Source organism: Treponema socranskii subsp. buccale (genome assembly GCF_024181585.1).
Taxonomy (GTDB): Bacteria; Spirochaetota; Spirochaetia; order Treponematales; family Treponemataceae; genus Treponema_D; species Treponema_D buccale.
The window spans coordinates 287,813-403,155 of sequence record NZ_CP054258.1 but is presented as its reverse complement, the minus strand read 5'-3'; the positions used below and the strand labels follow the sequence as shown (position 1 = coordinate 403,155).

Genomic DNA, 115,343 nt, shown 5'->3' with positions numbered 1-115,343 from the left:
AGGTAAGATCCTTTTCTAAAATTTACAAATGATAATTGCAGCAATTCGATTCGCCCTCTGTTTTATAAGTATAAATTCCACTGCCCTGTTTGTCAATCTTTAAAATCGGCATAAATCGAGCGTATCTTTACCGTATTCCGCAAAATAGTATTTCGCATTCGAGCGTAAATCCCGTCTTTTGCCGCACGATTTCGACGATGCGATCGGCAAGAGCGCGTACGTCCGCCGCCGTCGCTCCTCCCGTGTTTACGATAAAGTTTCCGTGCCACGGAGCGACTTGAGCGCCGCCCGAGCGCATGCCTTTCAATCCCGCTTCGTCGATGATTTTTCCGGACGGCTTTCCGAATGCGCGGTTGTTTTTGAACACGCTTCCGGCGCTCGGAAATTTATAATGCCCCTTTGCGCTTCGCTCTGCGACGCAGGTTTTGCAGCGCGCCTCGATTTCGTTTTTTTTGTCTTCGGAAAGTCTCCGTGTTTTAAAAACCGCGCACGTGACGATTCGAGGCGTATTTTGAAAGGGCGAGATTTTATAATCCCAATCCGCTGCGTTGAAGCGGTAGGTTTTTTCTTCGAGCGTTTCGCAATCGATATAGCGGACTTCGGAAAGGACATCGCTTACGGATACGTCGAAGCATCTTGCGTTCATATATACCGCGCCGCCCGCGCTTCCGGGAAGCCCCGCAAACGCTTCAAGCCCCGAAAGAGAATGCTCCGTGCAAAACGAAACGACGGACGAAACGGAAGCTCCCGCGCCCGAGGCGACATATTCTCCGTCGGCTTCGATATGACAGAGAGCGCTCATCGAAACGACGGCGCCTTCAAAGCCCTTGTCCGACACGACGATATTGCTTCCCCCTCCGAGTACGAAATAGGGCACGGCATCGGTCTTTAAAACCGAAAGCGCAAAGCGGAGAGAGGGAACATCGAAGGGTGCTATAAAAAGAGGCGCCGGCCCTCCGATGCGGAACGTCGTGTGATTCGCCATCGTTTCGGAAAAGAGGATGCGGCCTTTAAAATCGTCCGTATTGAATTTTTCAGCCGTTTCGCGTATGCTTGTCATTACGCTACAGTATACTGAAAACGTTTATACTTTTCGATAGGGATTGCTTATGGGATTACGGGTATTCAATACGATGGGACGGGAAATGCAGGATTTCGTGCCGATTACGCCGGGCTTCGTCGGCTTTTACGGCTGCGGCCCGACGGTGTATAATTACGCGCACATCGGAAACCTGCGCGCATACGTGTTTCTCGACATACTCGATCGCACGCTTTCCTACCTCGGCTACGATAAAAAGCACGTCATGAACATCACCGATATCGGGCACCTTACGGGCGACGACGATTCGGGCGAAGATAAAATCGTAAAGACTGCGAAAGAGCGCCATCAATCGGTACTCGAAGTCGCGCAGTTTTATACGGATGCGTTTTTTAAAGATTTGGACGCGCTCAATATCCGCCGCCCCGACGTCGTATGCAAAGCGACCGATCACGTTTCCGATATGATCGAATTGATAAAGCGCATCGAAGCGAACGGTCATACCTATATGTCCGGCGGAAACCTCTATTACGACGTGTCCACGTATGCCGATTACGGAAAGCTCGCAAACCTCCGCCTCGACGATCAAAAAGCCGGAGCGAGAGTCGGCGTCGATGAAAACAAACGCAATCCCTACGATTTCGTGTTGTGGTTTACAAAATCGAAATTCGAAAATCAGGCGCTGTCGTGGGAAAGCCCCTGGGGAAAAGGCTATCCCGGCTGGCACATCGAGTGCTCGGCGATGAGCATGAAATACCTCGGCGATCATTTCGACATTCACACCGGCGGCATCGACCATATACCCATTCATCACACGAACGAAATCGCGCAGTCGGAAGGCGCGACCGGCAAAAAATGGGTAAACTATTGGCTGCACAACGAATTCCTCGTCGTCAAAAACGACGCGTCCGGCGACGGAGATAAAATGTCGAAGTCCGCGGGGAATTTTCTGCGCCTTCAAACGCTCGCCGATAAAGGCTACGACGCGCTCGACTACCGCTATTTTTTGCTCGGCGCTCAGTACCGAAGCCAAGTGTTTTTCAGCTGGGACGCGATGGAAAGCGCAAAAAACGCACGGAAAGCGCTCGTAAAACGCGCCGCGCAGATTATCGAAGCATCTCACGGAAAAGTCTCTCCTTCGCTCGGGAAAAAAGCGCAAGGTTATATCGGTTCTTTTAAAGCCGCACTCGAAAACGATCTTGCAACTCCTCAGGCGATGAGTGCGCTGCACCTTGCGGTAAAGGATTCCGAACTGAAAGCGGAAGAAGCGCTTTCGCTCATCAAAACGATGGACGGCGTACTCGCGCTCAAAATCGAATCGGAAGCGGCAAAACTGCGGTCGGCCGCGGTTGTCAAAACACACGAAGGAGACGCGGAAGCGGCCGAAATCGACGCTCTCGTTGCGGAACGGACGGCGGCGAAAAAAGCGAAAGATTTCGCAAAAGCCGATAAAATCAGAGGCGATTTGGCATCCCGCGGCATCGTCATCACCGATACGCCGGACGGGCCGGTGTGGAAGCGAACGGCGCAAGAGCCGTAACTTTTTGGAGTTATCGTGTTTACTACGGTAGAGGAAAATCAATCGGGATCGTCTCATCCGCTCAACGCGGGCAATCCCGCAGATTTTAAAACGATATACGACGCGACGATGCAGCTTTTGTTCCGCATTTCGTACAGGGTCGTCGCCGACGAAGAAGCGGCGGAAGATTTGGCGCACGATTCGCTCATCAAAGCGAACGAAAAAGTGCTTGTCTTTCCGTCGCTCAACGATGCGAAGTATTGGCTCATCCGCGTCGTAAAAAACGCATCGCTCAACTACGTCAAGCGGAAAGGACGCGAACGGAAAGCGTATCAAAAAGCGCTGTACGAAGATCATCGGACGGCGCCCTCGGGCGAAACCGATGTGCTCAAAGCGGAAGCCGCAAAAAAAGCGCGCGAAGCGCTCGCACAGCTTCCGGAAAAACTTCGCGAAGTTTTGATTTTGCGCGAATACGGAGATTTGAATTATAAAGAAATCGGAAAAACGCTCGGCATTACGGAAGGAAACGTAAAAGTCCGCGTGTTTCGCGCACGCGAACAGCTGTCGAAATTATTAGGAGAAGACGATGTCTACCTGCCCCAGTAACGATATCCACTCGGTGTATCTCGATAACGAACTTCCCGAAACATACGTCGGAACATACGAAGCGCACATCAAATCGTGCCCGAAATGCGCGGCGAAACTCGCATCTCTCCGCGCCGTAAGCGCCGTCTTCCGCTCGGATGCCGGCGGCATGACATTGGATAAAGCGTCTCTCGACAAAAGCTGGGAGCGCCTTCAAGTGCGCCTCAGCTACAGCAAAACGACAAATCGCGTGTACCGCTTTCCCGCTCACAATTTTCGATATGCCCTTTCCGCAGCCGCGGCCGCTGCGGTTTTCGCGCTCATCATACCGCTTCGCGTTCTCCGCTCGCCTTCCGCGGTTAAAACCGCCGCGATCAATCCGATTTCGCGCAGTACAAGCGTCGAACTCGCAAAAAACAACGTCGTCATCAACGGCAATATCGAACAACCCCGCGCATTCGTGCCGTCTCTGCCGGATGAAACATACGGCGTAAATGCGGAATACGGCACGGCATTCGATGCATCTTTCGGCGGTACCCGTTTCGACGCGGTTCGTACGGGAGAACGGCAGCTCGAAGACGTCGATCTCTTCCGCCCCGACTTTGCAAACGGCAGTTCTCTCGCGATAAAAATCGGCATACCCGAAATCGGCTTTGTTCCGCCGGCCGCCGACATAGATTTTGCAAACGGTGAACTTGTGAGTTCGCTCAAGTGATTTCTTCCGGCCAATTCAGCTATTCATTCAGAAAGTCGCCGTTGTTTCGGACGCTGTGCGTTGCGGCGCTTATCGCGCTCGTATTCTGCATCGTTTTTATAATCACAATGCGGATGCGTCGGAAACCGGTTATCGAAAGGCTCGATCCGCCCATCGGCTCTCCGGGAGACCTCGTCATTATCAGAGGAAAGCATTTCGGCAATATGCAAGGAAGCGGCTATGTCGAGTTCGCAGGCAGCAAACTCACTGCAAGTTCGTATATCGCATGGACGGATAAAGAAATCAAAGTCATCCTTCCGGCAAACGTCTCCGACGGGCTCGTCTTTGTCGGAACGGAAATAAACCGCTCGGAGCCTTCGTTTTTTACAAACGAACGCGAGATCCCCGTCGCCGCCCGTCCGAAAATGCAAACTTCCCTCCCGTTCATCGCATCGATTTCAAACGCATCTCCGGCGGTCGGAAGTCTCATCGTCATCTCCGGGAAAAATTTCGGCAATACGCACGATGACGCCGACGTCTTTTTTGCAACGGAACGGGAAATTCCTCCGAACCGCAGTACGCTCGCATACGAAAGCGGAGCGCCCGGTACAATATATATTCCCGCAAATAAAACCGATTTCGACTACGAATTTTGGAGTGACACCGAAATCCGCGTACGCGTCCCGGACGGAGCGGCTTCCGGATCGATTTATGTCGAAACACCCGCAGGAAAATCCGACCTTCAAAAACTCACAATCGATTCGCGTATAGGAAGCAAAACATACGGTACGCAGCGCACGTATATCATGCAGCTTGCTGCGGACATAAACGATATCGAAACGAAACAGCCGGCGACGATCAGGTTTTATTTTCCCCGCCCCATCGTTACGGCGGCTCAGCCCTTTGTCGAACTTAACGAGAGGACTCCTGAACCCGCTATCGCCGATTACCAAAATACGATCGTCCATCAGCTGCAGGCAAGTAAAGGTTCTTCTCCGGCAAAACAGCGTTTTTCGCAAAATTTCGTCGTTTCGGTATACGAAGTCAAAAGCACCGTTCAGCTGAAATACGTAAAATCGTATTCCGATATGAATAAAGCGCTTTATGCGGCATCGACTCGGGCGGATAAATTTATCCCGTCGGACGATAGAGCCGTTACGAATCTCGCTTCGTCGATTGTCGGAAAAGAGACGAATCCCTACATCAAAGCAAAGCTCATCTATACGTATATGCTCGACAATTACAAACTGCGCGATACCGCGGCAAAGCCGGAATCTCCGCTCAATCTTATAAAAAACAAAAGAGGCGACGCCTATTGTTTTGCGCTTCTCTATACGGCGCTGCTTCGTGCCGCAGGTATCCCCGCGCTCACCGATTGCGGCATACTCGTCGACCGCAATATCCGCACGCGAAATCACTGGTGGTGCGAATTCTACTTATACGGCATCGGATGGATACCCGTCGATCCGGCCCTGGGTGCGGGTCTTTCGTACGAAGGCTGGGGTGAAACGGGAGATGCGAAAAATTATTATTTCGGAAACCTCGATTCGCAGCATATAACGTTTACCCGCGGTATAAACGATTTAAAACCCGCCGCCGGCAACACGAAAATCGTACAGCATCCTCGAGGCTACGCGCTCCAATCCATTTGGGAAGAATCGTCTGAGGGTACCGTCCGGTACAGTTCGTTTTGGGCAGACCCCGTCATTATCGGCGTGTATTAATCGGAAATACTTTCAAAACTCAATATTCAAACCGAAGCGATACGCTTTCGCCTTTTATCCGTATCATCAAAATATATTTATAAAGCACTTTACAAAATAAAGTAGACAAGCTATACTATCCCTGAAATCGAAAATACGATATAAAAGACTGCAGCTTTGACCGTATCTTCGACAATAAAATTTTTTCAAGCGAAGAGGAAGGTATTTATGAAAAAGATTTTATGCGGCGTATGCCTGTTGTGTACGGTTTCGCTCTGCACCTTTGCAAAAGAAAGCGGAGAAAAAAAGGAAACCGGTATAGGATTCGATTTTGCGCTTGCCGGTCTCAAAAACGATTTCGCATTATCGACATCCGTCACGTCTCCGTGGTTTTTTTACAATTCATTCGCGTTCCGAATAAACGGGGAATATTATTTTCCGAGCAGGCAGCACATCTACGGATATCCGGTCGTCGACCTTTCGCTGATGAGCGGCCATCTGATGAAAACGGCAAATATTCGCTTGTACGGCGGCGGCGGTGCGGCAGCTCTTCTTCTGCCGGGCGAAGAGCATACGGTTACTATAATGGGTCAGGGATTTTTCGGTTTTGAATTTTTCATGACCGAACGGCCGTCCGGTTTCAGCTGCTTTACCGAAATCGGCGGCGGCGGATTCGGTTTTCACGCGAAAGCCGGCATGCGCTACACCGTCCCGATGTTACACTGAAACGGATTCACATACACGCGGTACCGGTCAATTCGAATCGATCGGTACCGCTGTTTTTACAAACATGCTTCGGTGCAAAGCATCGGGGTATGTTGTTTTTATAAGGGTTTGTACCATGAACGACGAAGAGATAAAAGAACAACTGTCTTTAATCGAGGCATTGGCCGAAGACGCCGAAGCGGGTTTCGAATCGATGCTCGTGCCGTTTTCGGTATACGGCATTGCAATTCCCTCGGGAACGGCGGCGACATATTGTTTTCTTTTTTTCGGTTTGGGAAAATACGTGTGGCTCATTTGGCTTTTCGTCATAGGATTTTGCCAGATTTTTTTACCTTTGTATTTCCGCCGAAAACGCGAAGAAAAAATACAAAGAGCAAGCGACCGCATCTTTGCCGCTTTATGGGGCAGCATCGGCTTCGTCATCGTATTGAATTCCGTACTGTCGTTTTTCGGCAAAATCGATTTTTCCGCCGCGTTTTTTATCATCGGCATATTGATCGCAATCGGATGCGTTACGAGCGGCGCCATCGTACAAAAGAGAGCGAGGATTATAATGTACGCCGAAGGCGTTTTCTGGCTTTTGTCCGCCCTGCCCTGTCTCTTTGTCGAGCCGTACACGGCCCCGCTTATCATAAGTGCGGCAACTTTCGTTTTGCTCGCAATTCCCGCCCTTACCGCACTCATCATCATGCGGAAAAAGAAGTCTGCCGATGACCGGTGCTGATCGCCAAGTCGATTTTTTCGATCACCGTCTGCTCGACGAACAGCTGTCTTCCCGTCTGCGTCTTGCGGTTATGTCCGTATTGCTCGGCTGTGAAAAAATCGAATTTACCGTGCTGCGCGATACGGTACATGCGACCGACGGTAACCTCACCGCCCACTGCAAAAAATTGGAAAACGCCGGTTATCTGACGGTGGAAAAACGTTTCGTAAACCGAAAACCCGTAACGATGTACAGTGCGACGCCGCTCGGACGAAAAGCGGTAAAAAAATATGCCAGGCAGCTCGCCTCTCTCTTGGAAAAGTGAATCGGAAAACCGAAGCAATTTCCCGCGTAAACGGCGGATAAAAGGGAAAAACGTAAACGCGGCGCATCTGTCAGGCCGACCGGAAAAATCACACGTAAAAATCGTTTGACTTCACGCAAAAGCTGTGGTATCTTTATAGAAACAATAACATCGGTATATTTCCGATTCGCTGCGTGTACTTTCGAAAACATACGTCTTTCGAAAGTTTTTATTTATGGGAGAAATGATAAAAAGCGCCGTCTGAAATATCGCCGTCGCTGGAGTCTAAAGCCGAAAAACGCCAAAGCGTTTTTCTTTTATGGGAGACACTCGCGATTTCTGTGCATTGCTCGAAATCGCAGCGTTCTTATCTCGAGTTTGCGCGGATGTTTGCGGAAGATATATACACATATCATTTTCATGAAAATCAAATGAATACGATACAGTGTGTTTTCGCAAACTCGATTATTGAACGTATGCGCTCGCGCGCATGACTAAAAACTTTTTCGGAAGTTGCAACTTCCTGCAAAAGTTTTTATAGGAGAAATGCCATGCAATTTTTTGATACTCACGCCCACATCGGGCTGATCTATGACGACCCTATTGAGCAGCTCCGCGTCATTCAACAGGCAAAACAAGCCGGCGTTGCCCGCATCATATCCATCAACAACAGTCTCCTCGATTTTAAGCGCGTGTACAATACGCTGAAAGCGGTAAACGGCATCTACCATGCGGTCGGAGTCGCTCCGTCCGAAGTGACGAATCCGGGCAAAGACTACGTAACTGCAATCGAAGAAAATCTCAAATTACCGAACGTCGTCGCCGTCGGCGAAACGGGACTCGATTACTACAAGCAATTCGGCGACAAGCGCTCGCAAATCGAATTGTTTATCACGCAGCTCGAAATCGCACAAAAGCACAACCTGCCGGTTATCATCCACAACCGCGACGCGGGTAAAGACATATTCGACGTACTTTCCGAACGCATTCCGCAGGCGGGTGCGATTTTCCACTGCTATTCGGAAGACGCCGACTACGCAAAGCGCTGTCTCGACGCGGGCATGAACGTGTGGTTTTCGTTCGCGGGAAATTTAACGTACCGCAATGCGCGCAACCTCCACGAAACGGCGCTCAACGTACCCGTTGACAGGATCCTCATCGAAACGGAAAGTCCCTTTATGATTCCGGCCGAATTCCGCGAAAAAAAGCGTACGATGCCGGCATACATCACGTCGACGGCGCATTTCCTTTCAGACCTGCTCGAAACGGATATCGAACAGCTCGCCGCTCAGCTTTGGAAAAACAGCTGCAAAGCGTTTAACCTTCCCGAATAATGCCGTATCATCCCGTTGCGATCGGTTCTCTGACGCTCGGCGGAAATATATTCCTCGCACCCGTAGCCGGATACAGCGACCGCTCGTTCCGTTCGATCTGCATCGACTGCGGCGCTTCGTTCACATATACCGAAATGGTATCCGCCGAAGCGCTCGTCCGAGACAACGATAAAACCGAACGCCTTTTGCGAAAAGCTGAAAATGAAACGGCGTATGCTGTACAAATCTTCGGCGGCAATCCGGACGTCATCGCAAAGGCGGCCGCCCTCGTCGCAGAAAAAACCGACTGCGCATGCATCGACATAAACTGCGGCTGCCCCGTTCCGAAAATCGTAAAAACCGGAGCCGGAGCCGCGCTCACGAAAAACCCCGAGAAATTATATGCCGTCGTACAAGCGGCCGTCCGCGCACTCGAACATGCAAAACGGCCCGTTCCCGTCACCGTAAAGATCCGCTCCGGCTGGGACGATAAAACGATCACGTGGAAAGAAGCGGCGGACGCGGTTCTTTCGGCAGGCGTCAAAGCGATTACGATGCACCCGCGGACGAGAGCTCAGGGCTACGAAGGCAAAGCCGATTGGAATGCGCTCACCGAGCTCGTTTCATTCGTGTCCGGCCGCGTCGGCGTTTTCGGCTCGGGCGATCTCTTTTCTCCGGAAGACGCACGAGCGATGTTCGAAGCGACAGGCTGCGATGCGGTGATGTTTGCGCGCGGTGCGATGGGAAATCCGTTTATCTTCACAAAGACAAAAGCGCTCCTCACGACCGGAAGCTATGAAGACGTCGGCATCAGAGCGCGCATCGATGCGGGTTTCCGCGAACTTAAACTCCTCATCGAAGATGCAGGTGAAGCGAACGCATGCAAAGAAATGCGAAAACGATTTTGCGCGTATACGAAAGGCATCCCCGGCGGCGCGGAGCTGAGAGCGAAACTCGTTCACGCGTCGAGCGAAGCCGACTACCGTGCGATACTTTCGGGACTGCGAGGATAAAGACCGAAAGTACAGCCGATTTTTTACGGACGGACTAAAGCCGTAAGCGAAACGGAGTAAAACCGTCGGCAAACCCCACGGAAATCAATTTTTACCTAAAAAATCTGAATGTCAAGTTTTTTGAAAAGCAAATAATTACTACAGTTTTTTAATTTCCGCTTCCGAGAGGCCGGTCATAAGGAGAATCTCAGATAGCGGGTACTTGCGTTCAGCCATCAGCTTTGCCGTTTCTCGTGCTTTTTGATACGCTCCCGCAGCGACACCGTCGCGTCGGCCTTGTAAGAGTCCGTCTTTTCTGCCTTTGCGTATTCCCCGCTCAAAGCCGATCTTTTCACCCAGCTGTAAACCCTCTCTGCGTAAATCATCTTCCCGTATATTCAACGACATATACCAGCTCCTGAACTTTTCGTTCCGTTTCGCTTTTTCGACAAGCTCATCGATGTGCTGTGTAAAACCGCTCGTCGCCCGCCTCTCGCAAAGATACTCCAACAAAGCGCTCAATTCAGGCTCATCCTCTTTATCGTAGGCACCCACATTATAAAACACCTTAGCGCTTTTGTCATCAAGAAAAAGCATATCGTCGGCGGTACAGATATTACGAAACTCATAGACAGGCAAACCTCTACCGAAGGGATCCTGCGTACAGATAAAGATGACGCAGCTCTCTTTCAGTTCGGCGTAGCTTTGTCCTCTCAAGAGGTTATCGACATCCATAAGGCTTTGGTAATAACGCGTGCGTTTGGGAAGAGAGGGCGGTATCGACGTTTGTATTTCTATATCGAAGATGCGATCGGGGTCGGAGACATAGACGTCGAGGCGTATGCCCTTACTTTCGTAAAACGGAGTGATCGTTTTTTGCAGGGAGGGATATTCGATTTTACCGACTTTGATGTGCAAAAGGCGCTCCAATACACCTTTGCATATAACTTTATTTTTCATGACCGTGCCGAACATAAAGTCGTCGGTAAAGGTGAGTTCTTCGACGGGTTTATGGGTATATTCCATAGTTGCACCTTCGATTGTTGAGATAGCGCGGCAAGGAAGCCGCTGACCTATATATCGTTTACAAAGCTATAAATTACGCGTTTTTTTATGAAAATAAACGGATGTACCGCGAAAGCCGACTGCGATTCCTTATGAGGACACAAAGCGCGGCGTTTACGGTGCGCTTTGTGATTGGAGACGCTCGGCGATTCCTGCTCAGGAAATTTTTCTTCATTCAATCACGGCAGGGATGCCGTGCCGATATGTTGCACTACAACCGCGCATTTTGCAATGCAAAATGCGGTAGTTCGGGATACACGGATGTATCCCGAACGGACACTGCTCGCAATCTTATAGGAAGTCTAGAGTTGAAAAACGCTTGACGCGTTTTCCTTTTATCGGAGACGCTCGGCGATTGCTGCGCGGGGAACTTCGCGCTCCGCGCTCGTTGCAAGTGGCGCGGGGAACTTCGCGCTCCGCGCTCGTTGCAAGTCCCGCACTGCTCGCAATCTTATAGGAAGTCTGGAGTTGAAAAACGCTTGACGCGTTTTTCTTTTATCGGAGACGCTTGAGAATTCCTGCGACGCACGGCAGGGATGCCGTGTCGTTACCTTGCACTACAACCGCGCATTTTGCAATGCAAAATGCGGTAGTTCGGGATACACGGATGTATCCCGAACGGACACTGCTCGCAATCTTATAGGAAGTCTGGAGTTGAAAAACGCTGACGCGTTTTTCTTTTATAGGAGACGCATGAGGATTCCTGCGCATTGCTCGGAATCTTAAGAGGAAGTCTGGAGGTGAAAAACGCTTGACGCGTTTTTCTTTTATCGGAGACGCTTGAGAATTCCTGCGCACTGCTCGGAATTCTCAAGCTCTTGCAAAAACACTAAAATGAATTACAATAGTATACATGAGTTTATTCCGCGCGATCGTCGTTTTTTTCGAATCGATATTTCATAAAGATTCCCCCGAAGTGCAGCAGCGCCTGCAGAAAAAAAAGCTCGAAAGCGAAATCATTTCCGCACAGCCCGCCCTGTACCGGAACGGACGTATTTTGCCGAACTTTGCCGAAGCCGTGCGCATTCTGTACGTAAACACGTATCCGCTCAACGAATTGTTTGCCGGAACGATCGGCGGTTCCGACATCCCGAAGCAGCGACGCTTTGAAGCCCAACTCGTACTGACCGGTTTTACGCCCGAAGATCAGGAAGCGGTAAAATCGCTTTCGTATGCAAACAGAAAAAAAGCCGCGGCGGCAGCGGGAGCCGATCAGGATCGCGAATTCGAGCGCCAACGGCACACGCTTGAAAAAATAATAAACGCGCTCAACGGCGATTCATTTAAAAACATCGACAAAGAATTGATATCGTTGCATCAGCTCGTCGACTTATGCCGTTTCAATTTCGCCGCAATCATCCATCCTTTCGATGCGAATTTTACGACAATCAATATGTCGTACAAACCGGTATATCAGGAAGTGCCGCTTACACGGATCGGAAACGCGATCGAAGATTTATATTTTCAAATCGAAGGGTTGCAGATTTCGACTGCCGTCGTGCAAGCCGTCATCGCGCTCGCACAGCTGAAAAACAACGGCTCTCTTTCCGCATCCCGAACGGAAACGTATACCGAAAACGTAAAAAAGATCGCATACATCATAACGCGCGTACTCACACCGCCGCGCTTGCAGGCGCTCATCCGCATATACAAAGAAAACGCGGAGTACAACCCCTCGTCGGTCGAATATCATGAATCGGCAAGAAAAAATTTTGCAACGTGGCTCCAACAGCAGTATCAGGCGGATGAACAGCGGATCAAAGCGGAACTCAAAGACGAGCGGCTTTCGAGCGAACTTTCAAAACTCTTTAACGGTTCGCCGCTTGCGACGATTGCGGGCTATGATGCAAGTACGAATGAAAAACTCCGTGCAAATACCGCATTCGCATTTACGTGGATCACGCCGCTGCAAATCCTCAAGACTTTTTTGCAGCAATATCTCACCCAGCCGATACAAGCGCTTTTGAACAATATCATCATTGAAGGTTTTTTTAACAATCAAACGTACAAATCGGAATTTTCAAGCAGCGTGTATGCCTCGGGTGAAAGCCGCAGCAGAATCAAAGCGTTCGAAAATCTTTTTTCGCGCGGGAAAATGTTCGACACCGCCATACTCGAAAGTTATATCATCGACAGTCACAAAGACAGCGATTTTTATTCGAAGCTTGAAACGATGGTCTCGGCGATCAATGCGAATGCGCAAAAAATTATACAGGAAGAAATACAACATCTGCAAACCGTATACATCCAAATAAACGAATTGCTTGCCGACGCGAAAAAAGCGAACAGTGAAATCATTTCAAACCTTAAAATACTTATGATGTCGTCGCGGAACAGAGACGGTATAGATCTGCTCGAACGACAGCTTCCGAACTGGGCAATTTTCTTTGAGATTATGAAAAATTATACGATAATAAATGTAAAGGCAAATTAGGATTGTTTTGCGGCGACGGTATGATTCGGAAATACGCGCCCTCCCGCCGAAAACAATCCGCACCGCGCGGTGCACGGTACAGCGAAGTGATAAGAAGCCCGTGCAATGCGCGTACGGATTTCGGTTTTCCGCTCCGGGAGCGTATTTCCGCGCTTGCTTCTTGTTGCAAAACAATCGATACTTGCCTTATAAAAATGCGAACGAGGCCGGAAGGCGAATTAAGATTGTTTTGCTGCGACGGATCGATTCGGAAATACGCGCCCTTCCGCTGAAAACAATCCGCACCGCGCCGGTGCACGGAAAAGAGAGGCAGCGCAAGAAGCCCGTGCAATGCGCGTACGGATTTCGGTTTTCCGCTCCGGGAGCGTATTTCCGCGCTTGCTTCTTCGGGTCAAAACAATCGATACTTGCCTTATGAAAACGCAAACGAGGACGGAAGGTAAATTAAGATTGTTTTGCTGCAACGGATCGATTCGGAAATACGCGCCCTTCCGCTGAAAACAATCCGCACCGCGCCGGTGCACGGTACAGCGAAGCGATAAGAGGCCCGTGCAATGCGCGTACGGATTTCAGTTTTCCGCTCCGGGAGCGTATTTCCGCGCTTGCTTCTTCGGGTCAAAACAATCGATACTTGCCTTATGAAAACGCAAACGAGGACGGAAAGCAAATTAAGATTGTTTTGCTGCAACGGATCGATTCGGAAATACGCGCCCTTCCGCCGAAAACAATCCGCACCGCGCCGGTGCACGGAAAAGAGAGGCAGCGCAAGAAGCCCGTGCAATGCGCGTACGGATTTCGGAGAGGAAATGAGCTGCTGCCCTGCGAAAAATTATTATTCTCCGCAAAAAAAACGGATTTTGCTGTTGAATACGGCGGAAATTCGGCGAAAAACGCAGGTTCGGCAACCATATTGCAATTTGTATGCCTATGGGGCCAATAACCCGGTACGCTATATAGACCCTACGGGTAGAAGTGCATGGGATGATACAATTTCATGGGATCCTAATTTAGAAGAAAACTTCAGAGAAAAGTTTATTAATAATGCAGAAAAACTAGTAAAAGATGCGCAAGTAAAAAATCAAACAATAGATTGTGCTGATGTTGCACTAACGGCATTTGTAAACACAGCAGCAGAAATGGGACTTAGTGTAACTTTTGAAGTGTATAATTCAGAAAATAAAAAACATGAAAGTTTTTCATCTAATGATGCTACATTTACCAACAAAGAGCAATTCCTAAGCTATGTAAAAACCAACATGGGGGCAATAAATTTATTGGACTGGAAGACAACAAAAAGTATTACAAATCCAAAAGCGGGTGATTTAGCAATGTTTGATTTAAGGTTTCATAATGATCCGAGTTATCAGGGACATACGATTGTAATCTTGTCCGACCCTAAAAATAATATTGTAAGAACTGCACAAGGGCATCTCCTAGGAACTCCTGTGATAGAAAACTATCGATTAGGCGATGAACTAGGGATGGGGGCAACGCCTGATTACAGGAGATTTAATTATGAAAAAATCCTTAAATAGTATTACTCTTATTGTTTTATTAATTATTCAGCCGTGTTTTTCATTATCACCAAAAGTAAAGAAAGGTGGATTTTCAAAAGACTTATTTAAAGTTTCGATTGCTAAAGTGAAAAATGAATTTGGCTTTGGTGAATTAGTCGATGTTTATTATCCTGCCGAAATTATGCCTTGCTTTATTTTTGTTTTTAGAAACGAAAATTACATATATGAAGTTATGGCAAATTCCGAGAATTTAAATTATTTGCAACTTAGTAATATGGATCTAAATGAATATATTTCATTAGGATTTCTAAAGGTAAAAAATGTAAAAACAAATGTTATTGAAGAATTCTTTTTTACCGGCAATAAAAAAGAATTCGATTTTTTGGATAATACGGTATCCTATACTTCAATTGTAGATTTAGAAAATCAAATTAATATGGAATTAATAAAAATTGATAAAGGCGGTTTCTTGTTTCCATTTTATACTTTTATTTATAAAAAAGACAATCATATACTTGAAGTTATTTGTACGCCAAATTCTGATAAGCGAAGATGCTATTTTGTAGGTGGCTGGACTTATCATTAGGTACCCTACATCTAGTGTTTCCCGCGTTGCGAAGGCGCCGGATGTTAGTCCTACAAATAGGGATATGTATGACTGCTTCGGAAAATGCTCGAATTTCGCTCGGTTTCCGGAGTAAAAAGCTGATTTTGGAATAATAGAAATGAGTAAACTGCAAGATTTAAGTTGGGATAAAGACAGAAAATTACAAGAAGAAGCCATTACATATTTTTCCAACGCTGAAAATTTCGATTTTAATATTTTAATAAAAAACGCCCCTAAAAAACTAATGGCTAATTTAGTCGAAATAATAGCGAATAAAAAAGTTGACGAACAATATAAATCAATCGACGGTTTATTATATCTTCTGCAGGATTTATCATGGCCAGGCTCTGAAAAGGCAATATCTTTACTTAAAACTTTTCCTAAGGAAATATTGTTACCGCCTTTAGAAAATACTTTGAAAGAAGCTAGTAAAGAAAACGATGATATTTGGTTAGGTAATTTAAAGATGCTGATAAAATATCATTCGTTTACAAAAGATGATTTTAAAAATATAGATTTGATACAAGTGTTGGAGAAAGCCGCATGGTAGGAGCAGTTCAGAAGTAAAGAAAATGGCAAGAAGAAAGAAGGTTGGCGATATATACAGATTTGATTTTGATGAAAAATTTCATTGCTATTGTCAGATATTAGAAGCAAATGATGTAGCTTTTTTCAATTATTATTCAGATTCTGAAGATGACAATATAAATGAAGTAATAGAAAAGGACGAAGTTTTTAGAATCTGGCTTGACCGTGATTGCTTAAAAAGCGATAAATGGAAATTTATATGCAATATGGAACTTTCGGAAAAAAGAAAAATTGTTTCTAACAAGTACAATAAGCCAATAGGTTCAGATTATTATCAATTATATAAAGATGGCCAGTTTTTTAGGACTACAAGAGAAAATTGCATCGGATTGGAATATACAGCTGCATGGATGGAGTTAGGTGTAATAGATAGATTGAATTATTCTTTTTTTGGAAAACCTCTGCCTGAGCATATCAAAAAGGATATTCCTTTTTATGAATAGTTTTATTCTTTATCCCAATTCACACTCCATCCAGCGCTTTCAGCCCGTCTGGAAACGCGATGTTTTAGTCCCGCAAATAGGGATTATTTTACTATAATAAGAGAGTTCTGAAATATGCCTATGCAACACAATAAGGCGAGAAACAATAAGGCAAACAATAAGGCGGGAATTGACAGATGAAAAGAATACCGATACTGTTGCAGAATATGATTTCACCTGAAAAGCGTACGCCCGTATTCGCCGCGCGTTTCGTATTGACGCTTTTTTTTCTTTTCGCCGCGTGCATATTTCCTCACGCAAAAGCGGGAGCGGCATTTTCGCAAACGCCGGACATCGTCGCACACATTCGTATCCCGCTGTGGGCGGAGCTCGACGCATATCCGGGACTCGCAGAAGCGCAGGATACTTCGGCGGGCGTATTCGATTATTCGACCGCTCGGCTGAAAACGCTCGCACCGTTTATCATCGGAGGAATGGTATACGGCTGGAATTTCAGCTATACGCCGTCCGATAAACTGCGCGGCGTCGAAGAGTACATGGATTTTTCTCCGGTGCGGGAACTGGGGGAAGCGGAACGAAATATCACGTACGCAAAACCGCGGATTGAAGACGACAAAGTATACTGCTGGGCGGAATTTACGCGGACGGAATCGATGATCGGAAATTATTATCTTTGGGCATCGATCACAAACGATACGGTACACGGTATAGGCTACGGAAAAATTTCCGACGGCTTCGACGGCATAACGAACGCAGTACGGGACGCGATCAAAAACGCAGTGCGCGCCTATTTTCGGACAAAGATAAAAAATAAACCGAAAGAAATACGCGGCAAAGTGCTTCTCAGGCGGGAACCGCTTATCGGCATCGATGCCGGACGCTATAAAGTCCAGCTTGATTTTTTTCTTGAAACTGATAAAATACTACCGTATACCCAATTTTAACATGTCGAAAGACGAAGGGCACTACGGAGGTACCGCGTTATGAAAAAAATCTTGCTCGCATGCTGCATGCTCTTTGCAGGAGTCGTGATCTTTGCCCAAAAAACGGGGACGTTTACGCCCGAAACATCCGCCAACAATAAAGGCTACGACGAAAAGACGACGCGCATCATCATACCGGAAAATCAGCACACGACCGACGACACGGCCGAAGTGCGCATCGAATATACGCCGCGCTATGACGAAGTGCGCATTTACTACACGTGTATGTATGTCACCTACGACAAGGGACAAGCGATGAACACCGTACTCGCGTGCCTCGAAGATTTTATGAAAGCGAATCAATATTATCACTACAAGTATCTCGCGCGCGACAAAGAAAAATATTTTAAAAACGAACGCGGCTACAGCTGCGCGCAGTATATGTCGTACGTAAAATTCACTCGGTAAATCAGGCACGCAATGGACGTTTCAAACATTATTAAAAATCTGCATCCGCTCGAAACGAAAGTCCTTTTGCGCTATTCGCAAAAAGACGATTTAACGGCCGAAAAACTGCAAAAAGATTTGGATTATAAAGAAGGCCACGCGAACCAGGCGTTTTCGTGGCTTTCCGGCAAAGAGCTCGTCAAAGAAGCCGGCAGAACGCCGCACACGTATTACGAAATCACCGAACTCGGCCGCTCCATCGTAAAAATCGGCAGCACGATCGAAGAACGCTTTATCAATTTTATAAAAGAACACGGCGCTCAAGTGCTTCCGAGGATCGCCGCGGCGCTGAACATCGAAAACAAAGATATCGGAAGCGCATTCGGTCAGCTTGCAAAAGACGGCGTTTTGAAAATGAACGACGAAAAGCAGGTCGTCATAACCGACAAGCCTCTTCCGAAACGTATTTCGATCGTCAAAGAATTATTAAAAAAAGCCGCAGCTGCCGAAAACGGACAGATCGACAGAGAATCGCTTTCCGCCGAAGAAAAGGACGTCATCGCGAGCCTCGCAAAAAAGCGGGGTGCTGCGGACAGCCCGTTCAAAATCATCGAACGCGAAACGGTTACGTATAAACTTACCGACGCATACGAAAAAGTCGTCGAAGCGCTCAAAAAGGCCGGCATCACCGGAAACGAAATCGGAGAAGTGACGCCGCAGCTGCTCTCTTCGGGTGACTGGAAAAATAGTACGTTTCGCGCGTACAACATTGCGATTCCGCCGGCACGCATCATCCCCGGCAGAACGAATCCCTACGTGCAGTTTCTCGAATCGGTCAAAGACAAACTTTCGTCGCTCGGCTTTCAGGAGTTCGACGGCCCGCTCGTCGAAACCGAATTCTGGAACGGAGACGCGCTCTTTATGCCGCAGTTCCACGCGGCGCGCGACATCCACGACGTGTATCGCATCAAAAATCCGACGCATGCAAAATCGATCGAAGAGCCCTATCTGTCGAACGTCAAACGCATCCACGAAAACGGAGGAGATTCGGGAAGCCGCGGATGGAATTACCGCTTCGACACCGAGTTTACGCGGCGCCTCATTTTGCGAAGTCAGGGCACCGTTCTCTCCGCACACCAGCTCCACAAAGCCGAAGTGCCCGGAAAATATTTCGGCATCGTACGCTGCTTCCGCTACGATAAAGTAGACGCGACGCACTTGAGCGATTTTTATCAAACCGAAGGCATCGTGCTCGGAAACGACGTCAACTTAAAAACGCTGCTCGGATTCTTAAAAATGTTCGCAACGGAAATCGCAGGCGCAACCGACGTCAAATACGTGCCCGGTTATTTTCCGTTTACCGAACCGTCGATCGAAGTGCACATAAAACATCCGGTGCTCGGCTGGTTCGAACTCGGCGGCTCGGGCATATTCCGCCCCGAAGTGACGAAAGCGATGGGCGTCGATGTACCCGTTTTGGCGTGGGGTATCGGCATAGACCGCATGGCGCTTATGGCGCTCGGACTCAACGATTTGCGCGAACTCTTCAGCGACGATATCGAACAGGTGCGCCTCCGAAAAGCGAAGTTTTAACAATTAATAAATCATCGTTCGAGTTCTATAATTATTAATATAAAAAAGGGGGAAGTCTCCCCCTCGTTCCAAAGTCCTCGCGCTCCGGCGCTCCGGTCTTTTCCACTACCCCCTCTGCGCTTACACCCCGCAAGGCCCCGAACCGTATCGCAGGCTGTCACGCTGCGGCTGCAAGCAGCGCTCGACCGCAGTGTAATTGCAGCGCCCTACGATCACAGAGAGGCGACGTCATCGCATGCGACGATATCGGCACCCGTATTGAGGATGTCTTCACAGAGTACGTCTCCCGCACGAACCGGAGCCGGAACGCACAGGCGCTTTATCACTTCCATGCATTCGAGCTGCATATCGCGCGGCACTTCCGTTTTCGACTTTGCAGGCACAAGCCGAGAGGCGCCGCCTGAAACCTGCACCGTACACGTGAGCGTCCGTTCGGGATTCGTGAGTTCTTTGTACGCGTACGCTTCGCCTCTCTTGCACGCGTTGCCCGTAACCGAATATGCAGGCCCCGCTGCCGACAGTTTCGTCACTTCAAGCTGGCAGCCCATCGGACAGATGATGCACGTCATCGTCTTTTTTTCGTTTATCTCCATAAGAAACCTCGTATTCCGAATTTGCAAAATTTTAAAATCGCGTTTACCGAACACCGCGCCTTCCGGTCAGTCTATCGTATCTTCCGGCGTTTCGATCGAAACGGTGAGCGGCGCTTCAGCCTTTGCAAGCGAAAAAGCCGACACGTCCGCAATCTGCATTTCGCCCGGACGCACGATCCGCGCTTTTTTCGAATAGAGCCGCTCGTTGCCGCTGTAGACGGCGACGGTAACGCCGCGGTACACGTCGGTGCTGCGGAACATGATCTGCACTTTCGGCTCGTCTTTTTTATCCGCATACCGCTTCGATGCGGCTTCTTTAAAAGCGTCGTCCCGATCGATATGCTGCGGCACGGTGTAGCGCACGCGGTTCCCCGGCCGTATCGGAAGCGCAGCGGCATTCGCCGCATTTTGTCTCGCACTTTCCGCATGATGCGCGTATTCGGCCGCGCACTTTCCGGCGAGCACGCTTTCGGTCGTCACAAAATCGACCAAGTCGTGAACGTGTACGGTATTGCCGCACGCAAAGATGCCGGGTACGCTCGTTTCCATAAGCTGATTGACCGACGGCCCCTTCGTCACCGGATCCATGTGAACGCCCGCGCCCGTACTCACTTCGTTTTCGGGAATGAGTCCGACCGAAAGGAGAAGCGTATCGCACGCGACGTATTCTTCAGAGCCTTTTACCGGACGACGGTTCGCGTCGACGGCAGCGATCGTAACGCCCGTCACGCGCTCTCTCCCGTGGATTTCGATAACCGTCGTACTCAATTTCAGCGGTATGTTGAAGTTTTCGAGGCACTGAGTCATATTGCGGCTCAAGCCCGCCGAATACGGCATCACTTCGCACACGACTTTTACGTCGCACCCTTCGAGCGTGAGCCGTCTCGCCATGATAAGCCCGATGTCGCCGCTTCCCAAAATGACGATTTTTTTACCGGGCAAGTACCCGTCGATATTGACGAAACGCTGCGCGCTTCCGGCCGTAAAGATGCCCGCCGGCCGCGTCCCCGGAATAACGAGGGCGCCCCGCGTCCGCTCTCTGCAGCCCATCGCGAGAATAACCGTCTTCGTGTGCAAAAACATAAGTCCGTCTTTTGCGTTCATCGCCGTGACGACGTGTTCTCCGCTCGTTTTATCGAACGACGTTTCGGTCAGCCCCGCGCCTTCGAAATCTTCCGCCTTATCGATCGAAATGACCATCGTATCCGTTTTGTATTCGATACCCCGCCCGCGAACCTGAGAGACAAAGCGGCCGGCGTATTCGGGACCCGTCAGCTCCTCTCCGAAATAGTGAAGACCGAATCCGTTGTGAATGCACTGCAAAAGAATTCCGCCGAGCTTCGAATCGCGTTCCAAAATCAATAATTTTTCAGCCCCGTTGTCGTGTGCCGAAACGGCTGCGGCAAGACCGGCCGGCCCGCCGCCGACAATGACCGCATCGTATATCGTATTGCTCATCGTTTTGCCCCCTGCATCGATTCATCGTCGGAAAAGTCGCGCGTTTTGCCTGCAAGCATGAACGACGCCCCGCCCTTTTTCGTCACCGACGTCATCGGAATATGCGCTTCGCGCGAAAGGATTTCCGTAACGCGCGGCGAGCAAAAACCGCTTTGGCACCTGCCCATGCCCGCTCGCGTCCTCCGCTTGATGCCGTCGACATCGAGCGCGCCGAGCGGAGAACGGATCGCCTGCACGATTTCCGCTTCGGTTACCGTTTCGCAGCGGCAGATGATCTGCCCGTACAGCGGATCTTCTTTAATAAGTTTTAAGCGCATCGCAATATCCGCCGTATGAAAAGCGGTGATCCCCTTTCGCTCTTCGATAAAATCGTTTCGCTTTTTTACAGCGAGACCCGCGCTTTTAAGCAGTTCCGCGACGTATTCGGCAATTGCCGGAGCGGCTGAAAGACCGGGCGAGCAGATACCGCTCGCGTTGATAAAACCTTTTACGTTCGCATCTTCTTCGATGATAAAATCTTCGACGCTTTCGCCCGCATTTCCGTTTTCATCCGCTTCGCAGGCGATCGCGCGGATACCGGCAAAGGAATTGATAATATTGCCGCGGGGAATATCGGGGATCGTCAGCGACGCTTTTGCAAGCACGTCCGCCTGCGATGCGGCGGTCGTACCGGTATAGCCGTTCATATCGCCGCTTTGATCGTCGGCGCTCGGTCCGATCAGAATATTGCCGTCGACGGTCTGCGTTACGAGCACGCCTTTTCCGAGCGCGGTCGGCGTTTGAAAGAGCGTATGATTGACGAGGGATTTACAGTTGTTATCGAGAAGACAGTATTCACCGCGCCGCTGCTTGATGACGAATTTTCGAGCGCCCGCCATCGCGCTCACTTTATCCGCAAAGATGCCTGCGGCGTTTACGACGTACTTCGCGCGGATCTCTCCGTGCCCCGTACGCAGCACGAAGATACCGTCCGTTTTTTCGATCGCGTGAACCGCCGTATTTCTGAAGAATTCCGCGCCGTTTATGACCGCGCTTTCGGCAAAGGCCCACGTCGCTTTGTACGGACACATGATCCCCGCAGTCGGAGAGTACAGCGCCGCAAGCGAATTGTCGCCGAGATTCGGTTCCATATCGTGCAGTTCTTCGCTTTCAACGATACGCAAATCCTTTACGCCGTTTTTTTTGCCGCGGTCGAGCAGCGTATTTAAAAGCGTCCTGCCCTGCTCGTCGAAGGCGATAACGAGCGAGCCGTTATTTTCGTAATCGAAATGCAATTTTTTTGCAAGTTCCGGATACAGTTCGCTTCCGCGCACGTTGAGGCGCGCCATGAGCGTACCCGGCACGGGATCGAATCCTCCGTGAACGATCGCGGAGTTCGCTTTCGAACTGCCGCACGCAACATCGTTTTCTTTTTCGATGAGCGCGACCTTTGCGGAAGTTTTTGCAAGCTCCCGCGCAATGCAGGCGCCGGTGATTCCCGCGCCGATTATTGCGACATCATACGTAATCATGCTATTCATGATGCCTCCAGCAAACATAGTTACCTATCGATTATCGGCGCTTCTAAAAACCGAAGTTTTCAAGCAACCGGGAAAAAATTATCAATGAGCAGAAAAAATTATTAAGTTCAATTTCGCTAAGATTTTCAAAACTCGACATTTGACCTATTAATGTATCGCCCAGCCTTTTGCACGTTCGACCGCACGCTTCCACGACGCGTACAGCGCATCGCGCTTTTTATTTTCCATCTCGGGAGTAAAAATTTTATCCATTTTCCAAAAGCCGAGCAATTCGTCTTTATCGTGCCAAACACCTACGGCAAGCCCCGCAAGAAAGGCCGCGCCCGTCACCGTCGTTTCGACGTTTTTCGGCCGGTACACGGGCGTATCGAGGATGTCGGATTGAAACTGCATCATCGGATTGCTCACGCTCGCCCCGCCGTCGACTTTGAGCGTCGGAATCGCACAGCCTGCATCCTCTTTCATGCACTCAAGCTCGTCCTTTACTTGAAACGCGATCGCTTCGAGCGCCGCACGGCAGATGTGCGCTTTATTCACACCGCGCGTCAGTCCCGCAATCGTACCGCGCGCGTAGGGATCCCAATACGGCGCACCGAGCCCCGTAAAAGCCGGCACGATAATCACGTCGTTCGAATCGGAAACGGTTTCTGCAAGCGTATCGCATTCATGTGCAGTTTTAATAAGACCGAGTTCGTCACGCAGCCATTTGATGAGCGCTCCGCCGATAAACACGCTGCCTTCGAGCGCGTATGTCACGGAACCGTTTATGCCGAGCGCAATCGTCGTCAAAAGCTTATGCGAAGAAGCAACCGGCTTCGTTCCCGTGTGCATGAGCATAAAGCAGCCGGTACCGTACGTCGATTTCGTTTCGCCTTCGTTAAAGCAGCCTTGACCGAAAAGCGCCGCCTGCTGATCGCCGATGACGGAAGCGATAGGAACTTCGAAACCGCATACGTTCTTGTCGGTCGTCGTATACACGCACGATGAATCTTTTACGTCGGGAAGGATACAGCGCGGTATACCGAGCAGCTGCAAAAGGTCGTCGTCCCATTTCAGCGTGTGAATATTGAAAAGCATCGTGCGGCACGCATTCGTATAATCCGTCACGTGACATTTGCCGCCGCTCAGCTTCCACACGAGCCACGTATCTATCGTACCGGCAAGGATCTCTCCGTTTTCCGCGCGTTTACGCACGCCTTCGACGTTGTCCAAAATCCATTTGATTTTCGTACCGGAAAAATACGCGTCGGGAAGCAAGCCCGTTTTTTCGCGGATCACGTCCCCCTGTCCCGACAGTACCAATTCATCGGCGAGTTCGGCCGTTCGGCGGCATTGCCATACGATGGCGCGGTACACGGGCTTTCCCGTCGCCTTATCCCACAATACGACCGTTTCCCGCTGATTCGTTATGCCGATAGCCGCAATCTGCCCTTCTTCTATGCGGGCGCTCCGCACGGCTTCTCGGAGTACCGAAAGCTGACTCAAAAACAATTCTTCGGCATCGTGTTCGACCCAGCCGGGCTTCGGATAATATTGATTGAATTCCTGCTGCGCGCTTGCAACCTTATTCGCCCCGTGATTGAACACGACAGCCCGCGACGACGTCGTTCCCTGATCGAGCGCAACGATATATTTTTTTTCGGACACAGCGCACCTCCGCGATATAAGTGCCATTATACCACGAAATTCGCCGCATAGCCCAAAAAAACAATAAAAAATTTTACAATCGATAAGGTGACAGGTCGAAAACAGCCCTTTGTTTTAAAACACTATCGGAACGCGGCATTCGACTTAATAATACGCAATCGTAAAGCCGCCCGTCTTCGTAAAACCGATCGCCGAATATGCTTTTTGTGCGCCCTCATTTCCGTTCCGTGCGTAGAGCACCGGCAGCCGATTCGATGCGACGATTTTTTCGGCGAGCGTTTCGACGAGGAGCGACGCGCACCCCTTTCTTCTGAAATCGGGAGCAGTGTACACTCCGCCTATCTGCGCCCAGCGGATACCGATCGCATTCGTGTTCGCCTTTGCAGCCGTCTCGCCGCGTGAGTTTTGCAGCGCAAGAACGTATTCGGTTTTTAAAATGCGTTCGAGATTTTTTCGGGTAACGGCGGGATTTTGCGTCCTGCACGGCGGCAGCACTTCTTCGGCTTCGTATGCGAGTTGCAGCGGCATGAGCGCATCCGCATCCTTTATACCGCATCGGACTATTTTAAATTGTTCACAATACGCTTTTTCACCGGCGGCTCTCGCCGTATGCCGGGCAATGAGCGTTTGCTGTCCTTCCGATACCGACGCATACCGACCTTCTTTTGTCTTGAGGTTTTTTAACGCCGCTTCGGAAAGCGTCATGAGCGCATATTCGTTTATGTGGAGCGGCGTCCTGCCGAGTTCCGCAAAAATTTTCATGATGAGGTGCGACGCTTCGGCTTCTCCGTTTACGCATGAGATTTTTTTGTCCGACAAAAATACTTTGAGGGATGAGCAAAACGCTTTATCGTTTTGCAGCGAACGTGCATTCGGAACACACAGGAGCATTCTGCTTTTGACGCTTATGACGCCGAGCGTTTCGCGCGCATCGCCTTCGATCGAGAAAATGTCGCTTTCGCCGCGGCGGACATGTTCGATAAGCGATACGCAAGTGCGTTCGTACTTTGTGAGGAAAGCGAGCGTTTCCGCTTTCTTTTTTTCATCGACCGGAATAAAGCGCATAAAGATACCTTCCGATTTTTTCGTACATCAATAAACGGCGACACTTGCAAATTATTAATTTCAATTTCGAATTTCCTAAAACTCGACGTTCGACCTGTTAATTTCTGAAGCTGTGAATGGGAGCGGGAATGCGGCCGCCGCGATCGATAAATTCTTTACAGCCGAACGCGTTCACCGCCATAATCGGCGCACCGCCTAAGAGGCCGCCGAACTCCGCCCAATCGCCCGTCGTTTTTCCGGGAACGGGGATGACGCGCACTGCGGTCGTTTTGTTGTTGACCATACCGATCGCCAGTTCATCCGCGATGATGCCGCTGATAGTCGACGCTTCCGTATCGCCGGGGATCGCTATCATGTCGAGGCCGACCGAACACACCGTCGTCATCGCTTCGAGTTTTTCGAGCGTAATCGAGTGCTCTTTTACCGCGCGTATCATCCCCTCGTCTTCCGACACGGGAATGAAGGCGCCCGAAAGACCGCCGACTTTCGTACTCGCCATAACGCCGCCCTTTTTTACCATGTCGGTGAGCATAGCGAGAGCTGCCGTCGTACCGGGTGCGCCCGCGCTTTCAAGGCCGCATTCTTCGAGGATGCGCGCAACCGAATCTCCGACGGCGGGAGTCGGCGCAAGCGACAGATCGAGGATGCCGAATTCGACGCCGAGCCGGTGCGCCGCTTCCGTTCCGACAAGCTGTCCCATGCGCGAAACTTTGAACGCCGTTTTTTTGATGCCGTCGGCAAGTTCGTCGATCGGCTTTCCTTTGTATTCTTTTGCGGCGGCGAGGATGACGCCCGGTCCCGAAACGCCGACACTCAGTACCGCATCCCCTTCTCCCGGTCCGTGAAAAGCGCCCGCCATAAACGGATTGTCTTCCGGAGCGTTGCAGAACACGACGAGCTTTGCGCAGCCGATGCCGTCTTTTTCTTTCGTGCGCTCCGCCGTTTTTTTGACGATTTGTCCCATGAGTTTTACGGCGTCCATATTGATGCCGCTCTTCGTCGAACCGAGATTGACCGACGAACACACCCGTTCGGTGCATGCAAGAGCCGCGGGAATAGAATCGATAAGGACGGCGTCGCCCGCAGTGATACCCTTTTGCACGAGAGCCGAAAAACCGCCGGCAAAATCGACGCCGAGTTCCTTTGCGGCTTTGTCGAGCGTTTCCGCCCACGCGACGTAATTTCGTTCGCCGCTCGCTTCCGCAATCATCGCAATCGGCGTGACAGCAATACGTTTGTTAATGATAGGCACTCCGAATTCCGCTTCGATTTCGCGGCCGACTTTGACGAGGTTTCCCGCCCGCTTCATAATTTTATCGTAGATGCGGTTTCGGCATTTTTTGCCGTCGTCTGAAATGCAGTCCCGCAGCGAAATGCCCATCGTGATCGCGCGGATGTCGAGCTTTTGCCGCATAAACATATTGACAGTCTGTTCGATTTCGGTCGCTGAAAAAATCATAGCGCTATTTTAGCAGTTGGTGAAAATAAAGTAAATCGGAACGGACAACCTTGCGCAAAACGGAAATCAATTTTTACCCATGACCTCTTTCCGTTCGCGCGTGCAGGTTTATCGCGCTACATCATTCGTCGATTGTCTGTCAAAACGGAGAGACGGGCCTGTTTCAAAAGTCGGGGACAATCCCATGCGAAAAAAAACCGCAGCGAAGGCAATTGCATCTCCGCTGCGGGTAAGATCACGCTGCTGCGCAATGCGCGCGGCTGCTTTTAGAAGTCGATGTCTTTGCCGTAGTATGCAGCGAGGTAAATCTTTTTAATATCGGCAGGCGATGTTTTTCTCGGATTGGTAAGCGTACACGCATCGTTGAATGCCCGCTCGCTCATCAGATCCAATACCTTGAGGAATGCATCTTCGGGGATGACGGTGTTTTTGCCTTCTTGAATCGTGCGCGTAATGCCGACCTTTCTATTTAAAGCCGTCACCGCTTTTGCGATATCATCTATGCCCAAAGCGCCTTCCAATTTGCTGTAGCGGTCGGTTTCCTTTCTGTTGTAGTCGATGATGTACGGAAGCATGATGGCGTTCGCCTCTCCGTGTGTCAAATGAAATTCTCCGCCGATCTTATGCGCCATAGAATGCACGATGCCGAGCGAACAGTTGCTGAACGCGATACCCGCAACGGTAGATGCCGTATGCATCTTTCCGCGCGCTTCCATATCGCTGCCGTTTGCGACTGCCCGTTCGAGATATTCGAATACGAGCCGGATCGCTTCGAGCGCATAGGGATCGGTGTAATCGTCATGGGCGGTCGAAACATACGCTTCGATCGCATGCGTCATGACGTCCATACCGGTTTGCGCCGTAACGAGCGGCGGCATCTTTGCCGGAATTCTATCGTCGACGATGGCGATATCGGGAATGATATCGGGACTGACCAAAGGGTATTTGATATTTTTTTCTCTGTCGGTGATAACGGAAAACGCCGTGATTTCGGACGCCGTGCCGGACGTGGACGGGATGCCGATCAGTTTTGCTTTTGTCCGCAGCTTCGGAAATTTGAATGCGACCAAATCGTCGAAATTATAGCCCGGATATTCGTAATACACCCACATGATTTTGGCGGCGTCCATCGAGGATCCGCCGCCCAATGCGATGATCCAGTCGGGCTTGAATTCGGCCATCTTCGCCCCGCCGTCTTTACAGGTTTTAATGGAAGGATCGGGTTCAACGCCGTCTATGACTTCCACCTGCATTCCCGCTTTTTCCAAATAGCCTTTAGCTTCATCGATGAATCCGAATTTTTTCATCGAGCTTCCGCCGGTGACTATGACCGCTTTTTTCCCTTCCAACGTGGAAAGAAACTCCAATGCACCTGCACCGTGGACGATCCTGTTGGGGATGCTGAACGTTGCGTACTTCATATTACCTCCATAAAAACTTTTGCAGGAAGTTTCAACTTCCGAAAAAGTTTTTAGCCGTGCGCGCGAGCGCGCACGTTATATAGTCGAGTTTGCAAAATAAAATGTATCGTATCCATCCTAATTTTTACAGGAACAATACGTATACAAGTTTTCTGCAAACATCCGAGCAAACTCGAGATAAAAAGTGACGGCGCTATTTCAGACGGCGCTTTTTATCATACCTCCTGCTTCGTATAATGAGCTGAAAGCGACGCCGATGCGGCCGTCGCTTGTTAGCGTTCTTCCGTGTAGCCGTATATATGTATTCGATTGATTTCGTCCCGTTTATCATAGTGATCTGCGATTGTTTAGTAAAGATTAAAATGTTATAATCTTCTTTGAAATCTGCGGCGGCATATCCCTTTTTTATTCGTGCGGAGGGTTTAATACCCCGACGCTTGCGTCGTAACAAAGGGTATTAAAGCCGACTGCAACCACCTTATGAGAACAACATACCCCGACGCTTGAGTCGGGGGTGTTGATTGGGAGACAGCTGTATGGGTAAAATCGCGTGGTCAAAAATTTTCGGAACGTATGAAGCGCCTGAATGGATGAAGGCGATCGGTCGTTTCTTTTTCCGCAATAAAGCCGGATTTAAAAAAGCGCGGAAAATCGCTCTCATTTCGCTCGCATCCCTTGTCGGCCTCATCGTGCTCGCCGTCGCGGGTTTGTTTGCATGGGCATTTATCTCGTCGAAGATGCCGCTTAAAATGGAAATCGGTTATTCGGTCGAAGAGCCGGACTTGCTCGAAAACGCGAAAGATCCGCTCGTCGTTTCATTCAACGGTTCCGCGGCGAAAATAGACGATGCCGATAAAATCGTTGCCGGCGGCATAACGATGAAACCCGATATGGCAGGCGAGTGGCGATGGATCGGTTCCGACGAACTCGTCTTTACGCCTTCCGAGCCGTGGCCGCTCGGTACGCAGTATCAGATTTCGTTTTCAAAAAAAGATTTTGCAGACCACGTTAAAATCCGTTCGTATACGGCAAAATTTTCAACCGACGATTTTTATGCGGAAATCGAAGATGAGGAATTCTGCATCGACGCCGCCGACCCCGCAAAAAAATATATCTCTTTTTCGCTTCGTGCGAATTTTCCGATAAACTCCGACGGCATAGAAAAGCTCGTCTCGCTTTCTCCCGATATGAAAAATCCGAAAAGCGGCACTTTCGAAAAACGCAGCTATACGGTCACGGCGGGTTTGAGCGACGATAAGCGCACGGCGTTTTTCGCGTCCGAACCGCTCGGCGTGCCTGCAAAAGACGTAACGATGAACATCGCGATTGCGGCGGGAATCAAATCGACTTCGGGCGGGTCGCCTTTGAAAAAGATGACGGCATCGGTTACCGTTCCCGGCTCTTCAAGCTATGCCAAAATCGAATCGATAGATTTTACCCTTGTCAAAAACGACGCGCAGGAATACGAGCAGGTGATCGCGATCGAAACGACGGCAAAGATAAGCGCCGACAATTTGCAAAGCGCGCTTTCGGTATACGAACTGCCGCAGGATAAACCCGCAGAACCGGGCAGGCGCGGCGCAAAAGATTACGAGTGGTACAGCGAAGAAGAGGTTACCGACACCGTTATTAAAAACAGTAAAGCGCTTTCGTTTACGGCGTTGCCGTCGGAACTCGAATACGATACGATGCATTCGTTTGTAATCGATGCGAAGCCGGGCGCGTATCTGTACGTCGCGGTAAAAGACGGTGCGAAATTTTACGGCGATTATTATCTGACCGATCCGTATGAAGAAGTCGTAAAGGTGCGCTCCTATCCGAAAGAGACGACGATTTTATCGGACGGTACGATCATTTCGATGCGCGGCAGCAAAAAAATTCCGGTGCTCACGCGCGGCGTCGACAAAGTGTACTACACGGTGTGGCGCATGCAAAGCGACGAAATCAATCACATCGCGTCGATGTCGAACGGCGATATGAAAAATTTTTCGTTCAACTACGACTATATCTTCAATCAAAACAATGTGAGTGCGGTCTATCGTTCCGACGCTTCGGTCGCTGCGACGAGCGCGAAAAAACCGTCGTATACGAACTTCGATTTTTCAGGCTATTTGAATTCGATCCCGTCGCAGCATCTCAAGTACGGTCTCTTTTTGTTCCGCGTGTCGAGCGAAAAAAATGGAAGCGGCGACGAGCGGCTCATCCTCGTAACCGATCAGGGGATCATCGTTAAAAAAAATGCCGACAAAACCTGCGACGTATTCGTGCAGTCGATTGCGACGGGGCGCCCTGTCGCGGGTTCCGAAATACGAGTCGTCGCGCTCAACGGCGACACGCTCGCTTCGGGCGTTACGGCATCCGACGGCCACGTAACGCTTCCTTCTCTTTCGATGAACAACAAGGAACATCGTCCCGTCGCCTATACTGCGATAAACGGAGGCGACTTCGCATTTATGCCGTATGCCGATTACGGACGTTCGCTCGATTATTCGGATTTCAATACGGGCGGCGAATACGGCGCGCTCGACCCCGATGCGATTCACACCTATATTTTTTCAGACCGCGGCATCTACCGGCCGGGAGATACGGCAAAACTCGGTCTCATCGTCAAAGCGGGAAATTGGGCGAAAAGCCTTGCGGGAACTCCTCTCGCCTACGTCGTCACGGATCCGAACGGCACGGAGATAGTCGACAAAGAATTCGCGCTCAACGACGCGGGCTTTGAAGAAATCAAATTCTCCACGCAATCCTACTCTCCGACCGGCGAATACAACGTTTCCGCATATTTCAGAAAACAGCGTTCCGACGGAAAAATCGAACGCGTTTTCCTCGGAAACGAAACGGTCAAAGTCGAAGAATTTTTGCCGGATACGCTTTCGATTTCGACGGCTTTCGACCCGCTTCCGGCTTTAGGTTGGATCCGGCCGGCAAAGCTTACGGGTGTCGTAAAGCTGAGAAACCTCTTCGGCACGGTCGCGGCGGGCAATAAAGTTTCGGCGGAGATTTCGCTCGCTCCGGGATATATGCGCTTTCCGCAGTACCGCGGCTACGTATTTTCCGATCCGTATACCGGAAAAGATTCGTATACGGAAACGCTCGACGAAAAGACGACCGACGATGAAGGACGGGCTGAGTTCGCGCTCGACGTCGAAAAATTTGCCAAAGCGTCGTACCGCATGACCTTTACGGCCGACGGTTACGAAAAAGGCAGCGGCCGCGCGGTCTCTTCACAGTCGTCGGTGTACGTTTCCCCGCTCGAATATCTCATCGGCGTAAAAGCCGACGGCGATCTTTCGTACATCAAAAAGGATTCGGCGCGCGAACTGACGCTCATCGCGGTCGGCCCCGACCTCAAACAGAGAGCGGTGTCGGGAGTCGAACTTGCCGTGACGGAAAACCGCTACGTGTCCGTGCTCGTCAAGCAGCCGAACGGCGCGTATAAATATCAATCGGTAAAAAAAGAATATCCGGTATTTACGAAAACGGTTACGATCCCCGAAGCGGGATTGAAATATCGCCTGCCCGTTTCGGATGAAGGCGATTTTACGCTGACGCTCAAAAACGGTGCGGGGCTCGAATTTAATAAAACTCCGTTTTCCGTTATCGGCGAAAAGAATTTGCAGCGAAGCCTGTCGCGTACCGCAGAGCTCGAAGTAAAGATGGAAAAAAGCGATTTCCGTCCGGGAGAAACGGCACAGATTTTTATCAAAGCGCCGTATGCGGGAAGCGGTCTCATCGCCGTCGAACGCGATAAAGTGTATACGTACAAATGGTTCCGTTCCGACGGTGCGTCCTCGCTGCAGTCGATCGCGATTCCGCAGGGACTTGAAGGGAACGGCTATATCACGATCATGTACGCGCGCTCCTACGACTCCGAAGAAATCTACATGAGCCCCTTCTGCTATGCGGCCGTTCCGTTTTCGGTCAGCCTCGAACGGCGTACAAACGAAATCACGCTCGACGTAGCGCGTGAAGCGAAGCCCGGAACCGATTATACGATTTCGTATTCGAGTAAGAGGCCGGGAAAAATCGTCGTCATGGCGATCGACGAAGGTATTTTGCAAGTTGCACACTATAAGACGCCCGATCCGCTTGCATACTTTTTTAAAAAGCGCGCGCTCGAAGTTTCGACGTCTCAAGTGCTCGATTTGGTTTTGCCCGAATACAATATCCTCCGTACGCTCGCTGCGGCAGGCGGCGGCGGAGACTACGAGCTGCTCGCGCACAATTTGAATCCTTTTAAGCGAAAACAAAACGAGCCGGTCGCCTATTGGTCGGGTATCGTCGATACGGGACCTCAAAAGAGAAATCTTACGTATCGCATTCCCGATTACTTCAACGGAAGCCTCCGCGTTATGGCCGTAGCCGTATCGTCCGAGTCGATAGGCGTCGCACAGGCGTCGTCGGAGATAAAAGACACTTACGTCATCGTGCCGAATGCTCCGACCTTCGCCTCTCCCGGAGATACTTTCGACATATCGGTGACGGTAACGAACAACGATAAGGGTTCGGGCAGCGATGCATCCGTCGTGCTCAGCGCCGTTCCGACCGCTCACTTTTCGATCACATCCGCGCAGTCGGTAACGCTCAAGATTCCCGAAGGACGGGATGCGACGGCGACGTTCGGCATAAAAACGAATGACGTACTCGGAGCTGCGGATATCGCATTTACTGCAAAGGGCGCTTCTCATTCGTCGCGCATCACTTCCTCGATGAGCGTCCGTCCGTCCATGCCGTATCAGGTATGGCTGACGAGCGGGCGCGTCACAAAAGACAAAGCGAGCGTCGACGTCGATAAAAAAATGTACAACGAATACGCGACGCGGGAAATCGCGCTTTCGTATCTGCCGAGCGGACTGGCAAAGGGCTTGCAGTTTTATCTCGAAAAATATCCGTACGGCTGTTCTGAGCAGCAAGTGAGTATGGCCTACCCGTACCTGTTCCCCGACTTGCTCAAAGAGTCGGGCAAAACGAAAGCGGACGCGCAGGAAGCGATCGACAATGTCGTCGCAGCTCTTCAGTCGAGACAAAAGTCGGACGGGTCGATCGGATTTTGGACGCACCGTTCGGAAAGCTGGGCTGCGCTCGACGCATACTGTGCAATGTTTTTAACCGACGCACGCGAAAACGGCTATTACGTCCCCGACGTGTTTTTTAACAATCTGCTCGGCGTTTTGAAAAAGAGGGCGGCCGACACGGACGGCGGCGTATACGGCCGCGCGTTCTGCGTTTACGTACTCACGCGGAATGAAACGGTGACGACGGATTATATCAATTCTCTGCGTAAAGATATGGATCGCGACGATAAAGCTTCCGTTGCGGGCGTTTTCCTCGCCGCCTCTTATAAAATGCTCGGCATGGCGTCGGAAGGCGAAAAGCTCGTTTCGCGCGTAAAACGCGGTGTCAAAACGGCCGATCCCATCGGCTTTTTCGAAGATGACTTGTATTTCAAATCGGCGTACCTCTACCTCATTTCGGAATATTATCCGGAAAAACTTTCCGCCGTTTCCGCACATCTGCTCGAATCGATCGAAGGCGAAATCGTTCATCGCCGTTACGCATCCCTTTCGGCCGCGATGACGCTCATCGCGATAAAAAGTTATCTCGCGGCAATGCCCACATCTGAAACGGGAAAATTTACCGTTACACAGGAAGCGGGCAAAACGACGAAGACTCTTACGCCGCAGGGCGAAAAAGTCTTTACCGCCGAGTTCTCTTCCGATGCGCAAAAGCTTCGCTTGACGAACGACGAAAAGACGAATCTCTTTTATCAAGTGACGCAGGGCGGATTTTTGCACGATATCCCCTCAGGCGAAACGAAAGACGGCATCGAAGTGTACCGCGAATTTGTCGATGCGGACGGCAAAAAAATCGATGCGGTAAAACTCGGCGATGAAGTGACGGTAAGAGTGAATGTCCGTTCGACGAAAAACAAATCGATACGCAACGTCGCCGTCGTCGATATGCTGCCGTGCGGTTTGGAAGCGGATATCGCGTCCGTACGCGAAAGCGATACCGGCTGGGAACCCGATTATGTCGACATACGCGAAGACCGCCTCGTGCTCTTCGGCACGGTGACGCAGGAACTTAAAACGTTCACGTACAAAGTGCGAGCCGTCAACGCAGGGAAGTACACGGTGCCGCCGCTCTTTGCCGAAGCGATGTACGACGGCACGCAGCGCGCGCTCCGTCCGCAAAAAAGCATAACGATCTCCGATAAATGAAAAAGCGTCATGCGGCAGCTCTCGGCGTTGCGGGAGCGCTGCTGCTTTTTTGCGTTGTCGATGTCGTCCGCAGCAAAGCGAACGGCATCCTCGACGGCATCTCTTTTTCAGGCGCCTATGCCGACCGGAACGGAAAACTACTCCGCGTATACCTCACTCCGGACGAACGCTTTCGCATTTATAAACCCGTTACGGAATTTCCGAAAGAATTTCTCGAAGCGCTTTTGCTTCGGGAAGACCGGCGTTTTTACCTGCATCACGGTATCAACCCCGCATCCCTCATACGCGCGGGCTGGGAAACCTACGTAAAGCGATCGCGCGTTATAGGCGCGTCGACGATTACGATGCAGACGGCGAAGTTGAAATACCGCCTGTACACGCGAAGCATTCCCGGAAAACTCGCGCAGATTTTTTTAGCGCTCCGTCTCGAAGTTTTGTATTCGAAACAGGACATACTCGATGCGTACGTCAACCTCGCGCCCTGCGGAAAAAACATCGAGGGCTTCGAAGCGGCTTCTTATTATTTTTTCGGAAAGAGCATTGAAAAGACGGATTTGCCGCAGCGCCTCATGCTCTGCGTGCTTCCTCAAAATCCCGCAAAGCGATGTCCCTCCGCATCTCATGTTCCGGACGAACTCATTGACGCGAGACTCTCTCTCTTCGACGAATGGATAAAGGAGCGTCCGGCGGCAAGCGGCGAGCGTTCTTTTGTCGCATCTCACCCTCAGCTCGTCTGCACCTTTCCCGACGAAGCGCCGCACTATACCCGTATGCTCGAATTGCAAAGACCGCATCGCGCGCATCCGCAAAAAATTATTAAGACGACAATCGATTCGAATTTGCAGGAACTCGTTGAATCGCGCATCCGCTTTTTTATCAATCGAAAGCGGCATTTGGGCATTGCGAACGCCGCAGTCCTTCTCGCCGATTCCGAAACGATGGAAGTGCTTGCGGCAGTCGGTTCGGCGCGTTTTTACGACGACGCCATTCAGGGGCAGGTCGACGGAAACATCGCAAAGCGTTCGCCCGGCTCCGCGTTGAAACCTTTTATATACGCGCTCGCCCTCGATCAGGGGATCATCCATTACGACACGATGCTCAAAGACACGCCGTCGAGCTTCAGCGAATATACGCCCGACAACTACGGCAACACATTTAAAGGCCCGATAAAAGCGTGGCAGGCGCTTACGGAAAGCCGCAATATCCCCGCAATAACGCTTGCACGGAAATTGAAAAATCCCGACCTCTACGATTTTTTAGCGGACTCAGGTATCTCCGCTCTCAAAGCGAAGGACACCTACGGGCTTTCGATCGTGCTCGGAAGCGCGGACGTAACGCCCTTCGAACTTACGACGTTGTACGCTTCTCTCGTAAACGGAGGTACGGAGCGGCCGCTTAAAACGGTTATGAGCGAAAGCCGTGCGGCAATCGGCGACACATTAACGATTAATAATTTTAAAGAGCATCGACTGTTTTCGCCCGAAGCGGCGTTCATCGTATGCAAAATGCTCGAGCAAAATCCTCCGCCACTCGAAGCAAGACCTGCCGAAGCGAAAGCCCTTCCTGTCGCTTATAAAACGGGAACGTCCGTCGGCTTCCGCGATTCGTGGACGGCGGGCTTTTTCGGCAAGTACGTGATGTGCGTGTGGATAGGAAATTTCGACGGCCTCGGAAACAATGCGTTTCTCGGACGCAGTACCGCAGCTCCTCTTTTTTTTACGATTGCCGACAGCATGATCGCGTCAAACAGAGTCGGCGCATCCTTGAAGTTTCCCCCTGAGGGAGTGACGAAGATACGCGTGTGTTCCGTGTCGGGCGCCGTTCCGACCGACGCCTGCCCGCATACCGAAGAAGCGTGGTTTATCCCCGGCGTGTCGCCGATAGCGAAGTGCCGCATTCATCGAAAGATAACGATCGATACGAGAAGCGGCTACCGCACCGATGAAACCGGAAAGCCGTATTGTAAAGAAGTCGTGCGCGAATTTTGGCCGAGCGATTTACAGGCGCTTTTTGCCGAAGCGGGACTCCCGCGGCTTTCTCCTCCCGATTATCCGCCCGAGCAAAACAAAAACGGTTTATACAAAAGCGGCTATCCGCCGGAAATACGCTCACCTCTCAAACATACCGAATACGTGTTCCGCTCGTCCGATCCCGCGCGCAGTACCATCGTTTTGAGCGCGTCCGCCGATGCCGATACGAAAGAATTGTTTTGGTTTTCGGGCGCGTCGTTTATCTGCAAAAGCGCGCCTGGCGAAAAATACGAATGGAGACCGTCTCCCGGCGTTTACGAACTCACCGTCGCCGACGGCAAAGGCAGAAGCGATTCTTGCACGGTGAAGATTCGAAGCGCGGACTAAAAATACGATCGCTTAGCGACATACCGAAAACAGTGGATTTCGTTTAACTTCAAATTTTTGAAAACTCGAAGTTAAACGAGCCGCGCTATTTCGGCGGCTCGTTTAAACCTTTCTTTTCAGCCGATACCGGCGATTATACTGCGCAGTTCTGCTTCCGATGAAATCACGGGCTTTCCGATACGGGAAGGTTTTAAAACCGATGCGATTCGTTCGGGTATGCAAGGCGCTTCGCCCGTCGTCCTGCGGATATAATCGGACGAAAGACAAGGATGATCGCGCGCAATGATAATGACGGCGCCTTCGTCTTCCGACGACATATCGGCTTTCACTTTTGCCGCAGCATAGGCGCGTCCTGTGTGCCGGTCGGCGAAAATACCGTATTTTACGAAAAGCTCTTTTACCGCATCGTCTACCATCTTGTCGGTGAGTTTTACCGGATATACGAAATTGCGCATCATGAGCTTATTGGCGGAAAACACTTCTTCGAGCCGCTCGATATTAGACGGATCGGTCGGATCGGCAGGCATGCGCTCGGCATACGGGACAACCGAATCCAGCACGATGCAGTCGCCCGCCGCATTGACGGTGAGCGCATCGGTTGCGGGAATAAAAAAGCCGTTTAAAGGCAGTGCAAAACGCCAGCTGTACAAACCCGCGACGATATTGCTGTAATTGCCCGGCGCGAGCGCGTAGTACATATCGCCTGGCACTTCGTCTTTCAAACGCGAAAACGCAAACGGATAAAAAAACGCCTGCGGTAAAAGCCGCCCGATATTTGCGGTATTCGCAACTGTCAGGCGATGCGCTTCGGAAAAATCCCTGTCGGCGAAAATACTGCGCACAAAGTTTCGGCAGTCGTCTTCATTTCCTTCGATTTCCACAGGGTAGATATTGCCGCCGTTCCAGCAATAATCGCTTTCCTCCATACCGTATACGTTTCCTTTCGGACAGACGACAACGGCTTTGACGCGCTTTTTACCGCGCAGTTCCTGTGCAAGGACGGCGCCGGTTTCACAGCGCGTTACCGCCAAAATCGTCGCGCTGCTGTCTCTCATCTGCAGAATCGTTTCGAGACAGGCGGTAAGATATGCGATGCCGAAATCGCGGTGACAACCGGAAGGCCCGTGAAAGAGTTCGAGCATAAAATGAGTATCGTCGAGGCGGCGGACGGCGGGTTCGAACGGAAAAGCTTTTGTCGCGATCGCTTCGCAGATGATGGGACTGAATTCGTCTTTGATAAAAGCGGACGTGAGCGCGCCCGCGACGGACGCAAACGACGTCGTTTTGTCGGTATAGAGTATCCAACGCCGCAAGTCTTCCGTATCCGAAGGCACATAAAGCCCGCCGTCTTTCGGCATGCAGTGCAGGACGGCTTCCGCAAAGCCGACGGTACGGGATTTATCTCGTGTACTCGTAAATCGCATAGTATAATTATAGCCCGAATAGCGGATTTTGTCATTGCTTAATAAAACGCGATGGCAAAACGCGATGGCGCTATTGCGTTCGGGCTTTATTGATTTTATAATGAACGTTATGACAACCAAAATCCTTTCGGTCGGAGGTTCCATCATTGCCCCCGACAAACCCGATACCGAATTCTTAAACAATTTTATTGCGATGGCGCGCAGTTGGCTCGGCGCGGAAAATGACCGTCGTCTCATCTTCGTTGCAGGCGGAGGAGCTCCGGCGCGCGTTTATCAAAAAGCATACGGCGATGTGCTTGAAAAATCCGGCGGAAACATACAAAACGATGCGGCCGATCGGATCGGCATTATGGCGACGCGGCTCAATGCGGAGCTTTTAAAAGCCTGCTGCGCCGATCTGTGCCGGAATGAAGTCGTCTGCGATCCTACGGCGGCTATTTCGTTCAGCGGAAAAATCCTCGTCGCTTCGGGATGGAAGCCCGGATTTTCGACGGACAACGACGCGGTTCTCCTTGCCGAAAAATTCGGTGCGGATACGGTCGTCAATCTTTCGAATATAGAAAAAGTGTATACCGACGACCCTCGTCATAATCCCGACGCAAAACCGATCGATGAAATTCGCTGGAAAGATTTCCGTAAAATCGTAGGCGATGCGTGGACACCGGGAAAAAACGTTCCCTTCGATCCCGTCGCAAGCAAAAAAGCCGAAGAGCTTTCACTTGCGGTCATCTGCGCATCGGGAAAAAATATTGAAAATATAAAAAATATTCTCGACGGTAAGAATTTTATCGGAACGAAGATCGCGGGATAAAGCGTGACAATATATCGCTGAGCGCATATCGATATCGCGGAAAGGAGGCTGCCCGAAAACTCGAAATTAAACGAGGCGCGCTGTTTCAGCGGCTCGTTTAAACTTTACCTCTCGGACAGTCCTTCCGTTTCATTTCGATATTATTTTTTCCAAACTTTTAAATTATCTCTGCGGATTTTGAGCTTGCCGGCCGCATCGGTTTTATAATAATCGGCGTTCAATCCTCCCTCCCAATTTCCGTAAAGAGGATTCGGCAAAACGATGTATTTTACGCCGAAATCGGCTTTGTATTTGTCGACGGCCGCACGGCGCGCATCGTTGAGCTTATGGTAGGTTTCTCCCGTAAAAGCGAAATCGTCCAGATTGTCGCCGATAAACACGACGATTTCATAGCCTGCTTTTTCCACTTGCTCGAAGCGTCCCGTTTTTTTCGACTCTTTGTCTTTTAAAAGCATCGACGTTTCATCGACTCCGGTAAAGCCGAGCGCTTTTAAATTATTAACCGTCGGCCCGTATTCCGCACCGGCCGTACGGTTCGAAACGTAAAACATTTTGCCGCCGTGAGAATTGACATAGTTTGCAAATTCCACGGCTCCGGGAATCGCGCGCGCCTGTTCGGCTTCGCACCATGTCGTCCAGGATGCGGGACTGAATCCCTTGTGTTCCAACAGACGGCTTGCGCCTTCGGCGGAATTATCGATCATCGTTTCGTCGAGATCGACGACGACCGCTTTTTTCATACCGTTCGCGGGGCTCGCCGCATCGAATGCCGCTTTTGCCGCATTGAACGCCTGATACGCGAGCGCACGATATTCACCCGATTGCTGCATCCAGTTGTACGCCAGCATCCCCTGTTCCGCAAGCAGTATTTCATCGGCTTCGTTTTTTGCAGCCGCCGACTGCTTGGCTTTTTCCGCCGCCCCCGAAGCGGTTGCACACGATACGAAAAATACCGCGCCGATAAAAATTGCCGAAATCGATTTTGTTATGCGTTTCATCATAGCCTCCTAATGTATGTAATAAAAGTATACGGCTTCGATACCGAAGCCGCAACGTGTTTAAGTTTCTCCGCCGCTCTTACACAGCGACGAGTATTTTACCCCGTTCGTCATTCGGGCAGTTTTCCGCCTATAAGCGTAATGCGTCCGTCGGTCGCAGGCGTGACAGCACCCTGCAGTCTCTGCGCGTATTCCATAACGACCGTGCTGATGAGCATCGACGTGTTGTAGGTGTCGATCGAAGCTTTCAACACCGTGTAGCCATCACCGCCCTTCGCCATATAATCGTTCGTCGCAAAGCGATAGGTTCGGTTTTTGTCGATCGGTTTTCCGCCGATTGTCACACCGCTGATTTTGCCGTTGCCGTCCGCATCATAAGTGATCGTGTAGCGGATCTCTTTTGAAACCTGCGTAAAGGCGCCGGCTCCCTGTTTGATGCTTCCGATAAAATCGAAGAGCTTAACGACGTCTTCGCCTTTCAGCGTGAGCACGTACACATAGTTTTCAAAGGGCAAAACGGTGAGAATATTTTCCCGCGTAACGTTACCCGCAGGAAGCGGAGCGCGGATGCCGCCGCCGTTCGTAATCGCGCCGTCGACCGTGACGCCGGTCGTTTTAAGATAGGCGACCATCGCGTCCGTCACGAGATCGCCGAGCGCCATCTCTTGGTAGCGCGTGAGGCGTTTTCCGAATTCGAAAGCGTCCGTCGTTTTCATAACGACTTCTTTTAACGCCGCGTTCGCTTTATCGACATAGGGTTTTAAAAGCGCTTCGACGTCGGGGTCGGGCGGGAAGGCTTTGAGCGTGATCGGGACGGGTTTCCACGTAAAATCCGTTACTTTGCCGTTGACGATTGTCATGACACCGTCGCCGACGTATTTGCCGTATTCGTTTGCGGTGACGATCGGTACGCCGTTGACGATTTTCGGTTTTTCAAAATACGAGTGCGAGTGACCGTCGACGATCAAATCGATACCCGAAACCTGTTGAGCGATCTTTACCGACGTATTCTGCGTTTCCGTTTCCGGAACGTCGCCGAGGTGTCCGTCGATGATGACGATATCGGCTTTTTCTTTTTCGCGTACGCGTTTTACCATCTGCTTTGCCGCTTCGATTTCATCGATAAAGGTGAGACTCTTGTCGGGGCTTGCGATGACGAGCGTGCGCAGCGTCGTCAATCCGATGACCGCGACACGGAAGCCGTCGTAATCTTTAATGATGTACGGTTTAACGAGGTAGCGGCTTCCGCGCTTGATGTTCGCGGACAGCCATGGGAACTCTGCGATTTTTATCTGATGTTCGAGTTTTGCGAGCGTTCCGTCGAATTCGTGGTTTCCGAGCACTATCGCATCGAATCCCATTTTATTGAAACTCATGATGTCCGGTTCCGCGTTGAACATATTCGAAAGCGCAGAACCCGTATTTACGTCTCCCGCGTGAAGCACGAGCACGTTTTTATTTTGCGCGCGCACTTGCTTGATAAACGTCGCCATGGACACGAGCCCGCCGACGCCGTCCTTCGTGGCCAAAACGGCGCCGTGCGTATCGTTGACGTGAAGGATGACGAGTTCATGCGCTTTGCCGTCGCTCCGACGGGGAGAAGGCGTACTTGCACAGCCGCTTACAAAAAGCGCGATCGCCGCAGCCGCCGCGGCAATCATCATTCCGAATCGTTTTTTCATATTGCCTCCATGAAAAGTCTATAAATAATTATGTGCCGTATTTCAAAAAAAAGCAATAAAAATTATTGTATATACCAGGGCTTACGCATGAGAATCTATATTCCTCAAAAAATAACCATTACCGTAAAAAATCGGCTGCACTCCCGGCAGCAGCCCTGCCGTTCGCCGCGGCAGACCGTGATTGGAATCGGACTGCGCGAACTTTTTTACCAAAAAGTTCGCTTGCCATCGGTCTGAGCGGCTCGGCGGCATTGCCGCTGCCTCGCGTTCCGCCTTTTTTATTTTATATTATGTCTCTTTTCTGTGTATACATTTTTCATGCGTAATCCCTGATCCCCCTCGCACTACGGCTTGCTCCCTGCCGGCGTATGTGCTATAGTTTACGTATGTTTATCACTTGTCTTGATCTTGAAGGCGTGCTCGTTCCCGAAATATGGATCGCGTTCAGCGAAGCGACCGGCATTCCCGAACTGCGGCGTACGACGCGCGACGAACCGAACTACGATACGCTGATGCGCTACCGGATCGATATTCTCGACAAACACAATCTCGGTTTGAACGAAATCCGCGAAACGATTAAAAAAATCGACCCGATGCCCGGTGCAAAAGATTTTCTCGACGAACTGCGTTCGTTTTCGCAAGTGCTCATCTTGAGCGATACCTTCGAACAGTTTGCCGCTCCGCTTATGGAAAAGCTCGGCCGTCCGACGATTTTCTGCAATACGCTGGAACACGACGCAAGCGGAAAGATCACCGGTTACAAAATGCGCTGCCCCGAAAGCAAACTCGCGACGGTAAAAGCGTTGCAGTCGGTCGGCTTCGAAACGATCGCGGCGGGAGATTCGTTTAACGATCTCGCGATGATCAAAGCTTCCAAAGCGGGATTTTTATTTAAATCGACGGAGCAGATTATTAAAGATAATCCCTCGCTTCCGGCGTACACCGAATACTCGGAGCTCCTTGCCGGCATTAAAAACGCGATGAGGCGTTGACGGTTTTAAACGGCGAAGATGCGGTACAATTTTTTATTAAATCGCTCCGTATCGTCTTTCAACATCGTTAAAAAGTCATCTCTGTCGATCGTGCCGAGCACCGCATCCATCTCTTCGCGGCTTCGATAGGTCATCTTTCGATAATAATCGGTATAATCCTTTTCACGCGACGACACCGACAACTCATACATATCGTCGGAAACGGCGGCGACGCTTTCGACGAGATTGCGGAACTGCTCCGCACTGCATCGCTCAAAGGGAACGCCGTAGATGCATTCCAAAAGATAGAGTGCATAGCGCGTCTTGTCGGCGAGATACGAAGCCGCACACGCATCGTAAAACCGGTGCACTTCGTCCCAACTCGAGATCTCCCCGCGTTTTACCTTTTCACGCAGCTCATCGATTTTTTCGAGCGGGATAATCTGTCCGCCCGCGTTGAGCCATTCGGTGTACAGCGGATGCCGCGCAATATCGGCAAAGACGGCAGGCGAAACGGATGCGATGCCGTTTTCATCGCAGTATTCGATTATCGTTTTCGCGGCAAAATATTTAATAATTTTCCGGTATTGGTGATACGCATACGCCGGCCGAAATACCGTCGCGCCGTATCTTTTCTGGCACTGCGCGTCGGAAAGGGTAAAATCGGCGTCGGGATTTTTTTCAAAAAACGCTTTCGTTTCCGCGATCCGCTCTTTGTCCGTATCGTCTTCGCGTGTACCGTTATAGCCGTCGCTGCACCCGTTCGCCCCGGGCGCATCCGTCCGTCCGCAAAGCCGTATCCGTTCTTTCGCCGTCAAACGGACGATACGGTCGAGCGCTCTCATAATTTCCTGCATCGTATCGGGCGCAAAGGGATCGGTTTCGATATGCTGCACCGGCACGACCCGCTTATCGCGTTTTTTGAATTTGTAACGGTTTCTGACGAGCGCAAACATATCGTACATAAACCACCACGCCGGAAAAATACGCACGCTCCGATCTCCGTTTTCACCGAGCGCGACGAGCGAAAACGGATACGGGATATCGAGCTCGTATTGGTATGAGCCTTTTGCGATGAGGACGAACGACGCGAATCGGCTGTTGTGTTTAAAATCGCTCGAAAGAGAAGGCCAAAATCCGCGCGAAGCGATGAGCTCGCCGTCGGGACTGCGCGAATTGTGATTGCTGCCGATCGTCGCGCCCGATGCGATATTCGACTGCCCCATGATCGTCGATGCGATGAGAAAGGACGAATTGTGATGCTGTTCGTGAAACGGAAATATCAAATTGTTAAGAATCTCACAGCACGACACGGTCGAATTGTCTCCGAGTACCGAATTCAAAAGCCGCGCGCCGTATTTAAGCTGGCAGTTTTTTCCGATAACGAAGCGCACCGCAACCGCCTGATAAAAGACGCGGCTGCCCGAACCCATGATGCCGTTTACCATTTCGACGCCTTCGCCGATCTGCGACGGCTCCGCTTCCGAGGACAATACCGTGATGTTTTTCAATTTGAATGCGCCTTTGATGTACGCGCATTCTCCGATTTCCGCATCTTTTAAAAGCGTCGTGTTTTTTATGACGGCATTATTTTTAACAATCCCGTACGTCGCTCCTTCGCTTGCGGCGCCTTTTTCCGTAAGCGCGACAAAGCGTTTCATAAGGGCGCCGTCTTCGCGATAGCGCGACCACAGATACGCATCGGCGGGAATCATGCTTTTAAACGGGAGCACTTCCCTGCCGCCGTTTTCGTTTGCGACGCCGATCCATATACGGTTTTCCTCAGGCTCGCCTTTTTTTAAAATCCCTTCACCGAATTTCGAATGCGTCGTACAGCTCATTTCCTGTATATTGAACAGCATGACATTTTTTCCGAGCCGATAATTTTCAAAATACGCGACGTTCCGGATCACGTTGTCGTCACCGGTCACGACGTTTATCAATTTGGAATTATAGATACCCTCTTCGAGTTCGAGATCGTGATACTTAAGCATTGCGCGCCGGAGCTTTCCCAAAACGATAAAACCGGAAAACGACGAATCGCGTATGAGAGAGGTATCGAAGCATTCGGCATCGACATAAAAATTTTGCCACAAAGGATCGTCGGACGTGTTTTGGTTTTTTTCGAGAGCTTCGATTTCTTCTTTCGTAAGACGCCGCTTTCCCGCCGTAAGTTCGGACGGAATGGAGAACGATCGCTTATCCGTATACGTTACCTGCACCATAATGTTTTATTGTATATATGCGCGCGGCTTTTTGTCAAATCGTCACCGCGCGGCGATATGGTGTCGGTATTTTTAATAATCGAGTTTCGGAAAGTCCGGAGGTGAAAAACGGCCGAGCCGTTTTTCTTTCATAGGAGACGCGCGCAGATTTCTGCGCGGGGAACTTCGCGCTCCGCGCTCGTTGCAAGTGGCGCGGGGAACTTCGCGCTCCGCACTCGTTGCAAGTGGCGCGGGGAACTTCGCGCTCCGCGCTCGTTGCAAGTGGCGCGGGGAACTTCGCTCTTCGTGCTCGTTGCAAGTTCCGCGGGGAACTTCGCTTTATTCAATGCACGGCACGGATGCCGTGTCGCATCTTAGCACAGCAGCCGCGTATTTTTGCGCAGCAAAAATACGGTAGTGAGGGGTACACGGATGTACCGCGAACGACCACTGCTCGGATTTGTTCAAATAAGTCGAGAGTTGAAAAATGTCCGTGACATTTTTCTTTATATACGAGGCGCAAAAAAATCCTGCGCACTGCTCGGATTTGTTCGAATAAGTCCGGAGGCGAAAAACAGCCGAGCCGTTTTTCTTTCATAGGAGACGCGCTCAGATTTCTCCGCACTGCTCGGATTTGTTCAAATAAGTCGAGAGTTGAAAAATGTCCGTGACATTTTTCTTTATATACGAGGCGCAAAAAAAATCCTGCGCACTGCTCGGATTTTTTTGCTCTTATATAATTTTTCTTTTCTCTATATACTGAAACTATGGCAAACAGCGATATGATGAAATTGCAAAACGGCAGCGATATCCGCGGCATAGCCGTAAGCGGCGTCGAAGGTGAAAACGTCAACTTTACGGAAGCTGCGTGCAGCCGCATCGGCAGGGCGTTTGCGTTGTGGCTTTCAAAAAAAATCGATAAACCCCTTTCCGCGCTCACGATAGGGATCGGGCGCGACTCCCGTATTTCAGGCCCGTCTCTTTCGGCCGCCCTCGCAAACGGCATAGCCTTTCAAGGCGCGCGCGTGGTCGACTGCGGCCTTTCGACGACGCCTGCTATGTTTATGTCGACCGTATTTCCCGAAACGAAATACGACGGCGCGGTGATGATGACGGCAAGTCATCTTCCGTTCAACAGAAACGGTGCAAAATTTTTCGACCGCGACGGAGGTCTCGAACACGACGATATCGAATCGATATTGAAAAGCGCGGCGCCTCTCGATGAAGCGCATTGTACTTCGCCGCTTGCCTCTTTCGATCTGCTGTCGCTGTACGCCGCGCACTTGCGGAAAACTATCTGCGCGGAGCTTGCACAATCCGAAAGCGACAAACCGCTTGCGGGTTTACGGATCGCAGTCGATGCGGGAAACGGATGCGCGGGCTTTTTCGTTTCGTCGATTTTGCAGCCGCTCGGAGCCGATACTGCAGGCAGCCGCTTTTTGGAAGCGGACGGCATGTTTCCGAACCATATCCCGAATCCCGAAAATAAAGAAGCGATGGAAGCCGCCCGACGCGCAACCGTAGAAGCGGGCGCCGATTTGGGATTGATTTTCGATACCGACGTCGACCGTATGTCCGCCGTGCTGCACACCGGAGCTGAAGTAAACCGCGATGCGATCATCGCGATGATTTCCGCGATTTTAGCGCCTTCGTATCCGGGCGGAACGATCGTCACCGATTCGGTAACGTCAGACAGGCTTACGTGTTTTTTGGAAAAGGTGCTCGGCTTGCGCCATTTGCGCTATATGCGCGGCTACAAAAACGTCATCAACAAATGCAAAGAGCTCAACGCAAAGGGCATCGTCTCGCCGCTTGCGATGGAAACGTCGGGACACGGCGCGCTGAAAGACAATTACTATCTCGACGACGGCGCTTTTCTCGCGGTAAAGTTGATCATCGCGCTCGCAAAAGCGAAAGCCGAAGGCAAAACGATAGACAGCCTCATCGCGCGTCTCCCGCCGCTCGTCGAAGAATGCGAATACCGATTTAAAATCGGCACGGAGGATTTTAAAACCTACGGCAAAACCGTACTCGCCGAATTTAAAAAACGCGCCGAAGCTGCAGGCTATGAGCTCCCGGAATCTTACGAAGGAGTCCGCGTTTCATTTAAAGGGAAAGATGCGCGGGGTTGGATGCTTCTCCGCTTGAGCCTCCACGATCCGGTCATGCCGCTCAACATCGAAGGAGAACGCAAAGGCGATGCGGAAAAAATTATTAAAATCGCAAAAAACCTGCTCGCCGGCTTCGACAAGCTCGATATGTCGTGCCTGCCGTAAAAAGCCTCAGCTTCGCTTCGCAGCTGATTTTTTTGCCGGCGGAGACACTGGGGTCGAATCGTCGTGCGGTACGATTTCGACGCAGTTATACGACATGACGAGACCGTTTTCGTTCATAACACGCATCAGCGCGACAAACATATCGTTTTTCGTTTTGAGAAAATCCGAACTCTTGCACCACACCGCAACGGTCATATTTATATTGCTGTCGCCAAACCCGTCTATCCACACGGCGGGCGCAGGCTTTTTGATAACCGTTTCGCACAGCTCGGGCGCTTTTAAAAGCACGTCGAGCGCAGAACGGATATCGGTGCCGTATTTCAGACCGAACGCAAACGTTATGCGCCGCGTCGCGTAGTACGAATTGTTTTGAAAGGTCGTATTGATGATCAACGAATTCGGAATACGCACGAGCTGATTGTCGAGCGTGTGCACTTTCGTCGAAAGCAAATCGATCGAATCGACGTTTCCGGTAACTCCGCTGACGACGATAAGGTCGCCGACTTTGACGACGCCTTCGGTTATGACGAAGAGCCCGCTGATGACATTGCTGACCGTCGTCTGCGCCGCAAAACCGACGGCAAGCCCCGCAATACCCGCAGCTCCGAGCAGGGCGGTGAGCTTTATGCCGAAGCAGCTGAGTATATACATACCAAGCACCGAGTAAAATACGTATTTTAATAATTTATGCAGGGCGGCATTGTTTTGTTTGTTTATCTTTTGTTCGCTCACGCGCGAAAGCGCATGGACGGCAAGCTTATACAAAAACCAAATGATAGCGATGACAAAGAGCGCTCCCGCAGCGCGAAAGAGATTCGTCCATGTAAAAAACGATTTTACCCACGCAAAGAGCGTTTCTTTGTGTTTGGAAATCTGTTCCTGCGCCTGCTGTACGCCGATCGTTACGGCGCTTGTCGATTCATCCATCTCGAACCTCTTATCGATTATTAATTTTCGTTAATTTTTTGAAACGTCATTGTGTTTACAGATGTCGTTTATGAGACAGGTATCGCATTTCGGGTTTCGCGCGGTACAAACGTAGCGCCCGTGCAGGATGAGCCAGTGGTGCGCGTGACGCATATATCGCTTGGGAACGCGGGCGACGAGGCTCTCTTCGACTGCAATCGGAGTTGCGCCTTCGGCGAGTCCGATTTTCGGGCAGATGCGCAGCAAGTGCGTGTCGACGGGCATGGTCGGTTTATCGAAGACGACATTGAGCACGACGTTCGCCGTCTTTCTGCCGACGCCGGGAAGCTTCATAAGCTCTTCGCGCGCCGAAGGCACTTTTCCGTTGAAATCGCTGATAAGGATTTTGCTGAGCGCGATGATGTGCGCCGCCTTCGTATGGTAGAGGCCGATCGACTTGATATAAGTTTCGAGTTTTTTTTGTCCGAGCGCGATGATTTTTTCGGGCGTGTCGGCGATTTTGTAAAGCGCTTCGGTTGCGGCGTTGACGCTTTTGTCGGTCGCCTGAGCGGAAAGCACGACCGACAAAAGCAGCGTATATGCGTTTTTCCATTGAAGTTCCGATTTCGGATCGGGATTTTGCTTTTTAAAACGGTCGAATACCGTGCAGATTTCCCGCTCTGTCAGCAGTGTCATGAAATTATGTCAGCGCGCGCTTCAGCGCATCCGTTTTGTCGGTTTTTTCCCAGCTGAATTCGCTGCGTCCGAAATGCCCGTAGGCCGCCGTCGCTTCGTAGATCGGACGTTTGAGATCGAGCGCTTTCACGATACCCGCAGGCGTACAGTCGAAAATTTCTTTTACGGCTTTCGTAATTTTTTCGACCGGCGCTTTTTCCGTGCCGAAAGTATCGACCATAATCGACACGGGAAAGGGAACGCCGATCGCGTACGCGAGCTCGATTTCCGCTCTGTCGGCGAGCCCGGCGGCGACGATATTTTTTGCGATATAACGCGCCATATAGGCCGCCGAACGGTCGACTTTCGACGGGTCTTTGCCGCTGAACGCGCCCCCTCCGTGTCGCCCCATACCGCCGTAAGTGTCTACGATGATTTTACGTCCGGTCAGCCCCGAATCTCCCTGCGGGCCGCCGGTGACGAAACGACCCGTCGGGTTGATAAAATACTTCGTGTCTTTATCGAGCAGACCCGTCGCATCGAGTACGGGTTTTACGATCCGCTCGATTATCGTCTCTTTGATTTCACCGTGTTCGACCGAAGGATCGTGCTGATGCGAGACGACGACGGTGTCGATTCGCAGGGGAACGTGTCCCTCGTATTCGATCGTCACTTGGCTTTTCGCGTCGGGACGCAGCCACGGAATCGTTTTGTTTTTTCTCAGTTCGGCCGCTTTCAAAAGCAGTTTATGCGCGTACATGACCGGTGCGGGCATAAGTTCGGGCGTTTCGCTGCACGCAAAGCCGAACATCATCCCCTGATCGCCCGCACCCTGCCGGCCGGCGTATTCTTTGAGGCCTTTGCCGACGACGCCCTGATTGATGTCGGGCGATTGTTTGTGGATGACGTTGATGACCGCCATCGATTTGCAGTCGAGACCGTAGGCGGCATCGGTATAGCCGATTTTTTCTACCGCATCACGCGCGATCCGCTCAATATCGGGCGCGGCGCCGGTCGTGATTTCGCCGCCGACGAGCACCATGCCCGTCGTTGCAAAAGTTTCGCATGCGACGTGACTTTCCGCGTCACGGGCGAGGCAGGCGTCGAGTACGGCGTCGGAAATACGGTCGCAAATTTTATCGGGATGTCCTTCGCCTACCGATTCGGACGTAAAGAGATAGCGTTTATTATTCATCACGGTGCTCCGGAATTATTTATTTACTTATTGATGAAAGTATAGTATACTATTTAGGGCGGATTGACAACAGCTGTATTGCGGACCTTATAAAAAGTATCAGATATGGAGGTGTTTCCATGGCGTTAAAAAAATCATTTTCGAAAGACGGAAAAAAATGCACGGTCACGTTTATCGTGCTCCCCGAAGCTGCGGGTACGGCGAAGACGATCAATGTCGCAGGCGATTTTAACAGCTGGAGCAGTACCGAAACACCGCTGAAAAAAAATAAAGACGGATCGTTTTCCGTCAAGCTGGATCTTGAAACGGACAGAGAATATCAATTCCGCTATCTCATCGACGGGCAGCGCTGGGAAAACGATTGGCAGGCGGACAAATATATTCCCGCCCCGTATTCCAACGCCGACAATTCCGTCGTCATTACAAAAAAATAAAATCACCGGAAAAGCGGCTCACATACACGGAAGCACGGACTCTTCGATCTTCGCGGAGGCCGTCTTCAATTGCCGCCTTTACGGTACGTGAATGATTTCGCGAGGTTTGCTGCCGTTCGCCGGTCCTACAATGCCCCGCGCTTCCATTTCTTCGACGAGGCGTGCCGCGCGGTTATAGCCGATTTTAAGCCTTCTCTGAATGTACGATGCCGACGCTTTTCCCGACTGGACGACGATGTCGAGCGCTTGATTGTACAGCGGATCTTCGCCGTCGAATAAACTCGGCTCGCTGCTATCTTCGTCCTCCGGCACAAAAATCTCTTCGTCGATGTATTCCGGCTCGCCGTATTTTTTCACACAACCGACGACGTTTTCGACTTCCTGATCGCTGACGAAAGTCCCCTGAATGCGCACGGGGAACGGATTGACGGCGCTCGAATAAAGCATATCGCCTCTGCCCAATAATTTTTCCGCACCGACTTGATCGATGATGATCCGGCTGTCCATTCCGGACGCGACCATAAACGCGATACGCGCGGGAATATTCGCTTTAATCAATCCGGTGATGACGTCGGTCGAAGGCCGCTGCGTCGCGAGTACCAAGTGTATGCCGATCGCGCGGCTCATCGCCGCAAGGCGGGCGACCGTCGATTCGAGTTCTTTGCCCGTCGTCGCCATCAAATCGGCAAACTCGTCGATGATCAAAACGATGTACGGAATCTTTTCCGTCGCTATGTGTTTATCTTCGATTTTTTTGTTATAGCTCGCCACGTCGCGGCATCCCATACCGTCCAAAAGCGCGTAACGCCGCTCCATCTCACACAGCGCCCACTGCAGCGCCTGAAACGCTTTTTTCGGTTCGGTGATGACCGGAACGAGCAAGTGCGGGATATCGTTATAGAGTTTGAGTTCGACGATTTTCGGATCGATTAAAATAAGTTTTACTTCCTGCGGCGACCGCTTGTACAAAATCGAAAGGATCATGCTGTTGACGCACACCGATTTTCCGGAGCCCGTAGCACCCGCAATCAAAAGGTGCGGCGTCTTTACGAGGTCGATAATCTGCGGTTTTCCGAGAATGTCTTTGCCGAGGATGACCGGTACCGACATCTTTTTGTATTCGCTCATATCCTTTTCGATAATTTCGCGGAAACTGACGATGCTGCGCTCTTTATTCGGTATTTCGATACCGACCGCTTTTTTCCCCGGGATCGGTGCGACGATGCGGACGCTGCTCGCCGCGAGGCGTAAAGCGATATTGTCCTGCAGCGCTGCGATTTTACTGAGCTTGACGCCCGGTGCGGGAAGCAGTTCGAACATCGTAACGACCGGTCCTTTTTTTATGCCGATGATATCCGCTTCGATATTGAATTCGTTGAGCGTTTCCTTGAGTTCGCTTGACGCCTTTTTCGTTTCTTCGTCGATGATCCAATACTGATCGTTTTTATATTCCGTTAATAAATCCGCAGGAATTTTGTACGGCCCCTTCGGTTTTATCCTTTTTACAGACTCCGGCTTTGAAACGGAAATTTTCTTTTCCTCGTCGCTGCCGAAAAATGCTTCAAGTTCTTCTTTCGAACTCGTTGTTTCCGTCCTCGAAACGGTACGCCCGTCTTCGATAACGGGAACGCCCGCCGAAAGAGAATTATTAAAATTTGATAAATTTTTCCGCACGTCGGCATCCATATCGTTGAAAACGTTTCCGGCAAAATCACGCGGGGTTTCATTTCCGGATGCCGTACTCGCTTTGTTCAAATCGACATCGTATGCGGTATTCGTTTTTCCGTCGAACGCCGCATCGTCCGTTTCTTCGTTCAAATCGACATCGAAAAAATCGGGATCGAGCGATTCACCGTGCAAAAGTTCATCGGAAGAATTTATCGATTCGTCCGTTTCGGAAATATCGCCGAAAACGCTTTCGTCATCGGAATCGCCGCTTTCATCCGAATCCTGCAAAAAATCGTCTTCGTCTTCCGATGAAATCATATCTTCCGCTTTACGAGGTCTTTCTCTTTCCCAAAACGGTACGGTTTTGCGCTTCTCTTTTCCGCTCTCGTCGGTATCCTCATCGCTCTTTAAATACGAAGCGTCGACGTTTTCTTCCGGGAAATCGGGCCATGAAAGCTCTTCTATTTCACCGAGCGGAGCGTCGTCGCGCGCGGTAAGCGCGGTAAATTCCTCTTCGGAAATAAGCGCCGACGCATCTCCTGTCTTTTGTTCGGCGCGGCTTTTTTCGCCGTCTTCGGCATCGCCTCGAGCGCCGCCGGCCTCATCAAAAATATTTTCAAACGGGGAAGCAATATCGGATGAAGACTCTTTCGCTTTCGAAAAGGCCTCCCCCGTTTCATTCGCTTCGCGGGAAGGCGTTTTTGCAAGCGAATCGATTTCGCGCGCGCTTTCGTAGGGATCGCTTTCGTCCTCGTTTTCAACTTCCGTATCGTCCGCCGAAAAATCGGGAGCCGTCCTCTTTTCATCGTGCGTTCCGCCGTCCGTTTCCTCTCCTGTTTTTTCACGCGGGATTTTTTCAAATCCTCTCCGTTTTGCAGACTGCGTAATTTTATCCGCAATGATGCCCGCTCCGAGCCATTCTATGACGATGAGCATGATGCCGAATGCGATCGTAATACCGATTTTTATGCCGGTAAAATCGGCACTGAATTCACCGATCGATTTGCAGATATTTTCGGTGATTACGGCGGTAAAAAACGGAACGGCGGCCGTCAAAAGACGCATCGCTTTTCGTGCCGTCCATTTTCCCGAAAAACACGTCATCGCCGCGGCAAATAAAAACGCGGGAATGAGTATGCTCGAAAATCCGTATATCGAAAAAAGCATAGTGCCGAGTAAAAATAAAGAGGCACCGAAGCCTGCGGTATATGCGATAAAATCGAAGGGCTGCAGTATAAGCGCGAGAGAAAAAACCGCCGCAAAAAGCAGCAATACGACACCCGCAGCGTACTTCAGCTTGTTCAAACGTTCCATCGATACTCCCATAATCGAGTTTGCAATTAAAACGCGTATTTGAAAAACCGCGTTCGTTGTCCGTTCTATCAATATCGGCAGATTTTATATCCGGTTTTAGTGGAAAACTTCGAACGTTTCGGCTATAATGCGGCAATGGATGGGTATTGTGGCGAACCGTTTTGAATTCAAATGCGCCGTTTGTTCCGTATGCGACGGAAGAGGCTGTGTCGGACAGATGCCGGGCATGGGCGGCGTCAACAATAATAAAAATTTCAAATTGAATTTCGAAGGATGGAAAAAGCTTCGGCAAAAAGCGGTATCGGACGGAACGATCGAATCGATTTTATCGATACCCGTCGAAACGAGCGCGGTGCGGGCGGGACCCGTTACCGGCGCGGTACAGAACATCGGCTTCGAAAAAGAAGAATATTTTTATCTGCCGTATTTTTCGGCCGCGCGGTGCGGGGACATCGGTTTGTGCGTCGGCGACGGTTACCCCGATTATAAGCTGCACTACGGACTCGATGCGGTACGGAAACTGCAAAAAGCCGAACCGGATTTGAAAGCGGCGGTATTTTTAAAACCCTATCCGAACGAAAAACTCTTTGAACGCATCGAAGTCGCCCGAGGCGCTGCGGAAATAATCGGCAACGATATCGACTCGTACAATATTGAAACGATGCGGAATCTCGTACGGTTGGAAAAAAAAACACCCGCGCAGATTTCGGAAATCAGAAAAAAGATTTCCGTGCCGTACGCGTTAAAAGGAATTTTTTGCAAAGAAGATATCGAGCTCGTAAAAGAAGTCAAACCGGACATAGCCTTCATTTCGAATCACGGAGGGCGCATCGATACGCGCGAAGGAAGTACGGCGGAATTTCTTGCCGAATACGGAAAAGAAATCAAAAAATATTGCGGCGAGATTTGGGTTGACGGCGGAGTGAGAACGCGCCATGATATACAAACGGCGCTCTTTTACGGAGCATCGCAGGTAATCATCGCACGTCCCTTCGTTGCAGCCCTCGTTTCGGACGGCATCGGCGGTATGATAAAAAAGATCGATGAAATCATCCTCGGAGAAATCATCGATTAACGATTTTGCGGTAATAATTTTACATCGATTTTTTTACAGAGGTTTTTATGAAGCGATTGTTAAGTATCACGGTCTGCGCGGCACTTTTCGTATTTTCCGGCGCGGCACTTTTTGCACAAACATACGCCGCCGTTCCTTTGGAACATCCGGTATATCAAATTATCACACAGGCGGAACTGCGCGGTCTTTGCCGAGCGATGCCGAAAGTAAAACCGTATTCGGAAAAAGCGGTTATAAACGCGATCAACGAAATCATCGCGGCATCCGATGCGTCCGACACGCCTCTCCTTTCGAAAACGGAACGGGACATTTTATTCGATACGCTCGAAAGGTTTAAGCGGAAGTCCGGAAAAGACGGCTTACGCGGCGGATATTATTATGAAGGGAAAGGAAAGATCCGCACGACGGCCGACCTGACGTTCAAAGCGGATATATTCGCTTCGGGCGGCATCTACAACAATAAAAATGACAACCGGTGGGGATTTACGTTTTTGCCTGCGGTTTCCGTAAGAGGCGATTTCGGAACGCAGCTTTCCTACGATTTCAATTTGTTCGGCAATGCTTCTCGCGCCGTACTGAAAAATCTCGGAACGTACAACATCGGAAAATGGTGGTTCACAAAAACGGAAGACGGCTCTGCCGACCGCACGATTAACACGTATGCGAACAAAGCGTTTTTCCCGTTTTCATACCGAAAAACATGGGACGGCTCGGTATATAAAATAGGCGACTTGACGGCAAGCGGCCTCGAAGGCTGGTGCGATGAAGGAGCCGGCGGCTTCGGAATCAATTCGGAAATAGCGGCGAGTGCTTTCGACGATAAAATATTTATCCGATTCGGACGCCTTTCGCGCGAATGGGCGGGCATGGATAAGGGGGCAAGTCTCGTGTTCGGAGGCGCCGCCCATCCGTTTCTTGCGCTCGAAGCCGAAATCTCGCCTTTCAGCTGGTTTTCACTTTCGACGCTCACCGGCATCCTCGAATTTCCGAACAGCAAATATATTGTCGGAAACATCTACAACAGCAAAAAAGATCACGGCGATTATGACAACGCGGCATTTTTCCAAAACGCGTATTCTATCGCAATGCTCGAATTCGATTTTAAACATATCCATATCGATTTCGGAACGACCGCCGTTTGGCCGAAGCGCTTCGAGCTGGGATATTTTTTCCCGCTGACCGATAAAGTTTTTTATCAAAACAATATCGGCGATTTGGATAATATCGCACTGTTCGGCAATATCTCTTATACATATCCGAAAATCGGTACCGTATGGGCATCGCTCTTTCTCGACGAATTCAACGGCTTGAGCCGTTCGACGGGTTTACTCGGAGACTTCATCCATGCAACGCGCAATATGTATGCGACGCAAGTCGGAATGAAAGCGAATATTCCGTTCCTTCCGTTTACAACGATTTCATGCCGCTATACAAAAATCGAACCTTTCTGTTATACGCATACCGCCATCAATAAAGCGCCGTGGTATTCGCATTATATTACCGAAGCATACATGAGCGCAGGAGAAAATCTCGGCTATTATCTTCCGCCGAATTCGGACGAACTGCACGTCCGCGTAGAAAGCTCCCCTCTTACCGCGCTGACGGCGCATTTGGAATATCAATTTATCAGACACGGTGCGGAGTACGGCAGTCAGGCTGTGCGCGGCAGTTCGATATATTCCGAACTCGATCCCGACGGGCGCGATGCTATGCGGAAATATTTTTTACATGACGGCGCATACCAATGGTTTCACATCGTAAAAATCGGCGGGGAATATTCGCTTCGCAAATTTAAAGTGCCGCTTACGATATACGGCGACGTCGGATTCGTTTACAGCTATTTTACCGTAATCAAAGGAACGCCGAACAACAACGAAAAGCGCGACTATCACATTGCGGACACGAGCGAATACCCGACGGAGTTCGGCGCAATCGTTTCGGGCGGACTGCGGCTGTATTTTTAAAACCCGCGCCTGAAAACGGGACGTTTCCAAAACGGAAGGGCGTCTTCGCGTATATCACGTACTTCGCCCGAATATAAATTGCACGAAAATCCCATCGCATCACACCGAAGACAGGCGGACGACCGCTTGTCTTTTTTTTATCGTTATGCTAATATTTGGATGTTTTGGTTTTTTTGGTGTTTTTAGATAAATTTCTTCGGCACACATCCTGCGGCGAGGCCGGATTATCCTGCACTTTCCGTGCACAAATCCTTTCGCCCGTACGGTTTTGCCGAAATAAAGATTTCTAAATCGCATACCGATAAAGAAGCGAATTCGTGTTTTTTACCGGCAGATCCGCCCTCTTTTGAGCGGCTGCCGCCAAGATATTTTACCGGTCATGTCCGGTAAGAGAGGAAGTTTATGAAAAGACTTGCATCGTTTGTGTTTTTTTGCTGTGCGCTCGGCGCCGTCCATGCATTCGGTTCCAGAGACATAACCGAAACCGATCTCGCTTCTCTTAAAAGCTGGCAGGAAACGGTCGATATTTCGGCGAAAAAAAAGGGGAAATACAATATCCTCATCACCGCCCGTGATACCGCCGGCAATGTCGGCTATGCGGGACCTTTCAATATGTACATAGATCCGGATTCGGATTTACCCGTTATTTCGATTGCCTTTCCCGCATCGGGAGCGGACGTAGCGGGCAACGTCGATATCATCGGAACCTGTTATGACGATGATGCCGTTGCAAAAGTGTCGTTCCGTATCGACGGCGGCGAAGAAATATATACGGCAAAAGGTACCGAATTTTGGTCGTATGCGCTCAATACGGCGTCCCTGTCCGAAGGCGTGCACACGGTAGAAGTATGGGGTACCGATGTAAACGGCGTACAGGGCAAGAGTGTAAAAACTTCTTTTAATTTGAACAGACGGCTCCCCGTTACAAGCGTTACGAATACCGGCGCGGGCACTTTGGTGTCGGGCACCGTACAGCTTGAAGGAACGGTTGAAGACGGAAACGGCATAGACCGTCTGTTTTATTCGCTCGATAACGGAAACAAATTTGAAGAAGTCCGCCTTTCCTTCGATAAAAAGCAGAACCGATCGGTTTTTAAACTCCCTATAGAAACGGCTATGCTTTCGGACGGTCCGAACGTATGCTGGTTCAAAGCGGTCGACAAACAGGGTTCGACGGGAATCTATACCTTTTTATTTTTCGTGGACAATGTACCGCCTTCACTCTCATTCATATATCCGGATGACGAAACCGAAACGTTTCCGAGCGTTTTTTCCGTCGCGGGCCGCGCTTCCGACGGCACGGGACTGGAATCTCTTACGTGGGTATGCGGAAAAGAAAGCGGAGAGATTGCCGTAACGCCGGGCAACGATTATTGGGTTAAAGAATTCGATTTTACGCGCATGAATGCAAAATCGGTTATTATCGAATTTGCGGCAAAGGACGTTGCCGGAAACGTCGTGCGCGATAAAAAAAAGATTGAAATCGATAAAGCGAAAGACAAAACCGTTTTGGAAATCGTCAGTCCGAAAGCGGGCGAAAAAACAGACGGCACCCTTTTTATCGCAGGCTTGGCGTACGGCAGGGCGTCCGAAATCCGCTATAAAATCGACAAGGGTGAAGAAAAATCCCTTATGCTCTCTTCGCCTTCGATCGCGTTTTCAGCAAGCGAAGACGAACTTCCGGCAGGAAACCACACGCTTACCGCGTACATCGTAAATGCCGACGGTACGGAAGGAAGCGCGCAAAGCGTTCAGTTTTTTTCGACGGGAAAGGCGCCGGTCATTGCGTTCGAATCGGGCACTTCGGTCATCCCCTTATACGGTGTACAAAATAAAGTTTCGACGGCCGTCCGCATAAAAGCGGAAGCGGGTTTACGCGAAGTGAGCGCAAGCTTTAACGGTGAAGAAGAAAAATCGCTTGTCATAAAAGAAGGCCAAACGGAATTCATCGTGCGCCCTCCCGTAAACGATAAAACGAACGCGGGAATATACACCCTTTCCGTCAGCGCAACCGATACTGCAGGCCGCTCTTCGACACAAAAACTGCTCATCGGTATCGCCGACAACGGCAAGTCGGACGACACGAGCGGCCTTGTTTCTTTTGCATGGGCCGGAAACCGGATCGGAAACGCCGCAGTCATCACGGGCGAACCTTTGGAAGGTTTGTTTTATTCGGCGGACGGTGCGCAAATCGAAAGCGCAGAATTGACCGGAGCGGCAGGTCTCTCTTGCGAAGTTGAAGGCAATATCGTAAAAATCGGTGCTGTAAAAGACGGCCTTTATAAAGACGTCCGCGTAAAAGTACGCACAAGCGACGGCAAAGAAATAATAAGCGAAAGTGTCGACATTTCAGCCGATACGGCTTCTCTCAAAATAACGCTTAACAAAAGCGCAGTTTACGTAAAAGATTCGCTCACCTTTTCGGGCAGCGTAAACGGTACCCGGCTGCCGCTCGATTACAGCTTATCGTCCGCGTCTTCGGATGAAGTTTTAACGGGAACGCTCGACGGCCGCTTTGAAAAAACACTCGACGTAAAAGCTTTCCCGGACGGAGCGCTTTTCCTCACCGTCACCGCAACGGACAATGCGGGCAAAAAAGTTTCGGAACACGCAATCTTTATAAAAGATACCGAAGCGCCGAACGTACGCATGGTTATGCCGGCAAACGGCGATAAAGTAAACGGTTCGATAACGGCGGCTTTTACCGTCGATGAAAAATTCGGCGGCGTAAAAGCCGAATACAAAACCGAAGATAAAAATTCGACGTGGAAGGAATTTCCGTATACTTCGCTTTCGAATACCGTCATTGGAAGCGCGGCCGACCCGATAAGCAAAAATATGCAGTTCCGTTTTACCGACGGGGCGGGAAACGCCAAGCTCATCAATCGATACGATTTCGATATCGATACCGCTTCGGACGCTCCGGTCGTCGAAATACATTTGCCGTTTGAAAATCAGGTTATCGTCGAAGATTTCGAGATTTCAGGTATTGTATACGACGACGACGCTCCGGCGAAAATCTATTACAGAATCGACAACAAAGCGTATACGGCGCTCGACGTCAAACACACGTTTTCCATTCCTATCGCTCTTTCCTCTTTGACCGACAACGAGCATACGATCAGCATATACGGCGAAGATATTTACGGTATAAAGAGCGCACCGGTCGAACGCAAAATCAGAGTATCGCTCGCAAAGCCTCTGACACAGATGACTTCGCCGGACATCAGCGAAACGGTAAAGGGTCTTATAACGATAAACGGTACGGCTTCCGATGCAAACGGTATCGAAGGCATGTACATATCGGTGAATAACGGAAACAGCTTTTTGCGAGCGAACGGCAGAGAAAAATGGAACTATTCGCTCAACACGCAGGTTATCGGCGACGGTACCCACGTCGTGCTCATCAGAGCGGCGGACAAATACGGACAGGAATCGGTATCGTCCACTTTAATCAATATCGACAACACGCCGCCCGTTTTGAAAATCGAATATCCGCTGGCGGGCTCCCGGCTCGATAAAAATTTATTCGTATCGGGAAAAACGCAGGATAATATCTCTCTCGAAGGCGTAACGCTGAAAATAAAGAGCCTTTCGAATACGGCGGTTCCCGCATCGCTCGCTCAAATAAAACTTAAAAACGATCTCCTCGTCGCCGAAAACATCGATATTTCCGCATTACCGGAAGGACGCTATAACCTCGAAATATCCGGCGTCGATAAAGCCGGCAACACGAACGAAGCCGCCGTAAACTTCGACGTGTCGCGGAAAGCCGATAAAAATAAAATCGAACTGCTCTATCCTTTAAACGGCGAAACGCTGTTCGGAGAGTTCAACGTATACGGCCGCGTCGATTCTTCGACGAATATACAACAAGTATCGCTCTTCGTAGACGGAAAACAAATCATGACGTCCGATGTGACGAGCACTTCGTATGCATCATTCCGCTTGAATGCCGATGTCATAAGCGAAGGCGAGCATACGATCGAAATCCGGGGAATACTCCCCGCAAACCGAGCGGTAATTTCAAGCGGCGTTTCCGTACAGTACAAAGAGAACGGTCCGTGGATTACGATCGACAACCTTGCAATGGGAGATTTCGCGATCGACCGTCCGTATTTGAAAGGCCGGGCGGGTTATTCCGTTTCGCAAGAGGAAAAAGACGCCGCCTCTGCAAAAGACGCATCAGCGGATGCGAAGCGGCTTTTTGCGGGAAAACGCTTAAAGCAGGTTGAAGTGAGCTTTAACAACGGACGCACGTTCGTCCCTGCAAAACTTAAAAACGGCTGGCGGTACCGGCTCGAAACGGAAGATATGGAGGAAGGCTATCACTTTTTGCTCGTGCGTGCCGTCATGGAAAATAAAGAAGTCGCTATATGCCGGACGATCATCAGAATAGACAAAACCGCACCGAATATAACGCTTATCTCTCCGGGTGAAGGCGGACGCTATAACGAAAGCATAACGTTTGCAGGCTTAACGTCGGACAATGTCAGTCTCGCGGATACGAGCGCCGCACTCCGCAAAGGCGACAAAGCGATATACGAAGTACCGAAATTCATACAGGGCCTTCATTTCGAAGCGGGCTTTTGGGGAGCAACGCTGTGGAATGCGGGTGTGGGTTTAAGCTTTTTCGACAACAACGTAAAACTGCAGCTGCACTACGGACAGTTTACGCAAGATCAGTTCGATTTCTTTTATAAAATACAAAATCTGCCGCTGCGGCAAATCCGTTACGGCGGACATGTAGGTTCTTTAAAACTTTTGGCGAATGTATTCGAACTGCCCTTCGGCTATTATTTCGGACCGGATTGGCAGTGGCTGTATTTGAACGTAGCGCTCGGCGCACAGTTTTCACTGTTCAGTGAAACGCAGAGCGGAAAACCGCAAGTGCTGCCGGCAGGTTTGATTCAGATCGAATTCCCGCGCGTAAAATTGACAAAAAGAAAATATTTCAGCTCGTTCTCGTTCTTTACCGAAGGACAGCTGTGGTTTATTTCGACCGATGTCGAAGGATCGTCGATAAGATCCGTTATGCCGCACCTGTGCGGCGGAGTACGCGTCAACGTATTCTGATAAACGAATACGGACACGCAAAATTTTTGGAGGTATGTTTATGAAAAACACGGCATTGAAAAATAAAAATAAGCGAATATTCTCGGGATTTTTGTATTCCGCATTATTTGCCCTAACATTGATTGTATGCTCCGCCTGCCCGCAAAATGTGGCCTTGGGCGGAAGCGTGGATATTTTACCGCCGAACGGCGAAATCACCTACCCCGATGCGGGCGAAACTCCGATACGCGGAAGTTTTGTGCTGGAAGGAACGGCAAAAGACGACGAAGGCGTACAAGCGGTTTCAATCGTTTTTGAAAACATAGAAACGAAAGACAGAACGCGCTCTTTTCCGGCAAATCTTTCCGCGCCGGGTGCCTACAGCACATTGTGGACTGCAAATATAGACAACGAATCAACGGGTACGGAAGCCGCGCCTCATGAACTCGTAAAAGTATATCCCATTCCCGACGGAGAATACACGGCGATCGTTACCGTTACCGACAACGGCGGCAAAACGTCAAAGTTTACGAAAAACTATAAAATCGACAATACGCCTCCCGTGTTTATCGTGTCGCGGCCGTCGACGGCTAAACCGGTTTCGACCGATCCTGAAACCGGCGATAAATACGGAGCCGTTTTTTCGGTCGAAGGACAGGCGGGCGAACGGAATACTGTTTCCAAACTGAGCGTTGAAGTGCCGGAGAAAAATCTCTCGGCAAGCGAAATGTTCGTAGGGAAAAATATCAATGCACAGCTTTTTACATACGGCGAAGCGGATGCGGATGCATGGTACGACTATCAAAAAAACGAGCTTCACAATAAAGCCATAAAAGCCCAATTGTTTTTGTACGACAATGCTCAGAAATTTTCAGACGGCACTCCCGAACCGGACGGCAACAAATCCGAATTCTTTTATTTACAAGAAGACATACAAAATACCGTTTTAAAAAAAGGCTATACGGAAGAAGTCATAAGCGATTATTTTGCAGGTAAAAAAGGTTCCGATAAAAATGAACACGACAAAAAAATAAAAGCCTTGCGTGAAGATACTACTGCATTAAATGCATTAAAAGACAACCGCAAGATGATGGACGGTTCTAGTGCGGAGCGCAGTACTTTTAAATTGGATCCGAATAAATCGCCCGGTTACAAAATTATCGGCGTAAGAAATTTGGCAAAAAACAGCTTGGATCTTTCCGCGGCCAGTACGATTATTTTTAAAAGCGGAAACATATCAACGCTTTTGGCTGAACTGATCCCGAATAAAGACGGCGACCCTTTGGTAAGCCCGAATACGGTTGATGCTTATAAAAACAGCGGTATAAAAATAGTGCTTGTGAAATGGAACGGTACGGGAAATGAAACCGACAGCTTTAAAACCGATAACAACCTTGTACAAGAAGCGGTACTGTTCGATTTTGCCGGTTTAAATTCTCAAGCAGATTTAGATAATGCGATAACAAAAGAAGGAAGCAATTTACGGGTAAAATTCAATTTACCTGCTTCTTTTACCGAAGGAAAACGTGCAATAAAAGTCATCGGTACGGACAGCACAAATCAAGTTTCCAATACCTTTGAAGCGTATGACGATTCGAATTCGGTAAATAACGGTTTATATATTTGTAATTTCCTTTCCACCGGAAGCGGTCCGAGAATCAGACCCGTGCGCATCGAAGGTTTTAAAAATAAAAATTTCGATATTTTTGCAGACATTACCGATTTGGAACCGGGCACCGCGTACTACAAAATAGGAGGAGCGGCAACAGTAGATTCCAATAGAAAACTCGAACGGCCCGATCCGGTCGGAGCTCCCGCACGGTATAAAGCTACCCTTGATATAAGTACGTTAACCGACGGAGAATACGAACTCCACTTTTTGGCTAAAGCAAATAGCGGAAGTGAAGACAAAGATAAAATAACTTTCAGCGTCGATAAAACGCCTCCGGAGATTAAATTAACTTATCCCGAAGCTACCGTTGCGCAAGCGGGCGAAGTAAGTTTTACGGGAACGATTTCGGATGCAGGTGCGGGAGTTGACGCTTCTAAAACAAAGTTTTTAATCGCAAAAAAATCCGTAGGAACGGTAGACGAAAACACTGCCGGTTGGCAAAATATGGCGACTTCTACGGCAGGCAGTTGGAACTTTAAATACAACTTCAATACGATGACTAATCCTTCCGACTATGGTACTACGAGTACATCCAACTCCAACTATTTTGATATTCCCATATATATTCTTGCGGAAGACAATATCGGCAATAAAAAGGTGCATAAACTTACTATGATTTTAAATCCTGATGGAACAAAACCGATTGTACGAATATTGTCGCCGGTAAACAACGCTGTATTGGGCGGTACTATACAGATTTTCGGTACCACGAGCGTTGCAATCGGTTCTCCGTCGGATATAGGTAAAGCGTATATTCAGTTCTCTAAAGACGGTTCTTTTAGTAACACTACCGACGGAACGTTTGGCAGTGTGGACTGGTATAATGGCGGAAACGGTAAAATTGTAGACAATACTACCGCAAACGGTGCGGTACAGTGGACGCAAACTATCAATCAAGATCAATCTTTTAATCCGAACGGCAATGACAACCAGCCCGTATATTTTAGAGTTTGTGCTGAAAATAAAGCAACCGGTCAAGTCGGCGAATGGACGGAAAAGATTAAAATTGAAATAGATAAGTCTTCTCCGACGATCGGAAGTCCCGACGCTGTTAAAATAGTTAAAACTGCACCCGCTGTTTCTTTAGACTATGTTCCGCGTATGTGGATTGGCGAAAATATGATACTTTCCGGTTCACTTCATGATGAAAGCGGTATAAAAACAATCAATTTTTCAGGTGATTTGGAAAACGGTGCGACGTATGACTTAACACAGTCGGGAACTACACCGATAAGCCATAACTGGATAGAACAAGACAGCGCACATAATCCTTCATCAGGTACGAAGTATAAAAATTACAAACTTAAAATACCGCTCAATTTAAATAATTTAAAAGCTCAAGCTAAAGCTAAGGGAGAATTTACCGTAAAAATACGTATTACCGATGCGGATAATAAACCTACGGAAAAAGAATTTACATTCCGTTTCGATACGGAAAATCCAATCGGAGACTTCGGCACCAATAAATATATGAATATCGGGAATTTTACTTCGTCTTCGATAACGGATACGCAGCTTGCGCAAAAAGTCCGCGAATTGGGCGGTACAACATCTTCCGGCGGCGGCTGTAAAATATTGGCGGAAAACAGTGTTCTCTCAGTAACAAATGTAACCGGCAATAAAGTTGCGTTTACCGCTTCACCTGCGCTCACTGCGGGAAGTTACAGTTATATCCTGTATAAACCGGAAACGCTGATATATAAAAACAGCAGCGGAAAGTGGACTATAAACGGTGTCGCAAACGACAGCGGGTCGGGCGTAAAAGAAGTAAAGGCCAAGGTAACCGTCAACGAAATTAATTCCGCTGAAACAACGATGACCGAAACGGATCCGCAAAACAGAATAACCACGCAGCTCGGCGGAACGGTTACATGGCAGGGAAAAATCGATTTTGGCAGCGTACCCGACGGCAAGGGAAAATTGTATTACACTATAACCGATAAGAGCGGTAACACGTATACTGCTCCCGGCGTCGATGTAGTCGTAAAAAATAATCCGATCGCCGTACAGAAGATTACGCTTATGACGGACATAGGCGGTACACAGAAATCGTTTATAAGCGATAATTTGGATATTCCGTCCAACAAAGATGCAAACCTCGATTTTACGGCGAATTTTGCGAGCAGCGGTTTCGCCTTTAAGAATAAAGATAATTCTAAAATAAAGGTTGAATTTACCGGCGGCCAGGGTACCGTAAAATATCGGCTGAAAAAAATTGACGGCGGAACACAGGTAAATATAGGGACGGGTAATCTTACCGCTATTACCACCGGCAATACAATTGATCTGAAAAACCATTTCGGTACAGGAACAAATCAAATCGGCAATTCCAACGGTACGCCGACTACGATTATTCTCGAACTGTGGGATGAAGCACATGGGTTTACGCAGGGAACGGATTCCGCTTTTGCAAAGGTGAATATCACGACGCTTTTCGACACCTTAGACGACAAAGCACCTACGGTAGTCGTTCTGCCCTTCTATTGGAACGGAGAAGGCAAAGACTCAAACAACAATCCGCTGAACTCTTTGTATGAAGGCAGCCGCGCAAACGGACACGTTGAAATCGCTTCGGTTTCGGGAACGGGCAATACTTATTCTTCCGTTTCGGGCAAGATGAGCATAAGCGGTTTTGCGTATGACAATATCAAAATAAATACGCTTGAAGCGAGCCTTCCGAATACGACGGCGCTTACGGTTAAGGCAACGCGGCAGGCTAACGGTACGTGGACATCCGATAAAAATATGGCTTCTCACGGAGCCGTATTGACGGTTGAAACATTGGATGCCGACTATCTCGGTTATTACGTCAAATGGCGGCTCGATTGGAATACCGAAAAAGCGGGCGTAGGCGTTGCCAAAAGTATTACGGTAAGCGCAAACGACGGAACGAATACTTCCGTCCCCGCAGACGGAGGTACGACCCAAAACGCAACGGTAACCAGAGGAACGCCGAAGACCGCCGAGGGTGCTGTTTTTGCAAATAAAAATCCGGGACAATTCGTCGTATTCAAAAAGGGCGAAACCCAATACCTTACCCGTATCGCAAACATATCCGACGATACGGCCACGCTTGTCGATACCGTTCCCACGGACGCGGACGAAGCGCTTGTGTACGGCTATACCGCAAATAAAGCGAAGACAAGTGTAAATGTCGTTCCGTATATCACGAACGTGGAAACCGGCTTAACGAGTGCCGACAGCGGATTTAAAGGTGCTTTCTCTCGCGCTTCAACCGGCGAATATCCGGTGCGGGCCGGAGAAACGATTAAAGTAAAAGGCTTTAACCTCGCAGGCGGAACCGTTATGCTCGGGGCGGCATCGCTCGGCACGAATTTAAACAGTGTATCCATAACAGATTCGCATACAAGCGGCGCGCTTTCCGTTAAAGTAGGCAGTGTTGAATCGATAAATAATAAGATTGACGTTTCCAAGCCTTATAACATTGAAGCAAATAATGCCAACAATAATATCCTGACCGTACGGCGCAAATTGTTTGTGTGGAAAACCAAACCCATTATTAACAATAACTTTATGGAAAGTCCGCAATTTGTAATGGATAAAGCTTCCAATTACTATATGTCGTATGGCATTTTGGCAGTAAGCGGAAACTTAAGCTTTGCTATGATGAAAAATGCAACGATTACTACTCCTGCGGATATGGCATCTTCCCATATAATTGAGCAATGCTTCAGCAAGTACCAAAATACGGTTATTGCATACGATGAGAGCGGTAATATGTACGGAGGGGCAAGCAATACCGATAGGGCGACAAGAAGTACGAGTTTTACGTTCTTTTCTCGCGAACAAGGAACCAATGCAACCGGAACAACCGGAAATTATGATGGAGGGACAAACCGCCGCCGTCTTGAAAATAATGCAAACGAAGCAAGAAACGTTTATGATGTAAACCGCGTGCAAATACCGAAGTTGGCAGTGAGAGGTCCCGGCTCCGATGCAAAGGTTGCCCTTATCTATTGCGATAGAAATAACGATGTACTTCCCATTAAATTTCGTTACGGCTCCGTTACCGCTCCTGATAACATTTCAAACGGTTTAGGTCATAATGTCGATAGTTATGGAATTGACAGCGATCCTAATGATTCAGGCTCTGCCAGTGGTTACGAAGTTGTTGCGGATACCGCTTCCGAACATCATCAGGGCGGCGGTTATGCTGCGGTGGGACTTACGTCTACAAACCGTGCCGTCGTTGTATGGTACGATGCGGCGAAATCTCAGTTGGTATACAGCTATCGCGATATAGGCACAAGCTATACAGAGCCTGCTGCCGGTGCCACTGATCGTAAAACAAGCGAATGGCAGGCTAATGCGGTTGAGATTGACGGCGGTGCACCGCTCTACGTAGATCTCGTTATTGACGATGAAGACGGTTTACATATCGGCTATTATTCAAGCGGTAACGGCGGCGTGCGCTATGCGTATCTTGCCCCCGGCAAAGTGAACGGTTCAACCAAACCCGCAACAAGCGACTTTAAAATTGCAACGGTCGACACCTATATGAATCCGGGCACCTTCCTTAAAATGGGCGTACGTAAAGAAAACAATAAGCAGGTTCCGTACATCAGCTACTACCATAACGGCTTTTACGGTTCCGCAAATGCAGCCCGTATAGCGTGGTTGAAAGACGGTCTTGTTAAAACGGATACTGCGGTAAAAAACGGCGTCGTAAGCAATAAGTTCACCGGCGACTGGGTTGTTATGACGGTGCCTGCAAGCAACGGTATTCAGCAGTATACGATTTGCCAAGGGGCGCCTACGAGCGGTACTTATGCAAATAAGGTTATCGCCGCGTACTTTACAACAAAAGACTACGAAATGGCGGTACTTGAAAAATAAGCATTCCGCTTAGCGAGTTATCCCCCTGTCGGGTTGTCCGGCGGGGGGGGGGATTTTTTCGTTCTCTGCATCCTGTATCTGTCTTCTTCGGAAGTTGTTTAAATAGCGGACATAAAAATTGATTTTCTTTAACGACCGACGGGCGATCGACAGGCGATTTCGGCTGCCACGCGCCGCCGGTATAAAATCGGTTATGTACGGAAAGAACGGAGGTTTTATGCAAAGAAAACAACTGTGGACAAAGATTTCAGGCGGTCTGATGAGTCTGTTTGTACTCGTCAACATCATTTCATGCGGCAACATCCATCACGATGACACAGGCACTGTAACAAGCGGCTGGGTAAGTAAGGAGAGCGGGACGACGGAGGACCTACGCGGCATCGCCTGTAAGGGTAACACGTGGATGGCGGTAGGACTGGGCGAGGACGTCATCGTCAGTACGAATAACGGCGACACGTGGATGAAAAAGAAGAAAGATACGAAAAAATGGCTGTGCGATGTTGTTTATAACGGTACCGCGTGGGTAGCGTCGGGCGCAGGCTACACCGTCACCGCCAGCCAGGACGACGGCAAAACGTGGACGGAAAAAACGACGATCGGTGAAAGCACGGAGCAGAATTGCAAGGGTGTCGCCTGTAAGGGTAACACGTGGATAGCGGTAGGAACCAGCGGTGTCATATTAGTCAGTACGGACAACGGTGCTAACTGGAATAACAAGAACAAGGTTAATTATCACATACGGGAAGGCGTCGCTTATAACGATAGCACGTGGATAGCGGTAGGACAGGATGGCTCCGTCATCGCCAGTACGGACAACGGCGAGAAGTGGACGACAAAGTCGAGCGGTACGACGGACTACCTGCTCGGCGTCGCCTGTAACGGTACCACGTGGGTAGCGGTGGGCGATAAGGGCACCGTTATCGTCAGCACGGACAACGGCAATACGTGGGCGACAAAGTCGAGCGGTACGGGAAAAAAACTGTTCTCTGTCGCCTGTAAGGGTACCACGTGGGTAGCGGTAGGCGAGAACGGCATCGTCATCGTCAGTACGGACAACGGCAATACGTGGGCGACGAAGCCGAGCGGAACGGAAAACGACCTATACGGCGTCGCCTGTAACGGCACCGCGTGGATAGCGGCAGGAAAGCACGGCACCGTTATCGTCAGTACGGATACAGCGCTCCGGCAGTAGAGACAGAGGCCCCGTACCCCGCAGTATGCTTGAGGAAAGGGGACTCCACCGACCTTGTGTAAAATAAATAACCCCGCCGGATAAAAGGCGGGGTATCTTTTTTATGAATATACGGGCATTTTTTTCGATGCACCGATCCGCTTTTAGGAAAGTAAAAATAAAAAATGGGCTGTTTCGGAAGAAGAAGCGGGCTTGTTTTACATGAGGCTTCGCCCGAGAATTAAGAACAATTAGATAACATGGTACTTTTGTACGGCAGGTCAAGCCCGCTATTTTCTTACACCGATAAGATCTGGAAAATTTTATGAATGTATAATATAATAGAATTGTATGGGAGGTCATATGCCTTATACAGCTTTAGAAAAAGAAATCGCAACGCTTCCTCCTGCTGCAATAAGTGAGGTTGTTGATTTTATCCGCTTGATAAAATTGAAATTCCCTGAGGACGATTCTGTTTCCGAAAAAAAATCTCTTTTTGGCGTTTGGAAAAATGAGCCTTTTTATATGTCTCCGGATTTTGATGACCCTCTCGAAGATTTTTCGGAATATGTGTAATGAAGTATTTGCTCGACACGCATACAATTCTTTGGTATTTATTCGGGAATGATCGATTGTCGAAAAGTGCTAAAGATATAATTGACTCTAATGTTTGTTTTTACAGTTATGCCTCATTTTGGGAGATTTCAATAAAACAAAGCAAGAAAAAATTGGAATTTACTCATACTGTATATGAAATAGATGAGATGTGTAGACGAGCAGGATTTAGAAAACTTCCGATTACACTTGATGATTTCAACAGGATTAGAAATTTGCCGTTTCAAGATAATGTAAGACATAATGATCCATTTGACAGAATTCTAATCTCACAAGCACTTGAAAATGATTTAACAATCGTAACTACGGACGGAAATATTTCGTTGTATGATGTAAAAACTATTTGGTAAAAGATATGAAACTAACACCCGCTTCAACCTGACGTTTGCTATGCGATGCGTTTAAGCGAATGTTATACCGGTTGCCCGGTGGGTAACTTTTTCATTATTATGCTTGAAAAATTTATTTTTTTGTTTTGTATCAGTCTAGATAGAAAAGTAGTATTTCTTTATGATATAAAGAGAAAAAGGTAAAAAATATTATATGTACAATTTAGAAGACTCTCGGAAATAATTATGATAAAGCAAAATTCAAGGGATTTAAAATATTATAAATACTCAAAGTTATATTTAGATGAAATTAATGATTTACCAGATATAATTCAAGAGAACGGATTTAAATATAAAATAACAATAAATAATTTTGAGCTAGAGAATAGAGAAGAAATAGAAAAATTTTCAGAAAAAAGTCGAAAAATTTGAAATATATATAAGTGAAATTCGATTTCATATAGAAATTGTAGGAATTTTTTTGTTAGGCAGAAAGATAGTATTGTTTTATCTTTGCTGTCAGTTATCATTGGTAGCTTATTAACTTTATTAGTTGAGTTAATTATTAGAAAAATAAATTAACATATTTTTAAAATATTGATTTAATAAATTCAACACAGACACTAAAAGACTTGATTGAAGTTATAAGAAATAATCCTTTTCAAAGCCCTCTGCCTTATGAAAAGACGGGAAAATATTTAAGAAAGATTAATATACAGCACCGTTTAGTACCTGAAATCGTGGCGCGCTGTCGAAAAAAAAGAGGATTACTACAGCAGCTTATAATTACAACCAAAAAACAGTTGCAATTATAACATATGTGCAGTATTATTAGATATGAGCCAAAAAGAAAAACTTATAAAAAGGCTTTTAAATAAACCGGTTGATTTTACATATGATGAATTAAGGAAATTATTAGGAAAACTGGGCTATAAAGAAAGTCAAAGTGGGAAAACGTCAGGTTCTCGAGTAGCGTTTTTTAATGAAAAAACGGGGCACATTATTCGGCTTCATAAACCGCATCCTAAAAATGTATTAAAACAATACCAAATAGAGCAACTTGTAGAAGAACTGACAACAAGAGGATTAATATGAAAGATATCTTACAGTATAAAGATTTTATAGGTTCCGTTCATTTCAATGCCGCTGATGAAATCTTTTTCGGAAAAATAGAAGGCATTGACGATCTGGTGTCTTTTGAAGGAAATACGGTCAGTGAATTGAAACAAGCCTTTGAAGAAGCTGTAAATGATTACATAATTTTATGTAAAGCGAGCGGTAAAAGAATAGAGAAATCATACAAAGGCAGTTTTAATGTTCGTATTGCGCCGGAGTTGCATAAAAAGGCGAAACTGTTATCGGTAATGCAAGGTATATCATTAAATCAATTCATACAAAAAGCAGTCGAGCAAGAAGTAATACGTGAATCACTAAAGATGTCATATGATGTAAAAACTATTTGGTAAACCTAACACCCGCTTCAACCTGATATTGCTATGCGATGCCGGCTATGGGGAGTAATCAAAAAACACGAAATAATATTTTAAAATGTTGCTTTATAGGTAAAAATCGCTTATAGTATAAGCAGTAGAGGTTTAAAATGCCGGAGATTTCACGATTTTATGGGATTGTCATAAAGATGTTCTTCAAACTGAAGGAACATGAACCATCTCATATCCATGCTTTGTATGGTGAATATGTCGGTGTTTTTGATTTGAAAACACATAAAATGACAAACGGCGATTTACCATCAAAAGCTCAAAACTTAGTTAAAGAATGGTTAAGCATACATGATAAAGAACTTCAAAAAATGTGGGATACTCAAACTATCGTGAAATTAGCTCCATTGGAGTAGAATATGATTCCAAGAATTAAATCAATTATTGATAGAAATGACTATAAATTAGAAGTTCTCTTTGATGATGGAAGGCGTGTCCTTTACGATGTTAATGAAGATATAAATCAGATTCCTGACTTTAAGGACTTAATATCAATAAAAGGTTTATGGAAACAATTCGCGCTTGATGAAAGCCGTACTTGTGTATATTGGAATGATAGAATTGATTTAGCAAGTGATTCTATTTACGAGTATGGGAAAATCATAAATTCAGCTAAACCCGTAGTTACTGAGGAATGTCCGGAGGTAACCGATGCACAAATGAAAAAAACATAAAGGGGGAATAAATGAAGAAAATAAATCGAATTTTTATTTTGGTATCAGTGCTTTTACAAATCGCAATATCAATTTCGGCAAAAGACAAAGATGAAGAACTGCTGGCATTCTCAATATACGGCGATAATTTTTTATTAAGTATTCCTCTTCCGAATTATTGGATGGTAGATATGAACGCCGCAGCACGATACGGCATTAACGGAGTATTTTTTATAAAAGAATACGGTATGAATGAAACTCCCGTGTATATAAATGTAAAGCTGTATTTTCCGCCGAAAGATTTTACATTGGAAAAATTCGAATCGGATATGATTAAAAATCTAAACGACTATCTGCCCGATTATAAATTAACAAAAATCGGTTCGGCCGAGTATTCGACTCAATTGAATAAATGGCAATATAAATTATACGACTTAAAGAAAAAAGAAGGACACGGTCATTATCAACAAATCGCATACATGAAATGTGAAGAAAAAAATGTATTTATTGAAATGTATATCGATTGCATAGAAGACACGCACAAAGATAATAATAAATACATAAAAGATTTTATCAATTGTTTACATAAGATGGAATTTCCGAATTATTCTTTTAGGCTTAATTAATATATCAGAGGTATCGCCGGCCGCTTCCCTTTCCCCTGCCTGCACGCAACTTTCGCACACGTGTGCACCGCACTTTACGAACACTCGCGTACGCCATACTCACAGGCATATCGATTTCGGTTTGCCGCAGACGCACGCGTGCAATGCAGCGCTACTTTCGTCCCGCTTCCGCCGCTTCGTGCTGCTCTTCCAAAATCGCCATGACGCGGTCGACGATCTTTTGCTTTGCGTCTTCTTCGGTTTCCGGCAAACTCGCGAGCACGTCGCGCCGAAACTGTTTGCAATCGATGACGGGAGACGCCGACAGCGTAATTTTATCGTTTTCAATTAAATCCATCATCATATTGTCGGGCGCTTCCGGATTGATGCGGAGGCAGTTGCCGTTGATCGACACGAGCAACATGACGTCGAAGAGGCGCAGATAGCTGTCGATTTCGCGCAGGCCGCGTTTCGTTTCGGGCTTGCCCGGCCTGTAGCGCGTGCCGCTCGGAAACACGAGTATCGTCTGGCCTCTTTTTTTGCAATCGTCCATAGCGTGCATCGCCGCCAAATTGATTTTGCGCGCACGCTTTTTTTCTTCTTCGATTTCCGTTTCCAACTGCGCGTTCGCTGCGACTTTATCGAGACTGCGCGTCGGATAGATGACCACTCGCGTAAAGCCTTCCGCCCACGCGCGCACGATGGGGCTTTCTTCGTTGAGCTTCATGCCGGCGACGGCGACGATCCGCTTCGACAAATCCCTCGCCCACTCCTCTCCCGCATGATCGAGGAGATAACAGATGGCGGGCAAATCGAGGTTCGTATAGTGTTCCATCAAAATGAGGCCGCTTTTGCCTTCTTCGGTTATCGCACGGTAAAAAGCTTTGAAATTTTCGATATTAACGATTCCCGAACCCGGCAGCATGATTTCCGACAGCAATTCGTCCATAATTTTCCGAGTAAGGGGATTCGCTTCCTGATATACGTTTTCTTCATCGATCTTTGCCGCGGCGCGCGACGCTTCGGTAAGTTCGGCAAAATATTTTTTACATTTTTCTACGAGAGGCACTCCCATGAAAGTCTCCTGTTTATAAATTGCGGCGCAGAGGCCGATACTACCGCTATAGTAAAGTCGAAAGCGCGATGTGTCAACGCCGAAACCGATTGCGACACTTCGAACTCTTTTTGTCGTAGTGTCGGCGGTACAAAGCGCGGCGGCCGCACATGCCTTTCAGTGAACGAATGAACGAGATGTTCCGTACATGACTTGCAATAAGCGAAAAGCTCCGCGCCGGACAGCCAACTCCACTCCGCTCCAGCCGGCCGGCTTGTCTACATAGCGTTTCATTGCTAAAATGGCGATATGAGTACCGTTTCAATTACACCGTATATTTCCGTCATTCATTCGGATATCCGTCATCAGCCTTTGTTCGAAGGTTATTGGCCGATCCCGAACGGCGTGACGCTCAATTCGTATTTTGTGCGCGGAGAAAAAAACGCGCTTATCGATCTCACCGCCGATTGGAGCGAAGCCGTCGACCTTTTGGAAAAACAGCTCGGCGAAATCGAGGGCGGCAAAAAAATCGACTGCCTCATCCTCAATCACCTTGAGCCGGATCACACGGGATTTTTACCCGAATTCGTAAAGCAAAACCCTGACGTCGAAATCATCGCGACCGCAAAGGGTGCGGCTCTCGTAAAGAATTTTATCAAAGCGGCCGACGGATGTCCCTCTCTTAAAATCCGCGAAGTAAAATCGGGCGACGTGCTCGATCTCGGCGGCGGCAAAGCGCTCGCGTTTTACGAAATCCCGAACGTGCATTGGCCTGAAACGATGTGTACGTTCGATGCGGCGTCGGGAACGCTTTTCAGCTGCGACGCTTTCGGCGGCTACGGCACGACCGGAGAACGCGTATTCGACGACGAATTTTCCGAAAGCGAACTCGCATCGTTCGAAGAAGAAAGCCTTCGCTACTACGCGACGATCGTTGCAAGCTTCAGCCCCTTTGTCAAAAAAGCGATCGAAAAGCTCCGCGCCGAAAACCTTGCGATCAAAACGATTGCGCCGAGCCACGGCATCATTTGGAGAGCGCATCCCGAACGGATCGTTGCCGCCTACGAACGCTTCGCTTCGTACAATACGACGGGAGCGGGTGAAAAAGAAATCTGCGTCATCTGCTCGTCCATGTACGGCAATACGAAAAAAGGCGCGGAAGCCGTTGTGCGAGGCATCAAAGAGACCGACGCTTCTATCAAAGTCGATTTTTTGCAGGTTCCCGGAACCGACGATTCTCACGTGCTCGCAGCCGCTCTCCGTTCCCGCGGCATCGTCATAGCCGCTCCGACGTACGAATACAAACTCTTTCCGGCTATGGCGCACATTCTCGATCTTTTCAACCGCAAGCACATCACAGGGAAAAAAGCGCTGCGCATCGGAAGCTGGGGCTGGTCGGGAGGCGCAAAAAAAGAGTACGACGAAATTTCAGCTCCGCTCAAGTGGGAACAGTTCGAACAGTACGAATGGCAGGGCGTTCCGACCGAAGCCGATTTACAGGCGCTTGAAAAAAAAGGTGCGGAACTCGCCGCAGCCGTTCTGAATAATTAATAATATGACGGGCGGTTGCAAAAGCGGATTGCTTTTTCGACTGCCCTTCGAGTTTAACAAAGATCGAAATTCAACCTATTACTTTCGGAGGGATCCGATGATCGCAAATATCGTCAAATTATTCCGCGCGCTCAATTCGAATTCAAAGCCGTCGGAAATCGCGAACGCGCTTTGCCTCGGGCTCATACTCGGCTTTATGCCGAAGAACAATCTGCTGTGGTATTTGCTCGTCGTACTGTTTTTATTTATGCGGATCAATAAGGGCGCGTACCTTATCGCAATGGCGATCGGCTCTCTTGTCTCTCCCCTGCTCGACCCGCTTTTCCATAAAACCGGCTATGCCGTTCTTACGTTTGCTCCGCTCGAACCGATTTTTTCATATCTGCTCGACGTTCCGTTCGTCGGCTTTACGAGATTCAACAATACGATCGTGTGCGGCTCCCTCGTCTGCGGCATAGTCTGCTATGTACCGCTTTTTCTCCTTGCAATCCTGCTGATCAAACAGTGGCGCACGGTCATCGCAGGCGCCGTCAAAAACAGCAAAATCGGAAAAGCGATCGGTGCGCTGCCGATTATTTCAAAAATAGCCGCAAAGGCGTCGGAGCTTGTGTAAGTATGAAAACAACAGTCGCTGAAACGCAAAAAACCGTTCCCGCAAAAAAACTCCCCGGATTGTTAAAAAAATCTTATACGCAAAAGCAATTCGAAAAGAAAATACTGAAAAAAATATACGTAGCGGCGGATAAAGAATTTATTAATAATTATTTTACCGCCGATGCGGATAAAACGGGCAGCGTCCGCATTCCGAAAAATTCGGAAATCGTCAAAGCGGATTTTATCCGCCTTAAAACTATCGCAAAAGAAATACGGCAGCAGAAATTCGGCGTCAAGCTTATTCCGCTTGCCGCCCTCATCGGTGCCATAGTCGCCGTCTGCGTCGTTGTCGGTATGTTTAAAAACATCATCGTAAAGCGCGCGATCGTCGCGGGAATGCAAAGCGCTTTCCAAGCAAAAGCCGACATCGGTTACCTCGATTTTCAAATATTCGGCGCAAAGCTTACGATAAAAGATTTGCAGCAGGCAAACAAAAACGATGTGATGAAAAACATCTTTCAAGTCGGGGAAATCACGTTCGATTTCAATTTGACCGAACTGCTGCGCGGCAAATTCGACACGGAAAACATCACCGTCGCGGACGTGCTCATCGGTACCGAGCGGAAGACGTCCGGCTATATTCCGATAAAACAAAAGCGCGAAGAAAAACAAAACGAAAGCCGCATCGCCGACATGCAAAAGGCGCTCCTTGCCGACGTGCAAAAAACGCTTTCCGATACCTTTGCCGAATACAATCCTCAAACGATTATTGAAAACGTCGAAAGCAATTTGAAATCTCCGGCGATGGCGGAAAGCACAAAGACCGCGATCGAAGAGACGGTCGCAAAGTGGAAGGATACGCCCCAGTCGATGGAAAAATCGATTCGCGAATTTTCAAGTTCCGTCGATACTCTTATCAAAACCGATTGGGCGGGCGTAAAAGATCCCGTAAAATTAAAAGAAGCGCTCGATGCGATCAACGCCGCCGTCGTGCAGGGAAAAAACATAAAAACGCAGACTGAAAAAATCGGGGCGGACTTCAAAAGCGATACCGAAAAGGCCGAGCGGCTTTCGAAAGAAATCGGGGCTGCGATCGCGTCCGACAAAGCGCTCATCGACAAAGAGATTGTCAAATTCAAAACGCTCAAAAACGACGGCATCGGCGGCGTCTTCAACAAAGTGCTTACGGCGTTTATGTACAATCTTTTCGGCACGTATTATCCCTACGTGCAAAAAGGAATCGATACGGCCCTTCAATTTAAAAGCAAAGCTGCACCGAAGCCTGCAAAAAAGAAAGCGAAAAAAGTTTCGCGACGCATGAAGGGCACGGATATCTATTATAAAAACGATACCGTTCCGAAGTTTTTAATCGAAAAAGCGTACGGCTCCGGTGCAAACTGGAGCATGTCGGCAAAAGAAGTTTCAAGCGATCCCGACAAGCGCGGAAAGCCCGCAGAGCTTTCCGCCGCTTTCGCCGTTAAAGGAATCGACAACGCGATAAGCGCCGTTATCGACGGGAGACGCAAAACGGATAATCCGCTTTTGTTCGCAAAGTACAGCGGATCGGGTTTTCCGCTTTCACTGAAAATCGACGACGCATATTCGCTTGCCGCGCACTCGTCCGCCCTTTCGTGTACCGTACTCGGTGATGACGACGGAAGCTTTCGCGTGCAGGGTGCAATCGATATGAGCGGTATGAAAATCGCAACTCCGTCTTTCGAACCCGCTCCCGTATACGAAATCTACCGCAAAGCGACGGAACGCTTTACCGCGCTCAAAGTCGGCTTTACCGCAGGCTATGCACTCGAATCGGGCGTTACGCTTTCGCTCGACACCGATGCGGCCGAACGCTTCGCCGCCGTTTTTCAAAGCATGCTCGCATCCGAACTCGCGTCGATCACCGCTTCCGCGCGCGAAAAAGTGAACGAACTGCTTGCCGAAAAAACGGGCGGCGTTTCGGCAGAAATCGCAAAGCTTACGGATATTCAAAACGGCATCAAATTGCAGGAAGCGAATTTCGGCGATATAAACGCCGCGCTCGAAAAAGCGCAGCGGGACATACTCAAACAGCTCGCAGGCCAAACCGGAAGCGACGCCGTACAAAAAGCCGCCGGCGCGCTTAAGGGGTTGTTCGGAAGGTAGGAAAATACATACTATTATTCCTGTGACCGGCAGAACTTGTTAAGGAAGGAAATGTTATGCCATGAAAAAAAAATTACTTTATATAGTTTTGATTTTTATAAGTTTAAATACTTTTGCTTCGCCTAAGAAAAGTTTATATGATAGGATTCTTGAAAAGAATGATTCTTTTTGGATTCCGGAAAATTGTCTTAAAATACTGCATACTGAAAACAAAGAAAGTATAAAAAAATATTTCACTAATATTGAAACTTTAACATTTTATCATGAATTAGAAGAGAAAACCATACGATGGGATGAGCAGGACTGTTTTTCTACTTTTTGCATTATAAAAGATTTATATCGTGACCAAGACAATTTATGCGTAACTTGGGGGAAAGAATTAGATTTATTATCATTTTACATGGATGAGATCAACTATGAAAACGGATGTTTTTATATAAATGTTGTAAAAACATTCAACTGCAAAAAAAATGAAAATAAATCACCTTTTTCAAGTTGGCCGATACAGGAAGACGAATGTACGATAATTTTACGGTTTGACGGAGATTATCTTGGAGTTTATCTCAATAATTTAACTGACTATTATGATACCTTTTGCAAAGTGGATAATGAGACATTGAATCAATACAATAATCTAATCCAAACGAATAAATGCGATCTTTCAAAAGTTACCTGGCCCCGCCACGCCGACGGCACTTCGGATTACGATGACAAAATCATAATGCCGGAACCGTTAATTTCTACGAAAAACACGAGTCTCGATAAAACAACCGCCGGTAAAAACAATTGTAAGGATGAAAATGAATAAATATCGAATTATAATAATATTTTTATTAATCTTTATTAGTTCCAAACTATTCTCTGATAATGTTGAAAAGAAATTAGCTAAAGAAAGTTTTGTCATTTATGAAGATTTTGAAGTATTAAAAGCACAAAATAGAGATAAATTAATTGAATTATATCCATCTGTTTATCATGCTCCGGAGCTATCAGAGGTAGATTTCAAAACATATTTGTATTGGTATACTGGAGTCCCAAACGCTTTTTTGGAATTCAGAGTTAATACTGATGAAGAGATGAAGCATAAAAGACTCGGTAATTTTTATTTAGCCTGGAATTACAGTGGTGAAACATTGTCTATATTTTGTTTCCCATATTATATGACCGTAAGAAATGTTACTGTAAAAAATAATCAGATTATTTTTTCTTTAATTGGGATTGTACAAAAGTCCGATTTATATTATAGCAATTTTATAAAAACGGAAATCCCATTTAAAGAATATGAATATGATATTCATTCTGCAAAAATAATTATTGACGGGGATTATCTTGATTTTTATATCGATGACGTGTTTATTCATACATTCTGCAGGATAAATGAAGCAACCCTTAAAGAATATGAAAACTTAATAAAAAATAATACCTGCGACCTCTCCCGCGTTACTTGGCCCCGCCACGCCGACGGCTCTTCGGATTACGATGACAAAATCATAATGCCGGAACCGTTAATTCTTACAGGGAATACGGATATCGATAAAGCAACCGCCGGTGAAGACAATTGGAAGGATGAAAAATAACACACTTGTATTATTACTGTTTTTTACAGGGCAAACTATCCGCGTTGCAGCGCAAAAGCGTTCCGTCGGATAGTTTGCAATATACGGCTCACAACACCAACGATACGACTTTATTGACAAAGGCGCCGATAGGAATAAAGTCGATGCCTGTCGCCCGCTCGGCTGCGATGAGGGCGAATAAAGCGAAAGTGCCCCATTGCATAAAGCGCGCTTCTTTTTCTTTGCTGAGGTTCATCCCCGAAAAAAATACGTGACTGCCGTCGAGCGGCGGGATGGGCAAAATATTGAAGATAAACAATCCGAGGTTGATCGTCGCCGTATAAAGGAGCACGTAAAAAACGGTTTTGTACACGGCAAACAGCGGCAACGACGAAATGTGAATGCCCGCAAGCCTGAACAATTTTACAATAAAAAGAGAGACGATGCCGAGCGTAAGATTCGACAGCGGACCTGCAAGCGCGATGATAACTCTGTCCCGTCTCGGATGCGCCAAATTCCGCGGGTCGAACGAAACGGGTTTTGCCCAGCCGAAGCCCGCGATGACGATAAACAAAAAACCGATCGGGTCGATGTGTTTGATCGGATCGAAGGTGAGCCTTCCGTCCGCTTTTGCCGTTCCGTCTCCGAGCTTGTACGCGGCGAGTGCGTGGCAGTATTCGTGCAGCGTAAGCCCGATGACGATTCCGGGCAGGGAATACAGGGTATCGATGATGTCAAAATGCATACGAAGCATTGTATTACATTTTTACGACGCCGGCAATGCGCGCGCAATGTACGTACGGGATAAAAGCACAGCCGCATAGCCGAGCTCGGTTCTGTTTTTTAACAGAAATATTATTCTATATCGATGCAATAAAAAAAACAATTTTTTTATACGTTTTTCACTTTTTATATCTTGATTTTCTCATCTATTTTCTTAATTCATTATATTACAACAAATTAAAATATAAAAATAATTATTGACAAATCGGGGAAATGGACTTACCCTATAGTAAACGTTTGCTGTAATGGAAATCGACACTATGCAGGATAAACCGAAAAAAAGGCCGACTATTTCCGATATCGCAAAAAAAGCGGGCGTGTCTTCCGCTACGGTGTCGCGCGTTTTGAGCGGTTCGGATTATCCGGTAAGCCGCGAAGTCCGCAAAGAAATCCTTCGGATCGCGCTCGGTATGCATTATAAGCCGAATGTGTTCGGGCAGATGCTCAGAGGCGGAACGAGCAAAGAAATCGGTGTCATCATTCCGTCGCTGTCGAATCCCTTTTATGCCGAGCTTGTATCGGCTGTGGAACGCGAATGCGTCGAGCGCGGCTATATGCCGATTATCTGTTCATCGCAAAATCGATTTCAGCTCGAAACAAAGCATTTGGACATATTGCAGCGCAAACAGGTTGCGGGGCTTTTGTTGTCGAGCATACATCTTGCCGGCGCTTTTTTGAGGACACTGCGCGCCCTCCCCGTCCCTTTTGTGCTGTTCGATCAGCCCTATGATTATCCGGAAATCGACAGCGTCAGTTTCGATTTTCTTGCGGCAGGAAAAACCGCCGCAGAGTTTTTATTCGATGCGGGACATAAGGATATCGTTTTCGTATCGGGGCCGCTCGACCGGTTCAGCAGAAAGCGATTGTTTGAAGGGTATAAAAAAGCGTTTACAAAAAAGCGCAGGCGTTTTTCGGCGCAAAATGTGCTGATCGCCGTTTTTGAACAGCGGCGGGACGACTTCGACGACGACTTTTACCGCGGACAATTTGCCGCCGAACTGCTGATGAAACGGCGCTATCTGCCCGATGCGGTTTTTGCGGTAAACGATATGACGGCTATAGGATTGATAAAAAAATTCGAAAAAGAAGGGGTACGCGTACCGTCCGATATTTCGATCGTCGGCTGCGATAATATTCCGTTCGGTGCAATGTTCGTGCCCGCGCTCACGACAATCGACCAATCGGCGGTGGATACGGGACGGCTCGCGGCGGATATTTTGCTGAACAGGATTGAAAACAAACCCGTCACCGCAAGCCGGATAATGCTCGAACCGAAATTGATCGAACGGGAATCGGTACGGAAAATCAATTATAAAGTGAGGCGATAAAAATGAAACAGCTGCGATTTGACGAAGTGGAATTGTTTGTATACGACACTCGCGAAGAGATGGGCAAAGCCGCCGCCCGCGACGCCGCCGTATGCATCAAAGAATTATTAAAAGAAAGAAGCGAACTCAACTGCATCTTTGCAGCGGCACCTTCGCAAAACGATTTTTTAGCGGCTCTTACGGCGGACGTTTCCGTTCCGTGGGAAAAGATCAACGCATATCACATGGACGATTATGTCGGTTTAAAACAGGGTGATCCGCATTCTTTCAACGGCTTTCTTTCGGAAAAGCTGTTTTCAAAAGTACCTTTTAAAAGCGTCAATTTAATCGACGGCGAAGCGGATCCCGACAAAGAAGCGGCGCGGTACGGTGCGCTGCTCGACGGCGTGCGCATTCACATAACTTTTATGGGAATAGGCGAAAACGGTCATATCGCATTTAACGATCCGGGAGTTGCGGATTTTAAAGACGCGAAAACGGTAAAAAAAGTAAAACTCGATCCGATATGCCGGCAGCAGCAGGTAAACGACGGTTGTTTTCCGATCATCGCCGACGTACCAGAATACGCGCTTACGGTTACGATACCGACGCTCGTGTCGAGCGAACGTATTTTCTGTATAGTGCCTACGGCAAAAAAACACGACGCGACATGCGCCGCCCTTACAGGCCCCGTTTCGGAAACATGCCCCGCAAGTATTTTGCGAAAGACGAAACATACCCGTATGTACATAGATACTGCATGTGCCGGAAACTTAATAAATAAATAATTTATTGAGTTTTAATAATAACAAGTATGCGCAGATGCGCACGGATCGGATTGCCTGCAAATGCGGAGATTTGTCTGCGATTCGATTCAAGGAGGAACAATGAGCTGGGTCGATTACGGCATGGTCGTCGCTTTCCTTGTAGGAATGGTTTTGATCGGTTTGTATTCCAAAAAGAACGTCAAAACAGCGGAAGATTTTTATGTCGCCGGAGGCAAGGTTCCGTGGTGGCTGGCGGGAATTTCGCACCACGTAACCGGATATTCGGGCGTCGTATTCGTCGGATACGCGGGTATCGCATACGCGACGGGAACGCAAATTTATTTTTGGTGGGGTATGAGCATCGCGATCGCGGTCGCACTCGGTTCCATACTCATCGTACCGCGCTGGCCGCGCTTGCGTAAATTTCTGGGTATCCAGTCTCCGACCGAATATCTCAAAAAGCGTTACGATACGGCCTCTCAAGTTGTCGTCGCGATTGCGGGTATCGTAAGCAAGCTTATCGACGTCGGTGCAAAGTGGGCTTCGATCGGTATTCTGGTACAGGGCTTTACCGGCATTCCGTTTTGGGTCGGTGTCCTGAGTTCCGCGCTCGTTTCAATTTACTATATGTCCGTCGGCGGCTTAATCGCGGACTTGTGGACGGATTTCACGCAATGGATTATTCAAACCGTCGGCGGCATCGTACTCTTTGTCGGCACGATCCTCTTCTTAAAGAACGAAATGAATCTCGGCTTGGTTCAAGCGTTTCAATCGCTGCCGGCGGGACATATTTCGATCTTTAACCCCGGACGAGGTCAGGGATCGGTTACGTGGTCGCTGTTTTATTTCTTCGTCATTTTCTTGAGCTATAACGGCGGTACGTGGAGTTTGGCGACACGTTTTATTTCAAGCAAAGACGATAAAAATGCACACAAAGGCGCACTGCTTTCCGCACTGCTGTATTTGATATGGCCGCTCGTAGTCTTTACACCGATGTGGCTCGGCCCGCTCGTATTCCCGGGATGGACGCAGGGTGAAGCGGCGAAAAATTTATTTGCGGAACTGAGCAAAAAATTTCTGCCGACGGGATTGATCGGATTGTCGCTCGCCGCAATGTATGCAAATACGCTTTCTATGTGCACGTCGGACTGCAACACGATTTCGGCGGTTATCACGCGCGACATCCTTCCGATTTTCAAAAAAGATATCGATCAGGAAGGCAAAGAAGGCCTCCGGCTTGCACGCATTACGACGTTTATCTTTATGGCATTCACCGTCATCATCGGTTTGCTCAATCAAAAATTCGGCGGAGTCGCAGGTATGATCCTCTCGTGGTTTGCAGCCCTGCTCGGACCGACGGCCGTTCCGCTTTTGCTCGGATTGTTCCCCGCATTTAAGCACTCGGACGGAAAAGCCGCAATTCTTTCGACGATCGGAGGCTTCCTCGTATTCGTGCTCACAAAAGCCGGCGCGTTAAAATTGCCTCCCGATGTCGGTCTGATCATGCCGACCCTTGTCGCCTTCGTCGTATACTGTGCCGTGGGATTTGCCAACAAAGCATCCGGCAAAAAAGTACCCGCCGAAGTTGAAACCATGCTGCGGCATCTCGAAGAAAAAGCATAAACAAAGTTTCAAGTCAAAAAAACCGAACCGGCGGACAAAACGAAAGTCCGACGGTTCGGCTTGCCTATTCGAAAAGACGGATATGCTTCAGCGGAAAATCGTTCGAAGCGCCGTTTATATGAGGAAAGATATAAATGAATTATCCCGCCGAAAAAAAATTTTATATCGATCAAATCCGAAATAACTTTTTGCCGTATTGGAGTAAATTCGTCGATCCCGAAAACGGAGGGATTCTCAACTGCATTAACAATTACGGCGATAAAAAAATAAGCGATAATAAATTTACGTGGTCGCAAGGGAGATGGCTGTGGATTTTGTGCCGTCTCTCGGAATCGGCAAAAAAAAAGACAATGCCGGACATCGATGCTGCAGCGCTCGAAGCGTGGGCGGACGGTACATGGAATTTTATTAATTCTTATTGCATCATGGAAGACGGTTCGTGCTGTTATCTGCTTACCAGAGACGGCAAAAAGATAAAAGATGAACGTACCGGCCGTTTCGACGCGAGTATCTATGCCGACTGTTTCGCCCTGATAGGTTCGGCTCAGTACGCCGTACTGTCGAAAAAGCAGGAAGCGATCGACACTTCGAAGGCTCTGTATGAAAGCATCAAGCGACGGATAGAAAGGGACGAGTTTTTAACGGAGCCCTACCCGATTCCCCAAGGCTGCCGCACGCACGGAATTCCGATGATTCTTACGAATACGATCTACGAATATATACGGATGCTCCAAGCATTCGGCATACCCTCGGACGGAGCTGTCGAATTCGGAAAAAAGAACGCGTCATTCATACTCGAGCGTCTTATGAAAGAAGACGGCTATATAAACGAATTCGTATCCGATTTTTCCGACAAAGACAAACGACTGCTCGACCGCCATATCAATCCCGGTCACACGATCGAAGACATCTGGTTCCAAATAGAATTCCTTCAAGCATTCGGCTCTCTCGAACGGTATCTTCCCCGCATCTGTAAAACAGCCGAACGCACATGGCATCTCGGATGGGATTCGGAATACGGAGGACTCTTCCGTTTTGTCGATTTTGAAGGAGGGAAACCGCACGGTACGTCGACGGACTCTCCGTATGAAAAACTCATCGCCGATACGTGGGATATGAAACTCTGGTGGCCGCATTCGGAAATCCTGTATACCTACCTTTTGCTGTACAAGCTTACGGGTGATGAAAAATTTAATAAAATATATACGCAGAGTTTCGACTATATTTTCAAAACGTTTCCGAATACGGAACTCGGAGAATGGATTCAAATACGTACGCGCGACGGAAAACCGGCAGACAAACTCGTTGCGCTTCCGGTAAAAGATCCCTTCCACATCCTGCGCAATTTTATAAAAATAACGGAGCTTTTATGATACGGCTCGGCTGTGCAAAATCGGTAATTTCTCCGAAGGTACCTCTCAGGCTGTGCGGCTATGCACGCCGAACGGATAATTTCAGCGGTATCACGGAAGATATTTTTCTGCGCGTTCACTATTGGCAAACGGCAAGCAAACGCATCATCATCGTATATGCGGATTTATTGTGGTGGAATCCCGATTTTATCGATACCGTGCGAACGCTGCTCAGGCAAAAGCAGGGCATCGCCGAAGATGAAGTTTTGTTTACGGCGTCTCATAATCACTCTGGCCCCGGAACGGGGCGTGCGTTTACGCCGCTGCTTGAAACCGTTTCCGACAATTACATCGATTTTTTATTGCAAAAGATTATCGACGGAATTGCCGCAGCGGAACGCGATTCGGAAGAAGTTGCCGTACGTCGATTTAACGGCACATGCGCCATGAACGTGTACCGCAGAAAAAAAACGGACAAAGGCATCGAAATGTGTCCGAATTACGAAGAGCCGGCCGACACCGATTTAACAATTTTCGAATTCCTAAAAAAACGAGACGGAAAACCGAAAGGCTTCGCCGTTCACTATGCGTGTCATAATAATCTCTCCGACGGCAACAGCGTACATCCGGATTACGCGGGAATCGTTTTACGGCGTTTCGACGAAGCGTATCCAGAAAGCGTGTCAATTTTTTTGCAGGGCTGTACCGCCGACTTGCGCCCGAACAGCGTACTCGGAGACCGTTTTATTTCCGTCGATTTTGAAAAAATTATCGCCTTTGCGGATGACTTTTTCAAAAAGTGCAAAGATACCCTGCAAACACAAAGCGCTCCGATTCAGGAAAATCTTGAATTGCGAAAAATCCGGATCAAACTTCCGCTCGTGCAGAATTTTTCAAAAAATGAAGTCGCGTCACTTGCGGCTCATGCGGAGGACGACACAATGCGTCAATGGGCGCAAAAAGCGATCGAAAAGAACTTCCGCGACTATGAAACGCTTGAAATAACGCGCGTCGATTTCGGTTCGACACCCGTGTATTTTTTTAATGCCGAAATGTCGCAGCAGTATGCGCTGTCGGTACGGCAAAAAAACAAAAACGGTTTGTGCGTCTGTTATACGAACGGCATGATCGGTTATCTGTGCAGCGAAAAACAGATCCGTGAAGGCGGGTACGAGCCGCACGGTTCGGCGATCTACTTTGCGCTGTGCGGAACCTACGGCCCGGAAACGGAAAAGCTTATAAACAAAGCATTGGATAATTTTAATAATTAATATTTTTGGAGGCGTAAAATGACGGAAGGTGATGTTTTAAAACTGTACCGTAAAGAAGTGTTCGGCATTATCGATGAAATATACGATACCGAAGAAAAAAATATTCTCAAAGCGGCGCGGATGGTCGCAGACCATGTAAAAAAAGACAAAATCGTGTATGTATTCGGCCCGGGCGGACACTCGAATCTCGCGGCGATGGAAGTATTTTTCCGCGCCGGCGGCCTCATGCACATAAACGCTATCTTAAATCAGGAGACGATGCTTTCAAACGGCGCTTTAAAATCGATGGCGGCGGAGCGGCTTCCCGGTTACGGTAAAATCGTAATCGAAGACAACGGCATAGGCGAAGGAGACCTTCTGATCGTAGTCAACGCGTACGGAATCAATTCCGCTACGATCGACGCATGCTTAACCGCACAATCGCGCGGCGCAAAAGTGATCGGCGTGAGTTCCCATGCCCATGCAAATTCCTGTCCGAAAGATCACCCTGCGCGTCATCCGTCGAAAAAAAATCTGCATGAAATCGCGGATTGTTCGGTCGACTGCAAAATCAAACTGGGAGATGCGACAATCGAACTTCCCGGCTTCGAACAAAAAATCGGTGCGCTCAGCACATACGCGAACGCATTCGTGATGAACGGCATCATAATCGAAGCGATCAATATACTTGTAAACGAAGGCGTCAATCCTCCCGTTTGGCGAAGCGGCAACTGTCCGGGCGGCGATGAATGGAACAATCGTTTTATCGCTAAGTTCAGAAAATCCATACGGAGCCTGTAGAGGAGGTATCTTTATGATTTTTACCGGATGGATGTACGGCACCGATACGCTGGTAAAGCTCCAAATTGAAAACGGTATTTTTATTTCGGCGGAAAAAACGGATCCGGAAAATTCCGTAACGTATCCGAACATCGCACCCGTACTGTTCGATACTCAAATTAACGGCTTCAACGGCATTGACTTCAACACGACCGACGAATTGACGGAAGAAGCCTATGAAAAAGCGCTGTACGCTTTATTGAAAGAAGGCTGCGGACTGATTTGTCCGACCGTTATCACCGCCGATCCCGAAAAAATTCTGAAGCGCTGCAAAGAGATTGTTTCTTTTACACATCGCAATCCGTTGGCAAAAAAAATGACACAGGGCATTCATATTGAAGGTCCCTTTATCTCCCCGAAAGACGGAGCTTCAGGTGCGCACGACAAACGCTATATCAGAGCGCCCGACTTCGATATGTTTAAGAGATGGTATGATGCTGCGGAAGGAAAAATATCGGCTCTTACCCTCTCGCCCGAATGGGGAGGAGACACGTATTCTTTTATTTCAAAAGTCAGTGAGCTCGGCGTTGTCGTATCCGTAGGACATACGATGGCAAGCGAAGAACAAATAGCCGAAGCCGTTGCAAGCGGAGCGAGTCTTGTCACACACTTCGGAAACGGAGTTCCCGTCACGGTGCCCCGTCATCCGAATTTTTTGTGGGAAGAATTAAGCAACGACGGTTTGACGCTTTCCTGTATTGCCGACGGATTTCATCTTCCCGAATCGGTGTTGAAAACGGTTTTTGCCGTAAAAGGTCCGCGGTCTTTTATTATCAGCGACAGCACGCAGTTCGGCGGATTACAGCCGGGAACATACGAAACGCCGATCGGCGGAAATGTCCTGCTCCAGTCGAACGGACGGCTTTGTATGATGAGCGAACCGCGTCTTCTTGCCGGCTCCGCGCAAAGTATCCGGCACGGCGTGGAGCATCTTGTCAAAAGCGGTATTTGCTCGTTAAAAGATGCATGGATGAAAGCGTCGGAAATTCCTGCGGCATTTTACGGCTGTGAAAAAAAAGTCAAAACGACACGGGGCTGCAGAGCAAATTTCGTCTGCTTCGAAAAAGACGAAAAAGGCTTGTCGGTTTCCCGCGTCTATCTTGACGGAGAGCAAGTACTGTAAGGTACTTATTTTTCAGCGGAGCTGCAATCCCCGCAGCTCCGTATCGCCGCATATCGCTCATGACATCTTTCCGCTCTTTTGCTATGATGGATTTATGACGATTTTACAAAGCCTTTTGCTCGGCGTACTTCAGGGCCTAACGGAATTTTTACCCGTTTCGTCTTCCGGACATCTCGCCGTGGCGCAGTATCTGTTTTCGCTCGGCGACGTGCCGCTTTTATTCGACGTATTTCTTCACCTCGCAACGCTCGCCGCAGTCGTACTTTATTTCAGACACGATATTTTGAAACTCTTTTGCGCGTTCGCACGGATGATCGCGCGCCGCCCCCTCGTTTCGGGCGTTTCGGGTGAAAGCGCTTTGACAAAAAGCGACGAAGCTTCCCGCAAAACGGTCGCAGCCGTCATCGTCGCAACGCTCGTTACGGGTGTCATCGGCGTCGCTGCGGAAAAAATGCTCCCCTCTCTTTCTATACGATTCGTATGCGCGCTCTTTATCGTCACTGCGCTCATTTTGCTTATATCGCAATATGCAGGCAAAAAGAGAGAAAACGTAGAAAAATCGGACGGCATTTCGTGGAAGCAGGCGCTCATCGTCGGAGCGGCTCAAGGTATCGGAACGCTGCCGGGCATTTCGAGGAGCGGTTCGACGATAGCAGGCGGACTGCTTTCAGGCATCGGGAGAGCGGATGCGGGAGAGTTTTCGTTTATCGTTTCGATTCCGGCGATTCTCGGCGCTTTTATACTCGAGCTCAAAGATTTCGACAAAATGTCGGAATCAATCGGAGCGCTTCCGATCCTCGTCGGGTGCGCAGCCTCTTTCGTTGTCGGTTACGCATCTCTTTCCCTCCTTATGAAAATTATTAAAAAGGGAAAGCTCGGATGGTTTGCGTGCTACCTCATTCCGCTCGGTATAGCAGGATTGCTGTTTTTTAAATAAACAAAAAGGATGCATGGGAGGTAATTATGCGCTTATCGAGAATTATTAAAATCATAATCGCGGTACCGCTGCTTGCCGTTGTTTTGCCGTCCGCCGCCGATTCGGACAAGAACTCTTCCGTAAAGCAGGAGTGGAAAGAATTCGGTAAAAAATCCGCCGACGCTTTCAAATCGTTCGGCAAAGCGATGGATGAAACCGGCAAAAAAATCGGCGAAGATATGCAGAATGCGCTTACGCCGAAATACTACGGAACGTGGGTTTACGAAGGTACAAGCGCCGTGACGACTGTCGAAATCAAACAGGATAAAATGATGACGGTCATGCAAAGGGCGGCGCTCGATACGCGATATTGGAGCGGAACGTATTCGGCAACCCGGTCGCTCATCGTTTTTACCGTCGAAAAATCGGGGACGGATACGGGCTACTCAAAAAGCGAATCCGACGACGGAAAGACGTGGCGGATTTTATATTCGCTCGACGAAGGAAACGGCACGCTTACGATTCGCTGTTCGCATATACCGACCGACAAAGACGGTCACGATTTTTCCGATCCGACGATTTTTAAAAAGCAAAAATGAGTGCAAGACGATTTTTCAGAGTGATTATTGATTAATAATATAATCGGTGCCGCCGGCTTGCGGGAGTGCGAATATGCAAAAGGTTTTTATCGATGTAAAAGAGCTTGAAAAGCGCATGCATAAAGTTTTCGGCATCACCGAAGACGTGATGATCGAAAATGCGGCAAGCGCGCTTGAAAGTGAAGTACGGAAAGCCCTCTATGATCGAAATGCCGTACGGGCTTACGAAAAACGGCCGGTGTATCGAACGGAACGGCCGAGCACATCAAGTGCGGCACATCGCGGGACAGTATCTTCGAACGACGTGCTTATCGTGTGCGGAAGCGGTAACAACGGTGCCGACGGTTACGCGCTCGCCCGCAGGATCGCAGGCGATATCCCCGTTGCGGTGTATAGCGCTTGTGACGCGAAAACGGAAAACTGCAAACGGGAGCGGGATGCGGCGCTTGCAGTCGGTGTAAAACTCGTAAGCCGTTCGGCATTTTTCAAGCAGCTTTCATCATGCGCTCTCGTCGTCGACTGTTTATACGGCACCGGTTTCCGCGGAACGCTCATGCCCGACCTTTCCGTCCTCATCGATACAATCAATAACGCTCCGTGTTTCCGCATTGCGTGCGACATACCGAGCGGCATAGACAAGCGCGGTGCGGTTTCGACCGAATACAAACACAGACCGCTCGCGTTCGATGCCGACCTGACGGTTTCGATGGGTGCACTCAAAGCGGCGTATTTCGGAGACGCGGCGAAAGACTTTTGCGGAATTATTAAAAAATACGGTATCGGCGTAAGCGCTCTCGTATTTGAAGAGGATGCCGCAGCCGACCTATACCTTCTCGAAGCGGACGATATGCGACTTCCCGTGCGGGCAAAAAAATCGGTACACAAAGGAAACTTCGGACACGCTGCGATCGCCGCGGGAGAAAAAGCCGGAGCTGCGATTATCGCAGGACAAGCGGCGCTCGGTTTCGGTGCAGGACTTGCAACAATCGTCGAAACGGAAACGGGAGCTGCTGCGCGATTTAAATTGCCGCCGGATTTGATGATCGCACAATCCTTTCCGAAAGACACGACTGCGATTTTACTCGGAAGCGGATTCGGGCGCGGTCGGACGGAAGCCTTTCAAAACCTATGCGCAAAGCTCGAAGCGTACAAAGGTGCCGGTATCGTGCTCGATGCCGATTCTTTTTATTACGGCGATATCGGAAAACTGCTCGATGTGCTCTCGAAGCGCAGCACGAGGGTTATACTGACTCCTCATCCGAAAGAATTTCAATCGCTTTTGAAGTTGTGTGCGCTCGGAGACTATACTATCGGAGAGCTTGCGGACGACAGAATCGAAATCGTCAAAAAATTTTCCGAACGCTTTCCGCATATCGTACTCGTACTCAAAGGCGCAAATACGGTGATCGCATCGGAACGCGGCGTCTTCGTAAGCGTCGAAGGAAATCAAAGCCTTGCAAAAGCCGGAAGCGGCGACGTGCTCGCAGGCCTCGTCTGCGCGCTGCTCGCCCAGCAATACGATGCCGAAGACGCGGCCGTTACTGCAGTCCTCGCGCACGGCATCGCATCTCAACGCTTTGCGCGCGCGTACAATTTGACGCCGCCGAAATTGATCGATGCCGTCGGAAGCCTGATGAACGAATTGCCGCCGGTGTAAATGCCCCGTCATATCAAGGCGCGGCACGAATAAAATCTTCAAACGGCATATCGGCGAGACGAAGCGGAACGCTTACATAGGATAGGTAAGCACCGTTTGGGGAAATATTATTTTTTTCAATGTATTTCTTTTTCGCCTGTACGATGCGATCGTTTGCCGTTCGGCCGTCCGTAATTTCTACAATGTAAAAACAGCCGTCTTTCATTTCAATGACAAAATCGGGACGATAAAAGCAAAGCATACCGCCGTCCGAATCTCGGTACGGAGCGAAAAAATCCGCCGCACTCGAAGCCGTATACCAAATATGTGCGATCGATGCGCCGTAAAAAAGATTCACATCGAAAAATAATTTTTTACTATTCGATATAAAAATATATTCCGAAAGATGAAAACTTTTTTTACAGCCTTCTCGCTGATTGTACGGCGCATAAAGCGGGTCCGATTCGGAGACAAAAAAATCATCGCCGGAGACGGTAAGGCAAAATAAATCGGAACTTTCCGCCGAATGTACGACTTCGGCGAACAAAGGGGAAATTTTCGTGCGGATAAAAACGGAACGCAAGGAAATATCGTTCATCTTCATTTTATATCCCTAAAATACTTAAAACCTTACAACGTTATTATAACGCATAAAGGTAAATACATCCATCGGTACAATTTACGAAAAAAGGGTCTTGCGCGTCCCTGAAACGGATGGCGGAAAACCGAACGCAAAAAACCGAAAAAGAAATTACCCTATGCGCTTTTTTAATAAAGCGGATTTCATTATACTTAACGTATGGACAATGCAAAAATCAAAGAGCTCCTCCTCGACATTCAAGATACGAAGCTCGACTTTACAGTTATTCAATCGGGAAAAGAGAGCCGCCGCGTCAACGGTTTGTATAAACCCGATACGCATGAAATTATTTTGCACAATAAAAATTTTAAAACCGATAACGAAATGATCTATACCGCCGTCCACGAATACGCGCATCACCTGCTCACCGAAGAAGCGCTTGCGACAATGGGCGACACGGCGCTCCCGAACGCGAGGGTGCACACGCAGGCGTTTTGGGCGAAGTTCAACGAATTGTTGATTATCGCCGAAAAAAAGGGTTACTACGTGCTGAACATTCAAAGCTCGCCGGAGCTCGAAAAACTCACCGAAGAGATCCGCAAAAATTACCTTGAAAAAAACGGCGAGCTCATGCAAGCGTTCGGACGGCTCCTCGCAAAAGCCTACGATCTCTGTGAAAAAGCCAATATCCGCTATGAAGATTACATCGACCGCGTGCTTTGTCTTCCGCGCAATTCCGCACGCGATATCCGAAAGCTCGGCATGGAAAACGTCAATCCCGCCCTCGGCTACGACAATATGAAATTCGTCGCATCGCTCAAAAATCCCGACGACAGAAGCGCTGCGGAAAAACAGCTTTTGCACGGAGGAAGCCCCGACAGCGTGCGCGCCCTTATGCGGCGCAAAAGCTCGGACGATGCCGACGATAAAAAAACGAAACTCGAAAAAGAAAAAAAACGCATAGAACGCGCGATAGAACAGCTGCAAAAGCGGCTCGAATTCGTGGAGGCGGCAATTGAAAATATGTAAGATCATGCGGACGGCTTTCGTTTCGGCAGCGATATTGACGCTGATGCCGCTTTCGGCGCAAAACGGAACATCGTCCGGAAGCGCAAAACAGAACACTCCCGTAACGGCGCCTGTTATGCCGACTCCTCCTTCGATGCCGACACTGAGCGTTCCTTCGATGAGCGCTCCTCATTATACGCCCGACCGAAATACCGCCGCACAGCAGCAGACGAACGATTCGCAAACCGGCTCCCGAAATGCGGCTCAAACCGAAAGCACGGCAAAAGACGGCGCACAAAATACCGCACGTGCAGAAAGCGCCGGCGCAAACACGATGTCCTCCGTACATCAAGGGCAACGGATACCGAACGGCAAAGTGCAAAGTACCGGACAGGCGAATGCAAACGGCTCGAAAAATCAGTCCGCCGTTTCGGCCGCCGATTTGACGGCGCTTGCAAAAAAAGGTCTCCTTAACAATTTTTATTCGCTGCTCGGTTCGTCGGGAACCGGTGCTCTTTTGCAGGGCGGTCTATCGTCAGGCGGAATCCCTTCCGATACGGCACTGCCGTCTTCATCGAATGCGATGCTCGAAAAAATACTTTCGGAACTTGACAACGTAAAAAAACAAAATGCCGAAGCGGTAAAATCGAACGAAGAGCAGCCCCCCGCCTCTTCCGCACGCCCCGGCATACTGCGTTTTATCATAAACGGCTGTGATGTCCTCTCTTCGTGCCGCACCGTGTATTTCAGCGACGTCGGGAAAGACGGCACGTTTTTGCTGACGGGCGACAGAACGTATACGGCAAACGGGCAAAAGCGGATGGAAACGTTTTACTTACTCTTTCGGCCGGCAGGAAACGCGGGATTTTCGACGCAGTATAAAGTGGAATGCTCCGTCGTACAGGATTATACGAATACGAATTCGGTCATGTATCGGCTTGCTTCTCTCGGTAATTTAAGTGCGGTAAAAACCGGCAACCTCGTTTCGTTGCGCACATCCGATCAGAATTGCCGTGCGGATTTGCTCATCGACATCGGAAGCGCGAAACAGCAATGAGCGACATACTGAACGAAGGGCTTTCCGAGCTCGGCTTTGCACGGGATTCGATTCCGCTTTTCGCGCAAAAGCTCGGCATGTACATAAAAGAATTGCAGCTGTTTAATTCCGCGTACAATCTCGTCAACACGAGCGACTTCGAAGAGCTCGCAATTCGTCACGTATTTGACAGTCTCGCCGCACACGATATTATCAACTCGCTTGCGGCGGACATACGAAGCGAAGACGGTATCGGCGTCACCCGCAGCGGCGATATCATCATCGGCGATATCGGTTCGGGAGGAGGACTGCCGGGCATTCCGCTTGCCGTCGTCTTTCCGCAATTTCGCTTTACGCTCGTCGAACGCATGGACAGACGATGCGCCTTTCTCGAAAACTGCGCCGCAATGCTCGGTTTGCAAAACCTTACCGTACAAAAATCGGAGGCCGAAAAAATTCCGCGTGAAAGTTTTGACATAGCAGTGTTCCGCGCGCTGAAACCCCTCGACGCCCGCTTTGCAAAAACGCTTTTATCGCTTATAAAAAAAGGCGGATATCTTGCCGCATATAAAGCGAAAAAAACTAATATCGAAAACGAAATGGACGCGATACGTTCGGTCATCGCCGATTATACGGCTCTCGAAGTGCACGTGCCGTTTATGAAAGATGCGGAGCGGAACATCGTCGTCGTAAAAAAGTAAGCATACCGCAACGCAGCGCATGACGCGACATTGAACACTTCACACGAATAAAAACCGCTTTTGCCGGCACGCTACAGCTGCACTCCCGTCCGCAGTTTTTCTTCGAAACGTTCGCGCTTTTTTCCTTCGAGCGGATTTTGTTCTCCGGAAAGTATTTTTCGCAGCGCTTCCATCTCTTCGCCCGAAAAGCGCACGCCTTCGTTTATGTGATTGATAAAGGATCCCGTTGCAAGAGGTGCGACCGTGCGGCACAGCGCAAGGATAACTTTCGCATATTCGCGGATTTCATACTGCGCGTGTCCGTCGAGTCGCAATTTTAAAAAGCGAAAGAGATTGTGCAAATCCATTTGCCAATAGAATTCGGTATAGAGCGCAAGCGGCAAATCGATGCGAGCGATTTCCCGTGCAAGAGACGCATCGAGGAGTTTCGTATACGTTTCGTAGGAAGCCTTTTGTCCCTCTTCGAGCGCCGCTCGGATACTTTCGGCTTCGTCTTTCGAAAAGGGTTCGACCGCCCTACCCTGTTTGTTATCCTTACTCTGCGGTGCGATGTTTTCATCGGAGGGAACGTAGAACTCGTCTTTCATGATCGAATAACGGCCGGACACTTCGTTCATCCTGCCCGTGCGGTGGCGTACCCATTGACGCGCGACGAAGATCGGCATTTTAAGGTGAAAAGTCATCACAACCTGTTCGAAGGGAGAAGTGTGTTCGTGGCGCAAAAGATAATCGATGAGCGCGCCGTCCTGCGAAACCGTCTTCGTTCCTTCTCCGTACGAAACGCGCGCCGCCTGAACGATCCGCGCGTCTCCGCCGAAATAATCGACAAGGCGGACAAAACCCTTGTCGAGCACGGGATATTCTTTATCGAGAATCGCTTCCGCTTCGGGAACAACACAGTGAGCCATACACTTCCTCTTTAATAATTAATAAAATTAATTTTAACAAAACCTGATTCGATATCCGTATTCTTCTTACACGGACAAACATCGAATTAAATAATTCAAATCGCTTCTCGGCCGCAAGATTTTTATTCCCCCGTACGGCGATTTTCCGCGTTACCCGCGGGAGGCGTATCGGAAACGGGAGGCTGAACATCGTCCACGACTTCGACTTCATCGACGACGATCGGGCGGTCGTGCCATTCGAAAAGCATATAGCCGGCGCTGACGGCAAGGAGCAAAACTCCGAGAATGCGCACAAGGACGAGCCCTATCTGCTGAGGCACGATAAACAATACGATTGCACCGACAAGCGATATGATCACTTCGAGCATGTAGCGCCGGCGTTCTATATTCGTGTCGCGGAGTTTCGCGAGCATATACAGTTCGAGAAAGGCTGACGCGAGGAGATAGGCTGCAAGCACGTAGAGCATAATCGTCCACATGGCTTCTGCAAAGCGCAGCGGCAAAAAGACGGCGAGAATACCGATAACGATACTGATAACGCTTCGGACGATGACCGTAAGCTGAAAAGATTTATCGTCGACAAGCTGCCGTATTTTGATCAAGTTAAAAATACCGTTGACAACGGCTTCGATACCCAGTGCGACGACGGCGACTTTTATACATTGTTCCGGCGCAATGATCATCATGAGTGCAACGAGTGCAAGCAATGCGCCGAGCATAAAATCGGTTTTTCTCATGCCGTAAATATACTCTATTATGTGTAAATCAACAAGTTCCGATTATCTCGTTTACGGCGCAATCCTATACTTGACACAAAAAGCGATAATTTGATATGCTTATGCTACGTCTTTTGGAGCGATGTCCGAGCGGTCGATGGAGGTAGTCTTGAAAACTATTGAGGAGCAATCCTCCGGGGGTTCGAATCCCTCTCGCTCCGGACAGCAAAATCGCCTGTGATTTTTATCGCATCGGTTTTCAATGGGCATCGCTCGTACATCGTTTACGGCGCCGGCGGACGAATCGGAAGCGTGGTAGAGCGGTAATACAACGGATTGCTAATCCGTCAGTTCCGTAAGGGCTGGGCAGGTTCGACTCCTGTCGCTTCCGTATTGTTATTTTTTTGAGACTATAGCTCAGCTGGATTAGAGCACCACCCTGCGGAGGTGGGGGTCGCACGTTCGAATCGTGTTAGTCTCGTACGGCTTATAGCCGCGTAAGGAAAGATGCGAGAGTGGTCGATCCGGACGGTCTCGAAAACCGTTGAACCCTTTTGGGTTCCGGGGGTTCGAATCCCCCTCTTTCCGCTTAACGGATGTTGTGGAAACGTTAGGGGATTCGAACCGGAACGAGCGCCGAGCAGGGGCGAGGATGAGCCCGCCGGATGCGGGCGGAAGCGAGTGCAGGCGCCTGAAGCGAGCAGACAGGGATGCTTGCGAGCGCAAGGCGAATCCCCCTCTTTCCGGTCAGCGTGTATCGTAGATATCGTTGGGATTCGAACCGGAACGAGCGCCGAGCAGAAATCGCTTTTATTATTCATCGATTTATCTTCATACTGAAAATGTTTTAGGAAAGATGTCCGAGTGGTTTAAGGTACACGCTTGGAAGGCGTGCGTGCCCAAAAGGCACCGGGGGTTCGAATCCCCCTCTTTCCGCTATGCCCAGGTGCCATGCAGCCGAACGCCGGCAAACCCCGTCAGAGCAGGAATGCAGCAGCGGTAGTCGGATGTGCGGCGTGCCGTGGATTACCTGGGCTTTTTTTAATTTATCGATTTTCAATTTTACTTTACAACTTTAGGAGCACCGGCCGAACAACGAAAACGGAATGCAGCCGAAGCGCCATTATCCGCTAATACCTATATACCCGCAGCTTCTCCGGCCTAGATCCACAGCGACGTCTTTTTCGGTGTAAACGGCGTAAAGCGTATACCGTCGAGATGCGCGTCGATGCGGTAAAAAACGGCGTTGCTGTTTTTTCCGTCGAGTTCGAGAACGGCAAACGACGGAGGCGTGAGAGATCGCGGATAGGAAATGCTTCCGGGGTTTACGATGTAGACGCTCCGGCGAATTTCGGCCGCAATATGCGTGTGCCCGTAGAGCGCGATGTCGGCGCCGGCAGCTTCGCACTCGCGTTCGAGTGCATCCGTTCCGTAATACGCGCCCTGTTCGTGACCGTGCACCGCATAGATCACGTGACCGGCCGCCAGTAAAATCTGCCGCTTGGGAATGATCAATTCATAAAAAACGTCGGACGATTTTTTACCTGCGGGATTAAAGCGCACGGGAAACCTGTCGGCGTCTCCGTTGCCTTCGACAAAGGCCGCAACCGGCGGCACGAGCTCGGCAAATGCTTCGTCGCTCGCCGCATCGTCCATACACGAAACGAAATCGCCCGCACCGTCGCCGCAAAAAACGAGGGCATCGCACGAGGGGCCGGCCTTTTCAACGATGAGGCGGAAAAGTTCACGCTGCCCGTGAGAATCGGAAAGAACGAGAATGCGCGCACTTTCTTTTTTTGCAAGAGAATCGATATCACGCTTTGCGCCGAGCAGATGACGCTCCGTCTGTTTGAGCGTAATCATGAAAATCAATCACTCAAAATGAAATGGTTGACGGACTGCAAACCCGATTCGGGATCGACGTAACGGCGCAGCTTCGCTTTTCCGACGATTTTTTTCAGATATGTGAACAGGTCGTTGTCTTTTGCAAGCCGGCCGTCGACCGAAAGCATAAAATCGACGGAGCGGCGAATAAAATCCGGCACTTCTTTTACGAAAGTCTGTTCCGATTCGTTTTTAATAATTCCGTCGATGCCGGCGTCCTGCGCTTTATCGAGCACGATATCCGCAGTGCCTTCCGTACCCGATACGTCGTCCTGTGAAAAAAAAGAAAACACGGGAAACGGAATGACGCCGTCGTATTTATCCTGCAGGTGAGCGACGCCGAAATGCGTATTTTCCGGCGCACCGAGCAGGATGAGACCGCGTAATTTTTTTTCGCCGACAAGAAGCGGGAGCTCCGCAGCAACGGAACGGGAACCTCGCTTAAAGTCATCGGGGAAAACTATCGGTAAAACAAGACCGCCGTCCGAAGCCACTCCGTATTTTGCCGACAAAGTTTCCGTCATCGAAGCGACAAAGGCGGCATCGTTATAACCGTAACCGAAAAATATGCACACGGCTTCATCGGAAAAGTGCCACAGCTGCGTCGGCAATTTAAGGCTCGCCGCGTCTTCTCCCGCAGCGGAAACGGGAAGCGCCTTTCCTTCAGTCATTGCCGCACCCGGCTTCGTTTTGCCGCCGCACGAAAACAAAAGGACACATAGTGCGATTACGATAACCTTCCGTACGAATTTCGAGTTTTTCAAAAATTGAAGTTTCCCGACTCTTTTATTCGCCATATCGACTTTCATATTTCCCCGTCAAACCCTTGTTCGAAGTATAGCGGATTTGTATTTTCTTGAAAAGAACGTATAATCGATATATGATATAAGCGTGAACGGTATACGGACACTTGCGCAGCTCATCGGCAGCCTCGGATTCCTTTTGTACGGCATGAAGCTTATGAGCGGCGGCATTCAAAAGAGTGCGGGAGAAAAACTTCAAAGCGTCCTCGGCTTTATGACCGGCAACCGATTCATTGCGCTTCTCACCGGTATGATCGTGACGATGATAATTCAATCGTCGGGTGCGACGACGGTCATGATCGTTTCGTTCGTAAATGCGGGACTCATCACGCTGACGCAGTCAGTCGGTGTCATCTTGGGTGCAAATATCGGTACGACGATCACTGCATGGATCGTAGCATTATTCGGTTTTAATTTTAATATCGCGACATTTGCGATTCCGATTTTCGGATTCGGCTTTTTGCTTACCGCGCTGAAAAAACTTAGAGCACAGAATATCGGCGAAGCGATTATGGGATTCGCACTTTTGTTCGTCGGGCTTTCCATGCTTTCCGGTACGATCACCGTACGCGATACGGGGCTGCTTTCTTTTATAACAAAATTTCAAAGCTCCGGCATTCTGTCGATCGCGCTCGCGGCTATTGCGGGCGTCGTGCTTACGGCGATTTTACATTCATCGAGCGCACTGACCGCAATCATTTTGACAATGGCATACAATCGCTTGCTCACGTGGGAAACTTCGTGCGCTATGGTTATCGGCAGCAACGTCGGCTCTACAATCGATTCGATCCTTGCAGCATTCGGTACGAAAGTAAACGCCCGCCGCGCGTGTTTCGTTCATGTCATGTTCAACGTTGCCGGTGCCGTCCTTTCGCTTATATTTTTTCATCCGCTGCTCGCATTTGTCGACTTTATCGTTCCCGGTCCTGTCGAAAGCGATATCACGTATCACATCGCGATGATGCATACGGCATTCAATGTCATTACCGCGCTCATATTCCTTCCGTTTATAAAATACATCGCGTCCGGTACGGAAAAAATTATTAAACCGAAAGCATCCGATGCGCTGAGCGACTATCGGCTCGAACCGCTGTCGGCACATACGAAAGGCAGCGCGCTCGCCGGGATCATCAGGGTAGAAAAAGAAATCGCGGACATGACCGATATCGTATCGGATATGTTCGACCGCATCCAATCGGGGATTAAAAACCGTTCGCAGGCATTTATCGATGAACACGTTGCCCCGCTCGTGCAGGCGGAAAATTACGTCGATCAAATGCACGTACGACTTTCACACTACATCGTGCAATGCGAACACCTTCCGGTCAGCGAAAATCAACTTAACAATCTGTCGATCATGCTGCAGATCGTCGATGAGCTGGAGAGTATGACGGACGACTGCTTAAGCATCGCAATGCTGTTACAAAAAAGTATCGTAAAAAAAATGTCGTTTTTGCAGGAAGATTTGGACGACCTCATTCCTTATATCGAACTCGCGCGGGAATTTTTGCAGTTTATCCGTATCAATGCAAATAAACATCTCGACGCCGAAAAGCTCACATTTGCAAAGGAAATAGAAGATCAAATCGATTCGTTCCGCAGAACGCTCAAAAAGAAAGCGCAAAAGCGGCTCGAAAACGGTGCGGATGTGGCATCCGAATTATTGTATATCGATCTCGTGCGGCATATAGAAAAATTCGGCGACAGGGCTTTTTCGATTTCCGCTCTGCTCGCACAAACCGTATAAATCATACAAGCGGATTTTACAGCGCCAAATCGCATACGAGTGCATCGCAGGCTTTTATCAAATCTTCCGGTTTGATGACGATCTGCTCTCCGCGCACGCCCGCGCTGATGTAGATTTTTTCGCAATCGAGCGCGCACCTGTCTATAAAGGTTCGATATTTTCGCTTCATGCCGAGAGGCGAACAGCCGCCGCGCACATAGCCGGTCAACTGCAAAAGTTCGTCGGGCTTTACCGGGTCGATTTCTTTTGCACCTGCGGCCGTCCGCGCTTTTTTCAAATTGATTTCGTGTATGGCGCTTTCACAAAATACGCACAGATCTTTCGTTTCCGTGCGCATGACGATCGTTTTAAATACAAGTTTCGGATCGATGCCGAGCTTTTTTGCGAGCGTTTCGGCAGCTCCTCGTCCGAGTTCGTGTTCTCCGTCACCGTCGTACGAAGCCGTCTCATACGGAATGTGCGCGCTTTCAAGAATGCGCATTGCATTTGTCTTTTTCATACATTTACACTACAATAATACCGAATGCCGACACATAGGGCAACCGCATCGGAAATATAAATATAGAAAACAGGAAGCTGTATGGATCACAATGCAAAGACGGCTGTCGCGATAATCGTAACGCTCGTCCTCGCCGTCGGCGCGGAAATACTGCTGATCAGCCGTTCGGACGGCGGCAAAACGGAAAAGCCGGCAGAACGCGGTAAAGAAAAAGCGAAAACCGAAACGGTATTTTTTCAATCGGACAGAATATCCGAAATCAAAGCGGACGTATCTTCGTGCGATTTGAAATTTTCTCAATGGGACGAAGGGCGCATCGAGCTTGCGATCGTGTCAGACCGTAAGCAAAACGACAGACCCTACGCCATCCTCAAAGACAACGCCGTCATCATCGCCGAAGACAGGCAGGAACACACGATGCTCGACCGCACGGAGATCGATATAAAAGTACCGCGTACGATGCCGATCGAAATTAATAATTTTTTTATTTCGGTCAAAACGACGAGCGGCGCGGTCAGCGTAAGCGGCTTTACATGCGGCGTGTTCGACGTAAAAACCTCAGGCGGTAAAATCGTATTCGATGTGTGTTCGTTTACGGCGCTTTCTCTCGCAAGCGAAACGGGTATGATCGTATGCGGCGACACCGACGCAAAAAGCGCACACATAGCGACGACAAAAGGACGGATAAACTACAGCGGTTCGTGCGATTATATCGACGCGGCATCGCAAAAAGGTGGGATCAATTTCAGCGCGAAAACCATGATGAGCGAAGCGTCGTTTGAATGCGGGAGCGGTTCGGTCAACATTGCGCTGCCGGAAAACGACGGCTATTCGCTCGAATACACAGCACCCGACGGCAAAGTCAAAGACGCGTTTACGAATACCGATACAAAAGGAAGCGGTTCCGCGCAGTATAAAAACGGGGAAGCATCGATCAAAGTAAAAACCGAAAGCGGCAACATCAATATAACGCGCTCACCGTCTTCCGCACATTGATAAAAACGCCCCCGAAGCGCACGGGGCGTTGCGGGGTGTCCCCGCAGAGGGGGCAGCGGACGACCGCATGAACGGAGCAGGCGTAAAAGATGATTTTTCGCTTGCGGCGTGATGAGGGCGGGAGCGAGGGGGAGACTTCCCCCTCTGTAATTTTATTAAAATAAATTCGAAGCGGAAGCGCATTGCAAGTTTTCGGTTTTTCCTGCATACTTTCCGTATGCAAACCCGTTCCGTTTTTGAAAATATTTCGCCGCTGGATCACCGTTATTCGATTTCCGAAAAAGACGTATACGATAAACTCGCGCGCTGCATTTCCGAAGAGGCGGCGGTGCGCTCGTGCGCAAAAGCCGAAGCAGCTCTCGTAAAAGCGCATTTCGAAGTGCGAGGCGCACTTACACGTGAAATCGAGCGGGCGATCGATGCGGCGGCAAATGCCGTCGATCCCGAAGAAGTGTACGCTGAAGAAGAAAAGACGCAGCACAATATCCGCGCGCTCGTCAACGTGATGAAGCGGACGGTTCCGAGTGAAATCGCGCCCTTCGTTCACTTGGGTGCGACGAGCGTCGACATACTTGATACTGCGCTTGCACTTCGCATGCGAGACGTTATGCAAAACGTAACCCTGCCCGAACTGAAAGCGCTCGAAAAGGCGCTCTGCGATATCGCGCTGCGCGATGCCGAAACGCCGCAAGTCGGGCGTACGCACGGTCAGCATGCCGTTCCGATTACCTTCGGTTGGACAATTGCGGAATTCGTTTCGAGGCTCGGAAAATCGATTATTAAAATCGAAGAGCTTGCAAAGCAGCTGAAGGGAAAACTTGCAGGTCCCGTCGGCGCGTATAACGGGCTTTCGATGATTGTCAAAGATCCGGAAGATTTGGAGCGGCGCTATCTCGCATTTCTCGGTCTCGAAGCGAGCGAGTATTCGAATCAGCTCGTCGAACCGGAATACCTTTTACGCCTGCTGCTCGAATGTAATACCGCTTTCGGCATCATCGCAAATCTCGCCGACGATTTGCGCAATCTCCAGCGTTCGGAGATCGGAGAAGTGTTCGAGTATTTCAGTTCGACGCAAGTCGGTTCGAGTACGATGCCGCAAAAGCGCAATCCGTGGAACAGCGAGCACGTAAAGTCTTTGTGGAAAGCGATGTGTCCGCGCGTCATCACGTTTTACATGGATCAGATTTCGGAACATCAGCGCGATTTGACGAACAGCGCGAGCCAGCGGTTTATCGCCGATTACGTCGCGGGCTTTACGATGGCGGTGAGCCGCATGAAAAAAGTCGTGTCCGGTTTGCAGGCGGATACGGAAGCGATGGTAAAGACGCTTGAAAATGCGGGCGGCAGAGTAAGGGGCGGAGTGCTTGCGGAGCCGGCGTATATTTTGCTCGGAGAAGCGGGTGTGAGCGACGGTCATGAAATCGTCAGAAAAATTACGCTCGAATGCGAAAAGACGGGAGAACCGTTTTTTACCGTACTGAAGCGTCATACGGATGCTTTTAATAAAATAACCGAACAGCTGAAAAAGCTCGGCGTTGCAGACGCGGAAACGTTTTTCGAAAATCCCGCGCGCTACCGCGGACTTGCCGCGGAAAAATCGAAGCGTATTGCGGAAAAGTACGCGGCGCTGATGAAGGGCTGACGCGCTGAGCGAAAGACAACGCAGCAGGCGCCCCTGTATCGCGCGCGCCATCGGGGGTAGGACTTACGCATGGAAAATGTATACACAGGAAAGAGACGTATAATAAAATAAAAAAGGCGGAACGCAAGGCAGCGGCAATGCCGCCGAGCCGCTCTGACCGATGGCAAGCAAAATTTCGAAGAAATTTTGCGCAGTCCGATTCCGATTACGGTCAGCCGCGGTGAACGGCAGGGCTGCGGCCGGGAGTGTAGTCGATTTTTACGTTACATGTCATTTTTTTACGATTAAAGTTTCTCATGCATAATTCCTGGTACCGGCGCGCGAGTGCTGCGGCGGCACCTTGCGGAGAACGACAAATACTTTTATAATAATAAACACATTTTTTATTAAGGAAGCGATTATGGTTATTTTAACGCTTAACTGCGGTTCATCTTCCGCAAAGTACCAAGTCTACGACTGGGACGACAAAGCCGTTTTGTGTACGGGCATCGTAGAACGCGTCGGGCGTCCCGGTTCGGTCATCACGCACTGCGTCGAAGCCGACAAATATAAAATCGAAAGCCCCTGCCCGACGCACAAAGAAGCGATCGAACTTATCATGAAAGAAATAACCGACGAAAAAGTCGGCGTTATCAAAGACATGAGCACGATCGGAGCTGTCGGTCACCGCGTGCTCCACGGCGGTGAAAGATTTACAAAGTCGGTCATCATCACGCCGGCCGTACTCGAAACGTTCCGCGAAGTGCAGGATTTGGGGCCGCTGCACAATCCTGCAAATATCATGGGTATCGAAGCCGCGCAAAAAGTGCTGCCGAACGTTCCGCACTGCGCCGTCATGGATACCGCATGGCACCAGACGATGCCTGAAGTATCGTATATGTATGCTATCCCGCACGAATGGTACGAAAAATATCACGCGCGCCGCTACGGTTTTCACGGCACCTCGTTTATGTATACGTCGAAACGCGCTGCGGTGCTGCTCGGCAAAGAGCCGAAAGATACGAATTTAATAATCTGCCATCTCGGAAACGGTGCGTCGGTATGTGCGGTAAAAGGCGGCGTCTGTTTCGATACGTCTATGGGCATTACACCGCTCGAGGGACTCGTCATGGGTACGAGGTGCGGCGACGTCGACGCGGCGCTTCCCTTTTACATCATGCGCAAAACAGGCATGAGCGCGGAAGCTATGGATATGGCACTCAACAAACAGTGCGGCTTACTCGGTATCACGAACGGAAAATACGCGGACAGCCGCGATATCGAAAATGCGGCAGCGGCGGGTGACAAGCTCGCCGCCCTGTCGATTGAAATGTCCGCATACCGTCTTAAAAAATATATCGGTGCATATAAAGCAGCGCTCGGCCGCGTCGATGCGGTCGTCTTTACCGCAGGTATCGGAGAACACTCTCCGGACGTGCGAGGAAAAAGTCTCGAAGGGTTGGACGATATCGGTATCAAAATCGATGCGCAAAAAAACGCATGGTCGTTTACCGGAAACGCGGAAACATGTATCAGCGCCGATGACAGCAAAACGAAAATTTTCGTCATCCCGACGGACGAAGAACTCGTCATGACCGAAGACGCATACGCGCTCATGAAGGGCACGTACGATATCCATACGAAGTTTACATACAGCTTCCAGGATCCGAAATACGTCAATAAAGCGCGTGAAGAACTGTTACCGAAAGATTTGGAAAAGTGCGCAAACCTTGCGGATATCATCGTGCGTCCGTAAGCCGAAAAAAGTGCAGACGGGATGCCGTCGGCATCCCGTTTTTTTTATTTGAATTCACCTTACCTGTCTTTTAAAAATATCCGTCTGCCGTTTTTCTAATTAAAAAACGTACGCAGCTTTTCGACATCTCTTTGGAACGCTTCGTCGATGACCGGCGGGCGGTCGTTAAAATACAAAATCTGCGAAAGCTCTTCGAGCGTTTCCGCACCCCACAGCGGAAAAACGTTTTCGTATTGATGGAGAAAGCCGAAGGCGAGCGGAATATTCGAAAGCACGCCTCCGCACAAGGGCTGCATCGCGATAAAACCCATATCGCGCTCCGCGCACAGCCCGACGAGAGATGCTGTGTCGATCGGGCTTATCATGCTGAACGGGAATTGAATCGTTTCGTAAAGTTCCGTTTTAATAATTTCGGAAGCGGTATCGAAATCTTCGGTTACGGCTCCTATGTGTTTGATTTTACCGGCGGCTTTCATCGTAAGGAGCGTTTGATAGATGCCGTCTTTGCCGTCGGCCGTCGGGACAAAATTTTCGGTTTCGTATTGGTACAGATCGATCGCATCGCAGTGCAGCGCATCGAGGCTTTCGTCCAAATCGCAAAGCAGTTCCTGCCCCGAAGAGGCTTTCGATTTCGTCGCAATGATGACGTTTTCCCGCACTTCATACAGCGCGTCTCCGAGCAGCTTTTCGCTTGCACCGTTGCTGCGCGACGTATCGAAAAAATTGATTCCCGCTTCGTACGCTTTTCGGATGAGAGTCGAAGCCGTTTCGGCATCTCCCGTATGCTTCAACGACATGGCACCGAAGGCCGTCCTGCTTGCGAGAAGATTCGTTTTACCGAGCCGAACGTATTCCATACTTTATCCGTGTGACGGATGTATCGTAAGCGCACCGGCAAAATGCCCGCACGGATACGATACATGATTATTAATTTCTAATGACGGGCGTATACGACGCGATCGCTTTGTGAATTTCGGAAACCAAATCGGTTCGCTTGACGCGCGTTTGTTCCATCGAATCGCGAAAGCGGATCGTCACGGTATCGTCGTCTTTTGTTTGATAATCGACCGTAACGCAAAACGGCGTGCCGACCTCATCCTGCCGGCGGTAACGTTTGCCGATCGTACCGCTCGTATCGTAATCTGTGACGAAATCTTCTTTGAGCGCTTTGCGGATGTCCGCCGCTATCTCCGCGAGTCCGTCTTTTTTCATCATCGGGAGTACGGCGACCGTAACCGGCGCGAGGCGCGGATGAAGATGCAGTACCGTGCGGTAATCTTCGCCGCCGTCGGGCGCGACGTTTTGCTCTTCGTACGCTTCGCACAAAAACATGAGAAAGTTGCGGTTCAATCCGGCGGACGTTTCGATGACGTACGGAGTGTAGCGTTTGTTGCCGTCGTCCTGATCGATATAGCTCATATCCTTGCCGCTGTACTTGGTGTGCTGCGACAGATCGAAATCCGTTCGGTTGTGAATGCCTTCGATCTCTTCGAAACCAATCGGAAAGCGGTATTGGATATCGTAGGCGTCTTTCGCATAGTGCGCGAGTTTGTCGTGGTGTTTCCAGTGAAGATTTTTTTCGGCAATACCGTAGCGCTTGTAAAAGTTCCAGCGTTGTTCCCGCCAATACGCGAACGCATCGTCGTCGGTTCCCGGCTTGCAAAAATATTCCATTTCCATCTGTTCGAATTCGCAGGTACGGAAGATAAAATTCTTAAAGATGATTTCATTGCGGAACGATTTTCCGACCTGCGCGACGCCGAACGGAATCTTCATTCGGTTCGATTGAACGATATTTTTAAAATCGACGAAGATGCCCTGACAGGTTTCCGGGCGCAGGTATACGATGGACGTGTCGCTTTCGACGGGGCCGAGATGCGTTTTAAACATCAAATTGAATTCGCGCACGGCGGTATAGCTGTGCTTGCCGCATACGGGGCAGTTGACGGCGTGCTCGTCGATAAACGCTTTCATCTCTTCGTGCGACATCGCATCCACCGCCTTTTCAGGCTTTACGTCGTGAGAAGCGCAAAAATCTTCGATGAGCTGATCCGCACGAAAACGCGCTTTGCACTCGGTGCAGTCGATCATCGGATCGGAAAAATGCGCGACGTGTCCGCTCGCTTCCCACGTCGTGTGATGCATAAAGATCGAAGAGTCGAGACCGACGACATCGTCGTGGAGCTGCGTCATCTCTTTCCACCACGCGTTTTGAATATTGCGTTTGAGTTCGATGCCGAGCGGACCGTAATCCCACGCCCCCGCCTGTCCGCCGTAAATTTCACTCGATTGATATACAAAGCCGCGCCGCTTGCACAAACTGATGATTTTATCAAGCGTGCATTCGTGATTCGTTTCCGCCATAGCCGTCTCCCGTACGTATCGGGCTGCTTCCGAAAACCGCAGTTTCCGGAAGTTCCCGTCACAAAAAATTATTAAGCGTTACGTTCGCTATGACGGCGATTTTACCAAAAAAAACCGTTTGTAGCAATGCGGGTTTATGCGGCTGAAAAACAGGCGGTCTTTTACAAGGCCTTATTTTTCTTTTTTCCCTGCTCGTATCTTTTCAAACAGTTTTCGAAGCACGCCGATTTTACCGAAGCAAATCCAATACAGCAAAAAGACGACGCAGAGAATCGGTATGCCGAAAATGATTATATACAAAACGACGAATATAAAGTTTGAAAAAAATCCGACGACGGTTTCACAGAATTCGATAAACGCAGATTTCAAATCGGGAAAAATAAAGCCTCTGTCTTCCGCGTGATTGTACGGCAAGTTCGCTTCGATATAGATTTCCGAATAATCGATCTGCTCGGACAAGCGATTGAACTGTCCCTGCATCTGCTCGATTTCGGCCGTCACGTCGTTTATCTTCGTTTCGATTTCGAGCATGTCTTTCATATTTTTCGCTTCCCGAAGATACGACTGCAAGCGCTCGAGCAAAACGCGGCGCGTTGCCAAACGCGAATCCAAATCGTAAAAGCGGTCGGTAACGTCGACACTGTCCGCGGATTTCGAAACGATTTTGCCGATAGTGCCGGACGACGACATCGCATCGTCAAAAGCGGAAGACGGGATGTGCACCGTCATACCGAGCGAGCGGCCGTCTTCCGAAAAATCCGAAACATAACCGTCAAAACGCTTCGCCCATGCTTCTACCGCCGCCTTCGTTTCGGCAAGGCTCGAAACTTCAAAACGTATATTTCCCGTGCGGATGAGCTTGCGGTTTTCGGACAAAGGCGGCGCGGCATCGGAAAGAGTACCGGCGGCTTTTTCTTCCGCCGCATAGACGTCGCCGGAACGCATAGGCGCGCTGTCGGCTGCGTATTTCATTGCGGCAAAGTTTTTGCGCGCGCCGCAGCCGGTCAAAATACCCGCTGCAGTAAAAATTATTAATAAAATTATAGACTGTACCCGTTTCATCAATACCTCCGGTATATTTTATTAACAACCGAAATATCGATACGATACAAACCGTACGGAATATACGAGCAAAGGCGATAGAACGATGCTTGCCTCATGACCGGCGATTTGATACGATAATGCGATGAGCAGAACCGTCACCGTCAAAGCCGATATGAACGATACCGCCGCACTGCTCGGCGAATTTTTCGGCGCCTTCGATTTTTATTCGGACGAAGACAAACGAAAAATAGAGGCGGCATGGAATCTCCTCTGCGAAAAATCGCGCGGCAAAATCCGAGCCGACGGCTCTCCGTACTGTCTGCATCCGCTCCGCATCGCATATATCCTCGCGCAAAACAAAATGGATTCAGAATCGATATGCGCGGCACTGCTCCACACGATATACGATTTCGACGTCGCAAAAGACGATATCCGCAAATTGTTCGATGAAAACACTTCACGTCTCATAGACGGTACGGCGAAGATCATGCACATGCCCGTCGGACATTCGACGATACAGCAGGCGGATGCGGTACGCAAAATGCTCTTCGCGATGGTAGACGACGTGCGAATCATCCTTATTAAAATCGCGGATAAACTCGATCAGATACGCTGTATCGATACGCTTCCCGAAGCGGCGCAGCGCTCGCTCGCCGCGGAGATAATCGACATCTGGGCGCCGCTTGCGGACAGGCTCGGCATGCAGGAAGAAAAAAACGAATTCGAAGATTTAAGTTTAAAGTATACGAATCCCGACGTGTTTTTGCAGATCAAAGCGATCGTCGCGCAAAAAAAAGACGAGCGGAACGCCTACCTCGAAAAAGCCGTAGAGCAGATCCGTTCGGCTGCACAAAAGGCGGGCATCCGTATCGCTGTCACGAGCCGCGCAAAACATTTTTATTCGATTTATCAAAAGATGAGAAAGCGCAACGTGTCGCCCGACAAGCTCTACGATCTGCTCGCGCTCCGCATCATCTGCGACGAAAACTCGGAATGCTATACGATCGTCGGTATCGTGCACAATCTTTGGAAGCCGCTCGACGGGCGATTTAAAGATTATATTGCGATGCCGAAGGCGAACGGCTACCGCTCGCTGCATACGACCGTTATGTGTGACGGAAAGCCGCTTGAAATACAGATACGCACAAAGGCGATGGACGAAGCGGCCGAACACGGTATCGCGAGCCACTGGCTGTATAAAAAAGGAAAGAGCCGCGACTTTGTCGACATCGAACACCTCGGCATTTTCAATGAACTGCGCGAACTGCGCGACGGTCACGTTTCGAACGAAAATTTTTTCAGCGCGCTGAAAAACGATCTGCTCGGCGATGAAATCTATGTGTTTACGCCGAAGGGGCAAGTCGTACAACTCCCGGCCGGCTCGAACGCGATCGACTTCGCATACCGCATCCACTCGGCTATCGGCGAAAAAATCGTCGGTGCAAAAGCGGACGGAAAAATCATCCCGCTCGTCGAGCCGCTGCAAAATACGCAGATCATCGAAATCCTCACGAATCCGCAGGCGCACCCGACGGCTTCTCAGCTCGCGGCGGTAAAAACCGCAAAAGCGCGGCAAAAGATCCACGCGTGGCTCACCGCACACGATCCGACCTTTACCGACAAAGCGAAAACGGAAACGGCACAGACCGCGAACACGACAACCTCCCGCGAAATTCAGGAAACAAGGCGGCACAAAAAGGGGACGGGAGCACGCACCGACACGGTACAGGGAACGGGCAAAATACGCATCGGAAGTTCGACGAATTTTTTCGTCACCTTCGCGCAGTGCTGCAAACCGAAATACCCCGATGCGATCGTCGGTTATATTTCGCGGAACAGGGGCATCACCGTGCACCGCGCCGACTGTCTCACCTACCGGCGCATTCAGGACATCGAACATCGCTCCATCGAAATCGACTGGGACGTGGAAAATAAAAAATAATCAATATGCACGGTGCGATCGCGAGGCACCGACGACAATTGGCGGCAAGTGCGTTGTAACTGCCGTATACACAGCGCGCTTTTTATGCTATAGCTACGGAAATGCCAATTACATCGAGGTTCTTATGAAAAAAATACAATCCCATATCATCGTATTGCCGTTCGTGCTGGCCGTTACGCTCGCATGCGTTTCGTGCAAGTCCGCGGCGCCGATTTCAGCGGATCCGTATGCCGCACATTCTTCGGGCACGGAGATAAAGCGGCAGGAAAACGACGACGCACCTCGCACTATCGTACGTCCGAAAAGCGGCAACGCATTTACGAATTTTTTTACCGGCGGACAGCAGGACATCGAAATCGATATGACGCGCGTATTCCAAAAAACCGCGTTCGGCACACTGAAAGAAGAAGACGCGCTGTGCATTTACAATATCGAAACGGGGCTTTCGGGTTTTGCCGCATGGTACCGCGGCGGTATGTATCACGTGCTGCTGAATAAAGCCGGCCGCGGTATGTTTCGCGAGGCCGTCAATCGATATTTCGACGATTTTGAAAATAAACGGCTCGACAGAAAAGGCAATCGGACGAAAATCTACGGAGAATACCCGGTTTCGCTGCAGTGGGGATCCTTTGCAAGGATAATCAATAACCGCGCGCAGTCCCGCGTACAATTCGGATACGAATTCAAAGACGGGTCCCCCTACTTTTTACTTTCCGTGCCGTCGGCTGAAAACGAAGAATACAATTCCGGCCGATCGAAAATTGAAGCGTCCGCAACGCTGAGATTTTACTTTACAAAAGCGATGACGTCGCAGATGATGAACGCGCTCGCCGAAGAAAAAATAGAGGCGGCGATTGCGCCGTATATGCAGCGTGTCCAAAGCAAGGACAAAGAACCGGCGCACGATGAATATTGAACGGGGAAAGCTGCCGGAACACCCCGAAATTAATAATTATTAATTAACGATCGCCGGCAAAGATCAATTCTTTTGTCTGCGGATTTCTTTTTGGCACAGCTCGTCGCACAGTTCGTTGTATTTGATTCCCGCGTGTCCTTTTACCCACGACCACGAAATATCGAGCGATGCGGAAAGAGCGTCGAGTCTTTCCCACAAATCGCGGTTTAAGACGGGTTTTTTCGCCGCAGTGCGCCAGCCGTTTTTTTTCCACGAGCGGATCCAGGACGTAATGCCGTTTTTGACATATTGGCTGTCGCAAAAAATATGTACCGGCCGTCCGCCGTACTGCGGGTTTTGCACGACGGCGGAAAGAGCTGCGATCGCGGCAGTGAGCTCCATACGGTTATTTGTCGTCGATTTTTCTCCGCCGCTTATCGTTTCTTTTTTTTCACCGTCGACGATGACGCACGCCCAGCCGCCCGGTCCGGGATTTCCGCTGCAGCCGCCGTCGGTATAGACGACGAGCGTTCCGTTTTTGAAAGATTCAATCATACCAAATCGCTTTTTGTTAAAAAATTCCGTCAGCGAAGACGCTGCACAAGCGCTTCGATTTCCGCGTCGGTCATACCGTTGGCGGAAAGATATGCCCGCGAGCCTTTTACAGGCGGCAAGCCTCCGACGATCGCTTTATACATCGGCTCGAAATTCGCCTTCGCAATAACGTTGTATTTATAGCTGCCTCTTTCCACATGATAAAAATTGACATAACTCTGCATATAATCGCGCATCGCTTCTTCTTTGCTTGCGCCCATGAGCGATTCGAGCAAAATCATGATAAAGCCGGTACGATCCTTTCCTTCGTTGCAGTGCAGGTAATACGGTCCTTCATGGCTGATCATAAAGCGCAAGCCGCCGATAATACCCGCAGCAAATATATCGCTTGTAAAATCCATGTTCATACTGAGGCACACGACGCCGCCCGCTTTATCGAGCGATGCGTAATACGCCGAGTATTGAGGATTCGACGGGTCGAGATAGGACGTGAGTTCGTTTCGGGAATCGGACATATCGACGACCGTTTTGATTTTCGCCTTTTCCATAAGAGAGGACGCATAGGGTGCGCGCGTCCAGCCCTTTTTCGCAGGGTGACTCCCTCGATATAAAATATTTTTTCCGATCAATCCGAGCGACACGCATCTGAAATTGGCAAAGGCTTCATCCGACGCATAACCGTTCCTTTTATCGGTTCCGGTAAGGGAGCGCAGCGCGTACTGCTCTCGATAGCCCGCTTTTTGTTTCATCGAAACGGTGAGTGCGGATCCGACACCGACGTTCGCCGTTACGTTCAGTTTTCCGTAATTGATGCACGCGGCGATAAAGCCGCCTGCGTGATTCGTGCGTACGAGAAAGGCGCCCTTATCGACATCGTAATTCGCGACGACGGGAGCGTTGAACGTATAGCCGTTGTCGAAGCGCACGGTTACGATATCGCCGTGTTCATAGCCCGCTTTTTGCATATCGGCAAACGCGATATCGGTGACGGCGTGCCCGTATTTTTCTATCGCCGTCACTTTCCCGCGAAACGTCTTCCATTCGGGCGTCTGCGCGGGTTTCGCTTCAGGCGCCTTTCCTTCGGCCGCCGTCTTCGGAGCGGACGCACAACCTGCAAATAACAGTGCCGCCGCAAAAATCGAAAGCATACAACGAACGCATTTCATACATTCCCCCGTCCGCCGATAAAAGCGGGATCAGAATACATGCCGGTCGATCCTTTTCGAATCAAAGGGCACTCACAGCGCCGCTGTAGGTACGGCGCTCGAAATTTCGTACTTGCGCGTTCATAACGTTTGCGCTCGCGTGCACATTGTACGACGCGGCGCTTTCGGCACGCTTACACCAGTCCCTGCGCGATCATCGCGCGGGCGACTTTGACGAACCCCGCGATATTCGCACCGGCGACATAGTCGCCTTTTACGCCGAACTCCTTCGCCGTATCGTACGCGTTGTCGTGGATGTTCGTCATGATCCGCTTGAGCTTCGCGTCGACTTCTTCCTTTGACCACGAGAGGTGTTCGCTGTTTTGACTCATTTCAAGGCCGGAAACGGAAACGCCGCCCGCGTTCGAAGCTTTGCCGGGAGCGAAAAGCACTTTCGCGTTTTGAAACTTCGCCGTCGCATCGAGCGTGCTCGGCATATTCGCACCTTCCGCGACGAGCCGAACTCCGTTTTTAATAAGCATATCGGCATCTTTTCCGCACAGTTCGTTTTGCGTCGCGCACGGAAATGCACAATCGACTTTTACCGACCACGGTTTCGCATTCGCGGTAAACTTCGCTTCGGGAAATTTTTTTACGTATTCGGAAATACCCTTATGCGCGGCGCGGAGCTTTTTTACGTAGTCGAGTTTTTTTTGCGTAATACCCTGTGCATCGAAAATGAATCCCGTGTGATCGCTGAGCGTCACGGGTTTTGCTCCGAGCTGAATCAATTTTTCTACAGCGTACTGCGCGACGTTTCCGTCGCCCGACACCGAACATATTTTACCGGTAAAGTCTTCGCCGATTTTTTTCAGCATACACTCCGCAAAATAGATGAGCCCGTAGCCCGTCGCTTCTGTACGGATGAGCGAGCCGCCGAAGTCGAGCCCCTTACCGGTGAGCACTCCGGAAAACGTATTCGTAATGCGCTTGTACTGTCCGAACATAAACGCGACTTCGCGTCCGCCCACTCCTTTGTCGCCTGCCGGCACATCCGT

The 115,343-nt window shown here is 49.2% G+C and carries 92 protein-coding genes, 5 tRNA genes and 1 other RNA gene (2 of these 98 running past the window's edge); 66 read left to right on the top strand and 32 right to left on the bottom strand.

The genetic code is table 11. The features are described 5' to 3' along the window. Together HRI97_RS01810 and murB are read right to left on the bottom strand one after the other, a co-directional pair. Positions 1 to 44 carry the beginning of a Crp/Fnr family transcriptional regulator gene (locus HRI97_RS01810; RefSeq protein ID WP_180486967.1) on the bottom strand. 1,147 nt of this gene lie to the left of the window's left edge, so the window shows 44 of its 1,191 coding nt (coding positions 1-44); its start codon is at positions 42 to 44; the stop codon falls past the left edge of the window. An 83-nt stretch (positions 45 to 127) separates the two neighbouring features. Continuing rightward, entirely contained in the window at positions 128 to 1,060 is a 933-nt protein-coding gene (gene murB, locus HRI97_RS01805; protein WP_253726230.1) for a UDP-N-acetylmuramate dehydrogenase, read from the bottom strand. 49 nt (positions 1,061 to 1,109) lie between these two features. Here murB and cysS point away from each other — a divergent pair, with 49 nt between their 5' ends. From cysS to dusB, 9 genes are all read left to right on the top strand, one after another. Beyond that, positions 1,110 to 2,579, top strand: a complete 1,470-nt coding sequence (gene cysS, locus HRI97_RS01800) for a cysteine--tRNA ligase (RefSeq protein ID WP_253726229.1) — start codon at positions 1,110 to 1,112, stop codon at positions 2,577 to 2,579. A gap of 15 nt (positions 2,580 to 2,594) precedes the next feature. After that, positions 2,595 to 3,164, top strand: coding sequence for an RNA polymerase sigma factor (locus HRI97_RS01795; protein WP_180486970.1), 570 nt, complete (start codon positions 2,595 to 2,597; stop codon positions 3,162 to 3,164). Then, the gene (locus tag HRI97_RS01790; RefSeq protein ID WP_253726228.1) at positions 3,145 to 3,858 is read left to right on the top strand and encodes an anti-sigma factor family protein; all 714 of its coding nucleotides are present in this window, start codon (positions 3,145 to 3,147) and stop codon (positions 3,856 to 3,858) included. The genes HRI97_RS01795 and HRI97_RS01790 overlap by 20 nt, the downstream gene beginning before the upstream one ends. A 107-nt stretch (positions 3,859 to 3,965) precedes the next feature. After that, positions 3,966 to 5,561 carry a transglutaminase domain-containing protein gene (locus HRI97_RS01785; RefSeq protein WP_253726227.1) on the top strand — a complete coding sequence of 532 codons (1,596 nt, stop codon included), beginning with the start codon at positions 3,966 to 3,968 and terminating at the stop codon, positions 5,559 to 5,561. A 207-nt stretch (positions 5,562 to 5,768) separates the two neighbouring features. Beyond that, on the top strand, positions 5,769 to 6,266 hold the full coding sequence (locus HRI97_RS01780; RefSeq protein ID WP_253726226.1) for a hypothetical protein: 498 nt from the start codon (positions 5,769 to 5,771) through the stop codon (positions 6,264 to 6,266). A 115-nt stretch (positions 6,267 to 6,381) separates the two neighbouring features. Beyond that, positions 6,382 to 6,990 carry a hypothetical protein gene (locus tag HRI97_RS01775; RefSeq protein WP_253726225.1) on the top strand — a complete coding sequence of 203 codons (609 nt, stop codon included), beginning with the start codon at positions 6,382 to 6,384 and terminating at the stop codon, positions 6,988 to 6,990. Continuing rightward, on the top strand, positions 6,977 to 7,294 hold the full coding sequence (locus tag HRI97_RS01770; RefSeq protein WP_180486974.1) for a winged helix-turn-helix domain-containing protein: 318 nt from the start codon (positions 6,977 to 6,979) through the stop codon (positions 7,292 to 7,294). Before HRI97_RS01775 ends, HRI97_RS01770 begins: the two co-directional genes overlap by 14 nt. Before the next feature lie 530 nt (positions 7,295 to 7,824). Then, positions 7,825 to 8,607 (top strand): TatD family hydrolase, encoded by a 783-nt coding sequence (locus HRI97_RS01765; RefSeq protein ID WP_253726224.1) that lies wholly within the window; start codon positions 7,825 to 7,827, stop codon positions 8,605 to 8,607. Next, positions 8,607 to 9,599: a tRNA dihydrouridine synthase DusB gene (gene dusB / locus HRI97_RS01760; RefSeq protein ID WP_253726223.1), complete on the top strand. Its 993-nt coding sequence runs from the start codon at positions 8,607 to 8,609 to the stop codon at positions 9,597 to 9,599. The genes HRI97_RS01765 and dusB overlap by 1 nt, the downstream gene beginning before the upstream one ends. A gap of 138 nt (positions 9,600 to 9,737) precedes the next feature. Here dusB and HRI97_RS01755 read toward each other — a convergent pair whose 3' ends face one another. Beyond that, positions 9,738 to 10,604, bottom strand: coding sequence for an Rpn family recombination-promoting nuclease/putative transposase (locus HRI97_RS01755; RefSeq protein ID WP_253726222.1), 867 nt, complete (start codon positions 10,602 to 10,604; stop codon positions 9,738 to 9,740). A gap of 892 nt (positions 10,605 to 11,496) precedes the next feature. Between HRI97_RS01755 and HRI97_RS01750 the strand changes: the two genes are divergently transcribed. The 8 genes from HRI97_RS01750 (at position 11,497) to pheS (ending at position 19,195) form a co-directional block, all read left to right on the top strand. After that, on the top strand, positions 11,497 to 13,077 hold the full coding sequence (locus tag HRI97_RS01750) for a DUF5312 family protein (RefSeq protein ID WP_253726221.1): 1,581 nt from the start codon (positions 11,497 to 11,499) through the stop codon (positions 13,075 to 13,077). Positions 13,078 to 13,883: 806 nt separating this feature from the next. Further along, positions 13,884 to 14,612, top strand: a complete 729-nt coding sequence (locus HRI97_RS01745; protein WP_253726220.1) for a hypothetical protein — start codon at positions 13,884 to 13,886, stop codon at positions 14,610 to 14,612. After that, complete coding sequence (locus HRI97_RS01740) at positions 14,593 to 15,180, top strand: hypothetical protein (protein ID WP_253726219.1); 588 nt, start codon at positions 14,593 to 14,595, stop codon at positions 15,178 to 15,180. The genes HRI97_RS01745 and HRI97_RS01740 overlap by 20 nt, the downstream gene beginning before the upstream one ends. A gap of 139 nt (positions 15,181 to 15,319) precedes the next feature. Next, entirely contained in the window at positions 15,320 to 15,751 is a 432-nt protein-coding gene (locus tag HRI97_RS01735; RefSeq protein WP_187419125.1) for a hypothetical protein, read from the top strand. 22 nt (positions 15,752 to 15,773) lie between these two features. After that, the gene (locus tag HRI97_RS01730) at positions 15,774 to 16,232 is read left to right on the top strand and encodes an Imm26 family immunity protein (protein WP_253726218.1); all 459 of its coding nucleotides are present in this window, start codon (positions 15,774 to 15,776) and stop codon (positions 16,230 to 16,232) included. Between the two features lie 176 nt (positions 16,233 to 16,408). Then, entirely contained in the window at positions 16,409 to 17,176 is a 768-nt protein-coding gene (locus HRI97_RS01725) for a hypothetical protein (protein ID WP_253726217.1), read from the top strand. 39 nt (positions 17,177 to 17,215) lie between these two features. Then, complete coding sequence (locus HRI97_RS01720) at positions 17,216 to 17,623, top strand: hypothetical protein (protein ID WP_180486978.1); 408 nt, start codon at positions 17,216 to 17,218, stop codon at positions 17,621 to 17,623. Positions 17,624 to 17,635: 12 nt separating this feature from the next. Continuing rightward, positions 17,636 to 19,195, top strand: a complete 1,560-nt coding sequence (pheS, locus tag HRI97_RS01715; RefSeq protein WP_253726216.1) for a phenylalanine--tRNA ligase subunit alpha — start codon at positions 17,636 to 17,638, stop codon at positions 19,193 to 19,195. Positions 19,196 to 19,407: 212 nt separating this feature from the next. Here the strand turns inward: pheS and HRI97_RS01710 are convergent, their stop codons facing one another. The 7 genes from HRI97_RS01710 to HRI97_RS01680 all read right to left on the bottom strand — a co-directional run bounded on the left by HRI97_RS01710 (position 19,408) and on the right by HRI97_RS01680 (position 28,358). Beyond that, positions 19,408 to 19,788: a DUF1667 domain-containing protein gene (locus HRI97_RS01710; RefSeq protein WP_253726215.1), complete on the bottom strand. Its 381-nt coding sequence runs from the start codon at positions 19,786 to 19,788 to the stop codon at positions 19,408 to 19,410. A gap of 66 nt (positions 19,789 to 19,854) precedes the next feature. Next, positions 19,855 to 21,246, bottom strand: a complete 1,392-nt coding sequence (locus tag HRI97_RS01705) for an NAD(P)/FAD-dependent oxidoreductase (protein ID WP_253726214.1) — start codon at positions 21,244 to 21,246, stop codon at positions 19,855 to 19,857. Further along, positions 21,243 to 22,766, bottom strand: coding sequence for an NAD(P)/FAD-dependent oxidoreductase (locus tag HRI97_RS01700; protein WP_253726213.1), 1,524 nt, complete (start codon positions 22,764 to 22,766; stop codon positions 21,243 to 21,245). Before HRI97_RS01700 ends, HRI97_RS01705 begins: the two co-directional genes overlap by 4 nt. Before the next feature lie 147 nt (positions 22,767 to 22,913). Beyond that, positions 22,914 to 24,440 carry a glycerol kinase GlpK gene (gene glpK / locus HRI97_RS01695; RefSeq protein WP_253726212.1) on the bottom strand — a complete coding sequence of 509 codons (1,527 nt, stop codon included), beginning with the start codon at positions 24,438 to 24,440 and terminating at the stop codon, positions 22,914 to 22,916. A 117-nt stretch (positions 24,441 to 24,557) separates the two neighbouring features. Continuing rightward, positions 24,558 to 25,478 (bottom strand): GNAT family N-acetyltransferase, encoded by a 921-nt coding sequence (locus HRI97_RS01690; RefSeq protein WP_253726211.1) that lies wholly within the window; start codon positions 25,476 to 25,478, stop codon positions 24,558 to 24,560. Between the two features lie 97 nt (positions 25,479 to 25,575). Continuing rightward, positions 25,576 to 26,937: a PFL family protein gene (locus tag HRI97_RS01685; RefSeq protein WP_253726210.1), complete on the bottom strand. Its 1,362-nt coding sequence runs from the start codon at positions 26,935 to 26,937 to the stop codon at positions 25,576 to 25,578. A 266-nt stretch (positions 26,938 to 27,203) separates the two neighbouring features. After that, the gene (locus HRI97_RS01680) at positions 27,204 to 28,358 is read right to left on the bottom strand and encodes an iron-containing alcohol dehydrogenase (RefSeq protein ID WP_253726209.1); all 1,155 of its coding nucleotides are present in this window, start codon (positions 28,356 to 28,358) and stop codon (positions 27,204 to 27,206) included. Between the two features lie 536 nt (positions 28,359 to 28,894). On the opposite strand from HRI97_RS01680, the gene HRI97_RS01675 reads away from it, so the two are divergent. Further along, the gene (locus HRI97_RS01675; protein ID WP_253726208.1) at positions 28,895 to 34,582 is read left to right on the top strand and encodes an alpha-2-macroglobulin family protein; all 5,688 of its coding nucleotides are present in this window, start codon (positions 28,895 to 28,897) and stop codon (positions 34,580 to 34,582) included. Then, positions 34,579 to 36,939: a penicillin-binding protein 1C gene (gene pbpC, locus HRI97_RS01670; protein ID WP_253726207.1), complete on the top strand. Its 2,361-nt coding sequence runs from the start codon at positions 34,579 to 34,581 to the stop codon at positions 36,937 to 36,939. Before HRI97_RS01675 ends, pbpC begins: the two co-directional genes overlap by 4 nt. Before the next feature lie 116 nt (positions 36,940 to 37,055). Here pbpC and HRI97_RS01665 read toward each other — a convergent pair whose 3' ends face one another. Further along, positions 37,056 to 38,363 carry a PALP domain-containing protein gene (locus tag HRI97_RS01665; protein ID WP_253726206.1) on the bottom strand — a complete coding sequence of 436 codons (1,308 nt, stop codon included), beginning with the start codon at positions 38,361 to 38,363 and terminating at the stop codon, positions 37,056 to 37,058. Between the two features lie 109 nt (positions 38,364 to 38,472). Here HRI97_RS01665 and pyrH point away from each other — a divergent pair, with 109 nt between their 5' ends. Beyond that, positions 38,473 to 39,174 (top strand): UMP kinase, encoded by a 702-nt coding sequence (gene pyrH, locus HRI97_RS01660; protein WP_180486994.1) that lies wholly within the window; start codon positions 38,473 to 38,475, stop codon positions 39,172 to 39,174. A 140-nt stretch (positions 39,175 to 39,314) separates the two neighbouring features. Here pyrH and HRI97_RS01655 read toward each other — a convergent pair whose 3' ends face one another. Then, a complete protein-coding gene (locus HRI97_RS01655) occupies positions 39,315 to 40,172 on the bottom strand; it encodes a 5'-nucleotidase, lipoprotein e(P4) family (protein ID WP_180486995.1) in 858 nt (285 codons plus the stop codon). A gap of 110 nt (positions 40,173 to 40,282) precedes the next feature. Then, positions 40,283 to 41,854, bottom strand: a complete 1,572-nt coding sequence (locus tag HRI97_RS01650; RefSeq protein WP_253726205.1) for a bifunctional metallophosphatase/5'-nucleotidase — start codon at positions 41,852 to 41,854, stop codon at positions 40,283 to 40,285. A 386-nt stretch (positions 41,855 to 42,240) separates the two neighbouring features. On the opposite strand from HRI97_RS01650, the gene thrH reads away from it, so the two are divergent. Then, a complete protein-coding gene (gene thrH / locus HRI97_RS01645; protein ID WP_253726204.1) occupies positions 42,241 to 42,846 on the top strand; it encodes a bifunctional phosphoserine phosphatase/homoserine phosphotransferase ThrH in 606 nt (201 codons plus the stop codon). Positions 42,847 to 42,851: 5 nt separating this feature from the next. Here thrH and HRI97_RS01640 read toward each other — a convergent pair whose 3' ends face one another. Continuing rightward, positions 42,852 to 45,050 carry a DUF4954 family protein gene (locus HRI97_RS01640; protein ID WP_253726203.1) on the bottom strand — a complete coding sequence of 733 codons (2,199 nt, stop codon included), beginning with the start codon at positions 45,048 to 45,050 and terminating at the stop codon, positions 42,852 to 42,854. Positions 45,051 to 45,796: 746 nt separating this feature from the next. Between HRI97_RS01640 and HRI97_RS01635 the strand changes: the two genes are divergently transcribed. Continuing rightward, positions 45,797 to 47,305 carry a phosphohexomutase domain-containing protein gene (locus HRI97_RS01635; RefSeq protein ID WP_253726202.1) on the top strand — a complete coding sequence of 503 codons (1,509 nt, stop codon included), beginning with the start codon at positions 45,797 to 45,799 and terminating at the stop codon, positions 47,303 to 47,305. 6 nt (positions 47,306 to 47,311) lie between these two features. On the opposite strand, the gene HRI97_RS01630 is transcribed toward HRI97_RS01635, so the two are convergent. From HRI97_RS01630 to metK, 3 genes are read right to left on the bottom strand one after another with little or no spacing between them, the layout of a single operon-like run. Then, complete coding sequence (locus tag HRI97_RS01630; RefSeq protein ID WP_253726201.1) at positions 47,312 to 48,232, bottom strand: mechanosensitive ion channel family protein; 921 nt, start codon at positions 48,230 to 48,232, stop codon at positions 47,312 to 47,314. Positions 48,233 to 48,262: 30 nt separating this feature from the next. Beyond that, entirely contained in the window at positions 48,263 to 48,907 is a 645-nt protein-coding gene (gene nth, locus HRI97_RS01625; RefSeq protein WP_253726200.1) for an endonuclease III, read from the bottom strand. Between the two features lie 4 nt (positions 48,908 to 48,911). Then, positions 48,912 to 50,081: a methionine adenosyltransferase gene (metK, locus tag HRI97_RS01620; protein ID WP_253726199.1), complete on the bottom strand. Its 1,170-nt coding sequence runs from the start codon at positions 50,079 to 50,081 to the stop codon at positions 48,912 to 48,914. 119 nt (positions 50,082 to 50,200) lie between these two features. Between metK and HRI97_RS01615 the strand changes: the two genes are divergently transcribed. Next, complete coding sequence (locus HRI97_RS01615) at positions 50,201 to 50,515, top strand: isoamylase early set domain-containing protein (protein ID WP_180487003.1); 315 nt, start codon at positions 50,201 to 50,203, stop codon at positions 50,513 to 50,515. A 78-nt stretch (positions 50,516 to 50,593) separates the two neighbouring features. Here HRI97_RS01615 and HRI97_RS01610 read toward each other — a convergent pair whose 3' ends face one another. Beyond that, the gene (locus HRI97_RS01610; RefSeq protein ID WP_253726198.1) at positions 50,594 to 53,497 is read right to left on the bottom strand and encodes a DNA translocase FtsK; all 2,904 of its coding nucleotides are present in this window, start codon (positions 53,495 to 53,497) and stop codon (positions 50,594 to 50,596) included. Positions 53,498 to 53,636: 139 nt separating this feature from the next. Here HRI97_RS01610 and HRI97_RS01605 point away from each other — a divergent pair, with 139 nt between their 5' ends. The 13 genes from HRI97_RS01605 (at position 53,637) to HRI97_RS01545 (ending at position 73,013) form a co-directional block, all read left to right on the top strand. Continuing rightward, positions 53,637 to 54,572, top strand: a complete 936-nt coding sequence (locus tag HRI97_RS01605) for an alpha-hydroxy-acid oxidizing protein (RefSeq protein ID WP_253726197.1) — start codon at positions 53,637 to 53,639, stop codon at positions 54,570 to 54,572. A gap of 47 nt (positions 54,573 to 54,619) precedes the next feature. Continuing rightward, positions 54,620 to 56,536 carry a hypothetical protein gene (locus tag HRI97_RS01600; protein ID WP_253726196.1) on the top strand — a complete coding sequence of 639 codons (1,917 nt, stop codon included), beginning with the start codon at positions 54,620 to 54,622 and terminating at the stop codon, positions 56,534 to 56,536. Between the two features lie 402 nt (positions 56,537 to 56,938). Then, complete coding sequence (locus HRI97_RS01595; protein WP_253726195.1) at positions 56,939 to 61,612, top strand: Ig-like domain-containing protein; 4,674 nt, start codon at positions 56,939 to 56,941, stop codon at positions 61,610 to 61,612. A gap of 166 nt (positions 61,613 to 61,778) precedes the next feature. Next, positions 61,779 to 68,120 carry a hypothetical protein gene (locus HRI97_RS01590; RefSeq protein WP_253726194.1) on the top strand — a complete coding sequence of 2,114 codons (6,342 nt, stop codon included), beginning with the start codon at positions 61,779 to 61,781 and terminating at the stop codon, positions 68,118 to 68,120. 217 nt (positions 68,121 to 68,337) lie between these two features. After that, entirely contained in the window at positions 68,338 to 69,312 is a 975-nt protein-coding gene (locus HRI97_RS01585) for a WD40/YVTN/BNR-like repeat-containing protein (RefSeq protein WP_253726193.1), read from the top strand. 342 nt (positions 69,313 to 69,654) lie between these two features. After that, positions 69,655 to 69,867, top strand: coding sequence for a DUF2281 domain-containing protein (locus HRI97_RS01580; RefSeq protein WP_366794523.1), 213 nt, complete (start codon positions 69,655 to 69,657; stop codon positions 69,865 to 69,867). Beyond that, on the top strand, positions 69,867 to 70,256 hold the full coding sequence (locus HRI97_RS01575; RefSeq protein ID WP_253726191.1) for a type II toxin-antitoxin system VapC family toxin: 390 nt from the start codon (positions 69,867 to 69,869) through the stop codon (positions 70,254 to 70,256). The genes HRI97_RS01580 and HRI97_RS01575 overlap by 1 nt, the downstream gene beginning before the upstream one ends. Positions 70,257 to 70,481: 225 nt before the next feature. After that, entirely contained in the window at positions 70,482 to 70,667 is a 186-nt protein-coding gene (locus HRI97_RS01570) for a hypothetical protein (protein WP_253726190.1), read from the top strand. A 405-nt stretch (positions 70,668 to 71,072) separates the two neighbouring features. Further along, entirely contained in the window at positions 71,073 to 71,330 is a 258-nt protein-coding gene (locus HRI97_RS01565; RefSeq protein ID WP_021329496.1) for a type II toxin-antitoxin system HicA family toxin, read from the top strand. Further along, positions 71,327 to 71,701 (top strand): type II toxin-antitoxin system HicB family antitoxin, encoded by a 375-nt coding sequence (locus tag HRI97_RS01560; RefSeq protein ID WP_253726189.1) that lies wholly within the window; start codon positions 71,327 to 71,329, stop codon positions 71,699 to 71,701. Before HRI97_RS01565 ends, HRI97_RS01560 begins: the two co-directional genes overlap by 4 nt. Before the next feature lie 134 nt (positions 71,702 to 71,835). Beyond that, complete coding sequence (locus HRI97_RS01555; RefSeq protein ID WP_253726188.1) at positions 71,836 to 72,090, top strand: DUF4160 domain-containing protein; 255 nt, start codon at positions 71,836 to 71,838, stop codon at positions 72,088 to 72,090. A gap of 3 nt (positions 72,091 to 72,093) precedes the next feature. Continuing rightward, positions 72,094 to 72,408, top strand: a complete 315-nt coding sequence (locus HRI97_RS01550; protein WP_253726187.1) for a DUF2442 domain-containing protein — start codon at positions 72,094 to 72,096, stop codon at positions 72,406 to 72,408. 11 nt (positions 72,409 to 72,419) lie between these two features. Continuing rightward, positions 72,420 to 73,013, top strand: coding sequence for a hypothetical protein (locus HRI97_RS01545; protein WP_253726186.1), 594 nt, complete (start codon positions 72,420 to 72,422; stop codon positions 73,011 to 73,013). Between the two features lie 151 nt (positions 73,014 to 73,164). On the opposite strand, the gene HRI97_RS01540 is transcribed toward HRI97_RS01545, so the two are convergent. Next, a complete protein-coding gene (locus tag HRI97_RS01540) occupies positions 73,165 to 74,067 on the bottom strand; it encodes a lysophospholipid acyltransferase family protein (RefSeq protein ID WP_253726185.1) in 903 nt (300 codons plus the stop codon). Between the two features lie 288 nt (positions 74,068 to 74,355). Between HRI97_RS01540 and HRI97_RS01535 the strand changes: the two genes are divergently transcribed. From HRI97_RS01535 to HRI97_RS01515, 5 genes are all read left to right on the top strand, one after another. Beyond that, positions 74,356 to 75,597, top strand: coding sequence for an FprA family A-type flavoprotein (locus HRI97_RS01535; RefSeq protein WP_253726184.1), 1,242 nt, complete (start codon positions 74,356 to 74,358; stop codon positions 75,595 to 75,597). Between the two features lie 97 nt (positions 75,598 to 75,694). Beyond that, positions 75,695 to 76,210, top strand: coding sequence for a TIGR03546 family protein (locus HRI97_RS01530; protein ID WP_253726183.1), 516 nt, complete (start codon positions 75,695 to 75,697; stop codon positions 76,208 to 76,210). Positions 76,211 to 76,212: 2 nt separating this feature from the next. Further along, on the top strand, positions 76,213 to 78,333 hold the full coding sequence (locus HRI97_RS01525) for a TIGR03545 family protein (protein ID WP_253726182.1): 2,121 nt from the start codon (positions 76,213 to 76,215) through the stop codon (positions 78,331 to 78,333). A gap of 61 nt (positions 78,334 to 78,394) precedes the next feature. Further along, the gene (locus HRI97_RS01520) at positions 78,395 to 79,141 is read left to right on the top strand and encodes a hypothetical protein (protein WP_253726181.1); all 747 of its coding nucleotides are present in this window, start codon (positions 78,395 to 78,397) and stop codon (positions 79,139 to 79,141) included. Further along, on the top strand, positions 79,128 to 79,910 hold the full coding sequence (locus tag HRI97_RS01515) for a hypothetical protein (protein WP_253726180.1): 783 nt from the start codon (positions 79,128 to 79,130) through the stop codon (positions 79,908 to 79,910). The genes HRI97_RS01520 and HRI97_RS01515 overlap by 14 nt, the downstream gene beginning before the upstream one ends. A gap of 88 nt (positions 79,911 to 79,998) precedes the next feature. Here HRI97_RS01515 and HRI97_RS01510 read toward each other — a convergent pair whose 3' ends face one another. Next, positions 79,999 to 80,634, bottom strand: coding sequence for a site-2 protease family protein (locus HRI97_RS01510; protein ID WP_253726179.1), 636 nt, complete (start codon positions 80,632 to 80,634; stop codon positions 79,999 to 80,001). 283 nt (positions 80,635 to 80,917) lie between these two features. Between HRI97_RS01510 and HRI97_RS01505 the strand changes: the two genes are divergently transcribed. The 10 genes from HRI97_RS01505 to HRI97_RS01460 all read left to right on the top strand — a co-directional run bounded on the left by HRI97_RS01505 (position 80,918) and on the right by HRI97_RS01460 (position 92,106). Further along, a complete protein-coding gene (locus HRI97_RS01505) occupies positions 80,918 to 82,000 on the top strand; it encodes a LacI family DNA-binding transcriptional regulator (RefSeq protein WP_253726178.1) in 1,083 nt (360 codons plus the stop codon). A gap of 2 nt (positions 82,001 to 82,002) precedes the next feature. Then, positions 82,003 to 82,767, top strand: a complete 765-nt coding sequence (locus HRI97_RS01500) for a 6-phosphogluconolactonase (RefSeq protein ID WP_253726177.1) — start codon at positions 82,003 to 82,005, stop codon at positions 82,765 to 82,767. Positions 82,768 to 82,866: 99 nt separating this feature from the next. Beyond that, the gene (locus HRI97_RS01495; RefSeq protein WP_253726176.1) at positions 82,867 to 84,369 is read left to right on the top strand and encodes a sodium:solute symporter family protein; all 1,503 of its coding nucleotides are present in this window, start codon (positions 82,867 to 82,869) and stop codon (positions 84,367 to 84,369) included. A 134-nt stretch (positions 84,370 to 84,503) separates the two neighbouring features. Further along, positions 84,504 to 85,742, top strand: coding sequence for an AGE family epimerase/isomerase (locus HRI97_RS01490; protein WP_253726175.1), 1,239 nt, complete (start codon positions 84,504 to 84,506; stop codon positions 85,740 to 85,742). Beyond that, positions 85,739 to 86,992 (top strand): neutral/alkaline non-lysosomal ceramidase N-terminal domain-containing protein, encoded by a 1,254-nt coding sequence (locus tag HRI97_RS01485; RefSeq protein ID WP_253726174.1) that lies wholly within the window; start codon positions 85,739 to 85,741, stop codon positions 86,990 to 86,992. Before HRI97_RS01490 ends, HRI97_RS01485 begins: the two co-directional genes overlap by 4 nt. Before the next feature lie 18 nt (positions 86,993 to 87,010). Further along, a complete protein-coding gene (locus tag HRI97_RS01480) occupies positions 87,011 to 87,772 on the top strand; it encodes a sugar isomerase domain-containing protein (RefSeq protein WP_253726173.1) in 762 nt (253 codons plus the stop codon). 13 nt (positions 87,773 to 87,785) lie between these two features. After that, a complete protein-coding gene (locus HRI97_RS01475; protein ID WP_253726172.1) occupies positions 87,786 to 88,934 on the top strand; it encodes an N-acetylglucosamine-6-phosphate deacetylase in 1,149 nt (382 codons plus the stop codon). 94 nt (positions 88,935 to 89,028) lie between these two features. Beyond that, positions 89,029 to 89,871, top strand: coding sequence for an undecaprenyl-diphosphate phosphatase (locus HRI97_RS01470; protein WP_253726171.1), 843 nt, complete (start codon positions 89,029 to 89,031; stop codon positions 89,869 to 89,871). A gap of 26 nt (positions 89,872 to 89,897) precedes the next feature. Further along, positions 89,898 to 90,449 (top strand): hypothetical protein, encoded by a 552-nt coding sequence (locus HRI97_RS01465; RefSeq protein ID WP_253726170.1) that lies wholly within the window; start codon positions 89,898 to 89,900, stop codon positions 90,447 to 90,449. 73 nt (positions 90,450 to 90,522) lie between these two features. Then, entirely contained in the window at positions 90,523 to 92,106 is a 1,584-nt protein-coding gene (locus HRI97_RS01460; RefSeq protein WP_253726169.1) for an NAD(P)H-hydrate dehydratase, read from the top strand. 13 nt (positions 92,107 to 92,119) lie between these two features. Here the strand turns inward: HRI97_RS01460 and HRI97_RS01455 are convergent, their stop codons facing one another. After that, positions 92,120 to 92,683 carry a hypothetical protein gene (locus HRI97_RS01455; RefSeq protein WP_253726168.1) on the bottom strand — a complete coding sequence of 188 codons (564 nt, stop codon included), beginning with the start codon at positions 92,681 to 92,683 and terminating at the stop codon, positions 92,120 to 92,122. A gap of 201 nt (positions 92,684 to 92,884) precedes the next feature. On the opposite strand from HRI97_RS01455, the gene HRI97_RS01450 reads away from it, so the two are divergent. The 3 genes from HRI97_RS01450 to rsmG are packed head-to-tail and all read left to right on the top strand — an operon-like array spanning position 92,885 to position 95,410. Further along, positions 92,885 to 93,694, top strand: coding sequence for a hypothetical protein (locus HRI97_RS01450; protein WP_253726167.1), 810 nt, complete (start codon positions 92,885 to 92,887; stop codon positions 93,692 to 93,694). Next, positions 93,681 to 94,730: a hypothetical protein gene (locus HRI97_RS01445; protein WP_253726166.1), complete on the top strand. Its 1,050-nt coding sequence runs from the start codon at positions 93,681 to 93,683 to the stop codon at positions 94,728 to 94,730. Before HRI97_RS01450 ends, HRI97_RS01445 begins: the two co-directional genes overlap by 14 nt. Next, positions 94,727 to 95,410, top strand: a complete 684-nt coding sequence (rsmG, locus tag HRI97_RS01440) for a 16S rRNA (guanine(527)-N(7))-methyltransferase RsmG (RefSeq protein WP_253726165.1) — start codon at positions 94,727 to 94,729, stop codon at positions 95,408 to 95,410. The genes HRI97_RS01445 and rsmG overlap by 4 nt, the downstream gene beginning before the upstream one ends. Positions 95,411 to 95,481: 71 nt before the next feature. Here rsmG and thyX read toward each other — a convergent pair whose 3' ends face one another. Both thyX and HRI97_RS01430 read right to left on the bottom strand, forming a co-directional pair. After that, the gene (gene thyX / locus HRI97_RS01435; RefSeq protein WP_253726164.1) at positions 95,482 to 96,318 is read right to left on the bottom strand and encodes an FAD-dependent thymidylate synthase; all 837 of its coding nucleotides are present in this window, start codon (positions 96,316 to 96,318) and stop codon (positions 95,482 to 95,484) included. 122 nt (positions 96,319 to 96,440) lie between these two features. Further along, positions 96,441 to 97,055: a DUF308 domain-containing protein gene (locus tag HRI97_RS01430; protein ID WP_253726163.1), complete on the bottom strand. Its 615-nt coding sequence runs from the start codon at positions 97,053 to 97,055 to the stop codon at positions 96,441 to 96,443. A gap of 115 nt (positions 97,056 to 97,170) precedes the next feature. On the opposite strand from HRI97_RS01430, the gene HRI97_RS01425 reads away from it, so the two are divergent. The 6 genes from HRI97_RS01425 to ffs all read left to right on the top strand — a co-directional run bounded on the left by HRI97_RS01425 (position 97,171) and on the right by ffs (position 98,073). After that, positions 97,171 to 97,255: transfer RNA gene (locus tag HRI97_RS01425), tRNA-Ser, on the top strand. 85 nt (positions 97,256 to 97,340) lie between these two features. Further along, positions 97,341 to 97,425 (top strand) — tRNA-Ser (locus HRI97_RS01420). Between the two features lie 15 nt (positions 97,426 to 97,440). Continuing rightward, a tRNA-Arg gene (locus tag HRI97_RS01415) sits at positions 97,441 to 97,515 on the top strand. A gap of 20 nt (positions 97,516 to 97,535) precedes the next feature. Further along, positions 97,536 to 97,622, top strand: a tRNA-Ser gene (locus HRI97_RS01410). A 262-nt stretch (positions 97,623 to 97,884) separates the two neighbouring features. Further along, positions 97,885 to 97,970 (top strand) — tRNA-Ser (locus tag HRI97_RS01405). A gap of 4 nt (positions 97,971 to 97,974) precedes the next feature. Further along, positions 97,975 to 98,073, top strand: an RNA gene (gene ffs, locus HRI97_RS01400) — signal recognition particle sRNA small type. 122 nt (positions 98,074 to 98,195) lie between these two features. Here the strand turns inward: ffs and HRI97_RS01395 are convergent. Both HRI97_RS01395 and HRI97_RS01390 read right to left on the bottom strand, forming a co-directional pair. Further along, positions 98,196 to 98,897 (bottom strand): YfcE family phosphodiesterase, encoded by a 702-nt coding sequence (locus HRI97_RS01395; RefSeq protein ID WP_253726162.1) that lies wholly within the window; start codon positions 98,895 to 98,897, stop codon positions 98,196 to 98,198. Positions 98,898 to 98,902: 5 nt separating this feature from the next. After that, a complete protein-coding gene (locus HRI97_RS01390; protein ID WP_253726161.1) occupies positions 98,903 to 99,727 on the bottom strand; it encodes a hypothetical protein in 825 nt (274 codons plus the stop codon). 82 nt (positions 99,728 to 99,809) lie between these two features. Between HRI97_RS01390 and HRI97_RS01385 the strand changes: the two genes are divergently transcribed. Continuing rightward, positions 99,810 to 101,468 (top strand): Na/Pi cotransporter family protein, encoded by a 1,659-nt coding sequence (locus HRI97_RS01385; protein ID WP_253726160.1) that lies wholly within the window; start codon positions 99,810 to 99,812, stop codon positions 101,466 to 101,468. A gap of 16 nt (positions 101,469 to 101,484) precedes the next feature. Here HRI97_RS01385 and ybaK read toward each other — a convergent pair whose 3' ends face one another. Continuing rightward, positions 101,485 to 101,967 (bottom strand): Cys-tRNA(Pro) deacylase, encoded by a 483-nt coding sequence (gene ybaK, locus HRI97_RS01380; protein ID WP_253726159.1) that lies wholly within the window; start codon positions 101,965 to 101,967, stop codon positions 101,485 to 101,487. Between the two features lie 81 nt (positions 101,968 to 102,048). Here ybaK and HRI97_RS01375 point away from each other — a divergent pair, with 81 nt between their 5' ends. The 3 genes from HRI97_RS01375 to HRI97_RS01365 all read left to right on the top strand — a co-directional run bounded on the left by HRI97_RS01375 (position 102,049) and on the right by HRI97_RS01365 (position 106,340). Further along, positions 102,049 to 102,963: a DUF4097 family beta strand repeat-containing protein gene (locus HRI97_RS01375; RefSeq protein WP_253726158.1), complete on the top strand. Its 915-nt coding sequence runs from the start codon at positions 102,049 to 102,051 to the stop codon at positions 102,961 to 102,963. A 217-nt stretch (positions 102,964 to 103,180) separates the two neighbouring features. Continuing rightward, positions 103,181 to 104,605 carry a lyase family protein gene (locus HRI97_RS01370; protein ID WP_253726157.1) on the top strand — a complete coding sequence of 475 codons (1,425 nt, stop codon included), beginning with the start codon at positions 103,181 to 103,183 and terminating at the stop codon, positions 104,603 to 104,605. A gap of 400 nt (positions 104,606 to 105,005) precedes the next feature. After that, positions 105,006 to 106,340, top strand: a complete 1,335-nt coding sequence (locus tag HRI97_RS01365; RefSeq protein WP_180487042.1) for an acetate kinase — start codon at positions 105,006 to 105,008, stop codon at positions 106,338 to 106,340. Between the two features lie 95 nt (positions 106,341 to 106,435). Here the strand turns inward: HRI97_RS01365 and HRI97_RS01360 are convergent, their stop codons facing one another. From HRI97_RS01360 to HRI97_RS01350, 3 genes are all read right to left on the bottom strand, one after another. Then, positions 106,436 to 107,197, bottom strand: coding sequence for an aldo/keto reductase (locus tag HRI97_RS01360; protein WP_180487044.1), 762 nt, complete (start codon positions 107,195 to 107,197; stop codon positions 106,436 to 106,438). 70 nt (positions 107,198 to 107,267) lie between these two features. Beyond that, positions 107,268 to 108,704: a glycine--tRNA ligase gene (locus tag HRI97_RS01355; RefSeq protein WP_253726156.1), complete on the bottom strand. Its 1,437-nt coding sequence runs from the start codon at positions 108,702 to 108,704 to the stop codon at positions 107,268 to 107,270. 171 nt (positions 108,705 to 108,875) lie between these two features. Further along, positions 108,876 to 109,766: a DUF4349 domain-containing protein gene (locus HRI97_RS01350; RefSeq protein WP_253726155.1), complete on the bottom strand. Its 891-nt coding sequence runs from the start codon at positions 109,764 to 109,766 to the stop codon at positions 108,876 to 108,878. A 124-nt stretch (positions 109,767 to 109,890) separates the two neighbouring features. Between HRI97_RS01350 and HRI97_RS01345 the strand changes: the two genes are divergently transcribed. Next, positions 109,891 to 111,690, top strand: a complete 1,800-nt coding sequence (locus tag HRI97_RS01345; RefSeq protein ID WP_253726154.1) for a RelA/SpoT family protein — start codon at positions 109,891 to 109,893, stop codon at positions 111,688 to 111,690. 124 nt (positions 111,691 to 111,814) lie between these two features. Beyond that, on the top strand, positions 111,815 to 112,606 hold the full coding sequence (locus HRI97_RS01340; RefSeq protein ID WP_253726153.1) for a hypothetical protein: 792 nt from the start codon (positions 111,815 to 111,817) through the stop codon (positions 112,604 to 112,606). 63 nt (positions 112,607 to 112,669) lie between these two features. Here HRI97_RS01340 and rnhA read toward each other — a convergent pair whose 3' ends face one another. From rnhA to gdhA, 3 genes are all read right to left on the bottom strand, one after another. Beyond that, positions 112,670 to 113,140 carry a ribonuclease HI gene (gene rnhA / locus HRI97_RS01335; protein WP_253726152.1) on the bottom strand — a complete coding sequence of 157 codons (471 nt, stop codon included), beginning with the start codon at positions 113,138 to 113,140 and terminating at the stop codon, positions 112,670 to 112,672. Positions 113,141 to 113,169: 29 nt separating this feature from the next. Continuing rightward, positions 113,170 to 114,306 carry a tyrosine-protein phosphatase gene (locus HRI97_RS01330; RefSeq protein ID WP_253726151.1) on the bottom strand — a complete coding sequence of 379 codons (1,137 nt, stop codon included), beginning with the start codon at positions 114,304 to 114,306 and terminating at the stop codon, positions 113,170 to 113,172. A gap of 173 nt (positions 114,307 to 114,479) precedes the next feature. After that, positions 114,480 to 115,343: the 3' portion of an NADP-specific glutamate dehydrogenase gene (gdhA, locus tag HRI97_RS01325; RefSeq protein ID WP_253726150.1), read on the bottom strand. 483 nt of this gene lie beyond the right edge of the window; only the last 864 of its 1,347 coding nucleotides appear in the window; the start codon falls outside the window, past its right edge; its stop codon occupies positions 114,480 to 114,482.

Coding starts and splice junctions, on each gene's coding strand:
- murB (WP_253726230.1), bottom strand. CDS start 1,060: ATGACAAGCATACGCGAAACGGCTGAAAAATTCAATACGGACGATTTT.
- cysS (WP_253726229.1), top strand. CDS start 1,110: ATGGGATTACGGGTATTCAATACGATGGGACGGGAAATGCAGGATTTC.
- HRI97_RS01790 (WP_253726228.1), top strand. CDS start 3,145: ATGTCTACCTGCCCCAGTAACGATATCCACTCGGTGTATCTCGATAAC.
- HRI97_RS01785 (WP_253726227.1), top strand. CDS start 3,966: ATGCGGATGCGTCGGAAACCGGTTATCGAAAGGCTCGATCCGCCCATC.
- HRI97_RS01780 (WP_253726226.1), top strand. CDS start 5,769: ATGAAAAAGATTTTATGCGGCGTATGCCTGTTGTGTACGGTTTCGCTC.
- HRI97_RS01775 (WP_253726225.1), top strand. CDS start 6,382: ATGAACGACGAAGAGATAAAAGAACAACTGTCTTTAATCGAGGCATTG.
- HRI97_RS01770 (WP_180486974.1), top strand. CDS start 6,977: ATGACCGGTGCTGATCGCCAAGTCGATTTTTTCGATCACCGTCTGCTC.
- HRI97_RS01765 (WP_253726224.1), top strand. CDS start 7,825: ATGCAATTTTTTGATACTCACGCCCACATCGGGCTGATCTATGACGAC.
- dusB (WP_253726223.1), top strand. CDS start 8,607: ATGCCGTATCATCCCGTTGCGATCGGTTCTCTGACGCTCGGCGGAAAT.
- HRI97_RS01755 (WP_253726222.1), bottom strand. CDS start 10,604: ATGGAATATACCCATAAACCCGTCGAAGAACTCACCTTTACCGACGAC.
- HRI97_RS01750 (WP_253726221.1), top strand. CDS start 11,497: ATGAGTTTATTCCGCGCGATCGTCGTTTTTTTCGAATCGATATTTCAT.
- HRI97_RS01745 (WP_253726220.1), top strand. CDS start 13,884: ATGAGCTGCTGCCCTGCGAAAAATTATTATTCTCCGCAAAAAAAACGG.
- HRI97_RS01740 (WP_253726219.1), top strand. CDS start 14,593: ATGAAAAAATCCTTAAATAGTATTACTCTTATTGTTTTATTAATTATT.
- HRI97_RS01735 (WP_187419125.1), top strand. CDS start 15,320: ATGAGTAAACTGCAAGATTTAAGTTGGGATAAAGACAGAAAATTACAA.
- HRI97_RS01730 (WP_253726218.1), top strand. CDS start 15,774: ATGGCAAGAAGAAAGAAGGTTGGCGATATATACAGATTTGATTTTGAT.
- HRI97_RS01725 (WP_253726217.1), top strand. CDS start 16,409: ATGAAAAGAATACCGATACTGTTGCAGAATATGATTTCACCTGAAAAG.
- HRI97_RS01720 (WP_180486978.1), top strand. CDS start 17,216: ATGAAAAAAATCTTGCTCGCATGCTGCATGCTCTTTGCAGGAGTCGTG.
- pheS (WP_253726216.1), top strand. CDS start 17,636: ATGGACGTTTCAAACATTATTAAAAATCTGCATCCGCTCGAAACGAAA.
- HRI97_RS01710 (WP_253726215.1), bottom strand. CDS start 19,788: ATGGAGATAAACGAAAAAAAGACGATGACGTGCATCATCTGTCCGATG.
- HRI97_RS01705 (WP_253726214.1), bottom strand. CDS start 21,246: ATGAGCAATACGATATACGATGCGGTCATTGTCGGCGGCGGGCCGGCC.
- HRI97_RS01700 (WP_253726213.1), bottom strand. CDS start 22,766: ATGAATAGCATGATTACGTATGATGTCGCAATAATCGGCGCGGGAATC.
- glpK (WP_253726212.1), bottom strand. CDS start 24,440: ATGGCACTTATATCGCGGAGGTGCGCTGTGTCCGAAAAAAAATATATC.
- HRI97_RS01690 (WP_253726211.1), bottom strand. CDS start 25,478: ATGCGCTTTATTCCGGTCGATGAAAAAAAGAAAGCGGAAACGCTCGCT.
- HRI97_RS01685 (WP_253726210.1), bottom strand. CDS start 26,937: ATGATTTTTTCAGCGACCGAAATCGAACAGACTGTCAATATGTTTATG.
- HRI97_RS01680 (WP_253726209.1), bottom strand. CDS start 28,358: ATGAAGTACGCAACGTTCAGCATCCCCAACAGGATCGTCCACGGTGCA.
- HRI97_RS01675 (WP_253726208.1), top strand. CDS start 28,895: ATGGGTAAAATCGCGTGGTCAAAAATTTTCGGAACGTATGAAGCGCCT.
- pbpC (WP_253726207.1), top strand. CDS start 34,579: ATGAAAAAGCGTCATGCGGCAGCTCTCGGCGTTGCGGGAGCGCTGCTG.
- HRI97_RS01665 (WP_253726206.1), bottom strand. CDS start 38,363: ATGCGATTTACGAGTACACGAGATAAATCCCGTACCGTCGGCTTTGCG.
- pyrH (WP_180486994.1), top strand. CDS start 38,473: ATGACAACCAAAATCCTTTCGGTCGGAGGTTCCATCATTGCCCCCGAC.
- HRI97_RS01655 (WP_180486995.1), bottom strand. CDS start 40,172: ATGAAACGCATAACAAAATCGATTTCGGCAATTTTTATCGGCGCGGTA.
- HRI97_RS01650 (WP_253726205.1), bottom strand. CDS start 41,854: ATGAAAAAACGATTCGGAATGATGATTGCCGCGGCGGCTGCGGCGATC.
- thrH (WP_253726204.1), top strand. CDS start 42,241: ATGTTTATCACTTGTCTTGATCTTGAAGGCGTGCTCGTTCCCGAAATA.
- HRI97_RS01640 (WP_253726203.1), bottom strand. CDS start 45,050: ATGGTGCAGGTAACGTATACGGATAAGCGATCGTTCTCCATTCCGTCC.
- HRI97_RS01635 (WP_253726202.1), top strand. CDS start 45,797: ATGGCAAACAGCGATATGATGAAATTGCAAAACGGCAGCGATATCCGC.
- HRI97_RS01630 (WP_253726201.1), bottom strand. CDS start 48,232: ATGGATGAATCGACAAGCGCCGTAACGATCGGCGTACAGCAGGCGCAG.
- nth (WP_253726200.1), bottom strand. CDS start 48,907: ATGACACTGCTGACAGAGCGGGAAATCTGCACGGTATTCGACCGTTTT.
- metK (WP_253726199.1), bottom strand. CDS start 50,081: ATGAATAATAAACGCTATCTCTTTACGTCCGAATCGGTAGGCGAAGGA.
- HRI97_RS01615 (WP_180487003.1), top strand. CDS start 50,201: ATGGCGTTAAAAAAATCATTTTCGAAAGACGGAAAAAAATGCACGGTC.
- HRI97_RS01610 (WP_253726198.1), bottom strand. CDS start 53,497: ATGGAACGTTTGAACAAGCTGAAGTACGCTGCGGGTGTCGTATTGCTG.
- HRI97_RS01605 (WP_253726197.1), top strand. CDS start 53,637: ATGGGTATTGTGGCGAACCGTTTTGAATTCAAATGCGCCGTTTGTTCC.
- HRI97_RS01600 (WP_253726196.1), top strand. CDS start 54,620: ATGAAGCGATTGTTAAGTATCACGGTCTGCGCGGCACTTTTCGTATTT.
- HRI97_RS01595 (WP_253726195.1), top strand. CDS start 56,939: ATGAAAAGACTTGCATCGTTTGTGTTTTTTTGCTGTGCGCTCGGCGCC.
- HRI97_RS01585 (WP_253726193.1), top strand. CDS start 68,338: ATGCAAAGAAAACAACTGTGGACAAAGATTTCAGGCGGTCTGATGAGT.
- HRI97_RS01580 (WP_366794523.1), top strand. CDS start 69,655: ATGCCTTATACAGCTTTAGAAAAAGAAATCGCAACGCTTCCTCCTGCT.
- HRI97_RS01575 (WP_253726191.1), top strand. CDS start 69,867: ATGAAGTATTTGCTCGACACGCATACAATTCTTTGGTATTTATTCGGG.
- HRI97_RS01570 (WP_253726190.1), top strand. CDS start 70,482: ATGATAAAGCAAAATTCAAGGGATTTAAAATATTATAAATACTCAAAG.
- HRI97_RS01565 (WP_021329496.1), top strand. CDS start 71,073: ATGAGCCAAAAAGAAAAACTTATAAAAAGGCTTTTAAATAAACCGGTT.
- HRI97_RS01560 (WP_253726189.1), top strand. CDS start 71,327: ATGAAAGATATCTTACAGTATAAAGATTTTATAGGTTCCGTTCATTTC.
- HRI97_RS01555 (WP_253726188.1), top strand. CDS start 71,836: ATGCCGGAGATTTCACGATTTTATGGGATTGTCATAAAGATGTTCTTC.
- HRI97_RS01550 (WP_253726187.1), top strand. CDS start 72,094: ATGATTCCAAGAATTAAATCAATTATTGATAGAAATGACTATAAATTA.
- HRI97_RS01545 (WP_253726186.1), top strand. CDS start 72,420: ATGAAGAAAATAAATCGAATTTTTATTTTGGTATCAGTGCTTTTACAA.
- HRI97_RS01540 (WP_253726185.1), bottom strand. CDS start 74,067: ATGGGAGTGCCTCTCGTAGAAAAATGTAAAAAATATTTTGCCGAACTT.
- HRI97_RS01535 (WP_253726184.1), top strand. CDS start 74,356: ATGAGTACCGTTTCAATTACACCGTATATTTCCGTCATTCATTCGGAT.
- HRI97_RS01530 (WP_253726183.1), top strand. CDS start 75,695: ATGATCGCAAATATCGTCAAATTATTCCGCGCGCTCAATTCGAATTCA.
- HRI97_RS01525 (WP_253726182.1), top strand. CDS start 76,213: ATGAAAACAACAGTCGCTGAAACGCAAAAAACCGTTCCCGCAAAAAAA.
- HRI97_RS01520 (WP_253726181.1), top strand. CDS start 78,395: ATGAAAAAAAAATTACTTTATATAGTTTTGATTTTTATAAGTTTAAAT.
- HRI97_RS01515 (WP_253726180.1), top strand. CDS start 79,128: ATGAAAATGAATAAATATCGAATTATAATAATATTTTTATTAATCTTT.
- HRI97_RS01510 (WP_253726179.1), bottom strand. CDS start 80,634: ATGCATTTTGACATCATCGATACCCTGTATTCCCTGCCCGGAATCGTC.
- HRI97_RS01505 (WP_253726178.1), top strand. CDS start 80,918: ATGGAAATCGACACTATGCAGGATAAACCGAAAAAAAGGCCGACTATT.
- HRI97_RS01500 (WP_253726177.1), top strand. CDS start 82,003: ATGAAACAGCTGCGATTTGACGAAGTGGAATTGTTTGTATACGACACT.
- HRI97_RS01495 (WP_253726176.1), top strand. CDS start 82,867: ATGAGCTGGGTCGATTACGGCATGGTCGTCGCTTTCCTTGTAGGAATG.
- HRI97_RS01490 (WP_253726175.1), top strand. CDS start 84,504: ATGAATTATCCCGCCGAAAAAAAATTTTATATCGATCAAATCCGAAAT.
- HRI97_RS01485 (WP_253726174.1), top strand. CDS start 85,739: ATGATACGGCTCGGCTGTGCAAAATCGGTAATTTCTCCGAAGGTACCT.
- HRI97_RS01480 (WP_253726173.1), top strand. CDS start 87,011: ATGACGGAAGGTGATGTTTTAAAACTGTACCGTAAAGAAGTGTTCGGC.
- HRI97_RS01475 (WP_253726172.1), top strand. CDS start 87,786: ATGATTTTTACCGGATGGATGTACGGCACCGATACGCTGGTAAAGCTC.
- HRI97_RS01470 (WP_253726171.1), top strand. CDS start 89,029: ATGACGATTTTACAAAGCCTTTTGCTCGGCGTACTTCAGGGCCTAACG.
- HRI97_RS01465 (WP_253726170.1), top strand. CDS start 89,898: ATGCGCTTATCGAGAATTATTAAAATCATAATCGCGGTACCGCTGCTT.
- HRI97_RS01460 (WP_253726169.1), top strand. CDS start 90,523: ATGCAAAAGGTTTTTATCGATGTAAAAGAGCTTGAAAAGCGCATGCAT.
- HRI97_RS01455 (WP_253726168.1), bottom strand. CDS start 92,683: ATGAACGATATTTCCTTGCGTTCCGTTTTTATCCGCACGAAAATTTCC.
- HRI97_RS01450 (WP_253726167.1), top strand. CDS start 92,885: ATGGACAATGCAAAAATCAAAGAGCTCCTCCTCGACATTCAAGATACG.
- rsmG (WP_253726165.1), top strand. CDS start 94,727: ATGAGCGACATACTGAACGAAGGGCTTTCCGAGCTCGGCTTTGCACGG.
- thyX (WP_253726164.1), bottom strand. CDS start 96,318: ATGGCTCACTGTGTTGTTCCCGAAGCGGAAGCGATTCTCGATAAAGAA.
- HRI97_RS01430 (WP_253726163.1), bottom strand. CDS start 97,055: ATGAGAAAAACCGATTTTATGCTCGGCGCATTGCTTGCACTCGTTGCA.
- HRI97_RS01395 (WP_253726162.1), bottom strand. CDS start 98,897: ATGATTACGCTCAAACAGACGGAGCGTCATCTGCTCGGCGCAAAGCGT.
- HRI97_RS01390 (WP_253726161.1), bottom strand. CDS start 99,727: ATGAAAGTCGATATGGCGAATAAAAGAGTCGGGAAACTTCAATTTTTG.
- ybaK (WP_253726159.1), bottom strand. CDS start 101,967: ATGAAAAAGACAAATGCAATGCGCATTCTTGAAAGCGCGCACATTCCG.
- HRI97_RS01375 (WP_253726158.1), top strand. CDS start 102,049: ATGGATCACAATGCAAAGACGGCTGTCGCGATAATCGTAACGCTCGTC.
- HRI97_RS01370 (WP_253726157.1), top strand. CDS start 103,181: ATGCAAACCCGTTCCGTTTTTGAAAATATTTCGCCGCTGGATCACCGT.
- HRI97_RS01365 (WP_180487042.1), top strand. CDS start 105,006: ATGGTTATTTTAACGCTTAACTGCGGTTCATCTTCCGCAAAGTACCAA.
- HRI97_RS01360 (WP_180487044.1), bottom strand. CDS start 107,197: ATGGAATACGTTCGGCTCGGTAAAACGAATCTTCTCGCAAGCAGGACG.
- HRI97_RS01355 (WP_253726156.1), bottom strand. CDS start 108,704: ATGGCGGAAACGAATCACGAATGCACGCTTGATAAAATCATCAGTTTG.
- HRI97_RS01350 (WP_253726155.1), bottom strand. CDS start 109,766: ATGAAACGGGTACAGTCTATAATTTTATTAATAATTTTTACTGCAGCG.
- HRI97_RS01345 (WP_253726154.1), top strand. CDS start 109,891: ATGAGCAGAACCGTCACCGTCAAAGCCGATATGAACGATACCGCCGCA.
- HRI97_RS01340 (WP_253726153.1), top strand. CDS start 111,815: ATGAAAAAAATACAATCCCATATCATCGTATTGCCGTTCGTGCTGGCC.
- rnhA (WP_253726152.1), bottom strand. CDS start 113,140: ATGATTGAATCTTTCAAAAACGGAACGCTCGTCGTCTATACCGACGGC.
- HRI97_RS01330 (WP_253726151.1), bottom strand. CDS start 114,306: ATGAAATGCGTTCGTTGTATGCTTTCGATTTTTGCGGCGGCACTGTTA.